At 53.8% G+C, this 114,952-nt stretch carries 105 protein-coding genes, 1 tRNA gene, 1 other RNA gene, 1 pseudogene and 1 other annotated feature (1 of these 109 running past the window's edge); of the genes and pseudogenes, 52 read left to right on the top strand and 56 right to left on the bottom strand.

Features of this window, described 5'->3' with window-relative positions; all coding sequences use genetic code 11:
- The 5 genes from ribD to pgpA all read left to right on the top strand — a co-directional run.
- Positions 1–1,103, top strand: partial view of a bifunctional diaminohydroxyphosphoribosylaminopyrimidine deaminase/5-amino-6-(5-phosphoribosylamino)uracil reductase RibD gene (gene ribD / locus FD744_RS08145; RefSeq protein WP_160867939.1) — the 3' portion only. It extends 1 nt beyond the left edge of the window; only the last 1,103 of its 1,104 coding nucleotides appear in the window; only part of the start codon is in view: it crosses the left edge, with 2 bases visible at positions 1–2; the stop codon is at positions 1,101–1,103.
- Between the two features lie 93 nt (positions 1,104–1,196).
- Positions 1,197–1,667: a 6,7-dimethyl-8-ribityllumazine synthase gene (gene ribE / locus FD744_RS08140; RefSeq protein ID WP_160867938.1), complete on the top strand. Its 471-nt coding sequence runs from the start codon at positions 1,197–1,199 to the stop codon at positions 1,665–1,667.
- A gap of 19 nt (positions 1,668–1,686) precedes the next feature.
- Positions 1,687–2,106 carry a transcription antitermination factor NusB gene (nusB, locus tag FD744_RS08135; protein ID WP_038648596.1) on the top strand — a complete coding sequence of 140 codons (420 nt, stop codon included), beginning with the start codon at positions 1,687–1,689 and terminating at the stop codon, positions 2,104–2,106.
- Between the two features lie 47 nt (positions 2,107–2,153).
- Positions 2,154–3,131: a thiamine-phosphate kinase gene (thiL, locus tag FD744_RS08130; protein ID WP_034831036.1), complete on the top strand. Its 978-nt coding sequence runs from the start codon at positions 2,154–2,156 to the stop codon at positions 3,129–3,131.
- Positions 3,121–3,609 (top strand): phosphatidylglycerophosphatase A, encoded by a 489-nt coding sequence (gene pgpA / locus FD744_RS08125; protein ID WP_034831038.1) that lies wholly within the window; start codon positions 3,121–3,123, stop codon positions 3,607–3,609. The genes thiL and pgpA overlap by 11 nt, the downstream gene beginning before the upstream one ends.
- A gap of 149 nt (positions 3,610–3,758) precedes the next feature.
- Here the strand turns inward: pgpA and FD744_RS08120 are convergent, their stop codons facing one another.
- The 4 genes from FD744_RS08120 to xseB all read right to left on the bottom strand — a co-directional run bounded on the left by FD744_RS08120 (position 3,759) and on the right by xseB (position 7,822).
- Complete coding sequence (locus tag FD744_RS08120) at positions 3,759–4,733, bottom strand: aldo/keto reductase (RefSeq protein ID WP_160867937.1); 975 nt, start codon at positions 4,731–4,733, stop codon at positions 3,759–3,761.
- 62 nt (positions 4,734–4,795) lie between these two features.
- Entirely contained in the window at positions 4,796–6,661 is a 1,866-nt protein-coding gene (gene dxs / locus FD744_RS08115; RefSeq protein ID WP_160867936.1) for a 1-deoxy-D-xylulose-5-phosphate synthase, read from the bottom strand.
- 19 nt (positions 6,662–6,680) lie between these two features.
- The gene (gene ispA, locus FD744_RS08110) at positions 6,681–7,580 is read right to left on the bottom strand and encodes a (2E,6E)-farnesyl diphosphate synthase (protein ID WP_160867935.1); all 900 of its coding nucleotides are present in this window, start codon (positions 7,578–7,580) and stop codon (positions 6,681–6,683) included.
- A complete protein-coding gene (gene xseB, locus FD744_RS08105; RefSeq protein WP_034831045.1) occupies positions 7,580–7,822 on the bottom strand; it encodes an exodeoxyribonuclease VII small subunit in 243 nt (80 codons plus the stop codon). Before xseB ends, ispA begins: the two co-directional genes overlap by 1 nt.
- A gap of 233 nt (positions 7,823–8,055) precedes the next feature.
- On the opposite strand from xseB, the gene thiI reads away from it, so the two are divergent.
- A complete protein-coding gene (thiI, locus tag FD744_RS08100; RefSeq protein ID WP_097117496.1) occupies positions 8,056–9,504 on the top strand; it encodes a tRNA uracil 4-sulfurtransferase ThiI in 1,449 nt (482 codons plus the stop codon).
- Between the two features lie 121 nt (positions 9,505–9,625).
- Here thiI and yajL read toward each other — a convergent pair whose 3' ends face one another.
- Positions 9,626–10,237 carry a protein deglycase YajL gene (yajL, locus tag FD744_RS08095; protein ID WP_097117495.1) on the bottom strand — a complete coding sequence of 204 codons (612 nt, stop codon included), beginning with the start codon at positions 10,235–10,237 and terminating at the stop codon, positions 9,626–9,628.
- The gene (gene panE / locus FD744_RS08090) at positions 10,191–11,111 is read right to left on the bottom strand and encodes a 2-dehydropantoate 2-reductase (RefSeq protein WP_045833921.1); all 921 of its coding nucleotides are present in this window, start codon (positions 11,109–11,111) and stop codon (positions 10,191–10,193) included. The genes yajL and panE overlap by 47 nt, the downstream gene beginning before the upstream one ends.
- Positions 11,112–11,236: 125 nt before the next feature.
- Between panE and FD744_RS08085 the strand changes: the two genes are divergently transcribed.
- A complete protein-coding gene (locus FD744_RS08085; protein WP_034831052.1) occupies positions 11,237–11,728 on the top strand; it encodes a YajQ family cyclic di-GMP-binding protein in 492 nt (163 codons plus the stop codon).
- Here the strand turns inward: FD744_RS08085 and FD744_RS08080 are convergent.
- Complete coding sequence (locus FD744_RS08080; protein WP_160867934.1) at positions 11,725–13,497, bottom strand: sigma-54-dependent Fis family transcriptional regulator; 1,773 nt, start codon at positions 13,495–13,497, stop codon at positions 11,725–11,727. The genes FD744_RS08085 and FD744_RS08080 overlap by 4 nt on opposite strands.
- A gap of 290 nt (positions 13,498–13,787) precedes the next feature.
- On the opposite strand from FD744_RS08080, the gene FD744_RS08075 reads away from it, so the two are divergent.
- Both FD744_RS08075 and adhP read left to right on the top strand, forming a co-directional pair.
- Positions 13,788–15,308 (top strand): aldehyde dehydrogenase family protein, encoded by a 1,521-nt coding sequence (locus tag FD744_RS08075; protein WP_160867933.1) that lies wholly within the window; start codon positions 13,788–13,790, stop codon positions 15,306–15,308.
- A 30-nt stretch (positions 15,309–15,338) separates the two neighbouring features.
- Positions 15,339–16,379 (top strand): alcohol dehydrogenase AdhP, encoded by a 1,041-nt coding sequence (gene adhP / locus FD744_RS08070; RefSeq protein WP_058962230.1) that lies wholly within the window; start codon positions 15,339–15,341, stop codon positions 16,377–16,379.
- Between the two features lie 61 nt (positions 16,380–16,440).
- On the opposite strand, the gene FD744_RS08065 is transcribed toward adhP, so the two are convergent.
- The 8 genes from FD744_RS08065 to FD744_RS08030 form a co-directional block, all read right to left on the bottom strand.
- Complete coding sequence (locus FD744_RS08065) at positions 16,441–17,805, bottom strand: MFS transporter (protein WP_034828088.1); 1,365 nt, start codon at positions 17,803–17,805, stop codon at positions 16,441–16,443.
- Positions 17,806–18,061: 256 nt separating this feature from the next.
- Complete coding sequence (gene cyoE / locus FD744_RS08060; RefSeq protein ID WP_034828090.1) at positions 18,062–18,949, bottom strand: heme o synthase; 888 nt, start codon at positions 18,947–18,949, stop codon at positions 18,062–18,064.
- Between the two features lie 13 nt (positions 18,950–18,962).
- Positions 18,963–19,292 (bottom strand): cytochrome o ubiquinol oxidase subunit IV, encoded by a 330-nt coding sequence (locus FD744_RS08055; protein WP_034828092.1) that lies wholly within the window; start codon positions 19,290–19,292, stop codon positions 18,963–18,965.
- Entirely contained in the window at positions 19,292–19,906 is a 615-nt protein-coding gene (locus FD744_RS08050; protein ID WP_038648564.1) for a cytochrome o ubiquinol oxidase subunit III, read from the bottom strand. The genes FD744_RS08055 and FD744_RS08050 overlap by 1 nt, the downstream gene beginning before the upstream one ends.
- Positions 19,906–21,888: a cytochrome o ubiquinol oxidase subunit I gene (gene cyoB, locus FD744_RS08045; protein ID WP_034828096.1), complete on the bottom strand. Its 1,983-nt coding sequence runs from the start codon at positions 21,886–21,888 to the stop codon at positions 19,906–19,908. The genes FD744_RS08050 and cyoB overlap by 1 nt, the downstream gene beginning before the upstream one ends.
- A 4-nt stretch (positions 21,889–21,892) precedes the next feature.
- Positions 21,893–22,819, bottom strand: a complete 927-nt coding sequence (gene cyoA / locus FD744_RS08040; RefSeq protein WP_034828097.1) for a cytochrome o ubiquinol oxidase subunit II — start codon at positions 22,817–22,819, stop codon at positions 21,893–21,895.
- A 440-nt stretch (positions 22,820–23,259) separates the two neighbouring features.
- Complete coding sequence (ampG, locus tag FD744_RS08035; protein ID WP_160867932.1) at positions 23,260–24,747, bottom strand: muropeptide MFS transporter AmpG; 1,488 nt, start codon at positions 24,745–24,747, stop codon at positions 23,260–23,262.
- Positions 24,748–24,801: 54 nt separating this feature from the next.
- A complete protein-coding gene (locus FD744_RS08030) occupies positions 24,802–25,380 on the bottom strand; it encodes a lipoprotein (RefSeq protein ID WP_034828101.1) in 579 nt (192 codons plus the stop codon).
- Positions 25,381–25,647: 267 nt separating this feature from the next.
- Between FD744_RS08030 and bolA the strand changes: the two genes are divergently transcribed.
- The 9 genes from bolA (at position 25,648) to FD744_RS07985 (ending at position 36,032) form a co-directional block, all read left to right on the top strand.
- Positions 25,648–25,962, top strand: a complete 315-nt coding sequence (bolA, locus tag FD744_RS08025; protein ID WP_034828103.1) for a transcriptional regulator BolA — start codon at positions 25,648–25,650, stop codon at positions 25,960–25,962.
- 301 nt (positions 25,963–26,263) lie between these two features.
- Positions 26,264–27,568 carry a trigger factor gene (gene tig, locus FD744_RS08020; protein ID WP_045833927.1) on the top strand — a complete coding sequence of 435 codons (1,305 nt, stop codon included), beginning with the start codon at positions 26,264–26,266 and terminating at the stop codon, positions 27,566–27,568.
- 336 nt (positions 27,569–27,904) lie between these two features.
- Positions 27,905–28,528 carry an ATP-dependent Clp endopeptidase proteolytic subunit ClpP gene (clpP, locus tag FD744_RS08015; protein ID WP_008103933.1) on the top strand — a complete coding sequence of 208 codons (624 nt, stop codon included), beginning with the start codon at positions 27,905–27,907 and terminating at the stop codon, positions 28,526–28,528.
- 127 nt (positions 28,529–28,655) lie between these two features.
- Entirely contained in the window at positions 28,656–29,927 is a 1,272-nt protein-coding gene (gene clpX, locus FD744_RS08010) for an ATP-dependent protease ATP-binding subunit ClpX (RefSeq protein ID WP_034828109.1), read from the top strand.
- A gap of 186 nt (positions 29,928–30,113) precedes the next feature.
- The gene (gene lon, locus FD744_RS08005; protein WP_034828111.1) at positions 30,114–32,468 is read left to right on the top strand and encodes an endopeptidase La; all 2,355 of its coding nucleotides are present in this window, start codon (positions 30,114–30,116) and stop codon (positions 32,466–32,468) included.
- Between the two features lie 213 nt (positions 32,469–32,681).
- Positions 32,682–32,954: a nucleoid-associated protein HU-beta gene (gene hupB / locus FD744_RS08000; protein WP_034828113.1), complete on the top strand. Its 273-nt coding sequence runs from the start codon at positions 32,682–32,684 to the stop codon at positions 32,952–32,954.
- A gap of 237 nt (positions 32,955–33,191) precedes the next feature.
- Positions 33,192–35,060, top strand: coding sequence for a peptidylprolyl isomerase (ppiD, locus tag FD744_RS07995; protein WP_034828529.1), 1,869 nt, complete (start codon positions 33,192–33,194; stop codon positions 35,058–35,060).
- A gap of 139 nt (positions 35,061–35,199) precedes the next feature.
- A complete protein-coding gene (locus FD744_RS07990) occupies positions 35,200–35,523 on the top strand; it encodes a ComEA family DNA-binding protein (protein WP_034828115.1) in 324 nt (107 codons plus the stop codon).
- Between the two features lie 101 nt (positions 35,524–35,624).
- Positions 35,625–36,032: a thioesterase family protein gene (locus FD744_RS07985; protein ID WP_058962233.1), complete on the top strand. Its 408-nt coding sequence runs from the start codon at positions 35,625–35,627 to the stop codon at positions 36,030–36,032.
- Between the two features lie 200 nt (positions 36,033–36,232).
- Here FD744_RS07985 and queC read toward each other — a convergent pair whose 3' ends face one another.
- Together queC and FD744_RS07975 are read right to left on the bottom strand one after the other, a co-directional pair.
- Entirely contained in the window at positions 36,233–36,928 is a 696-nt protein-coding gene (gene queC / locus FD744_RS07980) for a 7-cyano-7-deazaguanine synthase QueC (protein WP_058962234.1), read from the bottom strand.
- A gap of 26 nt (positions 36,929–36,954) precedes the next feature.
- Entirely contained in the window at positions 36,955–38,670 is a 1,716-nt protein-coding gene (locus tag FD744_RS07975; protein ID WP_160867931.1) for an SgrR family transcriptional regulator, read from the bottom strand.
- A gap of 93 nt (positions 38,671–38,763) precedes the next feature.
- Between FD744_RS07975 and cof the strand changes: the two genes are divergently transcribed.
- Positions 38,764–39,585 carry an HMP-PP phosphatase gene (gene cof, locus FD744_RS07970; protein ID WP_160867930.1) on the top strand — a complete coding sequence of 274 codons (822 nt, stop codon included), beginning with the start codon at positions 38,764–38,766 and terminating at the stop codon, positions 39,583–39,585.
- A gap of 153 nt (positions 39,586–39,738) precedes the next feature.
- Here cof and FD744_RS07965 read toward each other — a convergent pair whose 3' ends face one another.
- Complete coding sequence (locus FD744_RS07965) at positions 39,739–40,779, bottom strand: PLP-dependent cysteine synthase family protein (protein WP_160867929.1); 1,041 nt, start codon at positions 40,777–40,779, stop codon at positions 39,739–39,741.
- Between the two features lie 115 nt (positions 40,780–40,894).
- Here FD744_RS07965 and FD744_RS07960 point away from each other — a divergent pair, with 115 nt between their 5' ends.
- From FD744_RS07960 to amtB, 5 genes are all read left to right on the top strand, one after another.
- Positions 40,895–41,356: an Lrp/AsnC family transcriptional regulator gene (locus FD744_RS07960; RefSeq protein WP_034828126.1), complete on the top strand. Its 462-nt coding sequence runs from the start codon at positions 40,895–40,897 to the stop codon at positions 41,354–41,356.
- A 24-nt stretch (positions 41,357–41,380) separates the two neighbouring features.
- Positions 41,381–43,150, top strand: a complete 1,770-nt coding sequence (locus FD744_RS07955) for a SmdA family multidrug ABC transporter permease/ATP-binding protein (RefSeq protein ID WP_058962379.1) — start codon at positions 41,381–41,383, stop codon at positions 43,148–43,150.
- Entirely contained in the window at positions 43,143–44,918 is a 1,776-nt protein-coding gene (locus FD744_RS07950; RefSeq protein ID WP_160867928.1) for a SmdB family multidrug efflux ABC transporter permease/ATP-binding protein, read from the top strand. Before FD744_RS07955 ends, FD744_RS07950 begins: the two co-directional genes overlap by 8 nt.
- Before the next feature lie 259 nt (positions 44,919–45,177).
- Positions 45,178–45,516 (top strand): P-II family nitrogen regulator, encoded by a 339-nt coding sequence (gene glnK / locus FD744_RS07945; RefSeq protein ID WP_007886947.1) that lies wholly within the window; start codon positions 45,178–45,180, stop codon positions 45,514–45,516.
- A gap of 33 nt (positions 45,517–45,549) precedes the next feature.
- Positions 45,550–46,839, top strand: coding sequence for an ammonium transporter AmtB (amtB, locus tag FD744_RS07940; protein WP_160867927.1), 1,290 nt, complete (start codon positions 45,550–45,552; stop codon positions 46,837–46,839).
- Positions 46,840–46,910: 71 nt separating this feature from the next.
- Here the strand turns inward: amtB and tesB are convergent, their stop codons facing one another.
- The gene (tesB, locus tag FD744_RS07935) at positions 46,911–47,774 is read right to left on the bottom strand and encodes an acyl-CoA thioesterase II (protein WP_160867926.1); all 864 of its coding nucleotides are present in this window, start codon (positions 47,772–47,774) and stop codon (positions 46,911–46,913) included.
- A gap of 204 nt (positions 47,775–47,978) precedes the next feature.
- On the opposite strand from tesB, the gene FD744_RS07930 reads away from it, so the two are divergent.
- Positions 47,979–48,536, top strand: a complete 558-nt coding sequence (locus tag FD744_RS07930; RefSeq protein ID WP_160867925.1) for a YbaY family lipoprotein — start codon at positions 47,979–47,981, stop codon at positions 48,534–48,536.
- 415 nt (positions 48,537–48,951) lie between these two features.
- On the opposite strand, the gene FD744_RS07925 is transcribed toward FD744_RS07930, so the two are convergent.
- Entirely contained in the window at positions 48,952–49,263 is a 312-nt protein-coding gene (locus FD744_RS07925; protein WP_160867924.1) for an MGMT family protein, read from the bottom strand.
- A 176-nt stretch (positions 49,264–49,439) separates the two neighbouring features.
- On the opposite strand from FD744_RS07925, the gene ffs reads away from it, so the two are divergent.
- Positions 49,440–49,536, top strand: an RNA gene (gene ffs / locus FD744_RS07920) — signal recognition particle sRNA small type.
- 128 nt (positions 49,537–49,664) lie between these two features.
- On the opposite strand, the gene FD744_RS07915 is transcribed toward ffs, so the two are convergent.
- From FD744_RS07915 to FD744_RS07905, 3 genes are all read right to left on the bottom strand, one after another.
- Positions 49,665–49,883, bottom strand: coding sequence for an HHA domain-containing protein (locus FD744_RS07915; protein WP_034828137.1), 219 nt, complete (start codon positions 49,881–49,883; stop codon positions 49,665–49,667).
- A gap of 24 nt (positions 49,884–49,907) precedes the next feature.
- The gene (gene tomB / locus FD744_RS07910; RefSeq protein ID WP_160867923.1) at positions 49,908–50,285 is read right to left on the bottom strand and encodes an Hha toxicity modulator TomB; all 378 of its coding nucleotides are present in this window, start codon (positions 50,283–50,285) and stop codon (positions 49,908–49,910) included.
- A 146-nt stretch (positions 50,286–50,431) separates the two neighbouring features.
- Positions 50,432–50,785, bottom strand: a complete 354-nt coding sequence (locus tag FD744_RS07905) for a hypothetical protein (protein ID WP_034828141.1) — start codon at positions 50,783–50,785, stop codon at positions 50,432–50,434.
- Positions 50,786–51,127: 342 nt separating this feature from the next.
- Between FD744_RS07905 and FD744_RS07900 the strand changes: the two genes are divergently transcribed.
- The 3 genes from FD744_RS07900 to FD744_RS07890 are packed head-to-tail and all read left to right on the top strand — an operon-like array spanning position 51,128 to position 53,520.
- A complete protein-coding gene (locus FD744_RS07900) occupies positions 51,128–51,784 on the top strand; it encodes a metal ABC transporter ATP-binding protein (RefSeq protein ID WP_034828143.1) in 657 nt (218 codons plus the stop codon).
- On the top strand, positions 51,781–52,620 hold the full coding sequence (locus tag FD744_RS07895; protein WP_034828145.1) for a metal ABC transporter permease: 840 nt from the start codon (positions 51,781–51,783) through the stop codon (positions 52,618–52,620). Before FD744_RS07900 ends, FD744_RS07895 begins: the two co-directional genes overlap by 4 nt.
- A 21-nt stretch (positions 52,621–52,641) precedes the next feature.
- Positions 52,642–53,520: a metal ABC transporter substrate-binding protein gene (locus tag FD744_RS07890; RefSeq protein ID WP_058962373.1), complete on the top strand. Its 879-nt coding sequence runs from the start codon at positions 52,642–52,644 to the stop codon at positions 53,518–53,520.
- Positions 53,521–53,564: 44 nt separating this feature from the next.
- Here the strand turns inward: FD744_RS07890 and ykgO are convergent, their stop codons facing one another.
- The 4 genes from ykgO to FD744_RS07870 all read right to left on the bottom strand — a co-directional run bounded on the left by ykgO (position 53,565) and on the right by FD744_RS07870 (position 58,494).
- Positions 53,565–53,705 (bottom strand): type B 50S ribosomal protein L36, encoded by a 141-nt coding sequence (gene ykgO / locus FD744_RS07885; protein WP_008103894.1) that lies wholly within the window; start codon positions 53,703–53,705, stop codon positions 53,565–53,567.
- Between the two features lie 14 nt (positions 53,706–53,719).
- On the bottom strand, positions 53,720–53,977 hold the full coding sequence (locus FD744_RS07880) for a type B 50S ribosomal protein L31 (protein ID WP_034828149.1): 258 nt from the start codon (positions 53,975–53,977) through the stop codon (positions 53,720–53,722).
- 159 nt (positions 53,978–54,136) lie between these two features.
- Positions 54,137–57,286, bottom strand: coding sequence for a multidrug efflux RND transporter permease subunit AcrB (locus FD744_RS07875; RefSeq protein WP_034828151.1), 3,150 nt, complete (start codon positions 57,284–57,286; stop codon positions 54,137–54,139).
- Between the two features lie 17 nt (positions 57,287–57,303).
- Positions 57,304–58,494 carry an efflux RND transporter periplasmic adaptor subunit gene (locus FD744_RS07870; RefSeq protein WP_034828153.1) on the bottom strand — a complete coding sequence of 397 codons (1,191 nt, stop codon included), beginning with the start codon at positions 58,492–58,494 and terminating at the stop codon, positions 57,304–57,306.
- A gap of 142 nt (positions 58,495–58,636) precedes the next feature.
- On the opposite strand from FD744_RS07870, the gene acrR reads away from it, so the two are divergent.
- Positions 58,637–59,275, top strand: coding sequence for a multidrug efflux transporter transcriptional repressor AcrR (gene acrR, locus FD744_RS07865; RefSeq protein ID WP_160867922.1), 639 nt, complete (start codon positions 58,637–58,639; stop codon positions 59,273–59,275).
- Here acrR and rsmS read toward each other — a convergent pair.
- From rsmS to priC, 3 genes are all read right to left on the bottom strand, one after another.
- Positions 59,272–59,427 carry a pleiotropic regulatory protein RsmS gene (rsmS, locus tag FD744_RS07860; protein WP_160867921.1) on the bottom strand — a complete coding sequence of 52 codons (156 nt, stop codon included), beginning with the start codon at positions 59,425–59,427 and terminating at the stop codon, positions 59,272–59,274. The genes acrR and rsmS overlap by 4 nt on opposite strands.
- 12 nt (positions 59,428–59,439) lie before the next feature.
- On the bottom strand, positions 59,440–59,685 hold the full coding sequence (locus FD744_RS07855) for a GlsB/YeaQ/YmgE family stress response membrane protein (protein WP_034828157.1): 246 nt from the start codon (positions 59,683–59,685) through the stop codon (positions 59,440–59,442).
- A gap of 173 nt (positions 59,686–59,858) precedes the next feature.
- Entirely contained in the window at positions 59,859–60,371 is a 513-nt protein-coding gene (priC, locus tag FD744_RS07850) for a primosomal replication protein PriC (RefSeq protein ID WP_160867920.1), read from the bottom strand.
- Positions 60,372–60,428: 57 nt separating this feature from the next.
- Between priC and FD744_RS07845 the strand changes: the two genes are divergently transcribed.
- The 6 genes from FD744_RS07845 to htpG all read left to right on the top strand — a co-directional run bounded on the left by FD744_RS07845 (position 60,429) and on the right by htpG (position 66,855).
- Positions 60,429–60,809, top strand: a complete 381-nt coding sequence (locus tag FD744_RS07845) for a DUF454 family protein (protein WP_160867919.1) — start codon at positions 60,429–60,431, stop codon at positions 60,807–60,809.
- Between the two features lie 154 nt (positions 60,810–60,963).
- Positions 60,964–61,515 carry an adenine phosphoribosyltransferase gene (apt, locus tag FD744_RS07840; RefSeq protein ID WP_058962246.1) on the top strand — a complete coding sequence of 184 codons (552 nt, stop codon included), beginning with the start codon at positions 60,964–60,966 and terminating at the stop codon, positions 61,513–61,515.
- A 285-nt stretch (positions 61,516–61,800) separates the two neighbouring features.
- Positions 61,801–63,894: a DNA polymerase III subunit gamma/tau gene (gene dnaX, locus FD744_RS07835; protein WP_160867918.1), complete on the top strand. Its 2,094-nt coding sequence runs from the start codon at positions 61,801–61,803 to the stop codon at positions 63,892–63,894.
- Positions 63,236–63,297, top strand: a sequence feature (DnaX frameshifting element). Its footprint overlaps the gene before it by 62 nt.
- Before the next feature lie 52 nt (positions 63,895–63,946).
- On the top strand, positions 63,947–64,276 hold the full coding sequence (locus FD744_RS07830) for a YbaB/EbfC family nucleoid-associated protein (protein WP_031377860.1): 330 nt from the start codon (positions 63,947–63,949) through the stop codon (positions 64,274–64,276).
- Positions 64,276–64,881, top strand: coding sequence for a recombination mediator RecR (recR, locus tag FD744_RS07825; RefSeq protein ID WP_007886897.1), 606 nt, complete (start codon positions 64,276–64,278; stop codon positions 64,879–64,881). The genes FD744_RS07830 and recR overlap by 1 nt, the downstream gene beginning before the upstream one ends.
- A 99-nt stretch (positions 64,882–64,980) precedes the next feature.
- A complete protein-coding gene (gene htpG / locus FD744_RS07820; RefSeq protein ID WP_160867917.1) occupies positions 64,981–66,855 on the top strand; it encodes a molecular chaperone HtpG in 1,875 nt (624 codons plus the stop codon).
- A gap of 88 nt (positions 66,856–66,943) precedes the next feature.
- On the opposite strand, the gene FD744_RS07815 is transcribed toward htpG, so the two are convergent.
- Positions 66,944–67,813, bottom strand: a complete 870-nt coding sequence (locus tag FD744_RS07815) for a LysR substrate-binding domain-containing protein (RefSeq protein WP_034828181.1) — start codon at positions 67,811–67,813, stop codon at positions 66,944–66,946.
- 192 nt (positions 67,814–68,005) lie between these two features.
- Here FD744_RS07815 and FD744_RS07810 point away from each other — a divergent pair, with 192 nt between their 5' ends.
- The 4 genes from FD744_RS07810 to FD744_RS07795 all read left to right on the top strand — a co-directional run bounded on the left by FD744_RS07810 (position 68,006) and on the right by FD744_RS07795 (position 72,068).
- Positions 68,006–68,836 (top strand): DUF6024 family protein, encoded by an 831-nt coding sequence (locus FD744_RS07810; protein WP_160867916.1) that lies wholly within the window; start codon positions 68,006–68,008, stop codon positions 68,834–68,836.
- A gap of 151 nt (positions 68,837–68,987) precedes the next feature.
- Positions 68,988–69,632, top strand: coding sequence for an adenylate kinase (adk, locus tag FD744_RS07805; RefSeq protein ID WP_034828185.1), 645 nt, complete (start codon positions 68,988–68,990; stop codon positions 69,630–69,632).
- 117 nt (positions 69,633–69,749) lie between these two features.
- On the top strand, positions 69,750–70,709 hold the full coding sequence (gene hemH / locus FD744_RS07800) for a ferrochelatase (RefSeq protein ID WP_160867915.1): 960 nt from the start codon (positions 69,750–69,752) through the stop codon (positions 70,707–70,709).
- Between the two features lie 57 nt (positions 70,710–70,766).
- Complete coding sequence (locus FD744_RS07795; protein WP_160867914.1) at positions 70,767–72,068, top strand: inosine/guanosine kinase; 1,302 nt, start codon at positions 70,767–70,769, stop codon at positions 72,066–72,068.
- Positions 72,069–72,208: 140 nt separating this feature from the next.
- On the opposite strand, the gene ybaL is transcribed toward FD744_RS07795, so the two are convergent.
- Both ybaL and FD744_RS07785 read right to left on the bottom strand, forming a co-directional pair.
- The gene (ybaL, locus tag FD744_RS07790; protein WP_160867913.1) at positions 72,209–73,897 is read right to left on the bottom strand and encodes a YbaL family putative K(+) efflux transporter; all 1,689 of its coding nucleotides are present in this window, start codon (positions 73,895–73,897) and stop codon (positions 72,209–72,211) included.
- A gap of 221 nt (positions 73,898–74,118) precedes the next feature.
- Positions 74,119–75,315 carry an MFS transporter gene (locus FD744_RS07785; RefSeq protein ID WP_160867912.1) on the bottom strand — a complete coding sequence of 399 codons (1,197 nt, stop codon included), beginning with the start codon at positions 75,313–75,315 and terminating at the stop codon, positions 74,119–74,121.
- Positions 75,316–75,477: 162 nt separating this feature from the next.
- Here FD744_RS07785 and ushA point away from each other — a divergent pair, with 162 nt between their 5' ends.
- Positions 75,478–77,229: a bifunctional UDP-sugar hydrolase/5'-nucleotidase UshA gene (gene ushA / locus FD744_RS07780; RefSeq protein ID WP_160867911.1), complete on the top strand. Its 1,752-nt coding sequence runs from the start codon at positions 75,478–75,480 to the stop codon at positions 77,227–77,229.
- A gap of 28 nt (positions 77,230–77,257) precedes the next feature.
- Here the strand turns inward: ushA and FD744_RS07775 are convergent, their stop codons facing one another.
- The gene (locus tag FD744_RS07775) at positions 77,258–77,689 is read right to left on the bottom strand and encodes a multidrug/biocide efflux PACE transporter (protein ID WP_034828198.1); all 432 of its coding nucleotides are present in this window, start codon (positions 77,687–77,689) and stop codon (positions 77,258–77,260) included.
- Positions 77,690–77,779: 90 nt separating this feature from the next.
- Between FD744_RS07775 and FD744_RS07770 the strand changes: the two genes are divergently transcribed.
- The gene (locus FD744_RS07770; protein WP_034828200.1) at positions 77,780–78,649 is read left to right on the top strand and encodes a LysR family transcriptional regulator; all 870 of its coding nucleotides are present in this window, start codon (positions 77,780–77,782) and stop codon (positions 78,647–78,649) included.
- Here FD744_RS07770 and ybaK read toward each other — a convergent pair.
- The 4 genes from ybaK to copA form a co-directional block, all read right to left on the bottom strand.
- Complete coding sequence (gene ybaK / locus FD744_RS07765; protein WP_058962239.1) at positions 78,646–79,125, bottom strand: Cys-tRNA(Pro)/Cys-tRNA(Cys) deacylase YbaK; 480 nt, start codon at positions 79,123–79,125, stop codon at positions 78,646–78,648. The genes FD744_RS07770 and ybaK overlap by 4 nt on opposite strands.
- A gap of 24 nt (positions 79,126–79,149) precedes the next feature.
- The gene (locus tag FD744_RS07760; RefSeq protein ID WP_160867910.1) at positions 79,150–79,326 is read right to left on the bottom strand and encodes a hypothetical protein; all 177 of its coding nucleotides are present in this window, start codon (positions 79,324–79,326) and stop codon (positions 79,150–79,152) included.
- 350 nt (positions 79,327–79,676) lie between these two features.
- Positions 79,677–80,477 (bottom strand): TraB/GumN family protein, encoded by an 801-nt coding sequence (locus tag FD744_RS07755; RefSeq protein WP_160867909.1) that lies wholly within the window; start codon positions 80,475–80,477, stop codon positions 79,677–79,679.
- A gap of 71 nt (positions 80,478–80,548) precedes the next feature.
- Positions 80,549–83,047 carry a copper-exporting P-type ATPase CopA gene (copA, locus tag FD744_RS07750; RefSeq protein ID WP_160867908.1) on the bottom strand — a complete coding sequence of 833 codons (2,499 nt, stop codon included), beginning with the start codon at positions 83,045–83,047 and terminating at the stop codon, positions 80,549–80,551.
- A gap of 97 nt (positions 83,048–83,144) precedes the next feature.
- Between copA and cueR the strand changes: the two genes are divergently transcribed.
- Positions 83,145–83,561: a Cu(I)-responsive transcriptional regulator gene (cueR, locus tag FD744_RS07745; RefSeq protein ID WP_058960852.1), complete on the top strand. Its 417-nt coding sequence runs from the start codon at positions 83,145–83,147 to the stop codon at positions 83,559–83,561.
- On the opposite strand, the gene FD744_RS07740 is transcribed toward cueR, so the two are convergent.
- The 5 genes from FD744_RS07740 to tesA form a co-directional block, all read right to left on the bottom strand.
- Positions 83,537–83,995 (bottom strand): NfeD family protein, encoded by a 459-nt coding sequence (locus tag FD744_RS07740; protein ID WP_160868003.1) that lies wholly within the window; start codon positions 83,993–83,995, stop codon positions 83,537–83,539. The genes cueR and FD744_RS07740 overlap by 25 nt on opposite strands.
- Entirely contained in the window at positions 83,995–84,909 is a 915-nt protein-coding gene (locus FD744_RS07735) for an SPFH domain-containing protein (protein WP_160867907.1), read from the bottom strand. The genes FD744_RS07740 and FD744_RS07735 overlap by 1 nt, the downstream gene beginning before the upstream one ends.
- Before the next feature lie 63 nt (positions 84,910–84,972).
- The gene (locus tag FD744_RS07730) at positions 84,973–85,827 is read right to left on the bottom strand and encodes a co-chaperone YbbN (RefSeq protein WP_160867906.1); all 855 of its coding nucleotides are present in this window, start codon (positions 85,825–85,827) and stop codon (positions 84,973–84,975) included.
- Positions 85,828–85,906: 79 nt separating this feature from the next.
- The gene (locus tag FD744_RS07725; protein WP_160867905.1) at positions 85,907–86,680 is read right to left on the bottom strand and encodes an SDR family oxidoreductase; all 774 of its coding nucleotides are present in this window, start codon (positions 86,678–86,680) and stop codon (positions 85,907–85,909) included.
- A 31-nt stretch (positions 86,681–86,711) separates the two neighbouring features.
- Complete coding sequence (gene tesA, locus FD744_RS07720) at positions 86,712–87,338, bottom strand: multifunctional acyl-CoA thioesterase I/protease I/lysophospholipase L1 (protein WP_224934094.1); 627 nt, start codon at positions 87,336–87,338, stop codon at positions 86,712–86,714.
- Between tesA and ybbA the strand changes: the two genes are divergently transcribed.
- The gene (gene ybbA, locus FD744_RS07715) at positions 87,306–87,992 is read left to right on the top strand and encodes a putative ABC transporter ATP-binding protein YbbA (RefSeq protein ID WP_160867904.1); all 687 of its coding nucleotides are present in this window, start codon (positions 87,306–87,308) and stop codon (positions 87,990–87,992) included. The genes tesA and ybbA overlap by 33 nt on opposite strands.
- Positions 87,989–90,406, top strand: a complete 2,418-nt coding sequence (ybbP, locus tag FD744_RS07710; RefSeq protein ID WP_160867903.1) for a putative ABC transporter permease subunit YbbP — start codon at positions 87,989–87,991, stop codon at positions 90,404–90,406. The genes ybbA and ybbP overlap by 4 nt, the downstream gene beginning before the upstream one ends.
- 44 nt (positions 90,407–90,450) lie before the next feature.
- Here the strand turns inward: ybbP and purK are convergent, their stop codons facing one another.
- The 4 genes from purK to ppiB form a co-directional block, all read right to left on the bottom strand.
- Positions 90,451–91,515: a 5-(carboxyamino)imidazole ribonucleotide synthase gene (purK, locus tag FD744_RS07705; protein WP_160867902.1), complete on the bottom strand. Its 1,065-nt coding sequence runs from the start codon at positions 91,513–91,515 to the stop codon at positions 90,451–90,453.
- Positions 91,512–92,021 (bottom strand): 5-(carboxyamino)imidazole ribonucleotide mutase, encoded by a 510-nt coding sequence (purE, locus tag FD744_RS07700; RefSeq protein ID WP_038648460.1) that lies wholly within the window; start codon positions 92,019–92,021, stop codon positions 91,512–91,514. The genes purK and purE overlap by 4 nt, the downstream gene beginning before the upstream one ends.
- Before the next feature lie 191 nt (positions 92,022–92,212).
- On the bottom strand, positions 92,213–92,929 hold the full coding sequence (gene lpxH / locus FD744_RS07695; RefSeq protein WP_160867901.1) for a UDP-2,3-diacylglucosamine diphosphatase: 717 nt from the start codon (positions 92,927–92,929) through the stop codon (positions 92,213–92,215).
- On the bottom strand, positions 92,929–93,423 hold the full coding sequence (ppiB, locus tag FD744_RS07690) for a peptidylprolyl isomerase B (RefSeq protein WP_034828227.1): 495 nt from the start codon (positions 93,421–93,423) through the stop codon (positions 92,929–92,931). The genes lpxH and ppiB overlap by 1 nt, the downstream gene beginning before the upstream one ends.
- A gap of 218 nt (positions 93,424–93,641) precedes the next feature.
- Here ppiB and cysS point away from each other — a divergent pair, with 218 nt between their 5' ends.
- Positions 93,642–95,027, top strand: coding sequence for a cysteine--tRNA ligase (gene cysS / locus FD744_RS07685; protein ID WP_034828229.1), 1,386 nt, complete (start codon positions 93,642–93,644; stop codon positions 95,025–95,027).
- A gap of 172 nt (positions 95,028–95,199) precedes the next feature.
- Here the strand turns inward: cysS and ybcJ are convergent, their stop codons facing one another.
- Positions 95,200–95,412: a ribosome-associated protein YbcJ gene (ybcJ, locus tag FD744_RS07680; protein WP_034828230.1), complete on the bottom strand. Its 213-nt coding sequence runs from the start codon at positions 95,410–95,412 to the stop codon at positions 95,200–95,202.
- Positions 95,412–96,278, bottom strand: coding sequence for a bifunctional methylenetetrahydrofolate dehydrogenase/methenyltetrahydrofolate cyclohydrolase FolD (gene folD / locus FD744_RS07675; RefSeq protein WP_160867900.1), 867 nt, complete (start codon positions 96,276–96,278; stop codon positions 95,412–95,414). Before folD ends, ybcJ begins: the two co-directional genes overlap by 1 nt.
- 176 nt (positions 96,279–96,454) lie before the next feature.
- Here folD and FD744_RS07670 point away from each other — a divergent pair, with 176 nt between their 5' ends.
- Positions 96,455–96,958 (top strand): DUF1198 family protein, encoded by a 504-nt coding sequence (locus FD744_RS07670; protein WP_160867899.1) that lies wholly within the window; start codon positions 96,455–96,457, stop codon positions 96,956–96,958.
- Between the two features lie 168 nt (positions 96,959–97,126).
- A tRNA-Arg gene (locus FD744_RS07665) sits at positions 97,127–97,203 on the top strand.
- A 282-nt stretch (positions 97,204–97,485) separates the two neighbouring features.
- On the opposite strand, the gene FD744_RS07660 is transcribed toward FD744_RS07665, so the two are convergent.
- The 3 genes from FD744_RS07660 to FD744_RS07650 are packed head-to-tail and all read right to left on the bottom strand — an operon-like array spanning position 97,486 to position 104,551.
- Positions 97,486–100,689: a type I restriction endonuclease subunit R gene (locus tag FD744_RS07660; RefSeq protein WP_160867898.1), complete on the bottom strand. Its 3,204-nt coding sequence runs from the start codon at positions 100,687–100,689 to the stop codon at positions 97,486–97,488.
- A 9-nt stretch (positions 100,690–100,698) separates the two neighbouring features.
- A complete protein-coding gene (locus FD744_RS07655; RefSeq protein ID WP_160867897.1) occupies positions 100,699–101,958 on the bottom strand; it encodes a restriction endonuclease subunit S in 1,260 nt (419 codons plus the stop codon).
- Between the two features lies 1 nt (position 101,959).
- On the bottom strand, positions 101,960–104,551 hold the full coding sequence (locus FD744_RS07650) for a type I restriction-modification system subunit M (RefSeq protein ID WP_160867896.1): 2,592 nt from the start codon (positions 104,549–104,551) through the stop codon (positions 101,960–101,962).
- Positions 104,552–104,943: 392 nt separating this feature from the next.
- Here FD744_RS07650 and FD744_RS07645 point away from each other — a divergent pair.
- Positions 104,944–106,028: pseudogene (locus tag FD744_RS07645) on the top strand (IS3 family transposase).
- A 158-nt stretch (positions 106,029–106,186) separates the two neighbouring features.
- Complete coding sequence (locus tag FD744_RS07640) at positions 106,187–107,047, top strand: hypothetical protein (RefSeq protein ID WP_160867895.1); 861 nt, start codon at positions 106,187–106,189, stop codon at positions 107,045–107,047.
- Between the two features lie 119 nt (positions 107,048–107,166).
- Here FD744_RS07640 and FD744_RS07635 read toward each other — a convergent pair whose 3' ends face one another.
- Positions 107,167–107,577 (bottom strand): hypothetical protein, encoded by a 411-nt coding sequence (locus FD744_RS07635; RefSeq protein ID WP_160867894.1) that lies wholly within the window; start codon positions 107,575–107,577, stop codon positions 107,167–107,169.
- Positions 107,574–108,503: a LysR family transcriptional regulator gene (locus FD744_RS07630; RefSeq protein WP_237449366.1), complete on the bottom strand. Its 930-nt coding sequence runs from the start codon at positions 108,501–108,503 to the stop codon at positions 107,574–107,576. Before FD744_RS07630 ends, FD744_RS07635 begins: the two co-directional genes overlap by 4 nt.
- A gap of 101 nt (positions 108,504–108,604) precedes the next feature.
- Between FD744_RS07630 and FD744_RS07625 the strand changes: the two genes are divergently transcribed.
- Entirely contained in the window at positions 108,605–109,489 is an 885-nt protein-coding gene (locus FD744_RS07625; RefSeq protein WP_160867892.1) for an alpha/beta hydrolase, read from the top strand.
- 263 nt (positions 109,490–109,752) lie between these two features.
- Positions 109,753–110,379 carry a response regulator gene (locus FD744_RS07620; RefSeq protein WP_160867891.1) on the top strand — a complete coding sequence of 209 codons (627 nt, stop codon included), beginning with the start codon at positions 109,753–109,755 and terminating at the stop codon, positions 110,377–110,379.
- 13 nt (positions 110,380–110,392) lie between these two features.
- Here the strand turns inward: FD744_RS07620 and FD744_RS07615 are convergent, their stop codons facing one another.
- Together FD744_RS07615 and FD744_RS07610 are read right to left on the bottom strand one after the other, a co-directional pair.
- Positions 110,393–114,001: an ATP-binding protein gene (locus FD744_RS07615; protein ID WP_160867890.1), complete on the bottom strand. Its 3,609-nt coding sequence runs from the start codon at positions 113,999–114,001 to the stop codon at positions 110,393–110,395.
- Between the two features lie 7 nt (positions 114,002–114,008).
- On the bottom strand, positions 114,009–114,632 hold the full coding sequence (locus tag FD744_RS07610) for a response regulator (protein ID WP_034828290.1): 624 nt from the start codon (positions 114,630–114,632) through the stop codon (positions 114,009–114,011).
- Positions 114,633–114,952: the final 320 nt, after the last annotated feature.

Raw genomic sequence — 114,952 nt, 5'->3', positions numbered from 1 at the left:
TGACTGACGAACGCTACATGGCGCGCGCGCTGGAACTGGCGCGTCGCGGACGTTTTACCACCACACCTAATCCTAATGTTGGCTGCGTGATTGTACGCGACGGCGAGATTGTCGGCGAAGGCTGGCATCACCGTGCGGGCGAGCCGCATGCTGAAGTGCACGCGCTGCGCATGGCGGGTGAAAAAGCTAAAGGTGCGACCGCCTATGTCACGCTGGAGCCCTGCAGCCATCATGGCCGCACGCCGCCGTGTTGCGATGCGTTGATCGCTGCGGGCGTCAGTCGCGTGGTGGCGGCAATGCAGGATCCCAATCCGCAAGTGGCGGGACGCGGCTTGTATCGTTTGCAGCAGGCCGGCATTGAAGTCAGCCACGGCTTAATGATGAGCGAAGCGGAAGCATTGAATCGTGGTTTTCTGAAACGTATGCGCACTGGCTTCCCGTGGATTCAGCTCAAACTCGGCGCATCCCTTGATGGGCGCACCGCGATGGCCAGTGGCGAAAGTCAATGGATCACCTCGGCGGCGGCAAGGCGCGATGTGCAACAATTACGTGCCCAGAGTTCGGCTATTCTTACCTCCAGTGCCACCGTGCTGGCAGACGATCCGTCATTAACCGTGCGCTGGGGCGAACTGAATGAAGATGCACGCCAGCAGCTGGATGAAGCCACGCTGCGTCAACCGGTTCGCGTGGTGATTGATAGCCAACAGCGTGTGACGCCGCAACATCGACTGATGAGTCAGCCGGGCGAAACCTGGCTGATGCGCAGTGAAATCGATCAGCAAACCTGGCCAGACAGCGTCAGCCAGATTGCGGTGCCGCTGCGCGGAGAGCAACTGGATCTGGTGGCGATGATGATGTTACTCGGCCAGCGTCAGATTAACTCGGTGTGGGTTGAGGCAGGTGCCGGTTTAGCCGGTGCGCTGTTGCAGGTTGGACTGGTCGATGAACTGATTGTCTATGTGGCACCAAAGCTGCTGGGCAATGCGGCACGCGGCCTGTGTGAACTGCCTGGGCTGGAACGATTGTCCGATGCGCCAGAGCTGAAGTTTAGTGACGTACGCAAGGTTGGCGCGGACCTGCGACTGACCCTGACGCCCGCTTAAGCACCCACTGAAAAGCCTGAGCGCGTTGTCGAAGAGTATGATAGAATCCGCCCCCTTCTGCGGGGCCATAAATCAAACACCCAAAGGATATGTATGAAAGTTATCGAAGCTCCTGTTGCCGCGCCTGATGCTCACATTGCCATTGTCATTGCGCGTTTTAACAACTTCATTAATGACAGCCTGCTGGATGGCGCGGTCGATGCGCTGAAGCGTATTGGCCAGGTCAAAGCAGAAAACATCACTGTGGTCTGGGTTCCAGGCGCTTACGAACTGCCTCTGGCAGCGCGCGCACTGGCAAAAGCCGGTAAGCACGATGCAATCGTGGCTCTGGGAACCGTGATCCGTGGCGGCACCGCCCACTTCGAATATGTGGCAGGTGAAGCCAGCTCTGGCATTGCCAACGTGGCGATGACCAGCGAAATTCCGGTGACTTTCGGCGTGTTAACCACCGAAAACATCGAGCAGGCGATTGAACGCGCCGGCACCAAAGCAGGTAATAAAGGCGCCGAAGCGGCCCTGACTGCACTCGAAATGATTAACGTATTGAAAGCCATCAAAGCCTGATTTTTGGAAGGGGAATTTTGTGAAACCTGCTGCTCGTCGTCGCGCCCGTGAGTGCGCTGTCCAGGCGCTTTACTCCTGGCAGCTGTCGAACAACGACATTGCCGATGTGGAATACCAGTTTCTGGCGGAACAAGACGTCAAAGACGTCGATATTAGCTATTTCCGCGAATTGCTGGCCGGTGTGGCGACTAACAGCGCGTACCTGGACGGTCTGATGAAGCCTTACCTGTCACGTCAGCTGGAAGAGCTGGGTCAGGTAGAAAAAGCCATTCTGCGTCTTTCGCTGTATGAGTTGAGCAAACGTTCTGATGTGCCTTATAAAGTGGCCATCAACGAAGGCATCGAACTGGCCAAAGTGTTTGGCGCCGAAGACAGCCACAAGTTTGTCAACGGCGTGCTGGATAAAGCAGCCCCACAAATTCGACCCAATAAAAAATAAATGCGAAAGGCCGGTTTACCGGCCTTTTTCTCATTGAGACCTGACTTATGTCCTGTGGTGAATTCGAACTGATCGCACGTTATTTTAACCGCGTTACCAGCTCCCGCCGCGATGTGGAGAAGGGAATTGGTGACGACTGTGCGTTACTGAACGTGCCCGAAAAACAGACGCTGGCCATTAGCACCGATACGTTGGTGGCGGGCGTGCACTTCCTGCGTGATATCCATCCTGCCGATTTGGGTTACAAAGCGCTGGCCGTGAATCTCAGTGATTTGGCGGCAATGGGTGCCGATCCGGCGTGGTTGACGCTGGCGATTACCTTGCCTGAAGTGAATGAAAGCTGGCTGGCCGCATTTAGCGACAGCCTCTTTGAGCTGCTGGATTACTACGATATGCAGCTGATTGGCGGTGATACCACGCGCGGACCGCTGAGCCTGACGTTGGGGATTCACGGTCTGGTGCCGACAGGACGCGCATTAAAGCGTTCGGGTGCCAAACCTGGCGACTGGATCTTTGTCACCGGTACGCTGGGTGACAGCGCGGCTGGCCTGTCGCTGCTACAACATCGTCATCGCCTGAACGATCCGGCTGTCCATGAAGTGTTGATCAAGCGCCATCTGCGCCCGATGCCACGCGTGTTGCAGGGCCAGGCGCTGCGCAATCTGGCGACCTCGGCGATCGATATCTCCGATGGTTTGATTGCCGATCTCGGCCATATTCTCACGGCGAGCCGCGTCGGTGCGCGCCTCAATCTGGAAGCGTTGCCGCTGTCTGCTGCGTTGCGCGATCATTTTGAGCCGGAACAGGTGCTGACCTGGGCGTTAAGTGGCGGCGAAGATTATGAGCTGTGCTTTACCGTGCCGGAAGTCAATCGTGGTGCGCTGGACGTGGCGCTGGGTCATCTTGGTGTGCCTTATACCTGCATCGGGCAGATTGCGCCTGAAGCCGACGGGTTGACTCTGCTGGAGAATGGCAAGCCACGTCGTTTTAATCACAAGGGATTTGATCACTTTAATGCGAAGTAAAGATGTAGCGAAAAGCCGCCTGCGCCTGAGCAATCCCTGGCATCTGTTGGCAACCGGTTTTGGCAGTGGCCTGAGCCCGATCATGCCTGGCACCGCCGGTTCGATTGCCGCGATTCCCTTTTGGTGGTTGATGACCTTTCTGCCGTTGCAGATTTACTCTCTGCTGGTGCTGATTGGCATTAGCGTGGGCGTTTATCTGTGCCATCGCACGGCGAAAGACATGGGTGTGCACGACCACGGCAGCATCGTCTGGGATGAGTTTATCGGCATGTGGATTACGCTGATGGCGATCCCAGCGATGAGCTGGCAGTGGGTGCTGGCCGGGTTTGTCATCTTCCGCATCTTCGATATGTGGAAACCCTGGCCGATTCGCTGGTTCGATCAGAACGTGCATGGCGGCATGGGCATTATGGTCGATGACATTATCGCGGGCGTGATATCAGCGGCAATTTTGTATGGATTGGGGCTGGTGCTTTAATTCGGCAGGTGCGCCTAACTCACGTGCCCTCTGTCACAACGCGTACGAAAGCTTCAGAGCAAGCTGGTGCCGTTCAGGGGCTGGCAATCCGCAGCGCTAAACGGAATGAGTCTGCCAGGATAGCCCGCAGGATGCGGGCTGTTAAATCATTACTCGAATCCTACAACCGGATGCGGTTGATATACCGTCTCCAGCTCGGCGATATCCGTTGAACTCAGCTCCACATCCACTGCTTTAACCAACTCTGCAAACTGCTGCTCGCGCGATGCACCGATAATCGGGGCTGTGACCACCGGTTTATGCAGCAGCCACGCCAGTGCCACCTGTGCACGCGTCACGCCTTTATCGGCGGCAATGGTCGCCAGACGCTCTGCAATCGCCGCATCGTTCTCTTCGGTGCCGGTATAGAGTTTTTCCATCACGTTATCCGATACCGAACGCGCCGTGGTTTCGCCCCATGGACGCGTCAGCTTGCCGCGCGCTAGCGGGCTCCACGGCAGCACCGCAATGCTTTCACGTTCACACAGCGGGTGCATCTCGTTCTCTTCTTCACGCTGAATCAGGTTGTACTGATCCTGCATACTGACAAAACATGCCCAGCCATTCTGCTTTTGCAGATCCAGCGCCTGAGCGAACTGTGCAGCATGCATCGAAGAAGCGCCGATGTAGCGCGCTTTACCCGATTTCACCACCTCATTCAGCGCCTCAAGCGTCTCTTCGATCGGCGTGTCGTAATCCCAGCGGTGAATCTGCAGCAGGTCGACATACTCCATGCCGAGACGCGTCAGGCTATCGTCGATGGATTGCAGAATGTTCTTGCGTGACAGCCCCTGAGAAAGGTTGCTGAGCGGGAAATAGACCTTGGTGGCGACAACAACCTGATCGCGCTGGGCGAAATCTTTCAGCGCACGCCCGACGATCTCTTCACTGCTGCCATCGGAGTAGCTGTTGGCGGTGTCGAAAAAGTTAATGCCCGCGTCCAGCGCCTGCTTGATCAGCGGTCGACTGCTCTCTTCGGGCAGGGTCCATGCGTGATTGCCGCGCATCGGATCGCCGTAAGTCATGCAGCCTAAACAGAGACGCGAAACCTGTAAGTCGGTTTGGCCTAAACGAATGGTTTTCATGGGAGCTCCTGCTCTTATGCGTTAGGAATGCCCTAAGCATAGCAGCAGGAGCGGGGAGGGGATTACTGTGCCAGCCAGTCAGTGATTTGCTGCTGAATACCGGCGGCATCCAGCTGATAATCCTGACGAACTTCTTCCTGCGAGCCCTGCGGAATAAATTCATCTGGCAGGCCGAGGTTCAGCACGTGTACACGCAGACGTTTCGCCATCACGTATTCGTTGACGCCGCTACCGGCTCCGCCTTTGATCGCGCCTTCTTCCAGCGTCACCAGCGAATCATGGCTGGTGGACAGTTCGGCAATCAAGGCTTCATCCAGGGGCTTCACAAAACGCATATCTACCAGCGTGGCGTTCAGCGCTTCAGCGGCAGCCTGTGCTTCAGGCAACAGCGTGCCGAAGTTGAGGATCGCCAGCTTTTCACCACGGCGCTTCACAATGCCTTTGCCCAGCGGCAGGCTGGCCAACGGCTCCAGCGTAGCACCAGTGCCCGTGCCACGCGGATAGCGCACTGCACTTGGCCCCGCCTGATAGTGATAGCCGGTGTAGAGCATCAGGCGGCATTCGTTTTCATCGCTTGGCGTCATGATCACCATTTCGGGCACACAGCGCAGGAAGGCGATATCGAATGCGCCCTGATGCGTTTGGCCATCGGCGCCAACAATGCCGCCGCGATCGATAGCGAACAGCACCGGCAGTTTCTGGATCGCCACATCGTGAATCAGCTGATCGTAAGCGCGCTGCAGGAAGGTGGAATAAATCGCCACCACCGGCTTATAACCGCCAATCGCCATACCTGCAGCAAAGGTCACCGCATGCTGTTCAGCAATCGCCACGTCAAAGTACTGTTGCGGATAGTCACGAGAGTAGCTGACCATGCCAGAACCTTCACGCATCGCCGGCGTCACCGCCATTAAACGCGGATCGTCCGCCGCCATTTCGCTCAGCCAGCTACCGAAAATCTTCGAGTAGCTCGGCAGGCCTGGCGCGCTTTTCGGCAGGGAACCGCTGGCCGGATCGAACTTCGGTACCGCATGCCAGGCGATAGGATCTTGCTCGGCAGGCGCGTAGCCTTTGCCCTTTTTGGTCATGATGTGCAGGAACTGCGGGCCTTTCAGGTCACGCATATTCTTCAGCGTGCTCACCAGCGTCAGCACATCGTGGCCATCAACCGGACCAATGTAATTAAAGCCCAGCTCTTCAAACAGCGTGCCCGGCACCACCATGCCTTTCAGGTGCTCTTCGGTGCGCTTCACCAGCTCTTTGATCGGTGGCAGTCCGCCCAATACACGCTTGCCGCCTTCGCGCAGCCGTGAGTAGGTTTTGCCAGAGAGAATCTGTGCCAGACGATTATTGAGTGCGCCAACGTTTTCCGAGATCGACATCTCGTTGTCGTTAAGGATCACCAGCATGTCAGGTTTGATGTCGCCTGCGTGGTTCATGGCTTCGAACGCCATGCCCGCGGTAATGGCGCCATCACCAATAATACAGGCAGTACGACGTCCTTTGCCTTCGCGCTCAGCGGCAACCGCCATGCCCAATCCGGCGCTGATCGAGGTCGATGAGTGACCGACGCTTAATACGTCGTATTCACTTTCGCCGCGCCACGGGAACGGATGCAGGCCATTTTTCTGGCGGATAGTGCCGATACGATCGCGGCGTCCGGTCAGAATTTTGTGCGGATAGGCCTGATGACCAACGTCCCACACCAGATGGTCAAACGGGGTGTTATAAACATAATGCAGCGCGACTGTTAGTTCGACGACGCCCAGACCCGAAGCAAAGTGGCCGGAAGACCGGCTCACGCTATCCAGTAGATACTGACGCAGCTCGTCACACAGTACCGGAAGTTTTTCTTTCGGTAGTAAACGTAATTCCTGAACCGTGCTCGCTAATGCCAGTGTCGGGTATTTTGCAATATCAAAACTCATCAGAGACTCATTATGAAAGTTATTTATCGCGTTCAATTATGAAGCTTGCCAGTGCTTGTAATGCGGTGGTGTTGTAGGACTGCGCCGCCAGAATCTCTAACGCGCCCAGTGCTTCCTGATAAAGATCCCACGCTTTACTGCGGGCATTATCCAGTCCCATCAGCGCCGGATAAGTGCTCTTACCCAATGCCTGATCCGCGCCCTGAGTTTTGCCCAGCACCGCGGTATCGCCCACCACATCAAGAATGTCATCCTGCACCTGAAACGCCAGTCCGATGGCGTTGGCGTAGGTATCCAGGACCGGAAGTGCCGCACGGCCACGTTCACCCGCCGTCAATGCGCCAAGACGCACTGCAGCGCGAATCAAAGCGCCAGTTTTATGACGATGAATCTGCTCGAGCTGTGCGAGGTCGATTTGCTTGCCTTCTGCGGCGAGATCCAGCGCCTGGCCACCGCACATGCCTGCCACACCGCTGGCCTGAGCCAGTTCGGAGATCATCGCAATGCGTTCTTGCGGGCTGACGCCGGGCATCGGCTCATCGGCCAGAATCGAAAACGCCAGGGTTTGCAACGCATCACCAGCGAGAATTGCTGTGTCTTCACCATATTTTATATGGCAGGTTGGCTGTCCGCGACGTAACGCATCGTCATCCATCGCGGGCAGATCATCATGAATCAGAGAGTAAGCATGAATGCACTCTACGGCAGCGGCCGGGGCATCCAGGCTGGCCGCATCGGCCTTTAACATCTCGCCCGTGGCGTAAACCAAAAATGGACGCAGACGCTTACCGCCTAATAGTGCCCCATATTGCATGGATTGCACCAGAGGAGAACTCTGAAAAGGAAGTGGATCTATTAAGCGTGTCAACGCCAGATTGACGCGTTCGTGATACGCGTTGAGTAATTTGGCGAAGTCCATCAGTCATTTTCCGGCGTGAACGGGGCGAGCGCGGCATCTTTGTCGTCGCTGAGCAGAATCTGCACGCGCTGTTCAGCCTGCTGCAGGGTTTGCTGACCGGTGCGTGCCAGCTGTACGCCGCGTTCAAATTCGTTCAGTGCTTCTTCCAGCGGCAGTTCACCACTTTCCAGACGGCTGACGATTTGTTCCAGCTGCTGTAATGCGCTTTCAAAACTGGCTGGCGCTTCGGCTTTTTTCGGCATAATCAGTGTCGACTCACAGGTTAGGAATCATCTTGCAATCGGTCATGGTAGCCGACGAGGATTAATTAGCAAAATAATGAATGTGATTGCGGTTGCAGAAGCGGTCATCTGACAAAGGTGGTATACTTTTGCGCCTCGGATGCGGGCGCTTCTGCGTTACCCGTAATTATATGATTTTACCAGTTAAGTGCCGATGGTTTTAGCACTTATTTGCCCAATGAAGCTGTGTCGCCATGAAGTTTATCATTAAGCTCTTCCCTGAAATCACCATCAAAAGTCAGTCGGTGCGTTTGCGCTTTATCAAGATCCTGACCGGTAACATCCGCAATACCCTGCGTACTGTCGACGACGAAATCGCCGTGGTGCGCCACTGGGACCATATTGAAGTACGCGCTAAAAAAGAAGCACTGCGTACCGTCGTTATTGATGAACTGACGCGCATCCCCGGTATTCACCATGTACTGGAGGTTGAGGATCAGCCTTACACCGATATGCACGATATCTTCGAGCAGACGTTGGCACTGAATCGCGAACGTCTGGAAGGGAAAAGTTTCTGCGTGCGCGTGAAGCGTCGTGGCAAACACAGCTTCAGCTCGATTGAGGTTGAGCGTTACGTGGGTGGCGGTCTCAATCAGCACATTGAGACTGCACGCGTGCAATTGAAAAATCCTGATGTGACGGTCAACCTTGAGATCGAAGACGATCGTCTGCTGCTGATCACCGGCCGTTATGAAGGGCTGGGTGGTTTCCCCATTGGGACGCAAGAAGATGTGCTGTCGCTGATTTCTGGCGGCTTCGACTCCGGCGTTTCCAGCTATATGCTGATGCGTCGTGGTTGCCGCGTGCACTACTGCTTCTTCAATCTCGGCGGTGCCGCCCATGAAATCGGCGTGCGTCAGGTCGCGCATTATCTGTGGCAGCGTTATGGTCGTTCGCATCGCGTGCGCTTCGTGGCGATCAACTTCGAGCCGGTGGTGGGCGAGATCTTAGAGAAAGTGGACGACGGCCAGATGGGCGTAGTGCTGAAACGCATGATGGTGCGTGCAGCGTCGATGGTCGCTGAGCGCTACGGCGTTCAGGCGCTGGTGACCGGTGAAGCGCTGGGCCAGGTATCGAGCCAGACACTGACCAACCTGCGTCTGATTGATAACGCCTCGGATACCCTGATCCTGCGTCCGCTGATCTCGCATGATAAAGAGCACATCATCGATTTGGCGCGCCATATCGGCACCGAAGATTTCGCCAAAACCATGCCGGAATACTGCGGTGTGATTTCGAAAAGCCCAACGGTGAAAGCGGTGAAGGCGAAGATCGAAGCGGAAGAGCAAAACTTCGATTTCGAGATCCTCAATCGCATGGTGCAGGAAGCCAGCAACGTCGATATCCGCGAGATTGCGGAGAAGGCACAGGAAGAAGTGGTGGAAGTGGAGACGGTGGTCTCGTTCACCGCAGATGATGTGGTGCTGGATATCCGTTCTGTGGATGAGCAAGAGGCCTCACCGCTGGCGCTGGAAGGCGTGGATGTGAAATCTCTGCCGTTCTACAAATTGAGCACGCAGTTTGGCGATCTGGATCAGAACAAAACCTGGCTGCTGTATTGCGATCGCGGCGTGATGAGCCGTTTACAGGCGTTGTATCTGCATGAGCAAGGCTTTAAAAACGTGAAGGTCTATCGTCCGTAACGGTGATAACCTGGTAACGGCGTGATTCATCGCGCGTGTCACACTCGGCACCTTGCCACTGTGACATGCGCAATACATTGCGCCGCTACCGTTAAGTGCTTTTTACTGCATTACAATGCGGTTATTCACGCTCTTCAAATTCCTGATAGTTATAAATCCCCGCCGCTAATACCAACTGTGACGCCACTTCACGCGCTTTCTCTTTATCCACCAGCAGATCAATCAGCTTCAGTGCAAAATCAATCGAAGTGCCTGGACCCTGGCTGGATAGCAGGTTGACGCGCGGATCCCATACCACACGGCGATCCATCCAGTGTTTGTCAGGGATAGTGTCGCGCAAGCCAGGAAAGCCGGTCATATTGCCTACCGGGAACAGATCGTGCGGAATCAGCACCGTGCCAGGTGCGGCACAAATCGCGGCAACGATTTTCCCTGCCAAATGAAACTGGCGTACGGTTTCCACCAGCAGTGGGCTGTCACGGAAGGTCTCTGCGCCCTTGAGGCCGCCGGGCAGCACCACGGCGTCATAATCGTTATCCGCCACCTCAACCAGTGGCGCATCGGCCAGCAGGCGCACGCCGCGTGAGCAGACGATCTCGCGCGTGCCATCGCTTTCGACACTGGCGGTGGTGACGCTTAAGCCGGCGCGGACCAGCAGGTCGATAGTGGTGACAGCTTCAATCTCTTCACTGCCATGTGCCAGGCAAACCAGAACCGATGCGGTCGCGCTCATATTGGGACTCCTTGCGTTTAATCAGATCGTACAAACGGGTGTTCTCCGGCAGCGCAATGCCCTGTGCGCGAGCGCGGCGCAGCAGGTAGCCGGTGATGTAGTCAATTTCTGTCAGGCGCTGGGCGCGCACATCCTGCAACATTGAGGAGGTATTCGCTGCGGTGCTGTCGATGACGTCATAAATGATGTCGCGCAGGTTATCGACCGCAATGTGCTGGCCTTCACGCTCCATCACCCAGGCAATCTCTTCACATAGCGTGGCAATCTGCTGCGGCCAGGCGCGCAGGGCACCGTTCTGGCAATCGTGTTCAACGGTAAGCGGATTAATCACGCAGTTCACCGCCAGTTTGCGCCAGCTGGCAGAAGCAATGTTGTCGTGCCAGGCCACGTCCGGCAGCGCCTGGTGCAGGATATCGGCGATATCGCTCATCGCGGCACTTTCACGCCCGGTGGGACCGATATGTGTGATGCCCTGCGCAACGTGTTTGATCACCGTGCCATCGCGCATCGCCGCGTGGGTGGTAATGCCGCGCAGCAGCGGTTGCTGCAACTCCTTCAGCTCTTCCAGCGTGCCCATGCCATTGTGCAATAACAAAATGGCAGCATGAGCAGGCAGGATGCTTTGCAGGTTTTTGACCGCCGGGGAAACCTGTGGCGCTTTTAGTGTCACCAGCAACAGCTGGCTTTCGGCAAGAAACAGCGGATCGTTGGCGATAAACGTGTGATTGCTGACCTGTCCTTGCGGATCAATCACGTTCACCGAGCAATAGGGCTGCGGCACGCGCAACCAGCCCTGAACCTCATGTCCCTGACGTGCGAGCGCGGCGAGCCAAATTTGACCCAGGGCGCCACAACCCAACACGGTAATTTTCATTTTGCCTCCCGCTGACGGGTTCTCAATTTCACGACATCGTTAAGTATAGCTTTCCGCGTATCGTGTTTAATTAGCGCCATAAGACGCGTATTATGCATGTCACTTTAGTATCAGGAGAAGAAAAGATGCCATCTTTCGATATCGTTTCCGAAGTCGAACTGCCGGAAGTGCGTAATGCGGTGGAGAATGCCAGCCGTGAAATCTCAACCCGTTTCGATTTCCGCAACGTGAGCGCCAGCATTGAGCTTAACGAAAAGAATGAGACCATCAAAATCACCAGCGAATCTGATTTCCAGGTTAAACAGCTGGTGGATATTTTGCGTGAAAAGCTGCTGAAACGCGGCATTGAAGGCGCAGCGATTGAAGTGCCAGAAGAGATCATTCACAGCGGTAAAAGCTGGAGCGTAGAAGCCAAGCTGAAAAAGGGTATCGAAAGCGATATCGCTAAAAAGCTGGTGAAGCTGATTAAAGACAGCAAGCTGAAAGTGCAGACGCAGATTCAGGGTGAAGAGTTGCGCGTGACCGGTAAATCACGCGACGATTTGCAGGGTGCGATGGCGCTGGTGCGCGGTGGCAACCTCGGCCAGCCATTCCAGTTCAAAAACTTCCGCGATTAATCGCGTTTGTCGCGTGCGGCACGACGATAAAGCGTGCTGCGCGCGACACCTAATGCCTCTGCCGTTTTACTGATATTGCCATTAAAGCGTTGCAGCGTTTCGCTAATCAGCCGCTCATCATGGCTCTGCTTATCTTCCGCTGGCACCGCCGCTGCCCGGCGATATTCGGCTGGCAAATGCACATCAGTGACTTCTTCCCCTTCGTCCGCCAACGCCAGCAGCACGCGCAACAGACTGCGTAATTGCCGCACGTTACCCGGCCATGGCAATTGTGCCAGCGATGCCAGCAAGGCGGGAGAAAGCTGGATATCGCGATCTGCGCCGCCCAACTCAATCCATAACCGACCAATAAAGTCTTCGATATCTGGCCAGGCACGCAACGGCGGGATGGTCATGGAAAATTCCTGCAAGCGATAGAGAAGATCCTCGCGGAACTCGCCCTCGGCCACACGCTGCGCCAAATCACGGTGCGTTGCGCAGATCACGGCAAAATTCACCGGCCAGCTGCGACTGGAACCGAGCGGCGCGACCTCTTTTTCTTGCAGCACGCGCAGCAAACGGGTTTGTAGCGCCAGCGGCATATCTCCAATTTCATCAAGAAACAGCACGCCACCATCCGCCTCGCGGATTTTACCGATGTAGCCATTTTTGCTGGCTCCGGTAAAGGCACCAGGCTGATAACCAAATAGCTCGGATTCAATCAACGCTTCCGGAATGGCAGCACAGTTGATGGCGACAAATTTGCCCTCACGCCAGCAACTCTGCTGATGCAGCGCACGGCTGACATACTCTTTACCGCTGCCGGTTTCACCGTGAATGCACAACGACACACCGGCATTCATCAGACGCACCATTTTCTCGCCATCGCGACCCAGTGAGAAGGGAAGATCCACGCTGGGTTCACTTGGCGTAGCAAAGTGGGTGCGGTGCGGAGCGCGCAGGCGGAAGTAGTAGCGCTGTTGTGCAAAATGAATCGGTAAAGGAATGGTGTTGGCCTGCTGTTCGAGCTGATCAAACAGCTGCTGGAATGTCAGGGTGCCCAACTGCCCGGTGGTGAGATTGAGTTCACGCATCGCCAGGCGGTTTGCGGCGGTGAGCACATTATCGGAGAACACCAGCAGCAACTCATCACTGGTATCAATGCCGTGCGGCTCAACGTGCAGGCTCATCAACCATTGTTGGGGATGCAGGCTTTGCTTAACCCACAAATACTCGATCTGTTTAGCGGCGGCTTTGACCCACTGAAACGTTTGCGGATGCGGGAAGTGCGCTGGGCCAGAGATATCCAACACGCCGGCAATCTGACCGTTGGGCATCTGCAACGGCATGGCGGCGCAGTAGAGCCCCTGATTCAAGGTGAGAAAATGTTGCTGGCCTTCAATTTCACAGCCATCGTCAATCGCCAGTGCGGTGCCAATTGCATTGGTGCCGCGCCCGCATTCGCTCCACAAATTGCCGGGGGCGAGTGCAAATCGCTGCGCTTTCTCCATCGACTGCATGTCGCCAAAGGTGTTCAGTACCAGACCGGTGGCATCAGAAAGGATTACCACAGATTGTTTTTCCGCCAGTTTCTGCGCCAGCTGTTTGATCACCGGCTGAGCGAACTGTTGTAGCCCGGCATTACTGGCCAGCACATCAGCCAGTTCGCCCTGACGGACGCGAGGAAAATCATCGGCGGTGCGGTCGAGACCATACAGCTGGCTACGAAACCAGGAGTCGCTCAAAAGCGGGTTGGTATTAACGGCAGACGCGGCTGAATTTCCCTGCATTGGTAACCTCATGCCTAAGCGAAAGTGTTGCAGCATTGTAGCGACTTGGTTTCTGCGGTGTTGCGATACGCAACACAGATGAGGATTTTGGTGGCAGAACCCGCGCGTTTAAAGGGGCTATTGGTTTTATAAATCGATGATAGATAAAACGATTTTTCGAAAATTCGCAAGCTGAAAAAAACTGGCACGCCCGCTGCAATAGCTTATCAGGCAGCGGGCTGTTCAATCTGTTGACCCACAGGTTGCCGCTGCCAGCTAACAATAAACGACCCTACACGAAGGAGTTTGCGATGCGTTATGCACATCCCGGCACGCCCGGCGCTTTGGTCACTTTTAAAGCGACCTACGGCAATTTTATTGCGGGCAAATTCACAGAGCCGCTCAGCGGCCAGTATTTTACGAACACCTCGCCAGTTGATGGCAGCGATATTGCGCAGTTTCCGCGTTCTGACGCGCGGGATATCGATTTAGCACTGGACGCTGCTCATCAGGCCGCTGACGCCTGGGGAAAAACCAGCGTGCAACATCGTGCCAATCTGCTGCTGCAGGTGGCCGACTGCATTGAACAAAATCTCGAAATGTTGTCTGTGGCGGAGAGCTGGGACAACGGCAAACCGATCCGCGAAACCCTCAATGCCGACCTGCCGCTGGCGGTGGATCACTTCCGCTACTTTGCCGGTTGTCTGCGTGCACAGGAAGGCAGCACCGCTGAGATTGATGAAAACACCGTTGCCTATCACTTCCATGAACCGCTGGGCGTGGTCGGGCAGATCATCCCGTGGAACTTCCCGCTGTTAATGGCGGCATGGAAACTGGCTCCGGCGCTGGCGGCGGGTAACTGCGTGGTGCTGAAACCGGCCGAACAAACGCCACTGGCCATCACGCTATTGATGGAATTGATCGGCGATCTGTTCCCGGCGGGCGTGCTCAATGTGGTGCAGGGCTTTGGCCGTGAAGCCGGTGAAGCGTTAGCTACCAGCAAACGTATCGCCAAAATCGCGTTCACCGGCTCAACACCGGTCGGACGTCATATCATGGCGTGCGCGGCTGAAAACATCATTCCTTGTACCGTTGAGCTGGGCGGCAAGTCGCCGAACATCTACTTTGCCGATGTGATGGAGGGTGAATCGGACTTTATCGAAAAAGCGGTGGAAGGGCTGGTGCTCGGTTTCTTCAACCAGGGCGAGGTCTGTACTTGTCCATCACGTGCGTTGATCCATGAATCGATCTATGAGCCGTTTATGGCGCGGGTGATGGAGAAAGTGGCAAACATCCGTCGGGGCGATCCGCTGGATACAGACACCATGATCGGTGCTCAGGCTTCCCGTCAGCAATTCGACAAAATCCTGTCTTACATCAACATCGCGCGCGACGAAGGGGGGCAAATTCTAACCGGAGGCGATCGCGCCAACGTCGCTGCCGAACTGGATAACGGATTCTATATCCAGCCAACCCTGATTAAAGGCACCAACCAGATGCGGTGTTTCCAGGAAGAGATTTTTGGGCCGGTTATCGGCATCACCACCTTTAAAGATGAAGCGGAAGCCTTGTCGATTGCCAACGAAACCCAGTTTGGTCTCGGGGCGGGCGTGTGGACGCGTGATACCAATCTGGCGTATCGCATGGGACGTGGCATCAAAGCCGGTCGTGTCTGGACCAACTGCTATCACATCTATCCCGCACACGCGGCTTTCGGTGGCTACAAGCAATCGGGCGTGGGACGCGAGACGCACAAGATGGCGCTTAGCGCCTACCAACAAACCAAAAATCTGCTGGTCAGCTATGGCACCGCCCCTTTGGGCCTGTTCTGAGTCTGCATCCGATCAAATGGAGAGTGAAAGATGAATATGCAAATCAAAACCACCATGAAAGCCGCCGTTGTTAAAGCCTTTGGTGAACCGTTAGTGATTGAGCAGGTGCCAGTACCGCAAGTGGGACCGGGCCAGATTCTGGTGAAAATCGCCGCGACCGGCGTGTGCCATACCGACTTACATGCCGCCGAAGGCGACTGGCCGATTAAGCCCAATCCCCCGTTTATTCCCGGCCACGAGGGCGTGGGGCAGGTGGTGGCGATCGGTGAAGGTGTGAAGCATTTGAAATTGGGCGATCGTGTGGGCGTGCCGTGGCTCTATTCCGCATGTGGCCACTGCGAGCACTGTCTGGATAGTTGGGAAACCCTGTGCCTGTCACAGCAGAATGCCGGTTATTCGGTGAACGGCAGTTTCGCAGAGTATTGCCTCGCTGATGCGAACTATGTCGGCATCATTCCGGAAAACATCGATTACAACGAAATCGCACCAATTCTGTGTGCCGGCGTGACGGTGTACAAAGGCCTGAAAATGACCGATACCAAGCCAGGCGATTGGGTAGTGGTGTCCGGTATTGGAGGTTTAGGTCATATGGCGGTGCAGTACGCGGTGGCGATGGGACTGAATGTGGCTGCGGTGGATATTGACGATGAGAAACTGGCGTTTGCTAAACGTCTTGGTGCCAGTGTGGTAGCGAATGCGAAGAACGTCGATCCCGCAAAAGTGTTCCAGGAAAGTTTTGGCGGCGCGCATGGTGTGCTGGTTACGGCCGTATCACCTAAAGCGTTTGAGCAGGCGATTGGCACCATGCGCCGTGGCGGCACCATGGTGCTGAACGGTCTGCCACCGGGCAAATTTGATTTGTCGATTTTCGATATGGTGCTGGACGGGATTACGGTGCGCGGTTCAATTGTGGGCACGCGTAAAGATCTCCAGGAAGCGTTGGATTTCGCCGGTCGTCACAAAGTGAAAGCCAACGTGGCGGTTGAACCGTTGACCAACATTAACGACATTTTTGCGCGTATGCATGCGGGAAAAATTGAAGGGCGTATCGTGGTGGATATGTCGCTTTAATTAGCGTGATGGTTTGTGGCGGAGCGGTTAATCGCGCCGCCACAGAGTGTGTGACTACTAACTAACAGCTGGCGAGCAGCGCTTCGATTTCGACGCGGCTCGTCACTTTACTGTCGATCTTGATGTAAGCACTTTTCTCTTCCGGCACGATAAATACTGAAGAGACACCCGGCTGCGCTTTTAAACGCTTCTCAAGGTTAGGCACCGCTAATACGGCATCACTGAGTACCATGCGCAGGCTGCTGACGTAAGGTGGCTCCTGCATCGACATCGCCACAAACAGCCAGGCTGCCGCGACAATCGCACCCACCAGAAACACCGTCTGCGCATCAAAGTGACCGAAGATCCAACCGCCCATGCTGCCGCCAATCGCCACGCCAATGAACTGGCTGGTGGAGTAAATGCCCATCGCTGTACCTTTGTAGCCCGGCGGTGATTCTTTACTGATCAGCGAAGGCAGAATGGCTTCCATCAGGTTGAAGGCGAGGAAGAATAGCTGCACGCCAATCACCAGCGTCCAGAAATGACCAGCCGCACCCCACAGTACGATTTCCGCGATAATGATCAGTGCCACGCAGGTAACAAAAACGCGCTTCATGCGGCGTTTCACTTCGGCATAGATGATGAAAGGCACAACCAGAACGAAAGCGACCAGCATGGTGACCAGATAGACTTTCCAGTGTTCAGATGCCGGGAAGCCCGCTTGTTCAAACTGGCCTGGCAAAGCCACAAAACTCGACATCAGCAGGATATGCAGGCAAAGAATACCGATGTTTAATTTCAGGAGTTTAGGGTTGGCTAACACTTCACGAATGCTGGCTTTTACCATGCCGGACTCACGGTTAAGCACGTGATTCGGTGCGCTCGGCACCACCAATAGCGTGATAACAATGCCCAGCGAGGCCAGAATAGCGATCATCCAGAACAGTGCATGCAAACCCAGAGCATGGGTAACAATTGGGCCTACCACCATCGCAATAGCAAAGGTCACACCGAAACTGATGCCAATAAACGCCATTGCTTTAGTGCGGTTTTGTTCGCGAGTGAGATCTGAGAGTAGCGCCATGACTGCAGCGGCAATTGCGCCTGAGCCTTGCAAAGCACGACCCAGGATCACGCCCCAGATTGAGGTGGTCATCGCCGCGATAATACTGCCCAGCACGAACACTAACAGCCCGCCAACTATGAGCGGTTTGCGACCGACGCGATCGGACAGCAGACCAAACGGAATCTGGAATACGGCTTGCGCCAGACCATAGATGCCAATTGCCAGACCAATTAAGGTTTCACTGGCTCCCTGCAACGCCATACCGTACGTAGTGAGTACCGGCAGGACCATAAACATTCCCAGCATGCGCAGGGAAAAAACTGTGCCTAAACCCCATGTAGCCCGAAGCTCTACTGGCGTCATTTTATTGTCGTTCATTCCAACCTCTGTAAGTTTATGCCCTTTATACTTCAAGCCGCAGATGCGTTGGCTGCGCACGTTCACCCAGGTCACTTACGTTAGTCAGCTCCCAGGGATTCATGCACTTGCCGCCTTCCTGCATCTCGAATTATTTCGGGCATTTAGCTCTCATTTTAGGGAGCAGGGCAGGGCGGGTAAAACAATTGTTGTTAAGCAGTGGTAACAAAAAGAAAGGGCGCGAAATTCGCGCCCTTTCTGGTGTTGCGGAACTGTATTACCAGACGTAAGTCAGCAGGTCTTTAGAGGCCGGCGTCATAAAATCAACCGACATCATCACGCTCAATGCTGTGATAGCGACAATCGAGAACACAAACAGTTTACGCGCCCAAACTTTATCGTTTGAGGTTTTGTAACCTGAAAGCGCCATGCCCAACCACCACACACTCACTGCCGCGGCGACCACCAGATACTTGTAACCCGCGTAACCGCCGAGTGTCAGCATCAGCGTAGCAATCATGAACGCCAGGATGTATAGCGTAATATGATTTTTGGCTACCGAGATACCTTTCACGACAGGCAGAACCGGGATGTTAGCCGCCTGATAATCTTTGAAGCGGAAAATCGCAATCGCGTACGAGTGCGGCATCTGCCACAGGCTAAAGATAGCCAATAAGATCAGGGCGCCAGCATCAAACTGGTTGGTCACTGCGCAGTAGCCAATCACTGGCGGTGCTGCACCAGAGAGGCTACCGATCAGCGTGCCATACACGGAGTTGCGTTTCATATACAGGCTATAAATGCCCACATAGACAACGAAGCCCATCACCGCCAGCCACATGGCCAGCGGGTTAGCGCCGAAATACAGCAACGCAAAGCCAGCAATACCCAATGCGGTTGCATAAACCAGGCTTACTTTCGCCGAGATCAGGCCTTTGACCAGAACACGGTTCCGCGTTCTCTCCATTTTGATATCGATGTCGCGGTCAATCACGTTGTTGAATACACAACCCGATGCGACAACCAGCGAAACGCCCACCAGTGAATAGAGAAACAGGGGGTAATCAATGCTGCCTTTCGAAGCCAGCAAGAATCCACCGATCACAGAAATTAAGTTGCCGAAAATAATTCCTGGTTTTGTTACTTGCAGGTATTGCTTAATCATTACGTGTGACTCTTTAGTCGGCCATCATGTTGTAGTTGAGGTTCCACATGATCCACAGTGAGCCGACAACAACAATCAGAATGATGAGTGCTGAGAAGACTATCGCCACCATGTTCCAGCCACCCTCTGACTTGCTGTCTAAGTGCAGGAAGTAGACCAGGTGCACTAACACCTGAACCACCGCACACACCAGAACCACACCCAGAATCGTGCCGTGTGATGCGCCGCCATCCATTACCATCCAGAACGGAATACCGGTCAGGATGATAGAGAGGATGAAGCCGATCATGTAAGACTTCACGCTACCGTGAGAAGCGCCATGTTCGTTAACTGAATGACTCATTACATGGCTCCCATCAGATAGACAACGGTGAATACGCAGATCCAAACCACATCCAGGAAGTGCCAGAACAAGCTCAGGCACATGATGCGGGTGCGGTTGGTTGCAGTCAGACCACGTTTAGAAATCTGGAACATCATCACTGCCATCCAGATCAGGCCAGAGGTCACGTGCAGACCGTGGGTACCGACCAGCGTAAAGAACGCGGACAGGAAACCACTGCGGTCAGGACCGAAGCCTTCCAGGATCAGGTGATGGAATTCATAGATTTCCATGCCGATGAATCCAGCACCAAACAGGAAGGTCAGAGCCAACCAGCTGATGACTGAACCTTTGTTCTGGTTGTTCATCGCGATCACTGCCATTCCATAAGTAATGGAGCTGAGCAGCAGCAGCGCGGTTTCAACCAGCACAAACGGCAGTTCAAAGATGTCTTTACCTGCCGGACCACCGGCAGTGTTATTGACCATAACTGCATAGGTCGCAAACAGGGTTGCGAAGATAATGCAGTCACTCATCAGGTAGATCCAGAAGCCAAAGACTTTATTGGCTCCTGCATCGTGATGCCCATGCTCCGCATGGGCGTCGTGGTGGTGTTTTGCAGTTTCAGTTGACATTATTTCAGACCTGCTTTGCTGATTTCGTCAAAGTGCTTCTTCTCGATCTGCTCGACTTCAGCAACCGGAACGTAGTAATCCACGTCTTCATCGAAGCTCTTCACAATCCAGGTCACAATTGTGGCCAGGAAGGTAAGGCCAGCCAGCCACCAGATGTGCCAGATCATCGCGAAACCAAACACAGTCATGAAGGCTGCGATAATCAGGGCTGCGCCGCTGTTTTTCGGCATATGAATTTCTTCATATTTTTCTGGTTGCTTATAGGCTTCGCCTTTCTCTTTCATTTCCCAGAACGCATCGCGCTCGTGGATTTCAGGGATAACAGCAAAGTTATAGAACGGAGGCGGTGAAGAGGTTGCCCACTCCAGCGTACGACCACCCCACGGGTCACCGGTCAGATCGCGGTTCTGGTCGCGGTCACGCACAGAAACGTAGAACTGAGTCAGCTGGCACAGGATACCGCATGCAATCAGTGCCGCACCGCCTGCTGCAACAACCAGCAGTGAGTGGAACTGAGGATCGATGTCCTGGCTGATACGACGGGTCATACCCATGAAGCCCAGTGCGTACAGCGGCATAAAGGCAACGAAGAAACCAATGATCCAGAACCAGAATGCACGGATACCCCATTTTTCGTTCAGGGTGAAGCCGAATGCTTTCGGGAACCAGTAGGTCACGCCAGCCATACAACCGAACACCACACCACCGATAATCACGTTATGGAAGTGTGCAATCAGGAACAAGCTGTTGTGCAGAATGAAGTCCGCACCTGGAACGGCCAGCAGAACACCGGTCATACCACCAATAGAGAAGGTGACCAGGAAGCCGATTGTCCACAGCATCGCTGAGTGGAACTCAACGCGACCCTGATACATGGTGAACAGCCAGTTGAAGATTTTCACGCCGGTCGGAATGGCGATGATCATCGTCATAATACCGAAGAAGGCGTTAACGTTGGCGCCGGCACCCATGGTGAAGAAGTGGTGCAGCCAAACGATGAACGACAGAACGGTAATTGCGATGGTCGCCCACACCAGAGAGGTGTAACCGAACAGACGCTTTTTGGAGAAGGTTGCAGTGACTTCCGCGAACACACCGAATACCGGCAGAACGAGGATGTATACTTCCGGGTGACCCCAGACCCAAATCAGGTTGACGTACATCATCATGTTACCGCCCATTTCATTGGTGAAGAAATGGAAGCCGAGGTAACGGTCAAGCGTCAACAGTGCCAGCGTGACGGTCAGAACCGGGAACGCAGCGATGATCAGGACGTTAGTACACAGTGATGCCCAGGTGAATACTGGCATCTTGAACAGGTCCATACCCGGTGCACGCATCTTCAGAATGGTCACGAAGAAGTTGATACCGGTCAGTGTCGTACCGATACCGGATAGCTGGAGACTCCAGATCCAATAATCGACCCCGACGCCAGGACTGTATTCCGCGCCCGAAAGCGGTGGATAAGCCAACCAGCCAGTCTGTGCGAACTCGCCCACACCCAGAGAAATGTTCACCAGGATCACACCGATCGCGGTAAACCAGAAGCTCAGGTTGTTCAGGAACGGGAAGGCAACGTCACGTGCACCGATTTGCAGCGGTACCGCGATGTTCATCAGACCTACCACGAAAGGCATCGCCACGAAGAAAATCATGATCACGCCGTGCGCGGTGAAGATCTGGTCGTAGTGGTGCGGTGGTAATATGCCGGCTTCACCTGCGGAAGCCATCACTTGTTGGGTACGCATCATTACTGCATCGGCAAAGCCGCGCAGCAGCATGACGAAAGCCATGATGATGTACATGATACCCAGTTTTTTGTGGTCAATGGAGGTGAACCATTCTGACCACAGGTATTGCCACTTACCAAAATAAGTAATCGCGGCAACCAGTGCCAGACCACCTAAGATGATTGCGGCTACCGTTACCACGATAATGGGTTCGTGGTATGGCACTGCATCCAGTGTTAATTTTCCGAACATCGTATTATTCCTCGGCTCCCGCAGCAGCGGCGTGATTCATGTCCATGCCTTTGTGCTCTGGCATGTCCATCTTCCCGTGGCTCATCATGAACTTATCAATAACCTGCTTGAACAGTTCTGGATTCGCAGTTGAGAAATATTCCACCGGGTGATTTTCGCTTGGCGCAGCCAGTTTCTCGAAATCATCCATGGTGGTCAGCGCGTTAGGTGCTGCTTTAACTTTAGCCACCCACTGCTGGAATTCCGCATCGTCTTTGGTTGCAATGGCTTTGAACTTCATGCCAGAGAAACCGCGACCACTGAAGTTCGCAGAGATACCGTCGAATGTTCCTGGCTCATTGGCGATCAGGTGCAGTTTAGTCTGCATGCCCGCCATGGCGTAGATCTGGCTACCGAGCGTAGGAATAAAGAAGGAGTTCATTACGGAGTTGGAGGTGATCTTGAAGTTCACCGGAGTATTTGCCGGGAAGGCAATCTGGTTCACGGTTGCAATACCCTGTTCCGGGTAGATAAACAGCCATTTCCAGTCCAGCGCAACCACATCGATCTCAACCGGCTTCACATCAGAGACCAGCGGTTTGCTTGGCTCAAGTGCGTGGGTTGATTTCCAGGTCAGCACGCCGAGGAAGATAATGATCAGGATTGGAATCGTCCAGACCACGGCTTCCACTTTGTTAGAGTGTGACCAGTTAGGGCTATAAGTCGCATTAGTATTGGTTGCCCGATATTTCCAGGCAAAGAATACTGCCATGAAGACTGCCGGGATAACCACGATCATCATCAAGCCAAAAGCTGTCAGAATCAGCGAACGTTGCTCCAGTGCAATCTGTCCTTTGGGATTTAACAACGCACTATCGCAGCCACTGAGTAATACAGCGCCTGCAATTAATGACAAAATCCCCAAACTTTTATTGTATTTCCTGAGTCTCATTTAACGACCTCAATGACAAAGGGCTCTATTGTCGTTTAAGTGTGCGCGCATTTTACGGGAAGGTTTATGCAGTGTAAACCAGCTTAAGGATGTGTCAGAAGGCTGTTGACACCTTTTGCTAAGGGTGTCACAGATGTTGCGCAGGGTGACAAATTATTAATTGCGACAAGCAGTTGGCGTCAATATAACAAAAAACAATGATAGAAACCGCAGAAAAATCAGGGAAAGCATAAACCGTACTATTAATGCCCATTTATTTAACAATTGTGTAGCATTTGGGTGATGAGTTTTCTACAAAGTAATTGCGCACCGGATTTAAATATAATCCAGGGTTGTTAATTTAATGTTTCTTTTTCGCGATGAAAAAAATGCTATTCGTTAAAATGAGTTCGTTGTTATTTTTTTAGCCAAATATTTAGCCGCTGGCAAATTATCATTACTTAACTCAGATTTTTTCCCGGCATTTTTCTTAACGCCAGACAATCCAGAATCACACCTAGCGCCACGGCCACCAGCGCCAGAGCCATGCCCATCTCAAAAAGTGGTGTCAGCAGCGCATTGACATGCCAGATGCCCGCTGCATTCAGGGCTAGCATCACCAACCAGAGTGCCAGCAGGCCACTTCCGAAGCTGAACAGACGCACTGTCCAGCGATAGCCCTGCGACCAGCGGGTTCGTATCATAAACTCCCCGCTCTGCTGAATGGCTTGCAGGGTGCTGCGGCTAATCCACAGCAGCAATAAACCGGGCACGCCTGCAAATACGGTGAAAGCATAGAAGGTCGGCCAGCCCCACAGCTCGACCAGCCATCCCGCTGCGGGTCCAACGTAAACACGCCCGACGGCGGAAAGGGCAGAGAGCAGCGCGAACTGCGTTGCGGAAAACGACTTATTGCACAATGTCATCAGCAGCGCCACAAACGCGGCGGTGCCCATCCCGCCGCAAAGATTTTCTATGAACACTGCGCTCGCCATGCTCCATAAATGAGGCGGCGTCACGGCCAATAGCCAGTAAGCGAAGTTGGAAACGGCCTGAAGAATGCCGAAAATCATCAGGGCACGGAACAGGCTCAGGCGTTGCATCAGCACACCGCCGTACAGCGCACCAATAATGGTTGCCAGCAATCCCAGCGTTTTATTCACCAGTCCGACATCGCCGGCGCTGAAACCTACACCGCGAATCAGGAAGGTGGTGGTGAGCGACGCAGCAAAAGCATCACCCAGCTTATAAAGGATGATTAAGGTGATCAGCAGCCAGGCATTGTTACGCAGGAAGAAGTCTTTGAGCGGGAACGAAACGGCCTGACGCAGGGTGTGCGGCTCGCGCGCAGGTGCTGCGGGCTCTTTGGCCAGCAATGTCGCAATCAAACCTGGCAACATCAACAGTGCCATTAACCAGTAAGTCGCCTGCCATCCCAGATAGCGATCGGCCAGCCACAGCGCCAGTCCGCCTGAAATCAGCATCGCCAGGCGATAACCCAACACAGTAATCGCGGCTCCGCTGCCCCGTTCTTCTGGCGGTAGCACATCGGTTTTCCAGGCATCAAACACGATATCCTGCGATGCAGAACAGAAGGCAACCAGCACGGCCAGGGCAGCCAGCAGCGTCAGATCGCGCGAAGGCTGCATAAAGCCCATGGCGATAATACCGGCGATCAGTGCGAGTTGAGTGACCAGTAGCCAGCCACGGCGACGGCCAAGAAACGGCGGGGTATAGCGATCCATCATCGGCGACCACAGGAACTTAAATACATAAGCCTGGCCGACAAGGGAGAAGAAACCGATGGTTTTCAGATCAACATTCTCTACGGTCATCCACGCCTGCAAGGTCCCGGCTGTGAGTGCTAAAGGCAGTCCGGAAGCAAAACCGAGCAGCAGTAATACGGCTGCATTACGTTGGGTGAAAATGCGCAGATAGTGAGAAGTCATAACCAACCTGAAATGATGCCCGGCCAAAGATGACCGGGCAGAATAGCTGAGGAATTAGCGGGCGTTCTGTTTAATAAATTCGTGAACGCTGGTGTCCTGCGCCATATCAGCAATCACGTCGCTCAAGGTAGAGTTGACCGCGTTGGTGATCTTCGCGTTAGTGGCGGTGAATGCGCCTTCTACGCTGTAAGTCTGACGATAGTTTTTAACCTGCTTGTTGCCGTTTTTCGCGGTTGCAATGATGGAAATGTCAGCTTTGGTGGTAATGCTGTAACGCACGTTACCTTGTGTCACATCAGCGTAAAGACCATTGACGACAATCTGCAGGTCAACCGCACCGTTTGGTCCGATCATATAACCGCGTGCTGTCATCTGCTTCTCCAGCACTTCCTGTAACAGGAAACGCAGATCGCGCGATGGTGTTAAGGTGACTAACTGACCGTCACGATTCACTTTTGCCAGTGCCTGATCGGAACGCTGATCGGCACCGTTAACGCTGATGGTGGCACCCATCAGACCGGGATCTTGCTGTGGCAGCTGGATCTTAGGCTGAATGTTCAGGGTGGTGTTATTGCTGGCACAGCCGGCCAAAATAAACGCAGCCAGCAGAGGGAATAACAGTTTTTTCAACATACTCATTCTCGTTAGCATATGGGTTGGTTTGCAAAACTGCGGCCATCATAGCATTGCGCGACGGCGAAAAAAGCCCCGTGCCAGTGGAAATTGATTGTAAAGGCTTTTTTCGGACAGGTGGTCATGCAACAGCATTGACCTGACGCATGAGCCCGTTAAGATGCGCAGCAGATCAGGAATTATTTCCGGCGCGCCTGCGGGTTGGGCAAAAAACCTACTAATATTTAAACAGATGGGCACAGCGCTCGCCGTTGAGGAGTGTTAACAATGATTCGCGAACAAATAGAAGAAAAGCTGCGTAAGGCGTTCGAACCTGCACATCTCGAAGTGCATGATGAAAGCTATCGTCATAACGTGCCCGCTGGTTCTGAAAGTCACTTTAAAGTGGTGATTGTCAGCGATGTGTTTACCGGCCAGCGATTCCTGCAGCGTCATCGCGCCATTTATGGCGAATTGACCGAAGAGTTAGCAGGGAGCGTGCACGCACTGGCACTTCACACTTACACGCAAAAAGAGTGGGATGGCTTGCAAGATACCGTGCTGGCGTCACCGAACTGTCGTGGAGCGGGTACCCTCGCCTGAGTTCACACTTCATCCTCTCTCAAAACGGCCTGCGGGCCGTTTTCTTTTCATCTATTACCCTCAAACGCGATCCATGGCGCAAAAAAGCAGCAAAACCGCTAAAAAGTGGTGAGTTTGCAGCCTCGACTCATTCCAGCGATGCCGCTATAATGCGGCGTCTATTTTTCCGGAATGTCTTCGGGACGCTTCTGGTGACAGGGATTAGGTTCTGCCTGCAGAGGCCGTCCCGATTGTTGGATACGGCGCATTTAATGTGTGGTGTCTGAAGTTGACCGAGCACGTGATTTTTTGAGGTAACAAGATGACAGTTTCAGTAGAAACCACTCAGGGTCTGGGCCGTCGCATTTCGATTACTGTTGCAGCTGACAGCATCGAAAGCGCAGTGAAGAAAGAACTGGTGGAAGTGGCTAAGAAAGTCCGTATCGACGGTTTCCGTAAAGGCAAAGTGCCGGCAAACATCATTTCTCAGCGCTACGGTGCTTCTGTTCGCCAGGACGTGCTGGGCGAGCTGATGACGCGCAACTTCGTTGACGCCATCATCAAAGAGAAAATCAACCCAGCTGGCGCACCAAACTACGTGCCAGGTGAGTACAAAGAAGGTGAAGATTTCACCTACGCGGTTGAGTTCGAAGTGTATCCTGAAGTTGAGCTGAAAGGCCTGGATGCTATCGAAGTCGAGAAGCCAGTGGTTGAAGTCACCGATGCTGACGTTGATACCATGCTGGAAACCCTGCAGAAGCAGCAGGCGACCTGGAAAGAGAGCGATGCAGCAGCGACTGCTGAAGATCGCGCAACCATCGACTTCTCCGGTTCAGTAGACGGCGAAGAGTTTGAAGGCGGCAAAGCGTCTGACTTCGTACTGGCGATGGGCCAGGGTCGTATGATCCCAGGCTTCGAAGAAGGTGTTGTTGGCCACAAAGCGGGCGAAACCTTCACTATCGACGTGAAATTCCCAGACGATTACCACGCTGAAACCCTGAAAGGGAAAGACGCGAAGTTCGAAATCGTGCTGAAGAAAGTCGAAACTCGCGAGCTGCCAGAACTGACTGAAGAGTTCATCAAGCGCTTTGGCGTTGAAGATGGTTCCGTTGCCGGTCTGCGTGCAGAAGTGCGTAAGAACATGGATCGTGAGCTGAAAGGCGCTATCCGTAACCGCGTGAAATCTCAGGCGATTGATGGTCTGGTTGAAGCCAACGACATCGACGTGCCAGTGGCGTTGATCGATAGCGAAATCGACGTGCTGCGCCGTCAGGCTGCTCAGCGTTTTGGTGGCAACGAGAAGCAAGCTTTCGAGCTGCCACGTGAGCTGTTCGAAGAGCAGGCTAAACGTCGCGTTGTTGTTGGTCTGCTGCTGGGCGAAGTGATTCGCATCAACGAGCTGAAAGCTGACGAAGACCGCGTTAAAGCGCTGATCGAAGAGATGGCTTCTGCGTACGAAGATCCGCAGGAAGTGATCGAGTTCTACAGCAAGAACAACGAGCTGATGAACAACATGCGCAACGTTGCACTGGAAGAGCAGGCTGTTGAAGCGGTTCTGGCGAAAGCCAAAGTGACCGATAAAGCAACCAACTTCCAGGAACTGATGAACCAGACCTCAGCGGCCTGATTCGTTAGTTAACCGAAAGTGCGAAGCCCGCGACTGAAAAGTCGCGGGCTTTTTCGTTTTAAGGCGCTAACCGCACAGATTTGTCCTCTATTTGCCTAATTAATCGGCAAATTGTTCGCTAAGCTCTTTTTCCGTGTTAGCGAATGGGCAAAAGGTTGTTATGCTTGAAACAACTGGGCAGCATCCCCAGATACAGGGAGAATGCATGAAAACAGTGAGACTGGCTGATTAACCGTCCTGTTATGTCGGAGTGAGAAGGCAGCGCATAGTTTTCCCGACGCGCCTCACGTAATATCGGTACAGAATGTTGCCAATGAAATTTATCAGGAGACGGTAATGTCATACAGTGGCGATCGTGAATTTACTGCACCGCACATGGCGCTGGTGCCAATGGTGGTCGAACAAACCTCGCGCGGCGAGCGTTCATACGACATTTACTCCCGCCTGCTCAAAGAGCGTGTGATCTTCCTGACCGGCCAGGTTGAAGATCATATGGCCAACCTGATCGTGGCGCAGATGCTGTTTCTGGAAGCTGAGAATCCTGAAAAAGACATTTATCTCTACATTAACTCGCCAGGCGGCGTGATTACTGCCGGGATGTCGATTTATGACACCATGAAATTTATCAAGCCGGACGTCAGCACCATTTGTATGGGTCAGGCTTGTTCGATGGGTGCGTTCCTGCTGACTGCAGGTACCAAAGGTAAGCGCTTCTGCCTGCCGAATTCCCGCGTCATGATTCACCAGCCGCTGGGCGGTTATCAGGGCCAGGCGACGGATATCGAAATCCATGCGCGTGAAATTCTGAAAGTGAAGCAGCGTATGAATGAGTTGATGGCTGAACATACCGGCAAATCACTGGAAGAGATCGAACGCGACACTGAGCGCGATCGTTTCCTCTCTGCCAGCGAAGCGGTAGAGTATGGCTTGGTCGATTCCATCCTGACGCATCGCCAATAAGACACATCTGGCTGCCCCTTACGCTATAGTTAACGGGGCAGCACGATGAGTTGCATGAATATCGGCCGTTGATGTGCGGCCAGTGCCGTACACCAAATTGGGTCTGAGAACGAAAAGAGGTTAGCTGATGACAGATAAGCGCAAAGACGGTTCAGGTAAGTTGCTGTACTGCTCTTTCTGCGGCAAAAGCCAGCATGAAGTCCGTAAGCTGATTGCCGGGCCGTCAGTGTATATTTGCGACGAATGTGTTGATTTATGCAACGACATCATTCGCGAAGAGATTAAAGAAGTGGCTCCGCACCGTGAGCGCAGTGCACTGCCGACACCGCATGAAATCCGTCATCATTTAGATGATTACGTCATCGGTCAGGAAAGGGCGAAAAAAGTGCTGGCGGTAGCGGTCTATAACCACTACAAACGTCTGCGCAACGGCGATACCAGTAATGGAATCGAACTGGGCAAAAGTAACATTCTGCTGATCGGTCCAACCGGTAGCGGTAAAACCTTGCTGGCTGAAACCCTGGCGCGTTTGCTGGATGTTCCGTTCACCATGGCGGATGCCACCACCCTGACCGAAGCCGGTTATGTGGGTGAGGATGTGGAAAACATCATCCAGAAATTGCTGCAGAAGTGTGATTACGATGTGCAGAAAGCACAGCGCGGTATCGTTTATATCGATGAAATCGATAAGATTTCTCGTAAGTCAGATAACCCGTCAATCACGCGTGACGTTTCCGGTGAAGGCGTACAGCAGGCGTTGCTGAAGCTTATCGAAGGTACCGTTGCCGCCGTTCCGCCGCAGGGTGGACGTAAGCATCCACAGCAGGAGTTCCTGCAGGTTGATACGTCTAAGATCCTGTTCATTTGTGGTGGTGCTTTTGCTGGCCTTGACAAAGTGATTTCCCAGCGCGTGGAAACCGGATCCGGTATCGGCTTCGGCGCTACGGTGAAAGGTAAATCGCAAAAAGCCAGCGAAGGCGAGTTGCTGTCGCAGGTTGAGCCAGAAGATCTGATCAAATTTGGTCTGATTCCAGAATTCATTGGTCGTCTGCCGGTGGTGGCGACGCTGAGTGAATTGAGTGAAGAAGCCCTGATTCAGATTCTGCGCGAACCGAAGAATGCGTTGACCAAACAGTACCAGGCTCTGTTTAACCTTGAAGGTGTGGAGCTGGAGTTCCGTGATGAAGCGCTGACGGCGATCGCTAAGAAAGCGATGTCACGCAAAACCGGCGCGCGTGGTCTGCGTTCTATCGTAGAAGGTGCGCTGCTGGAAACCATGTACGATCTGCCATCGATGGATGACGTGGAAAAAGTGGTGATTGATGAGTCAGTAATTGACGGTCAATCCGAGCCGATGTTGATTTATGGTAAGCACGAAGCTCAGGCTTCTGGCGAATAAATAAACAATCTAACCATGTTGTTATCTTAAAAAAGGGGAAAATGTTTCCCCTTTTGTTTTTCTCTCTCCCCTGACATTGAATGTCGACCAAGCATCCCCATATACTCAATATCCTGTGGGTTGAACTGCAAACTTCTTTTACGCGGTACCCATCACCTGGCGGACATTAAACTAAGAGAGAGCTCTATGAATCCTGAGCGTTCTGAACGCATTGAAATCCCCGTGTTGCCTTTGCGCGACGTGGTGGTTTATCCGCACATGGTAATTCCGTTGTTTGTTGGTCGGGAAAAATCGATTCGTTGCCTCGAAGCCGCAATGGATCATGACAAGAAGATCATGCTGGTTGCCCAGAAAGAGGCTTCAACGGATGAACCTGGTATTAACGATCTCTTCTCTGTAGGGACCGTCGCTTCCGTATTGCAGATGCTCAAGCTGCCCGATGGCACGGTGAAAGTGCTGGTTGAAGGCTTGCAGCGTGCGCACATCACCACACTAGCTGATAATGGCGACCATTTTGTTGCCCAGGCCGAATACCTGATCTCGCCGGAAATTGAAGAGCGTGAGCAGGAAGTGCTGGTGCGTACGGCGATTAATCAGTTTGAAGGCTACATCAAACTGAATAAAAAAATTCCTCCTGAGGTTTTGACCTCACTGAACAGCATCGACGATGCGGCGCGTCTCGCCGACACCGTGGCAGCGCATATGCCGCTGAAGCTGGCTGATAAGCAGTCAGTGCTGGAAATGTCCGACATCAACGAACGTCTTGAATATCTGATGGCGATGATGGAATCCGAAATCGATCTGCTGCAGGTTGAGAAGCGCATTCGCAATCGCGTGAAAAAGCAGATGGAGAAAAGCCAGCGTGAGTACTATCTGAATGAGCAAATGAAAGCCATTCAGAAAGAGCTGGGCGAGATGGATGATGCGCCGGACGAATACGAAGCGCTGAAACGTAAAATTGAAGCGGCAAAAATGCCGACTGAAGCGCGCGAAAAAGCCGAAGCAGAACTGCAGAAGCTGAAAATGATGTCGCCGATGTCTGCAGAAGCCACCGTGGTACGCGGTTATATCGACTGGATGGTTCAGGTTCCGTGGGTCGCGCGCAGCAAAGTGAAAAAAGACCTGCTGAAGGCGCAGGAAACGCTGGATACCGATCATTACGGTCTGGAACGCGTGAAAGACCGCATTCTTGAGTATCTTGCGGTGCAGAGTCGCGTTAGCAAAATTAAGGGCCCAATTCTGTGCCTCGTCGGACCGCCAGGCGTGGGTAAAACCTCGCTGGGTCAGTCGATCGCGAAAGCCACCGGCCGTAAATATGTGCGTATGGCGTTGGGCGGTGTACGTGATGAAGCGGAAATCCGTGGACATCGCCGTACTTACATCGGTTCTATGCCGGGCAAACTGATCCAGAAAATGGCGAAAGTTGGCGTGAAGAACCCGCTGTTCCTGCTGGATGAGATCGATAAGATGTCGTCCGATATGCGTGGCGATCCGGCTTCGGCACTGCTGGAAGTGCTGGATCCAGAGCAGAACATTGCGTTCAACGATCACTATCTGGAAGTGGATTACGATCTCTCCGATGTGATGTTTGTGGCGACCTCTAACTCCATGAACATCCCGGCACCGCTGCTGGATCGTATGGAAGTGATTCGTCTCTCGGGTTATACCGAAGATGAAAAACTGAATATCGCCAAACAGCACTTACTGCCGAAACAGATTGAGCGTAATGCACTGAAAGAAAAAGAGATCAGTGTTGACGATAGCGCCATCATCGGCATTATTCGCTACTACACCCGTGAAGCGGGCGTGCGTAGTCTGGAACGTGAACTCTCCAAGCTGTGCCGTAAAGCAGTGAAAACGCTGTTGATGGACAAAAGTAAGAAGAGTATCAAGATTAATGGTGAAAACCTTCACGACTTCCTGGGCGTGCAGCGCTTTGATTATGGTCGAGCGGACACTGAAAACCGCGTAGGTCAGGTCACCGGTCTGGCATGGACGGAAGTGGGGGGCGATTTGCTGACCATTGAAACCGCCTGCGTACCGGGTAAAGGCAAACTGACTTACACCGGCTCACTGGGTGAAGTGATGCAGGAGTCTATCCAGGCGGCGTTGACAGTGGTTCGCGCACGTGCGGAGAAACTCGGCATCAACGGGGATTTCCACGAGAAACGTGACATCCACGTGCACGTGCCGGAAGGGGCAACGCCGAAAGATGGTCCAAGTGCCGGTATAGCCATGTGTACGGCACTGGTTTCTTGTCTGACCGGTAACCCGGTGCGCTCTGATGTGGCGATGACAGGTGAGATCACTCTGCGCGGTCAGGTGCTGCCAATTGGTGGTCTGAAAGAGAAGCTGCTGGCCGCGCATCGCGGTGGCATCAAAACCGTGTTAATCCCGGATGAAAATAAGCGCGATCTGGAAGAGATTCCACAGAACGTGATTGCCGATCTGACCATCCATCCTGTGAAGCGTATTGAAGAAGTGCTGAACCTGGCACTGGAAAATGCGCCTTACGGCATGCAGGTTGCGACGGCAAAATAGTGATTAACGGCAAAAACCGTTAAAAAGCGAAGCTGGCAGGCCAAATGGTGCTTGCCAGCTTTTTTTTGTGCCGCTAATTTAGGGGGCTGTTGAATCAACGATTAAGATGAATACCGTTGTTTCAGCTCCACAGGCTTGATATAACTGGCTGCGCGTTCGCACCGGGCGGGAAGCGCGGGTGCGATGTGAATAATAAAAGAGGGGATGAATAGAGTGAATAAGTCACAGTTGATCGACAAAATTGCTGCAGACGCTGACATTTCTAAAGCAGCAGCGGGACGTGTGTTAGATGCATTCATGGGCTCCGTTTCTGACGCGCTGAAAGGTGGTGATGAAGTGGCACTGGTTGGTTTCGGTACTTTCTCTGTACGTGAGCGTGCTGCTCGTACAGGCCGTAACCCGCAAACCGGTAAAGAGATCACCATCCCGGCTGGTAAAGTTCCGGGCTTCCGTGCAGGTAAAGCACTGAAAGACTCAGTCAATTAATGACCGCTGACACATCCATTGAAGCATTTTCTTCTATGGATTGAGGACGAAAAAGCCGTTCTCATGTAACATACGGGCACATCATTTTTGATGTGCCTTTTTTATTCTTGATGCGCGGCGATGGCCACAGGCTATTGTCTCCGCATGGTTGCCAACTGCCAGCCTGAACAGCAGTTGCACGATGATGACATCGTGTCAGAGCTTTACATTCACACTACAGCGGAGTGTTGTCATACCATGATGGACAATTTACGCGCGGCGTCGAATCATGTCGTGCTCAAGATCATTCTGGGATTGATCATCCTGTCTTTCGTACTGACCGGGGTGGGCAACTACCTGATCGGCGGTGGCAGCGATTATGCCGCCAAAGTTAATGGCCATGAAATTAGTCGTGCAGAGCTTGAGCAGGGCTTTAATAACGAGCGTAATCGTCAGCAGCAGATGCTGGGCGATCAATTCTCGCAGCTGGCCAGCAACGAAGGTTACATGCAGCAGATGCGTCAGCAGGCGCTGTCTCAGCTGATTGATCAGGCGTTGCTTGATCAATACATCAAAGATCTGAAGATTGGCATTAGCGATGATCAGATCAAGCAGGCGATCTTCAATCAAAAAGCTTTCCAGACTAACGGCAAGTTTGATAACGCGAAGTACAACGGCTTAATCAATCAGATGGGCTTTACGCCGGATCAGTACGCGGCGGCGCTGCGTAAGCAGTTGGCCACTCAGCAGTTGATCAATGCCATCGCTAATACCGATTTCATGCTGAAAGGTGAAACCAGCAAGCTGGTAGACCTGGTCTCGCAGCAGCGTGAAATTCGTCAGGCGGTGATTGATGTTAACGCGCTGGCAGCGAAACAAACGGCCAGTGATGATGAGATCAATCAGTATTACCAGCAGCATCAGAACAGCTTCATGGCACCTGAGCAGTTCCGCGTCAGCTACATCAAAATGGATGCAGCCAGCATGCAGGAAACCGTAAGCGAAGCGGACATTCAGAGTTGGTTCGATCAACACAAAGCTGACTACTCACAGCCGCAGCGCAATCGCTACAGCGTGATTCAGACCAAAACTGAAGCGGATGCCAATGCCGTTCTGGAAGCGCTGAAGAAGGGTGAAGACTTCGCCACGCTGGCAAAAAGCAAATCCATTGACCCAATTTCGGCACGCAAAGGCGGCGATATGGGTTGGCTGGAGCCGGGCACCACGCCGGATGAGCTGAAAAATGCCAACCTGACGCAGAAAGGCCAACTGTCTGGCGTGATCAAATCTTCAGTCGGTTTCCTGGTGGTACGTCTGGATGATATCCAGGCCGAGCAGATTAAGCCGCTGGCTGAGATCCATGACGCCGTTGCTGACAAGGTGAAGCAGGAAAAAGCAGTCGACGCCTTTTACAAGCTGCAGCAGAAAGTCAGTGAAGCGGCCAGCAATGACAACGAGTCGTTGGCGGGTGCTGCACAGGCTTCCGGTCTGAAAGTCACGGAAACCGGCTGGATCACGCGTGATAATGTTCCGGCTGAACTCGATTTCGATCAGGTCAAGCAGGCGATCTTCAACGGTGGACTGGTGGGCCAAAACGGTGCGCCGGGTAATAACTCTGACATCATCAGCGTCGATGGCGATCGTGCATTCGTGCTGCGCATCAGTGAGCACAAGCCTGAAGCCGTGAAACCGCTGGACCAGGTGAAAGCGCAGATTGCCGACACGCTGAAGCATGACAAAGCCACACAGCAGGCTAAAGCGCAGGCCGATAAGCTGCTGGTTGATCTGAAAGCCGGTAAAGAAGATGCGCTGAAAGCGGCAGGCTTGACCCTGAGCGCCAGCAAATCCTTTGATCGTAATGCACAGGATCCGGTTGCGCAGTCTGCCTTTAACTTGCCACAACCCGCGGACAACAAACCGTCCTGGGGCGTGAGCGAAGATATGCAGGGCAACGTGGTGCTGGTCGCACTGGATAAAGTCAGCCCGGGTAATATGCCGCAGGCGCAGATTGATGAGATGGTGAAAGGCGTGACGCAGAATAACGCACAGATTGCGTTTGAAGCGCTGCTGGAAAACCTGCGCAAAGACGCGAAAATCAAATACGGCGCGGCTGCACAAAACCAGTAAGCCTCACAAAAAATGTGAATCCGCTGCAACACTCAAAGGCCGCTTCTGCGGCCTTTTCCATTTCTGGAATTGCCCTTTTGAGCCTGAAAACACGCTGTGACACTCTGCTGTGGCTGTCAAACACAAGGAGAAACACAGCATGGTGAAATCAACTTTTCGCGCTCTATGTATCACGCTGGCGCTGGGTGGCGCACTCTATACCACCGGACTGTCCGCGGCCGAAAGCCCCAGCGAAACGCAGGCGACGCAAGTATCCTCGCCGCAAGAGGGACAGGTCAGCATCAATCAAGCCAGCGCTGAACAGCTCGCAGCCGCAATGAACGGCATCGGCCTGAAGAAAGCTCAGGCGATTGTCAGTTACCGCGAGCAATATGGTCCGTTTACCGCCATCGATCAGCTTAAGGAAATACCGGGCATCGGCAATGCGCTGGTCGAACGTAACAGCGATCGCCTGAAACTGTGAGGCGGGTCGCGACTTTGAAGGATTGATAAAGCACCCAATCAGGCTGTGCTATGCTCAACAGGTCATACCAGTTGGTATTCACAGTCTGAACAGGAGCAACAATGCAAACCACAATCAAAGTACGCGGCTATCATCTGGACGTTTATCAGCATGTGAACAACGCACGTTATCTAGAATTTCTGGAAGAGGCGCGCTGGCAATGGCTGGAGGATGTCGATGCTTTTCACTGGCTGATGGATCAGAAGCTGGCGTTTGTGGTGGTCAATATCAATATTAACTATCGTCGTCCGGCGGTGCTGGGCGACGTATTACATATTGAGAGCGAAGTGTCACAGTTGAATGGCAAAAGTGGCATTATTTCACAGCGCGTGCTGCTGGCGGGTGATAACACCGTGGTGGCAGACGCCGCGTTAACTTTTGTCTGCATCGATTTGCGTACGCAAAAAGCGGTACCGATGGAAGGGGAGTTGCGCGACCGTTTGTCGGCATTGATGGTAGAAAGCCATTAATAGCAGAGCGAGCTGGCGTCAGAAACGCCAGCCAGCGAAGCCGCTTAATAAGTTCCAGCTAGTTAAGTAGCCCAATGAGTTGCAGCGAACGAAGACGCTCAATCAGTTCCTGCTAGCGAAGCAGCTCAATTATTTCCTGCAGCTAAACCCTCCCAACCAGCCAGGCCGCGCAATCACTGCGAGCCACCGATTTAGCGCAATCAGTTAAGGCCGCTTTTTTGTTTCATCGCTGCCATAACGGCTGAAGCATTAGCCTGATAATCCGCCAACCCGCGCGCGCGCAGATGGCAAGCCGCGCATTCACCACAGCCATCGCCTTTCACGCCGTTATAACATGTCAGGGTTTCCGCCCGCACCAGCGGCAACTGCTGCCAGTAATCGGCCAGCGCCCAGGTTTCCGCTTTATTCAGCCACATCAGTGGCGTTTCGAAGCGAACGTTGCGCGCCATACCGAGACTCACGGCATTGTTGAGCGCTTTAACGAACTCATCACGGCAATCAGGGTAGCCGGAGAAATCTGTTTCGCAGACACCGGTAATCACCGCCTCGGCTTCCACCTGATAGGCGTAGATAGAGGCTAAGGTCAGGAACAGAATATTGCGGCCCGGCACAAAAGTGCTTGGCAACCCGCTGGCGTCAGGATCGTAAGTGGGTACTGGAATGTTATCGCGCGTCAGGCTGCTGACTGCCAGCTCATTGAGCAGCGTCACATCCAGTACTTTGTGTGCACGCGCCCCCAGTTTGTGCGCCAGTTCTGCCGCGACTTCAATCTCTTCGCGATGGCGCTGACCATAATCGAAGGTGACACAGTGCACTTCATCATACTGCTGCAGTGCCTGAATCAAGCAGGTGGTGGAGTCTTGTCCGCCACTGAATACGACAACGGCTCGTTTCATCTCAATTTCCCCAAAAATCAGTGCGTCTATGGTACTGGCTCGGGCGCGGGCTGAACAGTCCCTGCGGTTGCGGGCGGTGGGATCCAGGCGCGGGTGAAATCAAACCAGCCCAATGTATTGAGCTGGATGCCTTCAACGCCGGGCGGGGCAAACACCTGATAGCGATAGTTAAACAGCGGCAACAGATGTCCGTCACCCATCAGCTGCTGGAACAATTGCTGTGTTAATGCCGCGCGTTGCTCTGGGTCGGGCTGATGGGCGATAGCGATGAGTGGCGCTTGGAGTACCGGGGCACGTAAGGGAGTCCATACGGGATCGTTCTCCAGCCAGTTCACCAGGGTAAACAGCGGCGCATCGCCAATTAAACGGTCACCCATCACCACATCGGCATCGCTCAGGTCGATATCGTCACGCCAGTTTTTCACATCATGAAAAACGCAGGTTAATTCGCAGCCCTGTTGGGCCAACAAAGGCACCAGCGCCCGCGCCATCACATGCAGTTCGATAGGGAGATGGTAGTGCAGTGTCAGTCTCTCAGGTAGTTTGACGGTCGTCATCCCGGCAGAGGGAACGGGCCAACCGGGCAGCAACTCCTTGCTCGCGGTAATTAAGCCTTCATCCAACGGTAACTGCTGAATCACGCCACTATGTTGTATTAATGCAATCAGTGTTGTTGCCTGAGCAGCGGTGAAACTGGCGGAAATGCGCGGTGCCAGATAACAGAAGCCGAGGCTGATGCTGTGATCGACCGGGCGCAATGCGTCCAGCTCGTCAGGATCACCAATGGCGATTTGCACCGGGTGGCGACAGCTGGTGCCGAGACCATGGGCAAACAGCTGTGGAGTAATCCAGTATTCCACCAGCTGAATCAGCGGTCGTTGCAGATGCCAGCGGGCATGACTTTCCAGGCGAACCAGCTCATCGGTGAAATGGGTCAGCTTCCAGGGGCCACTACCTATATCCACTGCATCAGGATGTGGCAGCAGGCAGTATTGATGTGCCAGACGCTGCGGCAGCCAGTAGTCGCTCTGACGCAATTGAATACGCAGAGCCAGCGGATGTGGCGCCTCAATGCGTTCGATAGAGGCCAGCAGGCGGCTGCCGCGCACGGTTTGCATAATCTGCTGTAACTGAGCAACCAGCTGCGCAGCTTGAATTGGCTCATCGTTGTGCCAGCTGAGCTGAGGTCGTAACCAGAAATACCAGTCACAGCCGCTGCCATCATGTTGCCAGTGATGCGCAAGATCACCTTCTACATCGTCGCCATTAAAGCGCGTCAGGCCAGAGAAAATCTGCCGCACCAGGTGCTGCTCAGCCCTTCCGGTCAGACGCAGCGGCCGCAGCGGCTCCATCGCGCGATAATAGGGAATACGCAGTACCGGTGCCTGGTTCTGCCATTGGCCGCCCATCAGCGGTCGCAGCATTTTCACCAGCCGCTCAGGATGAAGATCCAATACCTGCAACGCTTGTATCGCTTCGCCTGCTTCCAGTTGCTGGGTTAGCAGCTGTTGGCGAAGTTGTTCAGGTGAGATCAGAAATGTCAGTTCGCCTTGTTTTCCCCGGCCGGACTCGCCGCGCCAGTGCAGCCAGCCTGCATCCTGCCACTGGCGTAATAAGGTACGTACATGGCGCTCACTGCAAAAACAGTGTTGTGCCATGGAGGCTACGCTCAAACGCAGAGGCTCGCCCTGGCTGAGTTGCCACAGGCGCTGAAATTGATTAACCCGATGAAGTTGGCGCATGGCTAAACCCGGAACAGTTTCCTGAAAGTATTCACTATTAGTTCCGTAATTACCAGGCGATAGTAGATTCCTCACTCAGACAGGAGACATTGCATGGCTCGCCTCGCGGCATTTGATATGGATGGCACGTTGTTACTGCCGACGCACCGGTTAGGGAATGAAACCATCGACACCCTGCATGCCTTGCATCAGCGCGATATCACCATTGCCTTTGCCACGGGACGCCATCTGATGGATGTGCAGGTGGTACGTGAACAGCTCACCCTGCCGGCCTGGTTGATCACCGGCAATGGCACACGCATTCACGATCTGGAAGGGCAGCAGCTGTTTGGTTGTGATTTGTCCCCATCCGTCGCCGAAGAGGTGATTCACACGCATTGGCAAACGCCTGCATCAATTCATATTTTCAACGATGAGGGCTGGTTCACCGATAAACCGTTGCTGGGAGCATTGGAAGCACACGTAATGAGCGGCTTCCATTATCAGCTGCGCGATTTGCGTCAGATGTCGGCGCATGAGGTGACCAAAATTTGCTTTATTGCGCCGCATGAGATGCTGCAGGCGTTAAAAGTAGAGTTGCAGCAAGCCCTGGGTGAGCGCGCCAATATCTGTTTTTCCGCATGGGATTGTCTGGAAGTTCTGCCGCTGGACTGCCACAAAGGCGCGGCGCTGGCGCATCTGTGCCAGCATCTGTCGCTATCAATGGCGGATTGTATGGCGTTTGGTGATGCGATGAATGATCGCGAAATGCTGGAGCGCGTTGGCAGCGGGTTCATCATGGGCAACGCCATGCATCAATTGAAATCGTCGCTGCCGCATTTACCGATTATTGGACATTGCGAGACACAGGCGGTGTCTCATTACTTAAATCACTGGATGACCACACCACACCTCGATTATTCCCCCGAATGCTGAGGCTTACAGTGAACCGGACAGGATGTCCGGTTTTTTATTGCATACCCGTCATACTTCGAATTGCAGGTGCGTTGGCTGCACTCGTTTACCCGAATCACTTACTCCAGTAAGCTCATCGGGATGCTCTCGTTTGCCGCCTTCCTGCAATTCGAATTATTTAGGGTAAAGCTCACGCAGCCACGGCTGAATATCCCCGATATGCTGCGCGACCCACTCTGGGTTGTAATAGGTGTCCGGATAACGCTCACCACTGTCGCACAGTAGTGTCACCAGCGAACCTTGCTCGCCATTTTCCCGCATGCGTTTCGCCACCTGCAGCATGCCCCAGAAGTTGGTGCCGGTTGAAGCGCCAGGGCGACGACCCAGAATTTTCTCCAGATGAAGCATCGCAGCCACTGTCGCGCCATCGGGTACTTTGATCATTTCGTCGATCACATCCGGTAAAAACGACGGCTCCACACGCGGACGTCCGATGCCTTCAATCATGCTGCCGCGATCGCTGCGCAGCGCGCTGTCACGACTATGCCAGAAATCAAAGAACACGGAGTGCTGCGGATCCACCACCAGCAGACGCGTATCGTGCCCCTGATAACGGATATAGCGGCCCAGTGTGGCCGAAGTCCCGCCGGTTCCCGCGCTCATCACCACGGTATGCGGCACCGGGAAAGGCTCATGCGCCATCTGACGGAAAATACTTTCTGCGATGTTGTTGTTGCCGCGCCAGTCGGTGGCGCGCTCGGCATAGGTGAACTGATCCATAAAATGACCGTTGAGTTCACGCGCCAGGCGTTCCGATTCGCTATATAGCTGACAAGGATCGGCAACGAAATGGCACTCGCCGCCGTAAAAACGGATCATTTCGATTTTGCGTTTCGCCGTGCTGGCGGGCATCACGGCAATAAATGGCAGACCCAACAAACGCGCAAAATAGGCTTCTGACACCGCCGTGCTACCGGATGACGCCTCAATGATGGGCGTATTTTCGCGGATCCAGCCATTGGCCAACCCATACAGGAACAGCGACCGCGCCAGGCGATGCTTCAGGCTGCCACTCGGATGGGTGCTTTCATCTTTGAGGTAAAAGCGGATGCCCGGAAAATCCTCCAGCGCAAAGCGAATAAGATGCGTATCCGCAGAGCGTTGAAAATCGGCGTTAATTTCATTGATGGCGTGGCGAACCCAGGGCGTTTGCATGTGACGAATCCGTAATCATTATTGTGCACAGTGTAAGGCACTGGCAGGAAAATAAGGTTGCTTTAATCCGGGTATAATGCCCGAATAAGAGAAAATTTTTCTCCCGGAGCGCCGAATGCTAGATAAAACTGACCGCACTTTGCTGGCGATACTGCAACAGGATTGCACGTTATCACTGCAGGCCTTGGCGGATGCGGTGAATCTCACTACCACGCCGTGCTGGAAACGCCTGAAAAAGCTGGAAGATGATGGCATTATTCGTGCGCGCGTGGCTTTGCTGGATGGGGAGAAGATGGGCCTTTCTCTCACCGCTTTCATGTTTGTCAAAACACAACAGCACAGCAGCGACTGGTTTCAGCAATTTGTTGCCGTGGTGCAGCAGATGCCTGAAGTGATGGCATTCTATCGCATGGCCGGAGAGTACGATTATCTGTTGCGCATCCAGGTGGCCGATATGAAAAGTTACGATGCATTTTATAAACGTCTGGTGAATGGCGTGCCAGGCCTGATTGATGTGACCTCCAGTTTCGCCATGGAAGAGATTAAATACACCACCGCGTTGCCGGTAGCGCCCTGAACGGGCACAGAAAGAGAGCGTCTTGTGCGATTATTCAGCCAATTAAGTTGGTATTTCCTGCGCGAGTGGCGGCGATATCTGGGTGCCGTCAGCTTGCTGATTGTGATTGCGTTATTGCAACTGCTGCCGCCGCATGTGGTCGGCGTGATTGTTGATGGCGTGACGCAACACACTTTAAGCAGCGGCAAAATTTTCATGTGGATCGGCGTGATGCTGGTGACGGCAGTCATCGTCTATCTGCTGCGCTATGTCTGGCGCGTGCTGCTGTTCGGTGCGTCCTACCAGCTCGCGGTTGAACTACGCGAAGATTTCTATCGCCAGCTGAGTCGCCAGCATCCGGCGTTCTACTTGCGCCATCGCACTGGTGATTTGATTGCACGCGCCACCAATGATGTCGATCGCGTGGTGTTTGCCGCCGGTGAAGGCGTCCTGACGCTGGTGGATTCGCTGGTGATGGGCTTAGTGGTGCTGGTGGTGATGAGCGTGCAAATCAGCTGGGAGCTGACGCTGCTGGCGCTGATCCCGATGCCGCTGATGGCGATTGCCATTCAGAAAGATGGTTCTCGTCTGCACCAGCGCTTCAAAGTGGCCCAGGCCGCGTTCTCCAGCCTGAACGACCAAACACAGGAGAGCCTCACCAGCATTCGGATGATCAAAGCCTTTGGCCTGGAGGATCATCAATCGCAACAGTTTGCTGACATTGCGCGCGACACCGGCAAGAAAAACCTGCATGTGGCGCGAGTTGATGCACGTTTCGATCCCATCATTTATATCGCCGTGGGTTTCTCTAACCTGCTGGCGATTGCGGGTGGTGGCTGGATGGTGTGGCACGGTAGTTTGACGCTGGGTCAGCTCACCAGCTTCGTGATGTATCTGGGACTGATGATTTGGCCGATGCTGGCGCTGGCGTGGATGATCAACATCGTTGAACGTGGGAGCGCGGCATGGAGCCGCATTCGCGCGCTGTTGGCGGAAGCGCCGGCGGTGGAGGATGGGCAGAAAGTCCTGCCCGCCGACGCTGGTGATTTACAGGTCGCCATTCGTGAATTCCATTATCCCGCCAACGCAGGCGCGGCGCTGAGCCATGTTAATTTTCAACTGAAACCGGGGCAAATGTTGGGGCTGTGCGGTCCAACCGGCTGTGGTAAAAGCACGCTGTTAAGTCTGATTCAACGTCATTTCGACATCGACCAGGGTGACATTCGCTACCATAACCTGCCGCTCACGCAGCTGCGACTTGATAGCTGGCGCAGTCGGCTGGCGGTGGTGAGCCAGACGCCATTTTTGTTCTCCGATACCGTGGCCAATAACCTGGCACTGGGGCGTCCGAATGCGTCTCAGGAAGAAATTGAGCGTGTGGCGCGCATGGCCTGTGTACACGATGACATTCTGCGTCTGCCGCAGGGCTATGACACCGAAGTGGGTGAGCGCGGTGTGATGCTTTCCGGCGGTCAAAAACAGCGTATAGCCATTGCCCGCGCGCTGTTGCTGAATGCGGAAATCCTGATCCTCGACGATGCACTATCCGCGGTGGACGGTCGCACAGAGCATGAAATCCTGCACAACCTGCGGCAGTGGGGCAAAGGCCGCACATTGATCATCAGTGCGCATCGTTTATCGGCGTTGACCGAGGCCAGTGAAATTCTGGTGCTGCAACAAGGTGCGGTGACTCAGCGCGGCGATCATGACAGCCTGCTAGCGAAAGAGGGATGGTATCGCGATATGTACCGCTATCAGCAACTCGAAGCGGCGCTGGATGAAGATGAAATCGCAGAGGAGGCGAATCATGGCTAAATCGCAACGTTTGTGGCCAACCCTGAAACGCCTGCTGTCATACGGTAAACCCTGGCGAAAATCGTTGTGGCTGGCGGTTGGCATGCTGTGGATCGCGGCGGCGGCGGAAGTGACCGGACCGGTGCTGGTGAGCTACTTCATTGATAATTTGGTGGCGAAACACCAAATGCCTTGGGCCATCGCCATCGGGCTGCTGGTGTGCTTTATTTTGCTGCAACTGCTGGCTGCGGGTTTGCACTATTTCCAGGCGCTGCTGTTTAATCGCGCGGCGATTGGTGTGGTGCAGCAGTTACGCGTGGATGTGATGAACGCGGCACTGCGGCAGCCGCTTAGCGCCTTCGATACCCAGCCGGTGGGGCAGATTATTTCGCGCGTCACCAATGATACTGAAGTGATTAAAGATCTCTACGTCACGGTGGTAGCCACCGTGCTGCGCAGTGCGGCACTGATTGGCGCAATGCTGGTGGCGATGTTCTCGCTCGACTGGCGCATGGCGCTGGTGGCGATTGTCATCTTCCCGCTGGTACTCACGGTGATGCTGATTTATCAGCGTTACAGCACGCCGATTGCACGTCGTGTGCGTAGCTATCTGGCGGATATCAATAATGGTTTCAATGAAGTGATCAACGGCATGAGCGTGATCCAGCAGTTTCGCCAGCAGGCGCGCTTTGGTGAACGCATGGGCGAGGCCAGCCGCTCACACTATCTGGCGCGCATGGAAACTCTGCGACTGGACGGTTTCTTGTTGCGTCCGCTGTTGAGTCTGTTTTCGGCGATGATCCTCTGTGGGCTGCTGATGCTGTTCAGCTTTGCCACGCCCGGGGTGTTTGAGGTCGGCGTGCTTTACGCCTTTATTACCTACCTGGGACGACTGAACGAACCCTTGATTGAGCTCACCACGCAACAATCGATGCTGCAACAGGCGGTGGTTTCCGGCGAGCGTATTTTTGAACTGATGGATGCCACACAGCAGGGCTACGGTGGCGATAACCAGCCGTTGGCTTCTGGGCGCATTGCCTTGCACGATGTCAGTTTTGCCTACCGCGATGATCGGGATGTGCTGAGCCACATTAGTCTGGAGGTTCCGGCGCGTGGGTTTGTGGCGCTGGTGGGGCATACAGGCAGTGGCAAAAGTACGCTGGCGAATTTACTGATGGGATATTACCCGGTGACACGCGGTAGCATTGAGCTGGATGGTCGCCCCTTACCGCAGCTGACGCATGAAGCGTTGCGGCAAAGCGTCGCGATGGTGCAGCAGGATCCGGTGGTGCTGGCTGATACCTTGTTAGCCAACGTGCGGCTCGGGCGTGACATTCCGGAAGAGCAGGTGTGGCAGGCACTGGAAAAGGTGCAGCTCGCTCCGCTGGCTCGCTCAATGTCGGAGGGCATCCACACGCGATTGGGTGAGCAGGGCAACAATTTGTCGGTCGGGCAAAAACAGTTGCTGGCGCTGGCGCGAGTGCTGGTTTCGCTGCCACAGATTTTGATTCTTGACGAAGCGACCGCCAATATCGATTCCGGCACCGAGCAGGCGATTCAGCATGCGCTGCGTGCACTACGCCAGCACAGCACGCTGGTGGTGATTGCACACCGTCTTTCTACCATCACCGAAGCGGATCAGATTCTGGTGTTGCACCGTGGTCAGGTTGCCGAGCGGGGCACGCATGCACAGTTGCTGGCTCAACAGGGGCGTTACTGGCAGATGTATCAGCTACAGCAGGCGGGTGATGAACTCGCGGCGAGCATACCCGCGCAAGCAGAAGGGTGAATTGCACCTTTTTTGCGCAGATTTATCGGATTGTTCTGTATTGATGCACTCCTTTGAGGCTTAAAGCACCAAAGGGGTGCAATATTGCAACACCTTTCTTTTGTCCTGTTTCCAAACTGAGCCACCCATCACATAACGAAGCGCGATATAGCGCGTCCAGACCACTGACTGCTCACCTTTTTTCATTTATGGCACAGCGTTTGCTTATATCTCCTCGTGTCCGCGAGACTCACTCAATTTATTATCTGGAGGGGAACGTATGAAGCTGGTTACCGTGGTAATCAAACCATTTAAGCTGGAGGACGTGCGTGAAGCTTTATCCTCCATTGGCATTCAGGGACTGACTGTTACCGAAGTGAAGGGGTTTGGTCGCCAGAAAGGTCACGCAGAGCTTTACCGCGGTGCCGAGTACAGCGTCAACTTCCTGCCAAAAGTTAAAATTGATATCGCGATTGCGGACGATCAACTCGATGAAGTGGTGGATGTCATCAGCAAAGCCGCTTACACCGGCAAAATTGGCGACGGCAAAATCTTCGTCGCAGAACTGCAGCGCGTTATTCGTATTCGTACCGGCGAGACCGACGAAGCAGCACTGTAACTGGGGCTCTGAATTGTGATGGGATGGAAAGAAATGAATAAAATGATGACTAAGTTGGGCCTCACCAGCCTGGCACTGTTACCGTCTCTGGCCATGGCGGCAGCACCTGCCGTTGCGGACAAAGCGGATAACGCCTTTATGATGATCTGTACCGCTCTGGTACTGTTTATGACGATTCCGGGCATCGCCCTGTTTTACGGCGGTTTGATTCGCGGTAAAAACGTCCTGTCGATGCTGACCCAGGTTGCCGTGACCTTCGCATTAGTCTGCGTGCTGTGGGTGATTTACGGTTATTCACTGGCCTTCAGCGAGGGCAACGCCTTCTTCGGTAACTTCCAGTGGGCGATGCTGAAAAATATCGAGCTGAAAGCAGTGATGGGCAGCTTCTATCAGTATATTCACGTCGCGTTCCAGGCTTCCTTCGCCTGTATCACCGTGGGCCTGATTGTGGGCGCGATTGCTGAACGTATTCGCTTCTCAGCAGTACTGATTTTTGTGGTGGTCTGGTTGACGCTCTCTTATCTGCCAATCGCACACATGGTGTGGGCTGGCGGTCTGCTGGCGCAAGACGGCGCGCTGGACTTCGCTGGCGGTACCGTTGTTCATATCAACGCAGCCGTTGCGGGTCTGGTGGGTGCTTATCTGGTGGGCAAACGTGCTGGCTTCGGTAAAGAAGCGTTCAAGCCGCACAACCTGCCAATGGTATTCACCGGTACTGCGATTCTGTATGTGGGCTGGTTCGGTTTCAACGCCGGTTCTGCTTCTTCAGCTAACGAAATCGCAGCATTGGCTTTCCTGAATACTGTTGTGGCGACTGCAGGTGCGGTGCTGTCATGGGTGTTCGGTGAGTGGGCAATGCGTGGCAAACCTTCTCTGCTGGGTGCGTGTTCTGGCTTTATCGCCGGTCTGGTTGCTATCACCCCGGCTTGTGGTTATGTCGGTGTCGGCGGCGCGCTGATTATCGGTCTGGCCGGTGGCCTGGCAGGTATCTGGGGTGTGACCACCCTGAAGAAATGGCTGCGTGTGGATGACCCGTGTGATGTGTTCGGTGTGCACGGCGTGTGCGGTATCCTGGGTTGTATTCTGACCGGTGTGTTCGCCTCCTCTTCACTGGGCGGCGTGGGCTACGCAGAAGGCGTGACCATGGGCCATCAGGCTTGGGTTCAGCTGTTCAGCTGCGGCGTGACCATTGTCTGGTCAGGTGTTGTCGCCTTCATCGGCTTCAAACTGGCGGATATGATCGTTGGCCTGCGTGTTCCAGAAGATCAGGAACGTGAAGGTCTGGATGTGAACAGCCACGGCGAGAACGCTTACAACCAGTAAGAAATGAGCGGTAGAAGAGCAGTGCGCTAAAATTATAAAAAGACGAGGGGGCGATAATATCGCCCCTTTTTTTATGCGTCGCGTTGGCGCATGACGCCTTCCTGAACGGTGGTTGCGACCAGTGTCCCATCCTGCGTGTAGAACTCCCCACGTACAAACCCACGTGCACCTGAAGCTGAGGTGCTCACCACGCTGTATAGCAACCACTCTGAGAGGTCGAACGGGCGGTGGAACCACATGGAGTGGTCAATCGTCGCCACCTGCATGTCAGGCTCTAAAAATCCTTTACCGTGCGGCTGTAGTGCCACAGGCAGGAAGTTGAGATCCGAGGCGTAACCCAGCAGGTATTGATGAATGCGGCGATCGTCCGGCAGCTTGCCGTTGGCACGAATCCACACCTGGCGCATCGGCTCATCGACACGGCCTTTGAGTGGGTTGTGGATTTGCACCGGGCGGATATCCAGCGGGCGTTCGGCGAGAAACTTTTCTTTGAGTTTGAGCGGTAAATGGGCCGCCAGTTTTTGCGCCAGATCCTGCTCCGAGGGGAGATTATCCGGCCCCGGTACTTGAGGCATGGTGTTTTGGTGCTCAAATCCGCTCTCAGGTGCCTGGAATGAGGCGGTCATATAGAAGATCGGCTGTCCGTTTTGCACCGCGCTGACGCGACGCGCGCTAAAACTTTTGCCGTCGCGCAGAGTTTCGACATCGTAAATGATGGCTTTTTCGCTATCACCAGGACGCAGGAAGTAGCTGTGGAACGAGTGGATGATGCGCTCTTCCGGCACGGTTTGTTTTGCTGCGTATAACGCCTGACCGACGACCTGGCCGCCAAACACCTGGCGCAGGCCGAGATCTTCACTTTGGCCGCGAAATAGGCCTTCTTCGAGTTTTTCGAGATCGAGTAAATTAAGCAGGTTTTGCAGTGCCTGGCTCATAGCAGATTCCTCTGGGGGGCAATCGCGTCAGTGTGAAAGATCCGACCAGTTTCCGTCAATGATTTTGCCGTGATTTCAGCGAGCTGGCAGCGCTTTTGGGCGCAATCCGGTTTTTTGTGCCAGAATTAAGGGCATTCGGCGGTTGAAAAGCTACCCAACAATTTGTCCGCCGACAATCATAGTGTTCATAAGGAGACGACATCGATGAAACTCTGGCATGTTATTAGCGGTGTGACGCTGGCGGCAGCGCTGGCAGGTTGTGCCGATCACAGTAAGCCGGTGGCCACCCCAACGTTAGGTTCCGCGGTTGCAGGACAGCAGGCCGCGATTACGCAGCCAAATGTTAGTGGTTCGGTGTATATTCGCCAGCGCATTGCGTTGCCGCCGGATGCGGTGCTGACCGTTACGCTGTCTGACGCTTCACTGGCCGATGCACCATCTAAAGTGCTGGCGCAGCATGTGGTGCGCACCGAAGGGAAACAGGCGCCATTCCAGTTTGTGCTGCCGTTTAACCCGGCCGATATTCAGCCGAATGCGCGGATTCTGTTGAGTGCGGCTATCGCTATTGATGGCAAACTGGCGTTCATTACCGATACGGTGAAGCCGGTTATTAATCAGGGCGGTACTAAAGCGGAACTGCTGTTGGTGCCAGTGACCAATATGGCGATGCAGACCTCGCCAGGCGCGGCGACGACGGTGCCGTCAACGTCGCCAACGCAGGTGGTGCCTTCTGCTTCGGTGCCTGCGCCAACGAGTATGTGAAAATCACTCGGTGCTAGTCTGGGCGCACTGCCTGGGAAGCATGTAAAAAACTGGGACGGGGGAGTGTGCGGGTAGGCAACACTGTTGCGTAAAGTCTCTGTCTCGTCCCTGATCGCTCGGCACACGCCATCCCTGGCGTGTGACGCTTTACTCCATAGTGTTGCCTACCCGCACCTCAGCATGGGTGTGTTGGGGCGAGTTATTCCATGGAATTAGCGGACTGCCTCTGATTGCTCGTCACTTTCATCTTTGGCGGGGATGTTTTACTTCACAGTGTTGACTGCCCGTACCTCAGCATGGGCGCGAATTTGTGGAGTGGCATCGGCGGATTGTCCCAGATTGCTCGTTACTTTCATCTTTGGCGGGGAAGCTTTGCTGCACAGTGTTGCCCGCCCGTATTTCAGTATGGCTGCGCTTAGTACTCCCAGCGATATTTCTCTAATTCAATCTCACCGGCATCACTGACTTCGATGCCTTCGGCTTCCAGCGCATCGCGCTGGCGGAAGAGATCATCGCCCTGCAGAGAAATGCGGCCATGGCGATTGATGACGCGGAACCACGGTAATTTGCTGCCCTCGGGTAAGCGACGTAATACGCCGCCGACTTGTCGGGCTGCGCGCGGTGAACCGGCAAGCAGGGCGATGTCGCCGTAGGTGGTGACTTTGCCTTTAGGGATCGCGGCAATAATTTGCCAGACGCGCTCGGAGAAATTGCTTGTGTCATTCATACACGCACCTGATTCAGCGAATAAATGGCGACTTTAACATGCCGGGAGGGCGAGAATCAGGGTTTTACTGGCAAGCTGTTCAAGAAAACAACGGTCACCCGGCCTGCGCTTGCAATTGCCAGGGGGTTACTTGATAATGCCTGCGCTTTCGAAAGAGAGCTCGTCAATGGGGGCCCTGTTGGTTCTCCCGCAACGCTAACTTGTGAACTCGGTCAGGTCCGGAAGGAAGCAGCCGCAGCAGGCGACGCGTGTGCCGGGATGTAGCTGGCAGGGCCTCCACCATTTCTACTCCCCGAAAAAATCCTCAAGAAATCAGTACACAGCGAAACGCTGGCACTCCTTTGCCTGTGAATCATTCCCTGAAGGGAAAAGATGGCGTAACGAACAGCGGGTAAAAATAGTTAGCGGACGAACTTCCAGACAGAAACCGGTACTTTGTCGTAAAGCTTATTCATCGTCAGTTCAGCGAGACGATGATCGGCCGCAGAATAAAATACCGCGAGTTCGTTGTCAGATAATTCGTACTTGTTTTTTTCAATCACCCGTTCAAGGGTGTCAATTGAGCGACAACGACGCAGTCGCATCAAATAGTCTGTTTTGGTTAAGGCTTGGTTGCTCATAAATAAACCGGTCTCACTCTGATGCTAAAAGGAATGGCTGGGTTGTTGGAGAAAAGCGCACTCTTCGGCAAACAGATTAAATAAGAGTCTTGCTGAACGTTGCCACCGTTGAAGATCCTGAGTATTGATTCCATAACTGCTAAACAGCATAAAGGTATCGTCAAGATATTCATCGATTTGCGTAATCAGCGCTTCATCTTCAACGTGCTTAATTTTGTAATTCATCGTGAAAGACGCGATATGCTCAATCAAATCGTTGAGCTGTAAATTGCTTTCCGCAGTAGGGTCATTCACCCAGCCGTGATGGCTGTCAGTCAGTGTCGCCATACTTTCGTCAAACAGGTTCTCACACAGGAATTTAAGCTGGGCAATATCATGCCGTTTTGGTGAGTATTCGTCCATCTTTTTCCCCTCCAGAGCTTGCACAGTGACCGCAGCGCGGCGAGATTTGGAAAAGCTATCAGGAAGCGATCACGAATATTAAGAATTCAGCGACTCTTTAAATATAATCCACATTCATTAGCTTTGCTCACCTCGATTACCAAATATTACAATTCGTCGGCTGGCGAGGGGCGGGTATTGTCTATCACTGAAAACACCAGTGCGCCCGGTACTATCTGGAACAAAACCTCTTCATGCTGGGTAGATGTTTCATTTAAATCCAGGCAAGGATTAAATAAATCCCACTTAAAATCGTAAAGCATTTTAAATCGATTGTTATCGTGCGGTTGAATGGAAATAATCTTAAAACTGTCGGGAACTAATTGCGCGTTTTGAGAATACCACTGTAAATCACCTGCCAGGGCTTCGGCTATTTTGAGAATATTCCCCTGGATAATAGCCTGCAACTTCTCGCAATCGTCCTCATCCACAGCAATATCACAATGAATAATAGACTGCATTTCGCTTCCGGTAAAAAAGTAGGATGAATCTATCATTGGGGTTCCGGCCAAATATTGCAAGTTAACTCTGTGCAGAATACGTAATCGTTGCGATGGGATTTATCGCTCAATCGATTCAGATCCAGTGATAGCCACAGAGTAAGCGCCAAATGGTTAACTTTTGAAACACTTTCTCTCGGGTATCGCGCGGGGAAAATCAGGTAGTATAATTGTTATGTTATAACGTTTTTGGTCTCCCTCCATGAATCACAGTGGTTTACTCCTCTCACTTAGCGGCCGCCTACTGGTCGCGCTGCTGCTTATCGCGTTCCTAGCACTGGCTATCTATTGGGGAATGCAGAAATGATGCATTTCAACCGCTTGCAGGGCGGCTATCAGGGACAAGCGGTGACGCCGATAGTTACCGGAGAACTGGCGGCAGGCAGCATGACGGCATTAATCGGCGCGAACGGCACCGGAAAATCCACGCTACTGAAAACCATCGCCGGTCTGTTGCCGCCGATTGCAGGGACTTGCGAATTAAAGATTTCGCCTAAGGCGCTTGGCTGGTTACCGCAGCGTAGTGAGTTAGAAACCCGTTTCCCGCTTACCGTTTATGAGCTGGTTGCGATGGGATGCTGGCCGCGCTGCGGCTGGTTTGGTGGCATCAATCGTGCGATGCGACAGGAGATCGATGCCGCACTGGATGCCGTGCAGATGCGTGATTTCGCCGATGCGCAGCCTTCAATGCTTTCCGGCGGTCAGTTGCAACGGGTGCTGTTTGCGCGCCTGATGCTGCAGCAAAGTAAAGTCTGGCTGCTGGATGAACCCTTTAATGGCATCGATACGCAAACCGTCACGCTGTTGATGTCAATCCTCGAGCAGCAGCAGCAGGCGGGCACCACCTTATTAGTAGTGTTGCACGATCGACCACTGGTCGCGCGTTACTTCAAAGATGTGTTGTCACTTGATGATGCTGACTCCGCTCAAACTCCACTGCTGCGCAGGGTGGCTTCGTGACATTGATTCAACCGTTTATCGAATTTGGTTTTATGCGCCGTGCATTAGTGGCTTGTGTGGCATTAGCGCTGAGCGCCACGCCGCTGGGTGTATTCCTTTCACTGCGTCGTATGAGTCTGGTGGGCGATGCGCTCTCCCACGCGGTGCTGCCTGGCGCGGCGATTGGCTATCTGGTTTCCGGCTTATCGCTGGTGGCGATGGGCATCGGCGGGCTGATTGCAGGTTTAGCCGTTGCGCTGCTTTCTGGTGCCGTCAGTCGATACACCCCCTTAAAAGAGGACGCCAGTTTCTCTGGCTTTTATCTCGGCTCGCTGGCGCTGGGCGTGACGCTGGTGTCATTGCGCGGATCGAGCGTCGATCTGCTGCACGTGCTGTTCGGTTCACTGCTGGCCGTCGATAACGCGGCCATCCTGCTGGTGGGCGGCATCGCGGCTTTCACTTTGCTGATGCTGGCAGTGATTTTCCGTCCGCTGGTGATCGATGCGTTCGACCCGGATTTCCTGCGTGCGCAAGGCAAGTGGAGCGCGCCGATCGTCCACGGCATCTTCCTGATGTTGGTCGTGCTGAATCTGGTTGCTGGTTTTCAAGTGCTCGGCACGTTGATGTCGGTGGGATTGATGATGTTACCGGCGACCAGCGCGCGTTTCTGGAGCCGCCATCTGGCCTGCATGCTCGGTATCGCCATGGTGCTGGCAATGATTGCGGCGGTGGTGGGCTTGATCCTTTCCTGGCACTTCTCACTGCCCGCCGGACCGGCGGTGGTGCTGAGTGCGGCCGTACTGTTTTTACTTTCTGTTTTGACAGGACCATGTGGCGGCCTGCTGCGCCGTCGATAACTATACAATTAGGGGATACGAATGAAAAAGTTACCGTTGAGTCTGGCGATTGGCGCCATGTTGATTAGCCCACTGACCATGGCGAAAACCGTGGATGTGGTAGCGAGTTTCACCGTGCTGGCGGATATCGTTAAGCAGGTGGGCGGCGATCACGTTAACGTGAAGTCGCTGGTGCAGCCTAACGGCGATCCTCATACCTTCGAACCGACGCCACAGGATAGCCAGGCATTGGCTAAAGCCAATGTGGTATTTGTGAGTGGTTTGGGGATGGAAGGGTGGATGGATCGCCTGATCAGCGCCTCCGGGTATAAAGGCACGATTGTGGTCGCCTCCAACGGCGTCAACACGCGCAAAATGGAAGAAGACGGCAAAACCGTGACTGACCCACACGCGTGGAATAGCATGCACAATGGCGTGATTTATGCCACCAACGTGATGAATGCGCTGATTAAAGCCGACCCGGAAGATGCGGCGGATATCCGCAAGAGCGGTGAAAGCTACATTCAGCAGTTGGAAAAACTGGATAGCTGGGCAAAAACGGAGTTTGCTGCAGTACCGAAGAGCAAGCGTAAAGTGCTGACCAGCCATGATGCCTTTGGTTACTTTGGCCAGCGTTACGGTGTGAGTTTCCTTGCGCCAGTCGGTTTCTCCACGGAAGCCGAAGCCAGTGCCAGCGATGTGGCATCGATTATCAAGCAGCTGAAGGCTGAGCACATCAAGACTTACTTCATGGAGAATCAGACCGATCCGCGTTTGGTGAAACAGATTGCCAGCGAAACTGGCGCACAGCCAGGTGGTGAACTCTATCCTGAAGCGTTGTCCGAGGCGAACGGTCCTGCTGCGACCTATGTTGCTGCCTTCAAGCACAACGTCGATATCATGTTGCAGAGCATGAAGTAAAAAAAAGGCCGGGGAGCATCCCGGCCAATTATCACGACACTTTCCTACCTTTTCTTTTTTCTTCCCTGAACCGCCTTAAAGCGCGGATTTGTTTTGCAGATCACGTAAATGCGACCTTTACGACGCACGACTTTGCAATCCTTGTGACGGGTCTTGGCAGACCGTAATGAACTTAAAACCTGCATGCGTTAACTCCTGATTAATTGCCGCGCGTCAGGAAGCTGCCGAAACGCTTGTTGAAGCGTGCGGCGCTGCCTTCTTTGGTGAGATCTTTTTGCTTGCCGGTGTAGTGGACGTGGGATTTAGACGAGACATCCAGCGTCACGTACGGCAGCACTTCGCCTTCGAACTCAATGGTGCGTTCGGTTTTAATGGTGGAACCGATTTTGAAATACTCATCGACAGAGGTGTCGTGGAACACCACGGGACGGTAATGAGGATGGATATTGGCTTTCATAACTGCGCTCTCATGTAATGTTATAATATAACAATAGTATGAACCTGCAGAGAATTGATTGCAACCGCGATCGCAGTAAGGGTATTGAACGGTCGGGTGAAGGGCGGTGTTCAGGCAATAAAAAAGGCCGCTTGCGCGGCCTTTTCAACAGGTGACAACTTAGTGTTTGTGCTCGACCGGATGGCCTTGCTCAATCTCCGCTTTGTTCTTACCAAAGCGGCGACGTACCACCACAAAGAACACGGGCACGAAGAAGATCGCCAACGCAGTTGCGGTTACCATGCCGCCCATTACGCCAGTACCTACGGCGTTCTGTGCGCCGGAACCAGCACCGGTACTGATGGCCAGCGGCAGAACACCGAGGATAAAGGCCAGTGAGGTCATCAGAATTGGACGCAGACGCATACGTGCTGCTTCCAGTGTTGATTCCACCAAACCTTTCCCTTCCTTCTCCATCAAATCCTTGGCGAATTCAACGATCAGGATGGCGTTCTTCGCCGACAAGCCAATGGTTGTCAGCAGTCCCACCACGAAGTAGACGTCGTTACTGAGTCCGCGCAGGGTGGTGAAGATCAATGCACCGACCACACCCAGCGGCACCACCAGCATAACGGAGAACGGAATCGACCAGCTCTCATACAATGCCGCCAGACACAGGAACACCACAATCAGCGAGATGGCGTACAGGGCAGGGGCCTGGTTACCGGACAGACGTTCCTGGTAAGACATACCGGTCCAGTCATAGCCGATACCCGCAGGCAGTTTGCCCGCCAGCTCTTCCATCAGGTTCATAGCATCGCCGGAGCTCTTGCCTGGTGCAGCCTGACCCAGAATCTCCATCGATGGTAAGCCGTTGTAACGTTCCAGACGTGGTGAACCGTACTGCCACTTCGCCGAAGAGAAGGCTGAGAACGGAACCATAGTGCCGGAGCTGTTACGCACGAACCATTTGCTGATGTCATCTGGCAACATACGCGAGTCAGCCTGGCCCATAACGTACACTTTCTTCACACGACCACGGTCGATGAAGTCATTGACGTACGAACCACCCCAGCCCGCGCCCAGCGTGGTGTTGATGTCAGACAGCGACACACCCAACGCCTGCGCTTTTTCCTGATCGATGATCAGTTTGTACTGTGGCGTATCTTCCATACCGTTTGGACGCACGCCCACCAGCGTATCCGGATGCTGGGCAATCATGCCAAACAGCTGGTTACGCGCGGCGGTTAACTTCTCGTGACCCAGGTTACCCTGGTCCGTCAGCATGAAGTCGAAGCCGGTGGCGTTACCCAGTTCGATAATTGCTGGCAGGTTGAACGGGAAGACCATCGCATCTTTGATCTGACCCAACGCCTGCATGGCGCGTCCGGCAATCGCTGGCACTTTCAGGCTGGCATCGCCACGTTCATCCCACGGTTTCAGGCTGACGAAGGCAATACCGGTGTTCTGACCACGACCCGCAAAGCCAAAGCCGTTAACGGTAAATACCGAGTTAACGCTGTCTTTCTCTTTGTTCAGGAAGTAATCGGTCACCTGATCCAGCACTTTCTGCGTACGTTCCTGGGTTGCACCGGCTGGCAACTGCGCCTGCGCCAGTAACAGACCCTGATCCTCTTCCGGCAGGAAGGAGGTAGGCAGTTTCAGGAACAGATACGCCATGCCGACCACGATCACCAGGTAGATCACCAGATAACGACCGGTGCTACGTACGATGTGACCCACGCTATCCACGTAGTGGTTGGTGCTCTTATCGAACAAGCGGTTGAACCAGCCGAAGAAGCCAGTGGTTTTACCGTGATCGCCTTTCTTGATCGGTTTCAGCATGGTGGCACAGAGTGCCGGCGTCAGAATCAACGCCACCAGTACTGACAGTGCCATCGCGGAAACGATGGTGATCGAGAACTGACGATAAATAACCCCGGTCGAGCCGCCGAAGAAGGCCATCGGGATGAATACTGCGGACAGCACCAGGGCAATACCCACCAGCGCACCCTGAATCTGCTCCATCGAACGTTTCGTCGCTTCTTTCGGCGGTAAACCTTCTTCCGCCATCACACGCTCAACGTTCTCTACCACCACGATGGCGTCATCCACCAACAGGCCGATGGCGAGCACCATCCCGAACATCGTCAGGGTGTTTATCGAGTAACCAAAGGCACTGATAATCGCAAACGTACCCAACAGCACCACCGGCACCGCAATGGTCGGAATCAGCGTGGCGCGGAAGTTCTGCAGGAACAGATACATCACCAGGAACACCAGCACGATCGCTTCAAACAGCGTTTTCACCACTTCGAAGATCGAGATCTTCACGAACGGCGTGGTGTCGTACGGATAAACGGTTTTCATGCCAGCCGGGAAGAACGGCTGCAGTTTGGCCAGCTCATCTTTCACCGCTTTGGCGGTATCCAATGCATTCGCACCGGTTGCCAGTTTCACACCGATACCCGAAGCCGGTTTGCCGTTGTAGCGGGCGATGATCTCGTAGTTTTCACCACCGAGTTCAATCTTTGCCACGTCACGCAAGCGCACCTGTGAGCCATCCTGGTTCACTTTCAGCATGATGTTGCCGAACTCTTCGGTATTGGTCAGACGAGTCTGCGCAATGATCGAGGCGTTCAACTGCTGGCCAGGTACGGGCGGTGTACCCCCTAACTGACCGGCGGCGACCTGGGTGTTCTGGGTGCCCAACGCACTGATGACATCGACCGGCGTCAGCTGGTAGTTGTTCAGTTTGTGCGGGTCGAGCCAGATGCGCATCGCGTACTGCGCACCAAACACCTGCGTATCACCGACGCCAGGCGTACGGCTGATCGGGTCTTTGATGTTTGAAGCAACATAGTCAGAGATATCATTCTGCGTCATGCTGCCGTCATCACTGACAAAGCCGGCTACCATCAGGAAGCTGCTGGAGGATTTTTTAACCTGAATACCTTGCTGCTGTACTTCCTGCGGCAGCAGTGGCATCGCCAGCTGCAGCTTGTTCTGTACCTGTACCTGCGCGATATCGGCGTTGGTACCGGACTGGAAGGTCAGCGTCAGGGTTAAAGTACCGGACGAGTCACTGCTCGAGGCCATATACATCAGGCCATCGATGCCGTTCATGTTTTGTTCGATAACCTGGGTTACCGAATCCTGCAGCGTTTTCGCATCAGCACCCGGGTAGGTTGCCTGGATTTCAACGGCCGGCGGCGCAACATTGGGATATTGCTCAATCGGCAAGCTGATAATCGCAAGAGTACCTGCCAGCATAATGATGATGGCAAGCACCCAGGCAAAAATGGGGCGATCGATAAAGAACTTAGCCATGTATCAGTGGCTCCTGTTTAGGACGATGATTTAGCAGACTGTGATTCCGGTGCTGCTTTGGCATCATCTTTGACTTCTTGTGGTGTCACCTGCGCACCTGGCTTGGCACGCTGAAGACCGACGGTGATCACGCGATCGCCTTCTTTAAGGCCATCCGTTACCAGCCATTTGTCGCCAAATGCCTGATTAGCGGTGATATTACGGACTTCCACTTTATTATCTGCGCCCACCACCATCGCGGTTGCCTGACCGGTTGGGGTACGGGTTACGCCCTGTTGCGGTACCAGCAGTGCGGTTGGGTTGGTGCCTTCATCCAGACGCGCACGCACAAACATCCCTGGCAGCAGGCGGTGGTCCGGGTTCGGGAAGATGGCGCGCAGCGTGATGGAGCCGGTAGTTTCATCCACGGTCACATCAGAGAATTCCAATGTGCCTGTCTGCGTGTATGCGTTACCGTTTTGCATCAAGAGCGTGACGTTGGCTTTGCCGTCATTCTGTTTCAGCTGACCGGATTCCAGTTCTGCGCGCAAACGCAGGAAATCATCACTGGATTGGGTCACATCGACATACATAGGATCGAGCTGCTGCACGGTTGCCAGCGCAGTGGTTTGACCGCTGGAGACCAGAGCGCCCTCAGTGACTGACGATTTACCAATGCGACCGCTGATCGGCGACGTCACTTTGGTGTAAGCCAGATTGATGCGTGCGGTTTCCACGTTAGCCTGGGCTGCCTGAACGGCTGCAGCCGTCTGTGCAGCGGTGGCCGCAGCGGTGTCATAGTCCTGCTGACTGATGTACTTAGTACCCAGCAGCGGCTTATAACGTTTGATGGTTAACTGCGCGACGTGTGCATTGGCTTGCGCCTGTGCTAAATCGCCTTTGGCGCTGTCATAAGCCGCCTGGTAAGTTGCCGGATCGATCTGATACAGGGACACGCCTGCTTTGATATCCGTTCCTTCCTCAAAATTACGCTTCAGAATAATGCCTGACACCTGAGGGCGCACTTCTGCCACGCGGAATGCCGAAGTACGTCCTGGCAGTTCGGTGGTAATTTTCAAAGGCTCGTTTTTTAACGTCACAACACCCACTTCTGGGGGCTGCTGCTGGGCGGCTTGCTGGGATTTATTATCATCACATCCTGTTAACACAAAGCTGCCTGAAAGCATCAGGACGGCCGCCAGAGGCGCTAATCCTCTGTTTTTATTCATAAATAAACCTCTAGTGTCCGATATCAAATGATCAATGGATCACAAACCGATAAACCCATTGCTGCGTTAAAACACGGGTCGTGCTATGGTACATACATTCACAAATGTATGTAAACTTGCCAGTTTGTAAAAAAAGTCCTCTATGGCACGAAAAACCAAAGCGCAAGCACTTGAAACGCGGAACCAAATTCTGGATGCCGCTTTAGCACACTTCTCTGAACACGGTGTGGCTGCCACATCCCTGGCAGATATCGCAACAGCGGCCGGCGTCACGCGCGGTGCTATCTACTGGCATTTCAAAAATAAAGCCGATGTTCTGCATGAAATCTGGCTTCGGTGTGACGCTGGGCTTGACGATGTGGAACTTGAGTATCAGACAAAATACCCGGGCGATCCACTTTCTGTTATCCGTTCGATGTTGATCTATATCCTTGACGCCACAGCAAAGGATCCACAAAGACGCGCATTAATGGAGATTATCTTCCATAAATGTGAATTCGTTGGCGAAATGACGACATTACAGGATATGCGTCAAAGTTTACTGCTTGAGTGTTACGACCGAATTGAATTGGTGCTACGTGAGTGTATCGAAGTGGGCCAGTTGCCTGCGGGATTGAACACGTTGCAATCGGCGCGTCTGATGTGCGGCTATATCAACGGTATGATGGAAAACTGGCTGTTTAACCCGCAGGCGTTTGATCTGGCGACAGATGCGCCGCAGTTGGTGGATGCCTTTATTGATATGCTGCGGCTCAGTCCCACCCTCTCCTCGGCGCGTTAATTAACGCCCTCTGCCGCCTGTTTCTGCTGATAATCGCGTTGGACAATCGCCAGCGCGGCTAACACGGTTGCGGTCGGCACCTTGTTCTCTTCCAGCAGTTGAATCAAATCCACTGCCAGTTTGATCTCATCGGATGCAGTTTCCAGTGACATGCTCTCTCCTTGTTAAATACGTAATTTTGCCGCCACCAGCAGCATCAAAATGGAACCCAGCAGTGCCACCCCAAAGCCAGCGGGATGCAACGTCGCTAAATCACCCGTTGTAAAATAAGTCGCGATGTAACCCCCAATCAACGCACCAATCACGGCCAGCACCAGCGTTGGAACAAACCCACCCGGCCGACCGGGAAAAACCATGCGCTTGATGCAGCCAGCCACCACGCCAATCGCTATCCACATAATTAGGGTCATGATTTTCCTCCTTCATTCATAGGGGGAGTATATATCCTAAATAATTTCAGGTGCAGGCAAGTGGCAAATGAATGAACCCGCAGGGGCTTACTCATGCAGACACGGGGGGAATGAGCGTAGCCAACGCACCTGCCCTGTGAAGTATGACGGTTATAAAGGAAAGTGGGCGGTGATTACCGTGCCGGGCCTGACATTTCCAGTTTGTGCATCGCATGGCGACAGCGTGCCAGCCGCTCGTGCAGCACTTCGATATCGCGGATCAACTGCTGCTGCACGCTGAGGGTTTCGGCGCGCGCCAGATGTTGCTCACGTTGTTCGATCATCGCCAGCAAGCGCGTTTCATAGCCCTGATACTCTTCGCGCTTCGACTGGCGCGGATCAACGCGAGGACGCTCACGCGGGGTGCGCAGTTGCTGGCTCTGGCATTCGCGTTGCAGGGCGGCAATCTGGTCCAGCACTTTCTCCGCCAGCCACTGACGGCGTATGACGTCGGTATCAGCAGCGGTGAGCTGGGTTAAATTCTGTTCCAGCTCAGCAAGATAATCAGCGAGCCGCGTGCCTTTGCAATGGAACAGTTGGGCGTCAAAACGGGGCTGTCGGCAGGCACCATCGCGTTGCTGCGCGATTTGCTGTCGTAGCTGATCGACAATGGCGAGCAGACGTTGATGTGCGGGCGGTTGGGGCATCACTCTGATTCCGACTGTGTTAACGTAGCGCAGTTCCGATTTTATCAGGCATCAGGCATGCAACGAATTTTTCTTCTGTGTCTTGGCTGGCTGGCGATTGTGCTGGGCACGCTGGGCATTGTATTACCTTTGTTACCGACCACGCCATTTGTGTTGCTGGCCGCCTGGTGCTTTGCCCGTTCGTCACCGCGTTTTCACCACTGGCTGCTGTGGCGCTCGCCGTTTGGTCGCTACATCCGCCACTGGCAACAGCATCGCGCCATGCCGCCCGGCGCCAAAGGCCGCGCCATGTTGCTGATTGTCATCACCTTTGCCGTCTCTATTTATGTGGTTAACATGCTGTGGGTGCGGATTATGCTGGGCATCATGTTGTGCGCGCTGCTTTTGTTTATGTGGCGTATCCCGGTAGTGGCAGAAAATGCTGACAGCGGCGATTAAGTGCGGCAGGGTTGCATTTAGACAGGTATTTGCATAGATTTGGGCATCTTCGTGCGTGGCTTCCCTTTTTTAAACGTCTTCGCTTAACCCGGTTTCCGGGTATTGGCGCTGTCGGATGCTGCGCGTATTAGATATTTTTCCAGGCGTAACACTTATGACCGCAACTGCTCAGCAGCTTGAACTCATCAAAAACAGCATCAAAAGCATCCCTGACTACCCTAAGCCGGGCATCCTGTTCCGTGACGTCACCAGTTTGATGGAAGATCCGCAGGCCTATGCCGCGTCGATTGCCATTCTGGTTGAGCGCTATCGTGACAAAGGCATCACCAAAGTGGTGGGTACCGAAGCACGTGGCTTCCTGTTTGGTGCACCGGTGGCACTGGGTCTGGGTGTCGGTTTTGTGCCGGTGCGTAAGCCGGGCAAGCTGCCGCGTGAAACCTACAGCGAGAGCTATGAGCTGGAGTACGGTTCTGATGCGCTGGAGCTGCACAAAGATGCCATTAAGCCAGGTGATGTGGTGCTGGTGGTTGACGATCTGCTGGCCACCGGCGGTACGCTGGAAGCCACAGTGAAACTGATCCGCCGTGCCGGTGGTGAAGTGAAAGATGCTGCGTTCGTGATCAACCTGTTTGATCTGAGCGGTGAAGCGCGCCTTAACGCGATCGGCATTGATTGCTACAGCCTCGTGAATTTCCCCGGCCACTAAGGCCCTGTGCGCCGCTGGCCTTGGCCATCGCGGCGCATTTCATTGCGCGTTCCTGCCGTCGTACCTTTGTATCAATATCTGATAAATCGTACCGCTCAAGCGGATGCGCGATGAAATTCAGCGCCTGCAGCGCGGGTATAGGCATATCCTGTTGTGGCTGTTAGACTACTGCCCATATAAACAGGGGTTGCGAAGCTGCATTTTTCCTCTTTGTCTTGTGGCGGAACCCGGTTCACTTAGCCGCACCGCTGTGCCAACTCAATAAATTCCAGTGATTGAATCCACATGAGCTATCAGGTACTTGCGCGAAAATGGCGTCCCCAGGCTTTCGCTGACGTAGTCGGTCAGGAACATGTGCTGACTGCGCTGGCCAATGGATTGTCACTGGGACGAATCCATCATGCTTATCTCTTCTCCGGTACACGCGGGGTGGGGAAAACCTCGATCGCCCGTTTGCTGGCGAAAGGTCTTAACTGCGAAACCGGTATCACCTCCACGCCATGTGGTCAGTGTGATAACTGCCGTGAAATCGAGCAGGGGCGCTTTGTCGATCTTATTGAGATCGATGCCGCGTCACGCACCAAAGTCGAAGACACGCGCGATTTGCTGGATAACGTGCAATACGCCCCGGCGCGCGGTCGCTTCAAGGTTTATCTGATCGATGAAGTGCACATGCTCTCGCGTCACAGCTTTAATGCGCTGTTGAAAACGCTGGAGGAGCCGCCGTCGCACGTCAAATTCCTGCTGGCGACCACCGATCCGCAAAAACTGCCGGTGACCATTCTGTCGCGTTGCCTGCAGTTCCATCTTAAAGCGCTCGACGTCGAGCAAATTCAGCAGCAATTAGTGCATATATTGCAGCAGGAGCAGATTGCCGCCGAGCCGCGTGCACTGCATCTGCTGGCGCGTGCCGCTGATGGCAGTATGCGTGATGCCCTGAGTCTCACCGATCAGGCGATTGCCATGGGGCAGGGCAGCGTCACGCGTGAAACCGTGGCGCAAATGCTGGGCACGCTGGATGACGAACAGCCGCTGGCGCTGATTGAAGCGCTGGTGGAGGGCCAGGGTGAACAGGTGATGGCACTGCTGAATCAGGCGGCATCGCGTGGTGTCGAGTGGGAAGCGCTGCTGGTCGAGATGCTGCGATTGCTGCATCGTGTGGCGATGGTGCAGCTGCTGCCAGCTTCACTGGGCGAAGATGATGTGAATCAGGCGCAGCGTTTACGCGATTTAGCGCGCGTCTTACCGCCCGCCGATGTGCAGCTCTACTACCAAACTTTGTTGATGGGACGTAAAGATCTGCCGCTGGCACCGGATCGTCGCCTCGGCGTTGAGATGACGCTGCTGCGCGCGCTGGCGTTTCATCCGCAGGCGACCATTGCCGAGCCGGTTGCGCGACCCAGTCTGATCCCGCAGGCGGCACCGCAAGCGTCTGCTGCATCCGCAGGCGTTGCTACGCCGGCCTCTTCCGCTCAGGTTAATGCTCCAGCTTCGTCAGCCAACACTGCCGTGTCAGCAACGCCAGCGGCTTCAGCTCACACCGCCGGACCTGCTGCCACTTCTTCGGCACCTCGCACCGCCTCTGCCGCGCAGCCGCAGATGGCGCCGCCAATGCAGGACGCACCGCCGATGGCTGATGATTACGCCGATATGCAACCGGCGCCAGAACATATGTCCGACTCCACCAGCCAGCTGTTACAGGCGCGAACGCAGTTGCTGCGTCAGGGAGCCGGCAAAGCAAAAAAGAGTGAGCCGGCAGCGCGTCCCGCGCGGCCGGCGAACCCGGCGCTGGAACGTCTTGCCAGTGTCACCGAACGCGTGCAGCAGCGTGCGTCTGAACCCGCGGTAAAAACGCCCGCGAAGCCAGAAGCCTATCGCTGGAAAGCCCAGCAAACGGTCGAGCTAAAAGCGGAGCCCATCGCAACGCCAAAAGCCTTGCGTTCCGCTCTGGAGCATGAGAAAACGCCTGAGCTGGCGCTTCGTCTGGCCGAAGAAGCCCAGCAGCGCGATGCGTGGGCCGCCGAAATAGCCGCACTGACGTTGCCAAAACTGGTGCAGCAGGTGGCGTTAAACGCGTGGAAAGAGGTGGGCGAGAACGCCGTCACGCTGCATTTGCGCAGCAGTCAGCGTCACCTGAATTCAGCGTCGGCAAAACAGGCGTTGACGGAAGCGCTCAGTCAGGCAGCCGGACAAACGGTTGAACTGACCATCGTTGAAGACGATAATCCTGCGGTGTTGACGCCACTGGAATGGCGTCAGGCCATTTATGAAGAGAAACTGGTGCAGGCGCGCCAGTCGATTGAAAGCGATACTCACATTCAGACATTGCGTCGATTCTTCGATGCCGATCTGGATGAAGAGAGTATTCGACCCGTTTGAACACCCGCTGTCGCGCGTGAGTGGCGCGCAGCCCCAGCAGAGAGAGAAGACTATGTTTGGTAAAGGCGGATTGGGCAACCTGATGAAACAGGCCCAGCAGATGCAAGACAAAATGGCCAAAGTTCAGGAAGAGATTGCCGCGCTGGAAGTGACCGGTGAATCAGGCGCTGGCCTGGTCAAAGTCACCATCAATGGTGCACATAACTGCCGCCGTGTTGAAGTCGATCCAAGCTTGCTGGAAGACGACAAAGACATGCTGGAAGATCTGATTGCGGCAGCCTTCAACGATGCAGCACGTCGTATCGATGAAACGCAGAAAGAGAAAATGGCTTCAGTGTCTTCTGGTATGCAGTTGCCACCTGGCTTCAAGATGCCGTTCTGATGCAAACCAGTCCACTGCTTGAATCTTTGATGGAGTCGCTGCGTTGCCTGCCGGGCGTGGGCCCGAAATCGGCGCAGCGCATGGCTTTTCAGCTGTTACAGCGCGATCGTAGCGGTGGCATGCGTCTGGCGCAGGCATTGACCCGCGCGATGTCGGAAATCGGCCACTGTGCCGATTGCCGCACTTTCACCGAGCAGGAAATTTGCACCATCTGCGCCAATCCGCGTCGTCAACAAAACGGCCAGATTTGTGTGGTGGAGAGTCCTGCCGATATCCACGCCATTGAGCAAACCGGCCAGTTTGGCGGCCGTTACTTTGTGCTGATGGGCCACTTGTCACCGCTGGATGGCATCGGTCCGCAAGATATCGGTCTGGATCGGTTAGAGCAGCGGCTGGAGCGTGAAACGCTGACCGAAGTGATCCTCGCCACCAACCCAACGGTGGAAGGTGAAGCCACGGCTAACTACATCGCTGAACTGTGCGGGCAATATGGCGTTGATGCCAGCCGCATTGCACACGGTGTGCCGGTCGGCGGTGAGCTGGAAATGGTCGATGGCACCACGCTGTCGCACTCGCTCGCTGGACGCCACAAGATTAAATTCTAATCACTTGCCGATGTCTTCACCGACATCGGCTTGAAATTCCCATCATCATCCCCATTTCTCTCTCAACATATGATCAACCCCGATTTAGTTGAGGTAGCAATGACCATGAAAGGACAAGAGACGCGTGGCTTCCAGTCAGAGGTAAAACAACTTCTGCACCTGATGATTCACTCCCTCTATTCAAACAAAGAGATTTTCCTGCGTGAACTGATCTCCAACGCCTCTGATGCCGCCGACAAACTGCGCTTTCGCGCCCTGTCCACGCCGGATCTGTATGAAGGCGATGGCGACCTGCGCGTGCGTATCTCGGTCGATAAGGATAATCGTACGCTGACCTTAAGCGATAACGGTATCGGTATGCGCCGTGATGAGGTGATTGAGAACCTCGGCACCATCGCGAAGTCCGGCACCAAATCCTTCCTTGAATCCATGGGCTCAGACCAGGCGAAAGACAGTCAGCTGATCGGTCAGTTCGGCGTGGGCTTCTACTCGGCGTTTATCGTTGCGGATAAAGTCACCGTGCGTACTCGTGCTGCGGGCGCGAAAGCCGATGAAGCCGTGTTCTGGGAATCGGCGGGCGAGGGTGAATACACTCTGGCAGAAATCGAGAAAGCCGATCGCGGTACCGAAATCACGCTGCACTTCCGCGAAGGCGAGGATGATTTCCTCGATGCGTGGCGCGTACGCAACGTGATCAGCAAATACTCCGATCACATTGCGCTGCCGGTTGAGATTGAGACCAAAGACGAAGAGAACGACACCACTACCTGGGAGAAGATCAACAAAGCTCAGGCGCTGTGGACGCGCAACAAGTCTGAAATCAGCGACGAAGAGTACAACGAGTTCTATAAACACATCGCCCATGATTACAGCGATCCGGCGATCTGGAGCCACAACCGTGTTGAAGGCAAGCAGGAGTACACCAGCCTGCTGTACATCCCGCAGCGTGCGCCATTCGACATGTTCAACCGCGACAGCAAACACGGCCTGAAGCTGTATGTGCAGCGCGTGTTCATCATGGACGATGCCGAGCAGTTCATGCCGAACTACCTGCGCTTTGTGCGTGGCCTGATCGATTCCAACGATCTGCCGCTGAACGTCTCGCGTGAAATCCTGCAGGACAGCCGTGTCACCCAGAGCCTGCGCGCCGCGCTGACCAAGCGTAGCCTGCAGATGCTGGAAAAACTGGCTAAAGACGACGCCGAAAAATATCAGCAGTTCTGGAAAGAGTTTGGTCTGGTCCTGAAAGAAGGCCCGGCGGAAGACAACGCCAATCAGCAGGCGATTGCTAAACTGCTGCGCTTTGCCACCACGCAGAGTGAAGGCGCTGAGCAGAGCATTTCGCTGGACGATTACCTGAGCCGCATGGTGGAAGGGCAGGATAAGATTTACTACATCACTGCTGACAGCTATGCCGCCGCGAAGAGCAGCCCGCATCTGGAACTGTTCCGCAAAAAAGGTATCGAGGTGCTGCTGCTGTCCGATCGTATCGACGAGTGGATGATGAGCTACCTGACCGAGTTCGACGGTAAAACCTTCCAGTCAGTGAGCAAAGCGGATGAGTCGCTGAGCAAACTGGCCGATGAAGAGACCGAAGAGCAGAAGGAAGCGGAAAAAGCGCTGGAGCCGTTTGTTGAGCGCGTGAAAACGCTGCTGGGCGAGCGTGTGAAAGAGGTGCGTCTGACTCATCGTCTGACCGACACCCCGGCGATTGTCACCACCGACGCCAACGAAATGACCACCCAGATGGCGAAGCTGTTTGCTGCTGCGGGCCAGGAAGTGCCGGATGTGAAGTACATCTTCGAAATCAACCCGGAGCATACGCTGGTGAAACGCGTGGCGGATACCCATGACGAAGCGCATTTTGCTGAATGGGTTGAGCTGCTGCTGGATCAGGCGCTGCTGGCTGAGCGCGGCACGCTGGACGATCCTAACCAGTTTATCCGTCGTATGAACCAACTGCTGACGGCATAAGCCATTCAGCGCCCGCGCCGGTTGGCATCAATACCGGCGGCAGGGTTGGCAAGAGACAAAAAGGTCGGCATTGAATGCCGACCTTTTTTTAATGCAGCGCCTGATCGCGCAGCCAATCCCGGAACAACGTTATCTCCGCATCATGCTGACGTGACATTTTCGTCATCATCCAGGTGGCGCGGTCCACACGCACAAATCCCAATGGGGCGATAAGCGTACCGTCGCTCAACTCCTGCCTGACCAGTAAGCGCGGGGCCATGATCACCCCTAAGCCATTTCTCGCCGCCTGAATGCCCAGAGTGAGATTATCGAAATGCTTACCGACCCAATAATTGCCACGCGCACCGCTGGTTTTCGCCCACTCGGCCCAGGCGTGCAGTCGTGTATCGGCATGCAGCAGCGGCAGGGTGGCTAAATCCTGCTCATTGTGAAAACGTGCCGCGTATTGAGGCGCGCACAGCGGACCAATGTAGTCATCGCTGATCAGCGTGGCATCAATATCCTCATCCGGTGACTGTTCGTAGCTGAGGATTAGCACATCGGTGTGTTCACTGCGCAACTGGTCGATCTCCACCAGCGGCTGAAACTGCACTTCAATATCGGGATAGCGTTGATAAAAACTGCTAATACGTGGAATCAGCCATTGCGAGAGAAAACTGGGCGCGCAAGAGACGCTGAGGTGATGACGCATGCCGGTGCGAATACTTTCGCAGGTAGTGGAGAGTTCGCTAAACGCCTTCTGACAACTCACCAGCAAGCGCTCGCCGTGTGAGGTTAATTTGACGCGCCCATTGGTACGGACGAATAAGGGCTTTCCCATCCAGCTTTCCAGCTGTCGAATCTGATGGCTAATGGCGCTGTGTGTCACATGAAGACGCTCGGCCGCCACGCTAAAACTGCTGTGCAGTGCTGCCTGATGAAAATAGTGCAGTGCACGTAACGACGGAAGCGCGGTCATACTCATCCCCTGTGTAAAAACCTAACAGGGATTGTCAGTTTATATCATTTTAATGTCCAGCCGCATTGGCCTAACCTTTCCCCCAGATTATGGCGGGTTGACGGATGGCGTTGTCTGTGTTTAACGCGGCTAATGTTCCCTCCTCAATCTGCGACACACACAGCATCCTTATAATTAGAGAAACCTCACGCGATGGATCACCAACATGCTACTGCCAGGGCGGCGGCAGCGCGCGATCGACTTCGCGGCTTGCTATCCCGTCACTATCGGCTGGAAAATTACGACCTTTTCTTTGCACCCTCTTTGCATATTGCGCGGGTGCTGCTCTCACAACTGTTTTTGCGCCAGGAGCAGGCGCGCAACCAAACCCGTTATGCCTCGCAATATCCGGTCAGTGAACTGAGTGTATTACCTGCAGTGCCGATGATGGCTGGTAACATTGCGCTGGTGGAGCATGTCGACATGCAGCAGGGGCGGGTACGTTCGCTGGCGGAGTGTCAAAGTCAGGGCGTGACCGATGCCTCAGAATCCTTTGCTACCTTGTTGCATAAACGATTAATTAGCGATGCACGTTTGTTTGTGGCGCGGCTCGATCGCCATGCGGCGTTAAGCAGTGACCTGGTGTTGATTGCGTTGAAAACCTGCGATTTCAGCACGCTGGTGCGCAGCGAATTGCGATTATTTGAGCAGGGACTGGCCTTTGGCTCGTCACTGGATCAAACCCTTGAAATGATGGAAAACAGCGACTGGCGGCCGTTTAATATCGCTAGCGTGGATAATATTACGCTTGAGGCCCCGGTTCAGCTGCAATCGATTCAGCAGCACGGCTTACCGTTTGCCCTGTTCCCCATGCCGGTCAGTCTTACCTTGCCTGACTTACCGCAGGATATGCATCTGCTTCCCGCTCATCACCGATTGCGCCTGCATGCCAACGTGCGCGGCGGTGTGAACAAAAATCAAAACGTCACGCCGATCCTGAAGAGACGTCTGAAAGAAGTGTTAAGCGTTAGCCTTGATTCTTAAAAACGGGCACTCTGCTGGTGTTTTGCGCTAAAGCAAGTCAAAGTAAAGCTTTCACCGGAAGCGCGCCCGTTTCCTTGTGGTGCGCGGGTCATAATGGTATGTTCTTGGCCTTCTCAGATTGATCAATGCGATTCGCAAGGGGAATTACGCAATGCGTATTATTCTGCTCGGGGCACCGGGCGCAGGTAAAGGCACTCAGGCTCAATTCATCATGGAGAAATACGGTATTCCGCAAATCTCCACCGGTGACATGTTGCGTGCGGCAGTTAAAGCAGGCACCGAACTGGGCCAACAGGCGAAAGCCATCATGGATGCCGGTAAACTGGTGACAGACGAGCTGGTGATTGCGCTGGTTAAAGAGCGTATCGCGCAGGAAGACTGCAAAAACGGTTTCCTGCTCGATGGCTTCCCACGCACCATCCCACAAGCTGATGCCATGAAAGACGCGGGCATCAATGTGGACTTCGTGCTGGAGTTTGCCGTACCGGACGAACTGATTGTGGATCGTATTGTTGGTCGTCGCGTGCATGCACCGTCTGGCCGCGTGTATCACGTCACCTACAATCCACCAAAAGTGGAAGGCAAAGATGACGTGACCGGCGAAGAGCTGACCACACGTAAAGACGACCAGGAAGAAACCGTGCGTAAGCGTCTGGTGGAATACCATCAGCTAACTGCACCGCTGATTGCTTACTACAGCAAAGAAGCGGAAGCCGGTAACACCCAGTATCACAAGATCGACGGCACCCGTAAGGTGGCTGAAGTGAGCACGCAGCTGGCCGGTATTCTCGGTTAATGCGGATCAGGGGCCGGTTGTCCGGCCCTTTTGCAGCAATTGCTTTCCCCTCCCACAATTTCCGCTACAATTTCCCCCTGATTTTGATCCATTCGTTTTGACATCAAGGAAATACCAATGAGGCAAGAAAAGCCTGGGGTTTTGCTGGTCAATTTAGGCACACCTGATGCGCCTACAACACCTGCCGTTAAGCGCTATCTGAAACAGTTCCTTGGCGATCCGCGCGTGGTGGATACACCGCGTTGGCTGTGGTGGCCAATTCTTAATTTTGCCATTTTGCCGTTCCGTTCGCCGCGCGTGTCAAAGCTGTACGCCTCGGTGTGGATGAAAGAAGGCTCACCGCTGATGGTGTTTAGCAAGCAGCAGCGCGATGCGCTGGCGCAGCGCGTGGATATGCCGGTTGAGCTGGGCATGAGCTACGGCCAACCGAGTCTCGATGGTGCGGTTCAGCGTTTGCTGGCTCAGGGCGTCACCAAACTGATTGTGTTGCCGCTCTATCCGCAGTTTTCGTGCTCGACGGTGGCTGCCGTTTGGGATGGCCTATCCGCCAGCTTTAAACCACTGCGCTCCCTGCCCGAAGTGGCTTTCATTCGCGATTATGCCGAGCATCCTGCCTATATCGCAGCACTGAAGGCTTCGGTTGAGCGTTCGTTTGCGCAGCATGGCGAACCGGACCTGCTGGTGCTGTCGTATCACGGCATCCCGCAGCGCTTTGCCGACGAAGGTGATGATTACCCGCAGCGTTGCAAAGACACCACCGAAGCGCTGGCCGCCGCGTTGGGCATCGCACCGCACAAAATCATGATGACCTTCCAGTCACGCTTTGGTCGCGAGCCATGGTTGACACCGTACACCGACGAAACCATGCAAGGTTTACCGGCCAAAGGCATCAAACATGTGCAGGTGATGAGCCCCGGCTTCTCCGCAGATTGTCTGGAAACCCTGGAAGAGATCAGCGAGCAGAACTGTGAGTTCTTCCTGCACGCCGGTGGCGAGAAGTTCGAATACATTCCCGCGCTTAACGCCGATGACGAGCACATCGAGATGATGGTTCAGCTGGTCAACGCACGCCGATAAAGTGCTGGCAGAGAGTGTGATATCATTCTCTGCCAGATTTCCCTTACGGCAGCCACGATGAAATTTCCCGGCAAACGCAAATCCAAACACTATTTCCCCGTTAACGCGCGCGATCCGCTGCTGCAAGCCACACCTCAAGAGCAGGAAGAGGGCAGTTGGGTGGTGGGTATCGACCAGACGCTGGTGGATATTGAAGCCAAAGTTGATGATGACTTTCTGCAACGCTACGGGCTGAGCGCCGGCCACTCGCTGGTGATCGACGATGCTACCGCAGAAGCTTTGTATGACGAGCTGATGCGCGATGCGCTGATCAGCCATCAATTTGCCGGCGGCACCATCGGTAATACGCTGCACAACTATTCCGTGCTGGCCGATGACCGTTCCGTATTGCTCGGCGTGATGTGCAACAACATCCAGATTGGCAGCTACGCTTATCGCTATCTGTGCAACACCTCCAGCCGTATGGATCTCAACTTCCTGCAGGGCGTGGATGGCGCGATTGGCCGCTGCTTCACTCTGATTGGTGAGCAGGGCGAACGCACCTTTGCCATCAGCCCGGGTTTAATGAACCAACTGCAGGCGGACAGCATTCCGGAAGAGGTGATTGCCGGGGCGTCGGCGCTGGTGCTGACTTCCTATCTGGTGCGCTTCCAGCCGGGTGAACCAATGCCAGCGGCCACGCTGCGTGCCATCGACTACGCGAAAAAACATAACGTGCCGGTGGTGCTGACGCTGGGAACCAAATACGTGATTCAGGACGATCCGCAGTTCTGGCGTGATTTCCTGCGCGATCATGTGTCGATCGTGGCGATGAACGAAGAGGAGGCGCTGGCGCTGACGGGGGAGCAGGATCCGCTGCTGGCGTCGAATATTGCGCTGGACTGGGTGGATCTGGTGCTGTGCACTGCTGGACCTACCGGTTTGTATATGGCTGGCTTCACCGAAGATGAATTCAAGCGCAAAACCAATCATCCGCTGCTGCCGGGCGCAATTGCCGAGTTCAACCAATATGAGTTCAGCCGCGCTATGCGTCATCAGGATTGCCAGCAGCCGCTGCGCATCTTCTCGCACATCGCGCCTTATATGGGCGGCCCTGAGAAGATCATGAACACCAACGGCGCGGGCGATGGTGCTCTGGCCGCGCTGCTGCACGACATCACCGCCAATAATTTCCACCGCCAGAAAGTGCCGAACTCCAGCAAACACGCACGCGGTTATCTCACCTATTCGTCGCTGGCGCAGGTGTGTAAGTATGCCAACCGGGTGAGTTATCAGGTGCTGAATCAGCATTCACCGCGTCTGATGCGCGGGCTGCCTGAGCGGGAAGACAGTTTAGAAGAGTCGTACTGGGACAGGTAACAGTGAACCCGTAACGGCGCGATTTATCGCGCGTTTGTTGGCAGCGGTGCTGCTTGAATTGCGCGATTAATCCCGCCGCTACGGTGTCTGTTGAATAGCGGCGCTACGGTATCAGTTGAATTATGGCGCTACGGTGTCTGTTATATCGGGCACTCCCGCACAATCGGGTTCTGCGCGATCTCTTCCTGGAGCACGTTCAGCATGCTGTGGGCGATCTCACGCTCGCCCATCACCACGCGATTGGCACCGCGCTCCATGATGTAATTCACTTCATCGTCGTAATGCGCGCGGGCAATAATTTCGATATCCGGACGCTTCTCACGCGCGGCAGTAACAATTTCTCCGGCCTCATAACCGTTTGGAATGGTCAGCAGCAGCCAGCGTGCGCAGTCAAGACGGGCTAATTCCATGGTATCGACGCGAGCCGCATTGCCCAGCACCGCCTTGATCCCTTGCTCACGCAGCGCTTCAACGCGCGGACGGGAATTTTCCACCACCACCAGCGGCACATCGGCTTCCATCAGCTGCTGGCCCAGCAAGCTGCCAACGCGGCCATAACCTACAATGACCGCATGATTACAGATATCCAGCGGAATCTGCTTCTCTTCTTCAATCGCCTCTTCCAGCGTCTGTTCTTCGATGGTTTCAGTCTTATCGAGGTAGCGCTCCAGAAGGGTAAACAGAATCGGGTTGAGCATAATCGAGAGGATCGCAGCCGCCAGCACCAGATTGCGTCCTTCATCACTCAACATGCCGAGTGAAATACCTAATCCGGCAAGGATAAAAGCGAATTCCCCAATTTGCGCCAGACTCACTGAAATGGTCATGGCGGTACGGCGCGAGTGGCCGAGCAGCGTCACCAGCAGCCAGGCCGCGATGGATTTCCCGAGCACGATGATCGCCAGCGCGCCCAGCACCGCCAGCGGCTGCTCGATCAAAATCATCGGGTCAAACAACATACCGACCGAGACAAAGAACAGCACCGCAAAAGCATCGCGTAGTGGGAGAGTATCGTGCGCGGCACGGTGGCTGAGTTCGGATTCGTTAAGCACCATACCGGCAAAGAAGGCACCGAGGGCGAAGGAGACATCGAAGAATTCAACCGCACCGAAAGCGATACCCAGCGCCAGGGCCAGTACGGATAAGGTGAACAGTTCACGCGATCCGGTGGCGGCACTTTTTGCCAGAATCCACGGCACCACGCGACGGCCGACCACCATCATCAGCACCATAAAAGCGATGACTTTGCCGATGGTCAGCATCAGGTCCCAGAACAGCAGAGAGGGGCTGGCGTTGCCTTCTTCCAGCATTCCGGCAATGGCGGGCAGCAGCACCAGCGTCAGGACCATCACCAAATCTTCAACAATCAGCCAGCCAATGGCGATCTGCCCCCGCTGGCTATCAATCAGTTGACGCTCTTCCAGCGCACGCAGCAACACCACGGTACTGGCGGTGGAGAGGCAGAGACCAAACACCAGACCGGTCATCCACGACCAGCCCATCGCCCACGACAGCCCCATTCCCAGCAGCGTGGCCACCGCGATTTGCGCGATGGCGCCGGGAATGGCGATCGACTTTACCGACATCAAATCCTTCAGCGAGAAGTGCAAACCCACGCCAAACATCAGCAGGATAACGCCGAGTTCGGCGAGCTCAGGCGCGAGGTTAGTATCGGCGACGAAGCCCGGGGTAAAGGGACCGGCGAGCACCCCAGCCAGCAGATAACCGACCAGCGGGGAGATTCGCAGACGGTTGGCAATCATTCCAAGGATAAAGGCGAGGACCAGGCCCCCGACAATGGTGGTGATCAACGGTGTGGTGTGATGCATGCCTGTCTCCTTGTGTGCAAATGTATCCGCTTGTAACAACCTAGTGTAATGCACAATCGCTAACCACGTTTAAACATTTGAGCGGTGAAAAGCGATTAAATTGAAAAATTATGAAGAAAACGCCGCTTAAGCAGCATTTTCCTCAGTTATCTCATACTATCGGCAGGTTTTACGCAGAATGGAGGGGGGGCGAGGAAAAAGCGTTGCCCCCCAAAAGTGGCTTACGCGTGGCGGTTATCAGGTAAGAAAGCGGTTAAAAGGCCGATTAAAGGCAGCCAGGCACAGATTTGATATACCCATTCGATGCTGGTGTGGTCTGCCACTACGCCCAACACGGCGGCACCGAGCCCACCCATACCAAAGGCAAAACCGAAAAACAGCCCGGAAACCATACCAATACGCCCTGGCATCAGCTCCTGCGCATATACCAAAATGGCAGAAAACGCCGAGGCGAGAATCAACCCGATGATCACGCTCAACACGCTGGTCCACATTAAGTTGGCGTGGGGCAACAACAAAGTGAAGGGCGCAACGCCAAGAATCGATACCCAAATCACGTATTTACGGCCGATTTTATCGCCAATCGGCCCGCCAATAATGGTGCCCGCAGCCACCGCGCCGAGGAAGGCAAACAGATGGAATTGCGAGGCCTGAACAGAAAGTCCGAACTTCTGGATTAAATAGAAGGTGTAGTAACTACTCAGGCTGGTGAGATAGAAGTATTTAGAGAAGATCAGCAGCAGCAAAATACCGATCGCCAACGCCACTTTCTTACGCGGCAGCGGGTTAACCGGCGCAACCGTTGCCTTTGCCTTACTGGCGCGCTGCTGGTGGCTATACCAGCGGCTGACCTGCAGCAGCACGATAATGCCGAGCAGCGCGGCCAGCACGAACCATCCAAGATGGCCTTTGCCGTAAGGGGCAACAATCATTGCCGCCAGCAGTGGGCCTAACGCACTGCCAAAGTTGCCGCCGACCTGGAACAGCGACTGAGCTAAACCGTGACGCCCGCCGGACGCCATACGCGCCACGCGCGAAGATTCCGGATGAAACACCGAGGAACCACTGCCCACCAGCGCGGCAGCGAGCAGCACCTGCGGATAGGTGCTGGAGAACGTCAGCAGCACCAGACCACACAGCGTAAAGCCCATCCCCACCGGCAAAGACCAGGGTTTTGGGTATTTGTCGGTGTAATGACCGATGATCGGCTGTAGCAGCGAAGCGGTGACCTGAAAGGTTAGCGTTATCAGACCTATCTGGACGAAGTTAAGGCTAAAATCTTTTTGCAGCATCGGGTAGATCGCCAGCAGCAGCGATTGCAGCATATCGTTGAGCAGATGCGCGAGGCTGATGGCACCTAAAATGCCAAAAGCGGTCCGTCCCGGTGCGCGTGCCGGGGTTGCGATGTCACTTGCCATAAAAATCCTGAAGAGTGCGGTTATCGTTATCAGTTTGTTACTACCGCATGACTCTATAAGCCTTTAGTCTTGAGTTAAAGTGCCATCTGTGCGACACAGAAGGGTGATAAAGCACATTAAGTCCACGGCAAAGTGGAAAGACGCAGAATAAGGAGATCGGCTTTGTTGTTATTCCCGCGGAGAGGGCGCTGGCTGGCGCTGATCATGCTGTTGCTGCCGATGCTGGCGCAGGCATGGCAGACGGATCGCAGTTATCGATTCAGTATTCTGCACACCAACGATCATCACGGTCGCTACTGGACCAATGCGCAGGGCGAGTACGGTCTAGCGGCGCAAAAAACGCTGATGGATAAACAGCGTTATGATGTGCAGGCCAAAGGCGGCGGTGCCTTGATCCTTTCCGCCGGGGACGTGAATACTGGCGTGCCGGAATCGGATCTGCTCAATGCCGAGCCCGATATTCGCGGCATGAATCTAATTGGTTACGATGCCATGGCGCTCGGCAATCACGAGTTCGACAAGCCGCTCAGCGTGCTGCAACAGCAGCAGAAGTGGGCCAAATTTCCCTTCCTCTCTGCCAATATCTATCAAAAGGGCACCGACCAGCGTCTGTTCAAGCCGTGGGCGATCTTTAATCGCATGGGGCTGAAGATCGCGGTGATTGGCCTGACCACCACCGATACGCTAAAAATTTCCAATCCGGAAAATATTGCCAATATCGACATCCGCGATCCGGTGAAAGAGACGGAAAAAGCGGTGGCGGAACTGCGTGCCAGTGAAAAACCCGATGTGATTGTAGCGCTGACGCACATGGGCCATTACGACGATGGGCAGCACGGCAGCAACGCACCGGGTGATGTGGAACTGGCGCGCAGCCTGCCGCCGGGCACCATCAATGTGATTATTGGTGGCCACTCGCAGGACGCGGTGTGCATGGAGAAAGATAACGTCAGCGTGAAAGATTATCAGCCCGGCCAGCCTTGTCAGCCCGATCGCCAAAATGGCGTGTGGATCATGCAGGCAAAAGAGTGGGGCAAATACGTCGGGCGCGGCGATTTCACCTTCCGCAACGGCGAATTGACGCTGGACAGCTATCAGCTGATCCCGGTGAATCTCAAGCACGAGGTGAAGAATCTGGATGGTAGCGTTTCCTGGCTTACCTGGCAGGAAGAGATCCCACCCAACAGCGCAATGATGAAATTGTTGACGCCGTATCAACTGCGCGCGGCAAAGAAACTCGACGTCACGGTTGGCAGCAGTGATGGCGTGTTCGTGGGCGAACGCGACAAAGTGCGCTTTGAACAAACCAACCTAGGGCAGCTGATTCTGCGCGCGCAGATGGCAGCGACCCAAGCGGATTTCGCGGTGATCAGTGGCGGTGGCATTCGCACTTCACTGGCCGCGGGCAAGCTGAGCTGGCGCGATCTGTTGCAGGTGCAGCCGTTTGGTAATCAGGTGGTGTCAGTCACGCTGACCGGAGACGAATTACTGAAGTATCTTGCCACGGTTGCCAATATCAAGACCAACGCCGGTGGTTACGCGCAATTCAGCAATATCAGTCTGGTGGCGGATGGCAAAGCGGTGAGTGAGGTGAAGATCAATGGCGAGCCGCTGCAAAAAGACAAAACCTATCGCATGGCCACCAACAGCTTTAATGCCAGCGGCGGTGATGGTTATCCCAACATCGAGGCGCATGCGGGCTTCAGCAATACCGGACTGCGCGATGCAGATGTGCTGCGCGATTTTGTCACGGCGCACTCACCGCTGAAAATCGCCGACTATGCGCCAACCGGCATCGTGCATTTGACGGAGCAGCAGGTACAGGAGCGCGACAAAGCGCAGGAAAAACCCAGGAAGCGCAGCTACCCGCAAGCCATTTTGGCGTGGATCTGGCCGCGTGCGCTGCACAATTAAAAACGGCGCCCGATTGGGCGCCGTTGTTTTATGCCTGACAGGATTTCTGCGTCAGCCAGCGCTGGCGCAATTTATCCCACATCCAGTTATAAGCCATGGTATAGGGCAGGAAGAACAGGAAGAACGCCACTTCCAGCATGAAGGCTTCCAGCAGCGTGATCTTCAGCATCCAGGCGGCAATCGGCAAACCGATAACGATAAAGCCCCCTTCAAAGCCCAGCGCGTGGATGGCGCGCAGGCCGAGGCCGCGTTTTCTCTGCGGCGGCCAGATGCGATCAAAACCGGTGTTATAGATCATGTTCCACAGCATGGCGACCGTTGACAACATAATCGCCAGCGCGCCCATCTGAAACAGCGGCTTTTCCATAATCCAGGCGGCCAGCGGAGCCACAGTGAGAATCGCCAGCACTTCAAATCCTGCAGCATGATAAAAACGTTCTTTCAGCGAACGGGTACGCATATAAACCTCCTTTTGGGTAACGCGACACATTTTCTCACCGCAAAATGCTAAGATAAAATGATTACCTATCGATAAAAGCGATGGTTCACCATGAAATACTCCCCGGAATCCCTTGAGGCCTTTGTCCAGACCGTCGCCAGCGGCTCGTTTTCTGCGGCGGCGCGTGCGCTGGCCAAAAGCCAGTCCACCATCAGCAGCGCCGTGGCGAATCTGGAAGACGATCTCGGTTTCACTCTGTTCGATCGCAGCGGTCGCCAGCCGGTACTAACCGAGCAAGGACAGCGCGCACTGGCGCAGGTACAGCAGATTCTGGCGGCCAGCCAGCGGCTGGATGAGCTGGCGGTGCGGCTGTCACAGGGCGTGGAACCGCGACTCAGTCTGGCGATTTCTGATTTCTGGCAGGCCGATCATCATGAAAATCTGCTCAACCGCTTTGAAGCGCGTTATCCGGATATTGAATTTGAATGCATGATTGCTGAGGACGCGGACGCGCTGGACCTGCTGCAGGCCGGTCGCGTGCATCTCGGCGTGGTGCGTGCGCAGCCGCAGCTGCCGCCTGATTTAGCGGTGGCACGTTTACAGGTGGGGGCGGAAATGGCGATCTATCTGCATCAGGAGCATGTGCTGGCGCAGTCAAAACAGGTGAGTGAAGCACAACTCGGTGAATTGCGTCATTTACGGCTTAATACCTGGGTGCAAAACCGTGAACCCTTGCCTGCTGGCCGAGTGTGGTCGGCGCCTTCTTATTTATTGCTGCTGGAAATGGCGGAGCAGGGCTTTGGCTGGAGCGTATTACCGCGCTGGCTGGTGGAGCAGTTTGGTCATCAGGTGTTGAAAGAGTTGCCGGTGCCAGGCTGGCCACAGCGCATCGCGGTGGATGTAATCTGGTCGCGACGCAATCCGCCAGGTCCTGCCGGGCGCTGGATGATTGATCAACTCTGCGCCCAGCAACCGGATTAATCGCGGCGCGCCACGTCGGCCAGTGTGGCATCCAGCAGTCGTGCCAGGTCATGCGCCGCCAGTTCTATATCCAGCCCGCGCTTACCGCCGGAGACAAAGATGGTGGCAAATTCTGCGGCCTGCTGATCGATCACCGTTGGCAGACGTTTTTTCTGCCCCAGCGGGCTGATGCCACCCACCAGATAGCCGGTGACGCGCTGTGCCAGTTGCGGGTCGGCCATATCCGCTTTTTTAGCGCCCAGCGCCTTTGCCACTTTTTTCAAATCGAGCTGCGAGGAAACTGGCGTAACGGCTACCGCCAGCGCTTTGGCATCGCCGTTGAGCGCCACGAGCAGGGTTTTGAACACCTGGCGTGCATCGAGATTGAGCTTACGCACCGCCTCATCACCAAAATTTGTTTCGTGGCTGTCATGCTCATAAGGATGAAGGGTAAAGGCGACCTTTTGTTTTTCCAGCAGTTTTACGGCGGGTGTCATGTTCTGTCCTTGCTACGAAAATTCTTATTTCAGTTTTGGTGAATAATACTGGCGAAATTCTGAACTTTGCGCGAAAATTGGCCCGCGCCAGCAATGCTGGTGATAACCAAAATCATAAACAAATTCCTCTTTGACGGGCCGATAGCGATATTGGCCTTCTTTTTTGCCTGCAATTCGCCACGCATCCGCTTTGTTTGCCATCTGCCATCTGCCACTTAACTACTCAGTGCTCAACTTCTCAGTGCTCAACTACTCAGTGCTCAACTACTCAGTGCTCAACTACTCAGTGCTCAACTACTCAGTGCTCAACTACTCAGTGCTCAACTACTCAGTGCTCAACTGCTCAACTGCTCAACTGCTCAACTGCTCAACTGCTCAACTGCTCAACTGCTCAACTGCTCAACTGCTCAACTGCTCAACTGCGCAACTGCGCAACTGCTTAACCACACAGCCGCCAAACCCTTTTTCGCGCGATCATACATACGCACTTCATCGTACTAACGGCTTTCAGTACTTGCGGGGGGCATAGGGCCCTGCGGTTACAGCGCTGATTACGACTTTAGCAATCCCGGCAAATTATCCTCGCCATACAGATGCAGCGCACCCACGGCCACCACATAGCGGCCTTTCGGCAGCGCCTGCAATAACTCGCGCCAGTGCTGATTACGATTGCGCATCAGCGTGTCATTGAGATCGCTGCTAAAGGTGGTCGGCAGGGCCACCGGTTGCTGCGTGGGCGGTGCATCCAGCCACCAGCTGATCATGGTTTGCAGCAGGCGGGCGTTGGTGTGCCAATGCTCCAGCGTGTCCAGTAACAGCGATAAACCCTGCTGCGGTAGCGACTTCAGCAGTGCGATCTGGGTTTCCGGGCCTTCCAGTTCAATAATGCGCTTGTTAGCCGATTTCGCCGCCATCAGCAGTTGGTAATCAATGCCATATTGCGGCCGTAACCCCAGACGCTGCGCCTGTTGTGCCTGCAGCATCAAGGCGATTTGCCAGAACGGCAGCGTGTCGAACACTGCCATGGAAAGCGAAAGCTCATCGCACAGCACATCCAGTCGCTGCAGCACCTCGGCATCCAGACGCATTGCCAGCGGTGCACAGGCATCATCATTGCTGAAGGGCGATGCACCCTGGGTAATATCCGCTTCGACAATCAGTGCGTCGGCCTTGCTCAGCTGACGCAACAGACCGGCGGGCAAAGGCTGCATATCGCGCGTGCCCATATGAATGCTGCCCGCCAGATGCAGGCGTCGATCGCCCAATTTGATATCCATTGCCGGCCAGGTATAGCGTGCCGGGAAGAGGCTGGCGGCCATCTGCTGGAAGCTGTGCCACAGACTGCGTCTCATGCCCTGTCCTTTTGAAGTCAAAAATCCATGCTAGCGATTTCAGTCACTGAAAAACAGGGCAGAGAGGGCGATTAGTGTTTTGCTGGCTTAAAGCGCAACAAACGATTCGCGTTACTCACCACGGTAATCGAAGACAGCGCCATCGCCGCGCCCGCCACGATTGGGCTAAGCAGCAAACCCGTGAACGGGTAGATCACGCCCGCCGCAATTGGAATCCCCAGGCTGTTATAGACAAAAGCCCCGAGCAAGTTCTGGCGCATATTACGCAGTGTCGCGCCTGCCATCGCCAGCGCATCGGTAACACAGTGCAAATCGTTGCGCATCAACGTCATGGCAGCGGTTTCGACGGCCACATCGCTGCCGCCACCCATGGCAATCCCCACATCGGCCTGCGCCAGCGCGGGTGCATCGTTGATGCCATCGCCGACCATCACCACTTTGCGCCCCTGCTGCTGCAACTGCGCAATCGCCTGCGCTTTGCCTTCGGGCAGCACGCCCGCGATCACTTCATCAATACCGGCTTCGGCAGCAATCACCTGCGCGGTTTTTTGGTGATCGCCGGTCAGCATGATTAACCGATAGCCCAACTGGTGCAGGCGCTGTAACGCCTCCGCACTTTCCGGGCGCAGGCTGTCACGCAGGGCGATCAGGCCGAGCAACTGACGATGATCGGCCAGCAGCACTGGCGTAGTGCCTTGCGCGGCGAAACGGTCGATATCTTGTTGTGCGGCGCGGTAATCAATCTGTTGTTCATCCAGCAGTGCCTGATTGCCGAGCAGCAGCGTTCTGCCCGCCACTTTAGCGCTGACGCCTTTGCCGCGTATTGTACGAAATTGCTTAGTCGGCTCATCGCTGAGATCGGGTGCTGCCGCCAGAATCGCTTTCGCCAGCGGATGGTTCGAACTTTGTTCCAGATGCGCCGCAGCGCTCAGCACCTGCTGACGATTCCAGTCGCCATAGACCAGCACATCGCTCACCTGCGGGGTGCCGCGCGTCAGCGTGCCGGTTTTATCAAACACGATGGTATCGACTTCGCTGGCACGCTGTAGCGCATCAGCATCGCGCACCAGCACGCCCAATTCTGCCGCGCGACCGACGCCGGCAATCACCGACATTGGCGTCGCCAGCCCCAGCGCGCAAGGGCAGGCGATAATCAGCACCGTGGTGACAATAACCAGCGTGTAGGCCAACTGCGGCTGCGGGCCGACCAGATACCACACCAGACCCGCCAGCAGGGCAATTGCCACCACCACCGGCACAAACACCGCTGAGATGCGATCGGCCAGGCGGCCAATGTCCGGTTTGCTGCTTTGTGCCTGGCGTACCAAATTGATGATCCGCGCCAGCGTGGTGTGGCTGCCGGTGGCGCGTGCCACGAAGCGCAGCGTGCCATCCTGCACCAGTGTCCCGGCATAGACTTTATCGCCGGGCTGTTTCGCCTGTGGCACCGCTTCACCGGTCAACATTGCTTCATCAAACCAGGCTTCGCCGCTGTCGACTTCGCCATCCACCGGCACGCGATCGCCGGTGACCAGCTTCAGCAGCATGCCGGGCTGGACCTCGCTCAACGGCATCAGCGTTTCGCCCTGTTCACCGATCACACGCGCCTGCGCAGGGGTGAGATCCAACAGGCGTTCGAGGGCTTTGGATGCCCGCTGGCGTGCTCGCTGTTCCAGCGCATGGCCGAGGTTTATCAAACCGACGATCATCACGCTGGCTTCGAAATAGAGATGCCGTGCCTGCATCGGGAAAAATTCTGGCCACAGCGCCACGCTCATCGAATAGAGCCAGGCGGCGCCAGTGCCTAAGGCCACCAGCGTATCCATGGTGGCGATGCCGTGCTGTAGGCTGCGCCACGCACTGCGATAGAAATGGCCGCCGGCGATCACCATTACCAGCAAAGTGATCACGCCGAGCGAGCGCCATAACGTTTGGTTGGCATCGCTGAGCATCATATTGTCGCCGAGCATGCCCCAGATCATCATCGGCACGCCGAGCAGCAGCGCCAATGCCGCCTGCCAGCTAAAGCGGCGCATTGCCTGCTGTGCGCTGACCTGCTGGCGTTCACGCCGCGTCTGTTCATCGTCGATCACTTCTGCGGAATAGCCCGCATGATCCACTGCGCTAATCAGCGCCTCGGCTTGCGCATCGCCTAACACCAGCGCACTGCGCTCTCCGAGGTTGACGCGGGCCTGACTGACGCCAGGCACTTTCTGCAACGCCTGTTCCACCCGGCTCACACAGCTGGCGCAGCTCATGCCGCCGATCAGCAAATGGTGCACCGGAAGGTTTTCTTCTGCCGGTTGCGACTCCGTTGTCAGCGCCTCCGGCGGCGGCTCTGTTGCTGTCAACGGCTCAGGCTTTGGGCTGTCTTTCACCGCCGCGTGATAACCGGCCTGTTCCACGGTCGCAATCAGATCGCTGACGCTGGCCGCACCGGTAACGCGCGCTTCCTGCTGGGTAACTTCCGCTTGTTCTACATCGTCGCGCTGCTCCAGCGCTTCTTTGACCCGTTTGACGCAGTGGCCACAGGACAAACCGTCCAGCGCCAGTAATTGTGTGTGTGACATCTTAAACTCCTTAAACGAGAGGTTTGACTGTCTGCAAACTTTGCATTAGTTATAGAGCCTAAACCTTCCATTCAGGGGAAGGTCAAGAGGCAGAGACATGAACATTAGCGATGTGGCAAAAAAGACCGGACTGACCAGCAAGGCGATCCGCTTTTATGAAGAGAAGGGCGTGGTGACGCCGCCGTTACGCAGTGACAATGGCTATCGCAGTTATGCCGCGCACCATATCGATGAGCTGAATCTGCTGCGTCAGGCGCGTCAGGTCGGCTTTACGCTGGACGAGTGCCGCGAGCTGGTGACCCTGTTCAACGATCCCGCTCGCCACAGCGCGGATGTCAAAGCGCGCACCTTGCAGAAGGCGGATGAAATCGCTGCGCACATCGAAGAATTACATGCGATGCGCGCGCGACTGCTGGAACTTGCTGAAGCCTGCCCTGGCGATGACAGTGCTGAGTGCCCGATTATCAATCATCTGGCGGGCTGCTGCCATCAGGGCGAAGGGAAGCGCGGCTGAATCAGCAGCGTGATACCGACCACACCGGTGACGATCACTGGCGTACCGGCGGGCAAATCTTCTGTCGCCTGCACTCGCCAACTGCTGTCGCCAATACGTACATGACCAAAACCATCTTTGAGCGTGGCATCCAGAGTCAGGTGCATACCGATCATCTGCGATCCGCGTTGATTCAGGGTGTTGGGCTGCTGAGCAACCTCACGATAGCGCATCCAGCGATACCAGAAGTAGACGCACAGCAGCGTTAGCACGGCGAACAGCATGCCCTGATGCGTCCACGAGAACGGGAAGCACCACTCAATCAGGCCAACCAGCACCGCCGCTAAACCACTCCACAGCAGATAACCGCTGGTGCCAAGCATTTCAGCGGCCAGCAGCAGGCCGCCCAGCGTCAGCCAGAACCAGTGCGGATGGGCAATCAGTTCCATCAGGATCACGGTTTACGCTCCTGACGGCTCTCCTTTAGCAATTCACCGATACCGGCAATGGAACCCAGCAAACTGCTGGCATCCAGCGGCATCATCACCACTTTGCTGTTATGAGATTCACCGATCTTTTGCAGCGCATCGGTATATTTCTGTGCCACGAAGTAGTTCACTGCCTGAATGTCGCCTGCGGCAATCGCTTCCGATACGGCACGCGTGGCGTTGGCTTCGGCCTGCGCCTGACGTTCACGCGCTTCAGCCTGCAGGAAGGCGGAGGTACGTTCACCTTCGGCTTTCAGAATCTGCGACTGCTTGTCACCTTCAGCACGCAGTATCGCCGCCTGGCGCACGCCTTCTGCGGTAAGGATGTCAGCACGCTTGGTACGTTCGGCTTTCATCTGCGCATTCATTGCCGCGATTAATTCCTGCGGTGGACGCACGTCACGAATTTCGATACGGGTGATCTTCACGCCCCAGGGATTGGTGGCTTCATCGACGATATGCAGTAAGCGGGTATTGATGTTATCGCGCTGCGACAGCATCTCATCCAATTCCATGCTACCCAGTACCGTACGGATGTTGGTCATGGTCAGATTGAGGATCGACAGCTCAAGATTGCTGACTTCATAGGCCGCGCGCGCAGGATCAACCACCTGAATAAAACACACAGCATCAATGGTGACGTTGGCGTTATCTTTGGAGATGATTTCTTGCGAGGGGATATCAAGGACTTGTTCCATCATATTGATCTTGCGACCAATACGATCCATGCACGGCACGATCAAACTCAGGCCGGGGGGCAGGGTTTTGGTGTAACGACCAAAACGTTCCACCGTCCACTGATAGCCTTGTGGCACAATTTTTACACCGGCCCACACCGTAACGAGTGCGAGCACGATAATGACGGGAATCACAGTCAACATATAACCTCCTGGTTGTCAGATTGTCGGGCCGAGTCGTTCGGCCCGTTGCACGCGCGGTACCGATCAGTACAGCAGCGAGTACAGCTGGCGGCGATAGCGCGTGGCGAGTGCATCGCCCGTACCGAGCGCGGCCAAAATCTCCTGGAACATCTTGCGTACCTGGCCTTCTCCAGCACTGAGATCGCTCTTCAGGAAGCTGAACAGTAGATCCAGTGCTTCTTCGTTACGGCCCACCTGGTGTAGCTGTAATGCAAGTTTAGCAGCCAGTTCCGCATTCGCGGGCTCGGCTGCCAGCTGTTCCTGCAGTTGTTGAATTTCAGGGGTATCCGCAGCTTGTTTCAGCAGATCGATTTGCGATACCAAGCTTTGATAACGGGTGTCCTGATCCTGCAATGGCACCACCGCCAGCACCGCTTCTGCTTCTTCGCTGCGGCTCAAGGTGATCAGCACCTCTGCCAACAGGAAACCAATTTCACTGTTCTGGTTGCTCAGCGCCCAGGCGTCTTTCAGCAACGGCAGCGCATCCAGCGGTTTGCCTTCTTCCATCAGCTGCATCGCCTGATGGGTTTTGATCTCTTCTTCACGCGGCAGCACTTTTTGCAGCAGGGCGCGAATCGCTTCTTCCGGCTGCGGGCCCTGGAAGCCATCTACCGGCTGCCCGTTCTGGAACAGGTACACGGTTGGAATCGAGCGCAGACCAAACTGCGATGCCACCATCTGCTCTTTATCACAATCCAGTTTGGCCAAAATGAACTGACCCGCATACTCCTGTGCCAGACGCTCCAGCACCGGCGTCAGCTCCTGACAGTGTTGGCTGCGATCGGACCAGAAATAGAACAGCACCGGCAACTGCGTGGATTGTTCCAGCGTCTGGTGCAGGTTGGATTCGTTGATGTCGATAATCAAAGCGTGTGACATGAATACGTCTCTTTGCAGAAAGTGTGTTGAGAATATGGGGGCAAGCTGCCCCGCTTCAAGTTCAAATCTAGCTTGTCGATCAGTTGCTGCGCAAGATGCGATCCAGCATCCAGCCCGGTAACAGGCGTTTCAGCAGGCTCATCACCCATGCGACCAGCGTCACCGGATAGCGCAGGCGCGGATGTTTGCTTTCCAGCGCGTGGCGCAGCTTGGGCAAAATGGCTTCCGGCGGCAGGGTGAAGCGTGCGGCAATGCCGGGATTACGCACCGGTTTGTCCTGCTCGCCCTGATGCACATTATCGGTGAAGCGCGTGGCAATCGGGCCGGGCTCGATCAAACTCACACGCACGCCGGAAGCGCGGACTTCCATACGCAGCGCATCGCTCCAGGCTTCCAGCGCCCATTTGCTGGCGGCATAGGCACCGCGTCCGGGTGTGGAGATCAACCCCAGCACCGAGCTGGTATTGATAATACGGCCATTGCCGCTGGCTTGCAGGGCAGGCAGCAGGCGCATCGTCAGTTGATGCGTGCCAAACAGGTTGGTGGAGAACTGTTTTTCCAGCTGCGCGCGTGAGACGCTGCTCAACGGGCCATATTGACCAAAGCCACCGTTGTTGAACAGGCCATGCAAGCGATGCTCGCACAATTCCAGAATGCGGTCGGCGGCGGCATCCACGCTTTCCGCATCATCAAGATCGAGCTGGACGCCAGTAAAGCCCAGCGCCTCCATGCGCGCCACATCATCCGCGCGACGGCAGGCGGCAATCACGCGATAACCGCGAGACTGCAGATCGTTGGCGGCCACTAAGCCGATGCCGCTGGAGCAGCCAGTGATTACAATTGTTTTTTGCATTTCTTTACCTGTTAAAAATCACACGCCTGCTTTAATTCTGCTTTACTAGCGGAGCCAGTTCGTTAGCCATCAGGTTGGCAATAAACGGCTGCGCATCCGGATTGGGGTGAATACCGTCCTGCTGCATCCATTCCGGCTTCAGATAGACCTGCTCCATAAAGAAGGGCACCAGAGGAATGTTGTACTGCTGTGCCAGCTGCGGATAGATCGCGCTAAACGCTTCGGTATAACGACGTCCATAATTAGCGGGTAAACGAATTTGCATCAGCAGCGGCTGCGCTTTAGCCGCTTTGACTTCGTCGATCACTTTACTCAGATCCTGCGCGATATTGGCAGGCGGGAAGCCGCGTAAGCCATCGTTACCGCCCAATTCGATTAACACCCAACGGGGTTGATGCTGTTTTAATAGGCCAGGCAAACGCGCCAGCCCTTGTCCGGCGGTATCTCCGCTGATGCTGGCGTTAATAATCTGGGGCTGCTGTTGCCAGGTTTTATTGAGCAGGCTGGGCCATGCCGCAGTGGCGGACATGCGATACCCGGCGCTCAGGCTGTCGCCCAGTACCAGCAATGTATCGGCGGCGGCGATGCGGGACACCAGCAGAAGCAATAACAACAGGAAGGGATAATGCCAGCGGAAAACATTGTTGCAGTTCATCATCTTACTAAGTCCGTCGGTCAGGGAGAGCATCAGCTGACCATCCTTACCGGAGTTGAGCTGGTTGTCAAACCAGCTGAGACCATTGCGCTGATTGGCGAATCGGGTTCCGGCAAATCCACATTACTGGGCATTCTGGCCGGGCTGGACGATGGCAGCAGCGGCGAGGTCAATCTGCTCGGCCAGCCGCTGCATCATATGAACGAAGAGCAACGTGCCGCGTTGCGCGCGCGGGAAGTCGGCTTTGTGTTCCAGTCCTTTATGCTGGTGCCAACGCTCAATGCGCTGGAGAACGTGCAGCTGCCTGCCTTGCTGCGCGGTGACAGCGATCGCGATAGCCGCGCCCAGGCGGTGGATCTCTTAACGCAACTTGGCCTGAAAGATCGTCTGCATCATCTGCCCGCGCAGCTTTCGGGCGGGGAACAACAGCGTGTGGCGCTGGCACGCGCGTTTAGCGGCCGTCCCGGTTTGCTGTTCGCCGATGAACCGACCGGCAACCTGGACCGCAAAACCGGCGATCGCATCGCCGACTTACTTTTCTCCCTTAACCGCGATTTCGCCACCACGCTGATTCTGGTGACGCACGATGAGCAACTGGCGGCGCGCTGCGATCGCCGGCTGCGCCTGCGCGACGGCAAGCTGTGGGAGGAGACATGATTTGGCGCTGGTTCTGGCGTGAATGGCGCTCGCCGTCGCTGCTGATTGTCTGGCTGGCACTGACGCTGGCGGTGGCCTGCGTGCTGGCGCTGGGCTCGATCAGCGATCGCATGGAGAAAGGGCTGAGCCAGCAGAGCCGTGATTTTATGGCGGGCGATCGTACCCTGCGCAGCAGCGCGCCCGCGCCGGAAGCCTGGCTGAAAAAAGCGCGCGATGAAGGGCTCTCCGTCAGTCGTCAGCTCAGTTTTATGACCATGACCTTCGCCGATCAGACGCCGCAGCTGGCGGACGTGAAAGCGGTGGATGATGCCTATCCGATGTTCGGCACCTTGCAGACCGATCCGCCGGGATTAAAACCGCAGGCGGGCACGGTGCTGGCCGCGCCACGCTTGCTGGCGCTGCTCAATCTGAAAGTTGGCGACAATGTTGATGTCGGTGACACCACGCTGCGTATTGCCGGTGAAGTAATTCAGGAGCCGGATGGCGGCTTTAATCCGTTCCAGACGGCGCCGCGCCTGCTGATGAACCTCGCGGATGTCGATAAAACCGGTGCGATTCAGCCCGGCAGCCGACTCAGCTGGCGCTACAAGTTCTCCGGCGATCCGGCTCCGCTGGCGCGTTATGACAGCTGGATCCAGCCGCAGTTAAAAGCCGGTGAGCGCTGGATCAGCGTCGAGAACTCCGAAGATGCGCTGGGTCGCTCGATGCAGCGTGCGCAGCAATTCCTGCTGCTCTCTGCCTTGCTGACGCTGATGCTGGCGATTGCTGCCGTGGCGGTAGCGATGAGCCATTACTGCCGCAGTCGCTACGATTTGGTGGCAGTGCTGAAAACGCTGGGCGCCACGCGTAGAGCCTTACAACGGCTGATCATCGGCCAGTGGCTGGCGGTGTTGCTGCTGGCGGCCATCGCAGGCAGCGTGCTGGGGCAGGGGATTGAGGTCATCCTGCTGGCGATGCTCAAACCAGTGCTGCCCGCCGCCTTGCCTGCCGCCAGCTTCTGGCCGTGGCTGTGGGCGATTGGCGCGATGTTTGTGATTTCGCTGCTGGTGGGATTGCGCCCCTATCGCCTGCTGATGGCAACTCAGCCGCTGCGTGTGCTCCGGCGCGATGCGGTGGCGAATGTCTGGCCGCTGCGGTTTTATCTTCCCGCGATGGCGCTGGTGGTGGTCGGCCTGCTGGCGTTATTGATGGGCGGCAGCAAAATGCTGTGGGCGCTGCTGGCGGGCGTGGTGATGCTGGCGCTGCTGCTGTCACTGCTCGGCTGGGGCACGCTGTTGCTGCTGCGTAAGCTGGTGGTGCGCGATCTGGCGATGCGTCTGGCAATCAATCGTCTGCTACGACAGCCGGTGATGACGCTGAGCCAGCTGGCGGCATTTTCGCTCTCCTTTATGCTGCTGGCGTTACTGTTGGTGATGCGCGGCGATCTGCTGGATCGCTGGCAGCAGCAGTTACCGCCGGATGCACCGAACTATTTCCTGCTTAACATGACGCAGGAACAGGTGCCGCAGGTGCGCGACTTCCTCAATCAGCATCATATTAAACCGGAATCCTATTACCCGATTGTACGTGCGCGTCTGACGGAGCTGAACGGCAAAGAAGCCGATCCGAAGATGGATAACGCGCTGAACCGCGAGCTGAATCTGACGTGGCAAGCAGAGCGTCCGGATCACAATCCGCTGTTGGCCGGAAGCTGGCCACCGAAAGCGGGTGAAGTGTCGATGGAAGTGGAGCTGGCGGATCGCCTTGGGCTGAAGCTTGGCGATACGCTGACCTTCAGCGGTGATACCCAACAGTTCAGCGCCAAAGTCACCAGCCTGCGCAAAGTGGATTGGGAAAGCCTGCGGCCGAACTTCTTCTTTATCTTCCCGCCGGGCGCGCTGGACCAACAGCCGCAAACCTGGCTCACCAGCTTCCGCATGGACAGCAATCCGGCGCTGCTGGCGCAGCTCAATCGCGCCTTCCCGACGCTGAGCTTGCTGGATGTCGGCAGCATGCTGAAGCAGATCGGTCTGGTGCTGGCGCAGGTGAGTCAGGCGCTGGAGATCATGGTGGTGCTGGTGACGGTGTGCGGCGTGCTGCTGCTGCTGGCGCAGATTCAGGTCGGTATGCGTCAACGCAGACAAGAGCTGGTGGTGTATCGCACGCTGGGCGCGAGTAAACGCCTGCTGCGCGGCACGCTGTGGTGCGAGTTTGCCTTGCTTGGTGTGGTGTCGGGGATCGCGGCGGCACTGGGCGCAGAAGCGGCGCTGTGGGGATTACAGCGTAAAATCTTCGATTTCCCCTGGGAGCCGGACTGGACGCTGTGGATGGCATTACCGATTTGCGGCGCGCTGTTGTTGTCGCTGTGCGGTGGTTGGTTGGGCGTGCGACTGCTGAAAGGGAAGGCGCTGTTCAGGCGATTCGAAGCGGCTTAATCTAGTGCACAAAAATCAAAGGCCGCTTGCGCGGCCTTTTTCATTTACAGCTTCTCAACCGCCCAGGCAATTCCGCTGGCGTACTCTTCCGGTAGCAGCGGCACCAGCGCGTTCAGCGCCGCCGCAAGGCGTGCCTGATCGCTATCGGTGAGATTTAAGTGCCCAACCTTACGGCCCGGACGCACTTCTTTGTCATACCAGTGCAGATGCACCAGCGGCTGTTGCAGCCAGTCGACATTCACGTCGGTGCCAATCAGATTCACCATCACCGACGGCGCGAACACCACCGGCTTAGGCAGAGCCAAACCCAGCACCGCACGCAGATGCAGCTCAAACTGGCTGATCGACGCGCCGTTCTGCGTCCAGTGACCGCTGTTGTGCACGCGCGGCGCCAGTTCGTTGATCAGCAGGCCTTCTGGCGTGATGAAACACTCCATCGCCATCACACCAACGTACTTCAGCTCATGCATGATCGCGCTAAGCATCGCTTCCGCCTGCTGCTGTTGCGCAGCATCGGCCTGCGGGAATGCCACGCTGGTGCGCAGAATGCCGTCCTGATGCAGGTTATGCGTCAGCGGATAGAACACCGTGGTGCCATCCTGACCGCGCGCACCAACCAGCGACACTTCACCGCTGAAGTTAATGCCCTGCTCAACGATGCACTCGCCGTAGCACTCATCCGGCAGCGAATCGGTTTCGTTAGCGCGTAAACGCCACTGACCGCGACCGTCATAACCGCCGGTGCGACGTTTCACAATCGCCAGTTCGCCCAGCGAGCTGAATACCTGCGGCCACTCGCTTTTATCCGCCAGCAACTGCCAGGGCGCCGTCGCCAGGTTCAGCTGATCGAGCAGCTGTTTCTGCGTAAGGCGATCGGCCAGACGCGGGAAGATATCGCGGTTCACAAACGCCGGATGCAACGCCAGCTCACGCGTTAACGCGGTTTCCGGCCAGCGCTCGATCTCTGCGGTGATCACGCTTTCGGCGATCGGCAGGGCAGAAGGTTCAGCATCCAGACCTACCGGATACACCGCGATGCCCAGCGGTTCGCCCGCCTGGCGCAGCATACGGCCTAACTGACCGTTGCCAAGTACGCAAACCGGTTTCATGCATCCACCCGCGGATCTGGGTTGTTCAGCACTTCATCAGTCTGGGTTTGACGCCAGGTGGCGAGACGCGCCGCCAGCTCTTTGTCATGCACCGCCAGAATCTGTGCCGCCAGCAGCGCAGCGTTAGCCGCACCGGCTTTACCGATCGCCAATGTGCCGACAGGAATGCCGCGCGGCATCTGCACGATGGAGTAAAGGCTATCCACACCGCTCAGCGCGGCGCTTTGTACCGGCACGCCCAGCACTGGCACCAGGGTTTTGGCAGCAATCATGCCCGGCAGATGCGCAGCACCGCCCGCTCCGGCAATGATCACATGGAAACCGTTATCTGCGGCGGTTTCGGCAAAGCTGAACAGTTTGTCTGGCGTACGGTGAGCAGAGACCACTTCAACGTGGAACGGAACATCCAGGCTGTTAAGAATTTCCTCGGCGAACTGCATGGTAGCCCAGTCACTTTTAGAACCCATGACGATGGCGATACGAGCCGGGGTGGCGTTGGATGACATGCGGTCAACTCCTGTGAATAGTCAAACGAACCTGGCCGGGCGGGCAGGTAAAGAAGGGCACAGAGAATAGCATGAGAAGAGAGCAAGGAAAACGGTTGCGTGGCCGGAAAACGGGCAATGGTGCGATAAGAGGAATCTTCATCCCGCTGAGTGTCGAGCACGAATGCGCCCGACTATTTCAGGATTCGATTTTAAAACGGGAATTCGATCAGCTGCACGCCATCGGCATCGACCTGAATCATTGAGCCATTTTCGTGCCAGGCACCGAGCACCACGCGCTGGGCGCTTTCACCTTGCACCAACAGCTCATGCACCGCCGGACGGTGAGTATGCCCGTGAATCAGAATCCGCACCTGCTGGCGCGTCATCGTATCGATCACAGCTTGCTGATTAACATCCATGATGCTTATCGACTTGTGCTGATTGGCTTGCTTGCTGTCGGCGCGCATACGTGCGGCAATGCGCATACGAATCCGCAACGGCAAGGCGAGGAACAAGCGTTGCAGCCAGCGCTGATGTACTTTGGCGCGGAAGCGTTGATAGCCTTCGTCGTCAGTGCACAAGGTATCGCCGTGCATAATCAGCACGCGATGGTCGTACAGGCTGAGCACTTGTTCTTCCGGCAGCAACGTCATCCCGCTGGCACGCGCAAAACGTTTACCGAGCAGGAAGTCTCGATTGCCATGGATAAAGAATTTGGGGATCGGCAGGGCTTTTAGTGCAGCAGCGATTTCACGATGTAGCGGATTAGGATCATCATCGCCAATCCAGGCTTCAAACAGATCGCCGAGGATGTAAAGCGCATCGCAATCGCGCGCTTCACCCTGCAAAAAATGCAGAAAACCGGCAGTAATTGCCGGTTCTTCTGTGCACAGATGCAAATCTGCGATAAACAGCGTGCGCGACATTACTCGCTAACAGTCACTTTCTGGATGACAACGTCGTCAACCGGAACGTCCTGGTGCATGCCGCTGCGGCCCGTTTTCACCGCTTTGATTTTCTCAACCACGTCCATGCCTTCAACCACTTCAGCGAACACGCAGTAACCCCAGCCCTGCAGGCTTTCGTCACGGAAGTTCAGGAAGTCGTTGTCTGCTACGTTGATGAAGAACTGTGCAGTCGCTGAGTGTGGCGCCTGAGTACGGGCCATCGCCAGCGTACCTTTGGTGTTCTTCAGACCGTTGTTGGCTTCGTTACGAATGTCTTCTTTGGTGTCTTTCTGCTTCATGCCAGGCTCGAAACCGCCGCCCTGAATCATGAAACCGTTGATAACACGGTGGAAGATGGTGTTGTCGTAGAAACCTTCACGGCAGTAGTCCAGGAAGTTTTTCACGGTAGCCGGCGCTTTGTCATCGAAGGTTTTGATTACGATGTCGCCATGGTTCGTCTGGAAAGTGACCATTATATTCGTCCTGTTACGGGTGTCGTCAGTATCAACTGCCGCGCCTGCTAAGCGGCGGGGCATTTTTGTAGACGCCTCTTATATCACAAATTCCGATGGCTCGTCAGTAAGGCAGCCACAGAAGGTAAGCGAGCGATGCACAACTGAGAAAAATACGGCACAATACCCAGCTACGCTGGAAAGGCGTATCCCGCAAACGTTAATAACGGAATCGTTCAATGCTGAAGATCTATAACACCCTGAGCCGTCAGAAAGAGGAATTCAAACCGATCCACGCTGGTCAGATCGGCATGTACGTCTGTGGAATTACGGTTTATGACCTTTGTCATATCGGCCATGGGCGTACCTTCGTTGCATTTGATGTGGTGTCACGTTATCTGCGCTATGTGGGCTATCAGCTCAAATATGTGCGTAACATTACCGATATTGAAGACAAGATCATTAAACGTGCCAACGAGAACGGTGAGAGCATCGAAACGCTGACCAACCGTATGATCGCTGAAATGCACAAAGATTTTGACGCACTGGGCATCCTGCCGCCGGATCTGGAACCGCGTGCCACGCGCCATATCCCTGAAATCATCGAACTGGTTGAGCGTTTAATCGAACGCAAACACGCTTATGTGGCCGATAACGGCGACGTGATGTTCGATGTGCTGAGCGACAAAGGTTACGGCGTGCTGTCGCGTCAGGATCTGACTCAGCTGCAGGCGGGCGCGCGCGTTGAAATCACCGAGATCAAACGCAACCCGATGGACTTCGTGTTGTGGAAAATGTCCAAACCTAACGAGCCCGCGTGGAATTCGCCGTGGGGCAACGGTCGTCCGGGCTGGCACATTGAGTGTTCCGCGATGAACTGCAAACAGCTCGGCACCCACTTCGATATCCATGGCGGTGGATCGGATCTGATGTTCCCGCACCATGAAAACGAAGTGGCGCAGTCAACCTGTGCGCACGACGGCGATTACGTCAACTACTGGATGCACTCCGGCATGGTGATGGTCGACCGCGAGAAGATGTCGAAATCACTGGGCAACTTCTTCACCGTGCGCGATGTACTGGCGCATTACGATGCGGAAACCGTGCGTTACTTCCTGATGTCGGGCCACTATCGCAGCCAGCTCAACTACGGCGAAGATAACCTCAATCAGGCTCGTGCGGCGCTGGAGCGTCTCTACACCGCGCTGCGTCACACCGATGCCAGCGCCACACCAGCAGGCGGCGAAGAGTTCGAAGCGCGCTTCCGCACTGCGATGGATGACGACTTCAATACGCCGGAAGCCTACTCGGTGTTCTTCGATATGGCGCGTGAAGTCAATCGTCTGAAAACCGAAGACAAAGCCGCCTCTGATGCCCTGGCCGCGAAACTGCGTCAGCTGGCGAACGTGCTCGGCATCCTGCAACAGGATCCAGAGCAGTTCCTGCAGAGCAGTGCGCAGGTGAATGATGACGAAGTGGCGGAAATCGAGCATTGGGTCAAAGCGCGTTCTGATGCGCGTGCCGCAAAAGATTGGGCACAGGCGGATGTGGCGCGTGACAAGCTGAATGAGCTGGGCGTGATTGTCGAAGATGGTCCGCAGGGTTCGAGCTGGCGTCGTAAGTAATAGTGTCGGGTGCGCGTTTATCGGCACTCGAATTTGAAGATTGAAGGGTGCGCTGTCATCAGCACCCAAATTTTCAGGTTGCAGGGTTCGCCTTAATACGTACCTGAATTTACCAGCCGCAGAATAGCAAAAGGGGCGAACCACGGTTCGCCCCTTTTCATTGCCTGAACGCTTAAGCTACAACGGTAATTTTATAACCCGCGAACTCAACTTTCTGGCCAGCCACAATCTTGCAGCGCTTACGCGTTTCAATTGCGCCATCAACACGGACTTCGCCATCCGCGATAGCCACTTTTGCCTGCGCACCGCTCTGTACCCAACCTTCAAGTTTCAGCAGGTCACACAAATCAACGTGAGCATGTTCGCCCAAAGAAAAACTGGCCATTATGCCTCCTCCACGTCGTGATACTCTTCGCACGCGACTAATGTATTTTGAATCAGGGTCGCGACGGTCATGGGACCGACGCCACCGGGAACCGGGGTGATGTAAGACGCACGCTCAGACGCGCTCGCAAAATCCACATCGCCCACCACTTTACCGCTCTCCAGACGATTGATGCCAACATCAATCACCACCGCGCCTGGCTGGATCCAGTCACCCGGAATAAAGCCCGGTTTACCGACCGCCACCACCAGCAGATCGGCATGCTCAACGTGATGACGCAGATCTTTGGTGAAACGGTGAGTGACGGTGGTAGTGCAGCCCGCCAGCAGCAGCTCCATGCTCATCGGACGACCGACGATATTGGATGCGCCAACCACCACGGCGTTCAGGCCGTAGGTATCGATATTGTAGCGCTCCAGCAGCGTGACGATGCCGCGTGGGGTACAAGGACGCAGCTTCGGCGCACGCTGGCACAGACGACCGATGTTGTACGGATGGAAGCCATCGACATCTTTGTCCGGCACGATACGTTCCAGCACTTTGACATTATCGATGCCGGCTGGCAGCGGCAGCTGAACCAGAATACCGTCGATTTCGCTGTCATTGTTCAGCGTATCGATCAGTTCCAGCAGTTCGGCTTCGCTGGTGGTCGCAGGCAGATCGTAAGAGCGGGAGATAAAGCCCACTTCATCACAGGCGCGACGTTTGCTGGCGACATAGATTTGCGAAGCGGGGTTCTCACCCACCAGCACTACTGCCAAACCTGGTGCACGTTTACCGGCTGCCAGTCGCTGCTGTACTTTTTCGGCAACCTCAAGGCGCACCTGCTGCGCAATCGTTTTACCGTCAATAATTTTTGCTGCCATCAGAGAGGAAATCCATCTGTAGAGAGTTAAATCGGGGATTGGCGCCTATTCTGTCAGAAGCGCGTCCGGCTGTCAGGTAGAGATTCATTTCACCCGTGCGTTTCACGACTTTCCGCAGTGACGTGAGACCGCCTTAGCGCGTATTATGTCCCTCAGGAAATTATGTGGATGCCGTGATGATTTGGTTAATACTCGCCACGCTGGCGGTGGTGTTTGTTGTAGGGTTTCAACTACTGACGGCCGGTTCGCGCCATGCTGCGCAGGCGCTGAGTAAAAGGCTGCAACTGCCGCCTGTGCACATCGAATCGATGCTGTCGCTGATCGGTAAGGATGCGGCAAAAGAGTTCACCGATTACATCGCGGGCGATAATGAATCCCATCTGGCTAACGGCGCAGCGGTGATGCTGATCTGGCAGGTGTTGATTGTCGATGGTAGCGACGAGAACGCGGTGCGCTGGCACGGGATTCTGACTAAAGCTGGATTTTCGGGACTGATATCGCGGCAGCAGCTGTTGCTGGCGCTGGGATTTCTGCGTCAGCTGGAGCCGGAGAGTGCGGAACTGCATGCATTGCGGGAGCAGTATAATGCGCGGTTTACGCAGCAGGGGATCGAGCTGGAAGGTGAGGCGGGTGAGGTGAGTAATTTGGTGTCGATGAGCGAGTGGCGTAAGCGGCATTGAGAGGCGGGGAGTGTTGGGCATGGGTATTGAGGACGGATGGCGCGCGGCGTGGGGCGTATTGCTCGGTCTTCAGGACGAATTGTTCAATGATTCAACACTCTGGAGCCGCAGGGCGGCAAAAACGTTGACGCGAGAGCGTGCAAACGTATAATCCGACGCAACCACTATGCGCCCTTAGCTCAGCTGGATAGAGCACCGGCCTTCTAAGCCGTAGGTCACAGGTTCGAATCCTGTAGGGCGTGCCATTTCAAGTCAATACTCCTCTGCTGAAATTTCTTTCTTTGATTTATTTCCCCATGTGGCTGAATAATTCTTTCGCGAATCCTACCAATGTAAATTTAGAAGGAAATCATCATAGAAAATAATATTTGTTGTCTGCGAAGGACATCTGGGCTGAAAAGTTTTAGCAAAATGTAATCTGACAAATACCTGTATAGCTAACTGGTGGCTGTCAGGTCTGGTATGAGTTAATACAAATTAAGAAAACTCAGCATAAGTGTGCCAGAACTTACGCTGAGAGACGTCCATCACATCACTACACCAACTACATCTTTGTCACTTGAGAAGTCATCCGTTTGTGTAAAAATAAACTGCTTTAAAAACTGATCAATACGAATATTCAGCTTAAAAAGAGGTAACGTTACACCATCCTGTTTTTCAAAATAGCTCCTAGCTTTCGCTTTATCTACAGTGTCTTTTAAGGCGTCGAAGCGACCAAAATCGTTGAGATTTTTATCATTAATACTATCAGCCATTAATGCAACGAGTAGTCCTTTATCTAAACCAAGAGCATGAACAACTGCGTTTAATTGCACATTTTCGGCGTTATCTTTGTAGGTGTTGATGTAATCTCTAAAAGTGTGGCCTTCAATTAACTGTGCATCACCGCGTTGCAAGTCGTGCAAGAAGAGCTTGGCGTACTTTTGCTCGCTTTGGGTGAGCGATGCAAACGACTTGTGCAGCTCATTTAATGTGATTTCGATGCTCGTCGGGTCTTGATGCTGGTTCAGCTCCTTTAAATATTTATCAAAGCGGCTGTTCATGTAGTCAGCATCGATTTTTCCGGTATCTATTTCAGTTAAATAACCACTGATGTCATAAGGCACATCACCACCACCGCCACCGCCATCTTTGCTTACCAACTCTTTATAGCGCAGTACCAAGCTTAGGTAAGTTTGTTCGCCTATCGCCAGTGTTACCTCATGTTCTATATCATCTTCAGTAAATGAATAGACCGACTGTTCCCAATGCAAGCCTTGAACCTTAGCTGCTTCTAGGTGCTGGCTAAAGGTGTTAAAAAATTTGGCGAATTGGGCACAGGTTTCCATATCGTCTGGCAGTTTTTCATAGTTCTCAATCCCTGCACTGACGAAAAGCTCAGTAATGTCCGCCACTAATTCATTCATGGCTTTAAGATTACTTTCTAACCTATCAACAAATAAGCCGATTTTTCTGTCGCCGGAGTAGAGTTTTACTGCATCGTTAATGTGCTGCTCCATAGTGTGTGGATAGCGATAATAACGTATGATGCCGTGGGGTTTGTCGGGGCCAAACAAGCGGTTGGTGCGCGAGAAAGCTTGAATAATATTTTGATATTTAATCACCTTGTCTAAATACAAGGTGTTAAGCCATTTGGAGTCAAAGCCAGTGAGCATTTGGTCCACCACAATCAGCAAATCCAATTGCTTCGATGGCTCGTTTTGAATGCGCTCGTAAGGTTTTTTATGGGCAAGGCGTGCCGCTAAATCTTTCTTAAAAGCCGCATGGCGAGAAAAATCGAAATCATGGCCATAACGCGCGTTATAGTCGGCCATGATTTCGTCCAGTCCATCGCCTTTAAAGGTGGAACCACGATCGCCACTGCCGTCGTTATCAATATTTGGGTCAAACAAAGCCGATACTTTAAGTTCAGGTTTTGCGGTCTTTAAGCGGCGGTAATAGTCGATGGCTTCGGCAATACTGTTAGTCGCCAAAATAGCGTGAAATTTATAGTTTTGGCTGAGCACATCCCATTTATCCAAAATGTCACTCACGACTTTTTCTTGGTGTGTATCAGTTAAATATTGGCTTTTAGGCACATAATCTTCGATCCCTTTATGATATTTATCGGTGATGTCTTTATGGCCAGCCATAGGCACATTATTCATAAAGTGATTAAATTTATTCTTTTTGGCTGGGCTATCCATGGCCTCTTTAACTGAGTTGGCTTTGGCTTGCTCTAACGCGACCGCTTGTCTTAGATCACTGTCTCGGAATGTAGGCACTTTGTAAGGGTCAAAACCTAATACGTTGCCATCGCGTATGCCATCGGCAATGCTATAGCGATGTAGCTCGTTACCAAATACGGTGCTGGTGGTATTGCCGTTTTTTTCGTTATCTTCTTGAATCGGTGTGCCGGTAAACCCGAAAAACAGGGCGCGCGGAAAGGTATGTTTAATGATGCTCAACATTTCACCAAAGGTAGAGCGATGCGCCTCATCGACTATAAACACTAAACGTTTAGCGCGAATTTTTTCAATATCCACAGAGTTTGTGGCCGTGCCTTCGTCATCTATTGTTTCAAAAATATTACTCATTTTTTGAATGGAACTAACAATTAACGTATCGGCGGGAGCGGTACTTTTTAATTTGGTAATGAGTACGTGAGTATTTTCGGTGGCTTGAACGTCTTCGCCATCGCCGGCAAAATTGCGATATTCCGTGAGCGACTGGGTGCCCAACTCAATCCTGTCCATTAAAAAAATGACTTTATCGGCATCTTTGGATTGTGCGATCAACTGTGCGGATTTAAAGCTGGTCATGGTTTTACCCGAACCCGTGGTATGCCACACGTAACCCCCGAGGCGATCGGGATTATTGGCCGCGCTACCCAGTTGCTGCCAGTTGGTTTTGGCTACTTTGTCCGATATGGCATTGGCGGCGTAATATTGATAACTGCGCATGACCTTAAGCACGCCGTCGGTATCGTCGGCAACGGTATAAAAGCCAATCAACTGGTGCGCCATAGGGATTGAAAGCAGTGTGGAGGCAATGTCTTTCCAGTGGTTCATGGGCTCGTTGTTAAAATCGGCCCAGTTAAATTGATAATCTGGGTTAAACTTGGCGTCTAGCCCAGGATTAGCAAAGTATTTGGCCTCGTTAGGCTCCATGGACACAAACACTTGGATGAGCGAAAAAAGGCCGCTAAATACGCCTTCCTTGCTATACTTCTCAATTTGGTTTACGGCTTGGCTAACCGGTATTCCGCTGCGCTTTAGCTCTACATGAATTACCGGCATACCGTTGATCAGAAGCAGCACATCGCCACGGCGATCATTACGCAAAGGGCTGCCGCGTTCAAATTTCGGTTGTTGCGCAATTTGGTAACGGCTTTGGCCTGCGGCAATTTCTTGGCGATCGTAAATTTTTAAGCTGATTTCTTTACCTAGATGTATGTTATCGGCAGGGTTATCCCGCTTAATGGCTACGGTTTTACCGTTAATTAAACCGTTTAGTTTTAGCGGGGTTTTAAGTTCGTTGATTTGCTCTATAATCTGCTGCATTTCACTGTTGGTGAGCGGTACATCGTTTAACCGGTCACATTGGCGATTATTTTCGAACAAAATATTTGCCCAGTTTTGCAACAAATCGGCCTCGGTTTTGTTTTTGAGTATTTCCGACTCCCAACCTTTGTGGGTGAGTACTTCAATAAAGGCCTGCTCAAATTGCGCTTCGTTTTTGAAGGTGATCATGTGCACTCCTTATACAAACATTTTTCTCAAGCAAGCCTGCTTGATGTTATTGAGCTTGGTAATTTGTTGTTGGTGTTGGCTAATCAGTATGTCGAGATTTTGGAAATATTTTCCGATGACAACTTGTTCGTTGAGCGTAGGTAGTAGTAATGGTAATTCGAAAAACACTGAGTCCTTAATCGAAAATCTATCGGCCCTAGCCCCAGTATCACCATTAAGAAACATGAAAGTGTGCCAGAGCTTAGTCTGGAAAAAATACTCAATGAAAATGGTATTAACGTCTTTTGTTCTAAAGACAGTATAAAGTGGAGACATTACGCCAACTCTACCCAGTGTATTTCTCTTGATAGGGCCGCAAGGGGCGAGCGTTGAGATTCTGGGATTGTAGACAAAGTCCTCAGGCTGAACTACAAAGTATCCATTTATGTTATTGAAGTTTGAGATGTCTTTATCAAAATAGTCGCGCTGACTGATTATTCCAAACTCGGCTGAGTTAGTAAAAGTTTCTGAAAAAAATACTGAAGTGTTTTTTTCAGTGATCTTGTCAGCTATCATACTTAGCTTCACCTCAGTCCACCCTCTACTATATTCGCTAAAGCGAATTTCTGGGATGGTTTTACCCTGTTTCGGAAACATTTTTTCCAGCATGGCTTTTTTTATGTTGCTGAGCTTGTCATGCTTTTGGTGGTGTTGATTTATTAGCGCGTCTAGCTTTTGGAAATAGTTGCCTATTTGCGTCTGTTCTTTTTCTTCCGGAGAATGCAACTCTAATCGAAGGACTGCTGGCTTTGAGATATTCTTCATTGAGCCAGAGGTTCCTGTCGCCAAATCCGATAGAGCTAGCCGTCCTTTATCTGAGCCCAACATGTAGGCGATGAACTTCAAATCACCTTTAGACGTTGGTTTTGCAGCCCAAAGTCTGTCAGGCAAGAAATAGTTAGCGTAGCCACTGCTGACATAAGCATTGGCTCCCACTAGCGCAGGAGTATTCATTCTGCTAATGATGATTGTATTTTTTAATACTGGTTCTTTTAAACGTTTTATTTCTTCTGTTTTGAATACGACCTTATTTTCGTTCGGTTCAAAATGTCCGTTGGTTACACAACTTGTTTTGAGAATTCCAAATTCTTTTTCGTTAGCAGGTCTATCACCAGAATTTACGCTTACACCTGCATCCAATGAACTTATAAATGTGCCCAGCGGATATTTCTCCCACTCCCCACTAAACTCTTTAAAACGAATCTCTGGTACTTTGTAATCCACACTCATCTTATTCGCCCTTCAGTAAGCCGGTGAGTTCTGCCAGTCCCTGCATATCAAACTCATTACCTTTAAGTTCGCCCATCATCACTGCCAGATGTTGCTCGGTCATTTTTATCTCATGGGCCACCTGCGAATAGGTCGTGGCGTATTTATCAGCCAAGGATTGCACCTGGCGGGTGAGCTGGCTAATCACGGCGTTTGGCATTGCGGTGAGTTCGTTAATTAATGGCGCGATCCATTTAAGGTGCAACAGGTTGTTCACTTGTTCATCGGTTAACTCTTCGATGGTTTTTTTTGTTTTTGAGTGCAGGGCAGCGGCGGCATCTTTGGCCGCTTTCTTCATAATTTTTTCTTCATCAATTAAATCGTTTGCACGAATAATTTTGGCTTCAAAGCTTTCTTCTGAAAATTTAACTTTACTGTCTTTTTGTTCTTTCAGGAAGGCTTTGGCGGCTTTGCCTACTTCGGCATTGGCAAAGCCATCTTTGCTATCTTTGACTGTTCTTTGTTCTTTTTCTTCTTCGGTCAGGGATTCTAGAATTTCTTCAAGCGCACTGGCGATTTCTGACAGGCGGGTTTCTTGAGTTGCCAGGGCTTGTAAATCATCATTTAAGTAAATTAGTTGCACTAAATTAAAGGGCAATATATGGCCTTTCCACCCGTCCTGTACTTCGATGTCTTTGCCGTCTTTCTTTTTGATGACTATATTAGGATCAACCTGTCTAGTGGCGGCATAGCCTTCGGTTTGCATCATTTCTAAATCGGCGCTGATGATTTGCCACTGGTTGTTCAGAAACTGGTAAGCCTGGTATTTGTCGATTAGGGCAATCTGGGCCAGGCGAGTAAATAGATGAGCGCTTAACACCGTCTCTTGTTGATTACGCTTTACGCTTTCCCAGTTTTTTATTAGCCAGGTGTTTAGCTGGTCATCAAATCCACAGAAAGCCTGGTTATAGGCGCTGATAAATGCTGACACTTGCGGATGCCCGCTAATCTTGGTGTTGACGTTTTGCCTTGCAATAGCCAGCTCACTGTAGGCGGCGGATGTTGGCTTAAATAGGATATCGTGTAAATGCGGGAAAGCCTGCCAATAGCTGTGTAACTCGGCGATTTCGCTGTTGGGGATGCCACCGAGCAGTGTGGCGTGCAAATCCCAGCATTGTGCCATCGCCGATGAATCCACATAGCGAGGTATACTAAGGACGTAACCGTTGTCGACTAAGGTTTGTTTACACACCAATTGCGAGAATTTGTCGATACTTTCTCGGTTAATCACTGCATCAGTAATACGTTTGATGTCACTGGCTTGAAGTTTGTTGTTTTTGCCTTCTTTCATAAAGTGCTTGGAGGCATCGACCACTAACACATCGGTGTTTTGGCGTTTTTGCTTGAGTATTAAAATTACCGTGGGAATGTCAGTACCAAAAAAGATGTTTTCAGGTATTCCGATAACCGTATCGATATGGTTCTGTTCAATAAGTTGCTTGCGAATTTGACCTTCTTCACCGCCACGGAACAAGACGCCATGAGGCAGTACGATAGCCATAATGCCATCAGGTTTTAGGTGGTAAAGATCGTGCAGTAAAAAAGCAAAATCGGCTTTGGCTTTGGGTGCCAGTCCAAATCGTGAATAGCGGGGATCGCTGCCTTTAGAGCTTGGGTCCCAGTTTTGTGAGTAAGGTGGGTTGGACACCACTGCATCGACATGTAAGGCGTAGTATGAGCCTTTAGGATCGCTGTCATCAAAGTATGGCCAATCGTCTTCCAGAGTGTCACCATTACGGGTTTTAATGTTGCTGGCTTTAATACCGCGCATGATGAGGTTCATGCGGGTTAGATTGTAGGTGTTGGCCTTTAACTCTTGAGCAAAATAGGTGATGCTGTCTTTATTTTTAGCATATTTCTCTACCGCCTCACCGATATTAATCAGCAACGAACCAGAGCCGGAAGTAGGGTCGTAAATTTTGATGGTATCTTTGTGTTTTAACTCATGAGCGATGATATTTGACATGAGTACCGAAACTTCATGAGGCGTGTAAAACTCACCTGCTTTTTTTCCAGCATTGGCGGCAAATTTTTCAATCAGATATTCGTAAATGTAGCCCAGTACGTCATACCCTTGATTACTATTCATCGGGATGCTTTTGATCAAGTGCAGTAAGTCGCTGATAGCTTTGGTGCGTTTACCAGCGCTTTCACCCAGTTTGCTTAAACCTGTTTCTAAGGTGGTAAAAATGCCTTCAAACAGTTTTTTGTAAGTTGGCGAAATCAAACGGCTAAAAGCCGAGAGCGCATCTCGAACGTTAGACTCACCAAATTCGGATTTCGGATCAACCCATGTAGAAAACAGATTATCGTAGGCAATAAAGTAGCCTAGGTTGCTTTGCACGTATTTAACTGTGTCGGCGTCTCCTTCATTGAGTCCTTTGATGTCTTCAGGAGTCATACCCTGTCTGGTGACAAACTGCACCAACTGGTCGCTTAGGTACTTGTAAAAGATAAAGCCGAGTATGTAATCTTTGTATTCGTTGGCTTCAATTTTAGAACGCATCTGGTTAGCTGATTCCCAGATTTTTGCCGCAAGTTGCTGTTTATTCACTATAAGTCCTGTTAAAAGCAAATCTTTTTGAAAAAGGCTATTTTAGGGGGTTTGATTGTACGTTTGATAAGAGCTCCTTGCTAGCGGCAAGGCTCTACCAGTATGTGCCAGTGACTAGTTTTCCTGCAAAGGCGGCCATCTTCATCTGCACCAGCTTCGATGTTTTGGACTGATTACTTGAAATGACTTAGTTATTATGTAATTAACACATCACTCATCCACATCATCCGTTCCCCGCGCTTCGCCGTTAACTGGTATGCAACAACCCATAATTTTAAGGTCTCTGAAAGAGCAAAGTGCTTCTGTATCGGGTGACCCTGACCCGAAATCCTGCGCCATTCAGAAACAGAATTTAGGTATGATAATGATTCCCCTGAGCTGAAGTTGTGCCGATGAATAAGTCACGATTCACCGAAGAGAAGATTGTCTTTACCCTGAAGCAGGCTGAGCTGGGTACGTCCGCGCCCGAAGTCTGTCGAAAACTTGACATCTCCCAACGCCTCATTTTGCACCGAGCGAAAAAAGTACGGCGGAATTTCTCCTCCAGAACTCAGGCACATGCGGCAACTCGAGGAAGAAAATCTTAGCCTAAATAGCTGGTTGCCGACCTGAGCCTCGACAAGGCCATGCTCCAGGACGTGCTGGCAAAAAAAGCTCACGCTGGCACGTCTGCGAGAGTGAGCCATGGACTTTCAGACCCGCTTCGGTGCCAGTGAAAGACAGGTCTGTTTTGCGCAGCAGATCAGCCGAAGTACGTACCGCTACCGCTCCGTTGCGGCAAACGACAGTGCGCTGCACCTGCGCATGAAGGAAATCACCGAAACCCGTGTTCACTATGGTTACCGCAGGGTGCATGTCCTCTTGAAACGGGAGGGTTGGCGCGATAATCATCAGCGCATTTACCGGCTCTACCGTGAGCAGGGACTGTCGCACCGGCTTAAACGCCCGCGCGGTAATAAGTCCGCACTGAAACGCCAGCTACAGCCTCAGGGTCTCTGGCCAAACCACGTCTGGGGCATGGATTTTATCTCTGACGCGCTGTTTGACGGCCGCCGGCTCTGTCTACTGACGGTCAATGACCTTTACACGCGTGAGTGTCTGGGGAGCTGTGTGGGTCAGAACTTTCGATTTGCGGATGTGGCCGAGATGCTGGACAGCATAGCGCTGAGTCGACCACTACCTAAGCTTCTGAAAACTGATAATTGTTCTGAGTTTGCCGAAAATATGCTAGATAAATGGTTGTACGAACGTCATATCCGGATTGACTTCTCCCGGCCAGGGACGCCTACGGATAATGCCACAGTAGAGTCGTTCAGCGGCAGGAATGTCTTAACGAAAACTGTTTTATGTCGCTGAAGGATGGCCGGTGCAAAATCGAGGACTGGCGCGTACACTATAACCAGAGTCGCCCTATTCTGCGCTGGACTGGGTGAACCCATCAGAATCTGCCGGTTGCAAGAATATACACCTAGCATGAAGTCGGTTTTTTCTGATTATGGCTAGAGGACTATATTCGTGGCCTGGATGCATCATGCAGTACCTTTTCCCAATAGCTTGAACGAAATCGTACCTTTTTACTAATTGTTCTAAACAAGTAATGTTAGGATTGATATTTAGCATACGCGAGGGAGTATAGTGGATAAAGCTTTCTGTACTATTGATGAAAAAGAATGGATTGCAAATGCATTTTACGCATTGCCTATTGCTGAGATCCAATTCAAGAGACGGAGTTTGCTTTGCACTGAATGTAAGGGGGATGCATGGTTCAGACGATCAAGTTACGGAAATGACTCACCGCATTTTTGTGCCCATCATCAAGAAAACTGCTCACTGGGGACATCCTACGAAACTGTAGGAGAGGGGAATGAAAATAGAGGATTACCTGCATCAGATGCCGATAACGGCATAGTACTGGATTTAGGATTAACGCAAAGCTATGACATTAATGTCAAAACAGAAGCATATAACATTGAGCCTACACCTCAGGGGCAAAAGTACACGGGTGAAAAAACTGCTGATGGTGGGAGTTTAAAATATCCAGCGCATTTTACTTTAAAAAACCTACTTTATAAGTTAGTGCAGTCAAAAGGGTTATGCTATGCCGATAAAAAGGTGGGGTTTAAAGATCAATATTTTAACGATTTGCCGGACAGTGGGGGAGAGCTGTTTGTCGAATTCATTAATGTTGCACCATGGATGGACGGCGCTCGTAGAATATTCTGGGGGTTTATTAGTGATGTTGGACAAACAAGAGATGGTAAAATTTGGTTAAATGCAGGTAATATCAAATCTGGGTTAAGTGTTTGCATTAATGGTGAAATATCAAATGAGTTTAAAGAGCAATTTAAGGTTAAAAGTAACCTTGATGAATTAGATGGATGTCATGCACTAATTATTGGTACTTGTACATATGCTACAACAGGCAAACCAATACTGTGGTGTGGTGATCTTAGTTATATAGTATTGAGGAGGTATAAGTTAGATAATGGTTTCTGATATTACTACTGTGTAGTAAATGCCAATTTATAGACAAGTCTTAATAATATTAATGAAAAGTACGATAATTTAAGGAGGTAGAAGATTCTTACCGGCAAATTACTTGCCGTTTCGTAGGTTCAATACACTATGAAGTAATACAATTTAGTATACAACTGAGCATACATTATCAATGTATTGATTTTTTTTAAAATTAGATGACTAATTTGTAAGGCGAATCTGGCCTTCTCGGAGTGTCGCCATCCCGAAAATTCGCCACAACTCGCCAATCTCCCAATCCCCAACAAATCCAGCCCCTCCGAATTAAACAGATACTCATTATCCCCAAGCCCAAAAGTCTCCTGGAAAGATCTCTCCTCGGTCACAAACGAAACCCCAAACTTCTTCTCCGCGTCCTCCAGCAGCTCAACTCCATCATCTCCGGTAATACCCAGATCAGCATCCTGCCGGGTATGCTCAGTGATCACAGACTTGTGATCCCCCGAAAACTCACGCACAAACTCAATCACCTCTTCCAGAGTAGGCTTCACACTAACCTCCCAGATTCATCCCTAGCCACCAACGGCAAATCCTCATCCAACGTCCCCAGCAAATACTCCACAAAAACCCTTACCTTACTGTTCGCCGTCTGTTTCGTTGCGAACACCGCACTCACCGGCATCGATCCCACCGCAAACGCCCTCAACACTGGCACCAGCGCCCCGGAAGCCAAATCCGGTCCCGCCAGCCAGGCCGGAAACTGCGTAATCCCCAATCCCGCCAGCGCCGCGGCACGCTGTTGCTCACCATCATTGCTCTGAAACCGCCCTTGAGGCATCAGCGTTATCGCCTTACCGTGCTCATCCTCAAACCGCCACGGATGCATGCCGCGTCCGGCATTGAACGAGATGCACTGATGCTCACTCAGTTCAGCAGGTGAGGCGGGCACGCCATACTTCGCCAGATAATCCGGGCTCGCCACCGTAATCAGCGGGCTGTCGGCCAGCTTGCGTTGTGTCAGCGCCGAATCCTGCAGTTCGCCGTGGCGGATGGCGACATCGATATTCTCTTCAATCAAATCCACATGTCGCTCGGAGATGCGCAGCTCTACATTCAGCGCCGGATAGCGCGCCAGCAGCGCGGGCAGGCGCGGCACGATATAGAAGCGGCCAAACACGGGTGCCACTGAGATACGCAGCGTGCCTGCCGGTTCATCTGCGCCATATTTGACGTTTAATTCAAGCTGGTCGAATTCATCGCGCAGGCGCTGTGCACCGTCATAAAAGGTTCGGCCCGCGTCGGTCAGGGCGATGCCGCGTGAGGAGCGTTTCAGTAGCGGGTGATTAAACTGCTTCTCCAGCGCGGCGATCTGTTTGCTGACCGCAGATTGTCCGACACCGGCTTCTTTGGCAGCGGCGGAGAAACTGCCGCATTCGACCACGCGCATAAACAGCCGGATAGCATCAAGTCGATCCATCATGTAGTCCTGGAGGGAATAAATTGTATTCCATTAAGCCAGCTAGTTGCGAAAATTGGAATGGCATAAGGTTGCTTCTCACCCTTTTACCGGAGCAACTTATGAACAAGACACAGCATTCCTTAACCGATCACGACCGTTTGCAGGTGCAGCAATCACTGGCCGAGCAGCAAGCGCATCGCGAGCACTTTAGCGGCACAATGCGCGAGTATTATGACGAGATGACCGCGGAAACACCGCTGGCAGCAGTCGTGCACTGTGAGCACGTCGCGGATTCGGGTTGGTGGCTGCATCCGCAGGAGATGCGCACCGAGCAGGTTATCGTGTTCATCCATGGCGGTGTGTATATGCTCGGTAGCGCTCAGGCCTATCGCGGATTCGCCAGCCAGCTGGCGGTGCGCACCGGCTATTCAACCTTTGTGCTGGACTATCCGCTGGCACCGGAACATCCATTCCCGGCCGCGCCGGACAGGGTGATTGAGATATTAATCGGGCTGGTCGACAGCGGCATTGAACACATCTCGCTGGTGGGGGATTCAGCGGGTGCTGCGCTGTCACTGGTGGCGCTGCAACATCCGCAGTTGGTGCAGAAAATCAGTGCTGCGGTGCTGTTTTCGCCCTGGACCGATCTGACCTTCAGCGGCGATTCGTTTAATGATCCCAGCACACGCGATCCGATTTTCCAGCCATCGATCCTGCGCGATGCCGCTGCGGCTTATTTGCAGGGCGCATCGGCGGAGGATCAACGCGCCTCGCCACTGTTCGCGCAGTACCGTCAGTTACCACCGCTGATGATTCAGGTTGGCACCGAAGAACTGTTGCTGGATGACGCCACGCGCTTAGCGGCTCAATTAGCTGAGCAGGGCGGTGAAGTGCAGTTGGATATTTATCAAGGCATGCACCATGTGTTTCAACGGGATATCCGCCTGGATGCCACGCGTCACGCACTGGATTCCGCTGCCTGTTTTATTCGCCAGCATCAGTAACATTCGCATGCCCGGCTAGTGATTCCCGTAACGCAGGCCGGGCACAAATCCCTCCTCACATTCCCGTCCCATCACACCCCACACGCATTTATTTTAGCGATTCCCACATCCACCGATATAACCGTTAAGGGATCGTTTTCGGAGAGTGGTGGCTGGCGAGACAAGGAAGAGTCAATTTGAAGCTGATGCCTAACGGTTAATGACGCACGTCAATTCACCCAGCCGCTCTACTTTATCGGTCAATGCGCGGGACGGGGTGAAAAATGGAAAAGGTACTGATTGTTGACGATCATCCAATCACGCGATTAGCGCTCAAGATACTGATTGAAGAAGATAATCGGGTAGTCGTAGGAGAAGTGGGCGATGGCATTCAGGCTATAAAGTTTGTGAAAAAACTGCAGCCGGATTTAGTGATTATTGATATCGATATCCCGGTGCTCAACGGTATCGATGTCATCAAGCGCTTGCGCCAGAGTGGGCACGAGATGGGCATTCTGGTGCTCTCCGGCAAAGACAGCGAGCACTACATTCGCCGCTGCGCCACGGCGGGTGCCAACGGATTTATGAGTAAGTGCAAAGATTTAACCGAGCTGAGAGATGCGATTCGCGCCATCAGCAAGGGGTACGGTTTTTTCCCGATGAATCGTGCGCGTCAGGGCTCGCATCTCGATGATGAAAACAGCGACCAGCGCAAAATTGATGAGCTGTCGCCGAAAGAGCTGGATGTTTTACGGCAGCTGGCGCGCGGCGAGAAAGTGGTGGATATCGCGCGAGGTATGAACATCAGCGATAAGACTGTCAGCACCTATAAAAGCCGGCTGATGATGAAGCTGGAGTTAAAGAATCTGGTGGATGTGCTCGATTTTGCCCAGCGGCACAATCTGGATTGAGGCGCTCGGCACTTCATGCGCTGAACTCGTCTTTGAGAAAGGTTTCGATTGCCTGATTTAACACTTGCACGCAGCCCAGCGTTTCATCGAGCATCTGGCCGAGATGGCGTTCATCGGCTGGGGCGCCACAGGCTTGCTCTAATTCGCGGCACTGATCGGCAATCGATATGGCACCGATGATCTGCACTGAACCTGCCAGACGGTGCAGGCTGCGCTCCAGCGCGGGCCAGTCGCGATTGTCGTAACAGGCGCAGGCAACCTGCATATCATGCAAATTTTCATCGCGGGTGGCGCTGAGCAGGCGCTGCAGCATCTCGTTATCCTGATGAGCCAGTTCGCGCAGGGCGTTAAGATCGAGCAGATGATTCAGCGCGACATGGCCGGGATAGAGCACAGCAGCAGGGCGCGGCACCTTTTGCAGCAGTGCTTCCAGCTGCGGCAGACGCAACGGTTTGAACAGGCAGTCATCCATGCCCGCTTCGAGGCAGCGGGAACGCTCTTCCGGCTGTGCGTTGGCGGTCAGTCCCATAATGGTGAGCGGCTCGCGCTGTTTTTTACGCAGTTCGCGCGTTAGGGTGAAGCCATCCATCACCGGCATGCTGCAATCGGTGATCACCAAATCAATCTGGTTTTCCTGCCACAGCCACAGCGCCTGTTCGCCATCCTCGGCTTCGATCACTTTGTGCCCCAGTCGGGTGAGCTGGCGTTTCAGCAGCAGGCGATTGGCGGGATGATCATCCACCGTCAGGATGGTTAACGGCAGGCCGCAGGCATCTTGCTGGCGTATCGGTTCCACCGGCGCGCTCACCGCTTCACGGCAATCCACCGGGATGCGCACGCAGATGCGGGTGCCGCGCCCCGGCTGGCTGTGCAGCGTCAGGCTGCCCGCCATCATCGCCACCATTTGCTCGCAAATCGCTAATCCGAGTCCGGTGCCGCTCTGTTTTTTGCCCGATGCGGATTGCTCGTAAGGATTGAATATCAGCTGCTGATCCTCTTCGCTGATGCCGATGCCGGTATCCTGCACCGTGAGTTCCAGCGTGGCGCGATCGCCTTCGCCGGGTTTGCTACGCACCTGTACTTCCACCGTGCCGCGCTCGGTGAATTTGATGGCGTTGCTGATCAGGTTGGAAAGGATTTGCCGCAGACGCATTGGATCCAGCAGCAGTTCGTCCGGATGCAGCACATCAATCTGATAGTGCAGCAGCAATCCTTTCTGGCGCGCCAGTCCTTCGAACACGCGCACCACCGGTTCGGCCAGGGTATCGAAGCGCACCCATTCCGGCGACAGTTCCAGCTTGCCCGATTCGATTTTCGCCATGTCGAGGATATCGCCAATCAGCCCCATCAGCGATTGCGCGGATTCATAGGCGACGCGCACTGATTCTTTATCGCACGGCTGTTGCAGACGATTGGCGACCGCCAGCTCCAGTAAGCCAATAATCGCGCTGATCGGCGTGCGGATTTCGTGGCTCATGGTGGCAAGGAAGGTGCTTTTGGTGCGGTTAGCCTGTTCGGCGCGCTCGCTGGCCTGCAGCAAATCGCGGGTCAGCTGTTCATGTTCCGTTACGTCCTGCCAGCTGCAAATCATACCGGCGATGTTGCCGTGATTATCGCGAAACGCCACCGCGCGGTGGATCACATCACGCAGTTCGTGGCCGTTATCGATCTGGCCGCGCTGCGGTGCCATCTCCAGTGAGGTTTGCTCTGCCAGCAGGGCCATTTGCGCCTGGCAGATGGCGTGCAACGGGTGCGCGCTGTCGCTGAGTGGCAGCTGGCTGACATTGGAGTGTGGATCGTTGAAGAACTGACTCCAGGCCGGATTTTTGTTGGTCATTTCCCCTTTGTGGTCGATGACGTAGATCGGCACCGGCGTGCCGTTGAACAGGGTTTTCTGGAAGGTGGCTTGTTCCTGCAGTCGCGCCTGAGCCTCTTTGCGCTGACGCACCGCGCGATGCAAATGGTAGTTCCAGAACAGCGAGGTGATCACCAGCACCGCGAAGATCCCCGCCAGCCAGTAAAACTCGTGACGATACGCCATCCAGGTGTCGAGTTTGACATCGGGCGTGCCCTGCCATTTCATCGCCAGCAGCGAGATATCGCGCGGCGGGATGGTTGCCAGCACCTTGTTCAGAATGCTCAGCAGTTCCGGGTTATCACGCCCCACGGCAAAGGCAATTCGCGCCGGATTTTCCCCGAGGCGTGAGACAATCTGCAGCCGATTGCTGAAGTAGCGATCGATCATGTATCGCGCGGCAATCAGGTTATTCACCGCGCTATCCACCCGACCCTCATTCACCATCTGTAGTGCAATACTGGCGTTCTCAACGGTGACCAACTTGATGTGGGGGAAATTTTCCGTTAGCCAGCTGGTGAGTTCGTGCTGGGGTGTGATCGCCAGCGTATCGGTGTCATTGAGTGATTTGGGCGCGCCCAGCGTATTTTTACTCACCAGCACATACGGCGGCAGCACGTAAGGGCGGGAGAAGAGGGCGCGCGCTTCACGCTGCGGGCTGTGGGCCAGCGAGCCAACCAGCTCAACTTCATGGCGGCTGAGCCGGTCGAACATTGCGTTGACGGAAGAGGCTTCGATCATGGTGAAGTCGATACCGGTGCGCAGATGAATCAAACGCAGTAAGTCTGCAGTCATACCGTTAAATTTGTTGTGCCGATCTTTTAGCGTGAAAGGCGCATCGAGCGGGTTCATCACCACGCGCAGTGTCTGATGCTGAGCCAGCCAGCGCCGCTCACGATCGGTGAGTTGCAGAGAGGGGGCCGCCATCATCGGCGGCATGCTTTGCACCCATTGATGGAAGATGGCTTTATGCTGCTGCAAGGGAATGGCGTTCAGTACCGCATTGACGCCCCGATACAGTGGCGCATTGCGGATGGGAAAGACAAAGCGCGGTCCGGCATCGGTGGGCTCAAAAATGCGTATCACGGAGAGCGTCGAGGCGTAGTTGCGTTCAATCAGGTAGTTGGCGGTGTTGAGATTGCCAATAAAGTAGTCGTTTTCGCCAAAGGCTAATGACGCCAACGCACTGAGGGCAGAAGGATAGCGGGTGATTTTCGCTTCTGGATAGCGCGCCTCGATCCAGGCATCGCTCAGGTAGCCTCGCGGCATGGCGATCTGCATCGGCGAATTATCATCACTCATTTCAGACATGATGTTATCGCGCGACACCATCGCAGGGTAATCAGAGGCAAACGGGGTACTTAATAATAGCTCTGCGCCAGTGGGTTCCGGGCTGCCCGCGCTGTCTACCAGTATATCCACCTTGCCTTGCTGCAAGGCATCAAGCGCCGCACTGCGGCTGCTGTAATAATGCGTGTTGATGTGTAAACCGAGGTAATGCAGAACTAAAGCGGTGTAGTCGGCGGAGATCCCTTCCAGCGTGTTGGCATCGATGACCATATCGAACGGCGGATTTTCAGGCGCGTAAATCGCAACGCTGACTTCGCGCTTTTCGCCCAGCCAGCGCCAGTCGTTGTCGGGGAGATCAAAGGTCAGCAGGACATTTTGTTCACGGCTGACCAACTGCATGATGCGGGGATCTTCAGCCCTGACTGGCTGGCTCATCAGGCAGAGCATCAGGCCAATCAGGAGGAGTAATTTAACCATCACTCTGTCAGGCGATATTATTGCGTTTGGCAAACTCGTAAAGGCCGACCATATTTTGAATGTCGAGCTTTTCCATTAATCGGCGTTTGTAAGTGCTTACCGTTTTATCACTGATTTTCATCCGCTGTGCCATTTCCACCACTTTCATTCCTTTGGATAAATACACCAGCACCTGCAATTCTTTACTGGAGAGGCCGGCAATTTTATTTTTGTCTTCCTGAATATCATCCGGTAAACCCTGACGTCGGCGATTTAAAGGAAAGAAGCCATATCCGGCATTAATCGCGCGAATGGCATCGTGTAATTCGGTCATGTTATTGCGCTTGCTAATAAAACCATCGGCACCGGCAGTGGCGCTGCGCTTGATGTAATGATCAACATCCTTGCCGGTCAGCACCAGAATGCCGCCGTTAAAGCCGTTGTGGCGCAGCCTCTGTACCAGATCGATGCCGTTGTAAGAGGGCATATCGATATCCACGATGATCAAATCCGGCGACAGTTTTTTGGTTAGCGCTAATGCTTCAAATCCGTCATCCGTTTCGCCCACCACATTCATGTTGTCCGTTTCAAGCAGCAGTCTTAACGCCATCCGAACCACCGGATGGTCATCAACGATTAGAACTTCCTTCATATGGCTGTCCTGTTTATTGCGGTGAATGAAATATTAATAAGAATTGATTTTATTGGTTGACGGATTTTAAGAGTAAAGTTTAAATGGCGCAATTAATTATTTTGTAGGGGTTTCCTGATAAAATAAATATCATGCCCTGACGGATTATTTATATATTTACGATGGTTTTTGTGCGGTTTTTAATTATGCGGTGATTCATTTTAATAAGGTGCGTTAACTGAACATAAAATTGAATGCGCTGTTGCACGATCAGAACACCCGTTATCGTTGTTGATTGATATCTGATTGCTCAGAACCGTGGTTTTCCGCAGGGAAGATGA

Source organism: Pantoea sp. Taur (genome assembly GCF_009830025.1).
GTDB lineage: Bacteria > Pseudomonadota > Gammaproteobacteria > Enterobacterales > Enterobacteriaceae > Pantoea > Pantoea communis.
Note: the sequence above shows the minus strand (reverse complement) of the source record. Positions and strands in the feature narration are given on the sequence as shown.

What these genes read in the sequence shown, in the direction of transcription:
- apt (WP_058962246.1), top strand. Translation starts at nt 60,964, where the DNA reads ATGACCGCAACTGCTCAGCAGCTTGAACTCATCAAAAACAGCATCAAA.
- FD744_RS07975 (WP_160867931.1), bottom strand. Translation starts at nt 38,670, where the DNA reads ATGCGCCAACTTCATCGGGTTAATCAATTTCAGCGCCTGTGGCAACTC.
- FD744_RS07730 (WP_160867906.1), bottom strand. Translation starts at nt 85,827, where the DNA reads ATGTCACACGCTTTGATTATCGACATCAACGAATCCAACCTGCACCAG.
- ykgO (WP_008103894.1), bottom strand. Translation starts at nt 53,705, where the DNA reads ATGCAGGTTTTAAGTTCATTACGGTCTGCCAAGACCCGTCACAAGGAT.
- cyoE (WP_034828090.1), bottom strand. Translation starts at nt 18,949, where the DNA reads ATGATTAAGCAATACCTGCAAGTAACAAAACCAGGAATTATTTTCGGC.
- FD744_RS07950 (WP_160867928.1), top strand. Translation starts at nt 43,143, where the DNA reads ATGGCTAAATCGCAACGTTTGTGGCCAACCCTGAAACGCCTGCTGTCA.
- hemH (WP_160867915.1), top strand. Translation starts at nt 69,750, where the DNA reads ATGAGGCAAGAAAAGCCTGGGGTTTTGCTGGTCAATTTAGGCACACCT.
- thiI (WP_097117496.1), top strand. Translation starts at nt 8,056, where the DNA reads ATGAAGTTTATCATTAAGCTCTTCCCTGAAATCACCATCAAAAGTCAG.
- FD744_RS07810 (WP_160867916.1), top strand. Translation starts at nt 68,006, where the DNA reads ATGGATCACCAACATGCTACTGCCAGGGCGGCGGCAGCGCGCGATCGA.
- ybbP (WP_160867903.1), top strand. Translation starts at nt 87,989, where the DNA reads ATGATTTGGCGCTGGTTCTGGCGTGAATGGCGCTCGCCGTCGCTGCTG.
- FD744_RS08065 (WP_034828088.1), bottom strand. Translation starts at nt 17,805, where the DNA reads ATGAACGACAATAAAATGACGCCAGTAGAGCTTCGGGCTACATGGGGT.
- FD744_RS07890 (WP_058962373.1), top strand. Translation starts at nt 52,642, where the DNA reads ATGAAAAAGTTACCGTTGAGTCTGGCGATTGGCGCCATGTTGATTAGC.
- FD744_RS07915 (WP_034828137.1), bottom strand. Translation starts at nt 49,883, where the DNA reads ATGAGCAACCAAGCCTTAACCAAAACAGACTATTTGATGCGACTGCGT.
- cyoA (WP_034828097.1), bottom strand. Translation starts at nt 22,819, where the DNA reads ATGAGACTCAGGAAATACAATAAAAGTTTGGGGATTTTGTCATTAATT.
- FD744_RS07880 (WP_034828149.1), bottom strand. Translation starts at nt 53,977, where the DNA reads ATGAAAGCCAATATCCATCCTCATTACCGTCCCGTGGTGTTCCACGAC.
- purE (WP_038648460.1), bottom strand. Translation starts at nt 92,021, where the DNA reads ATGTCATCCAACGCCACCCCGGCTCGTATCGCCATCGTCATGGGTTCT.
- htpG (WP_160867917.1), top strand. Translation starts at nt 64,981, where the DNA reads ATGACCATGAAAGGACAAGAGACGCGTGGCTTCCAGTCAGAGGTAAAA.
- FD744_RS07985 (WP_058962233.1), top strand. Translation starts at nt 35,625, where the DNA reads ATGCAAACCACAATCAAAGTACGCGGCTATCATCTGGACGTTTATCAG.
- FD744_RS07625 (WP_160867892.1), top strand. Translation starts at nt 108,605, where the DNA reads ATGAACAAGACACAGCATTCCTTAACCGATCACGACCGTTTGCAGGTG.
- FD744_RS07610 (WP_034828290.1), bottom strand. Translation starts at nt 114,632, where the DNA reads ATGAAGGAAGTTCTAATCGTTGATGACCATCCGGTGGTTCGGATGGCG.
- ybbA (WP_160867904.1), top strand. Translation starts at nt 87,306, where the DNA reads ATGCCAGCGGAAAACATTGTTGCAGTTCATCATCTTACTAAGTCCGTC.
- lpxH (WP_160867901.1), bottom strand. Translation starts at nt 92,929, where the DNA reads ATGTCGCGCACGCTGTTTATCGCAGATTTGCATCTGTGCACAGAAGAA.
- purK (WP_160867902.1), bottom strand. Translation starts at nt 91,515, where the DNA reads ATGAAACCGGTTTGCGTACTTGGCAACGGTCAGTTAGGCCGTATGCTG.
- FD744_RS07660 (WP_160867898.1), bottom strand. Translation starts at nt 100,689, where the DNA reads ATGATCACCTTCAAAAACGAAGCGCAATTTGAGCAGGCCTTTATTGAA.
- recR (WP_007886897.1), top strand. Translation starts at nt 64,276, where the DNA reads ATGCAAACCAGTCCACTGCTTGAATCTTTGATGGAGTCGCTGCGTTGC.
- cof (WP_160867930.1), top strand. Translation starts at nt 38,764, where the DNA reads ATGGCTCGCCTCGCGGCATTTGATATGGATGGCACGTTGTTACTGCCG.
- FD744_RS08075 (WP_160867933.1), top strand. Translation starts at nt 13,788, where the DNA reads ATGCGTTATGCACATCCCGGCACGCCCGGCGCTTTGGTCACTTTTAAA.
- FD744_RS07965 (WP_160867929.1), bottom strand. Translation starts at nt 40,779, where the DNA reads ATGCAAACGCCCTGGGTTCGCCACGCCATCAATGAAATTAACGCCGAT.
- FD744_RS07630 (WP_237449366.1), bottom strand. Translation starts at nt 108,503, where the DNA reads ATGGATCGACTTGATGCTATCCGGCTGTTTATGCGCGTGGTCGAATGC.
- cysS (WP_034828229.1), top strand. Translation starts at nt 93,642, where the DNA reads ATGCTGAAGATCTATAACACCCTGAGCCGTCAGAAAGAGGAATTCAAA.
- FD744_RS07760 (WP_160867910.1), bottom strand. Translation starts at nt 79,326, where the DNA reads ATGGCAAACAAAGCGGATGCGTGGCGAATTGCAGGCAAAAAAGAAGGC.
- FD744_RS07870 (WP_034828153.1), bottom strand. Translation starts at nt 58,494, where the DNA reads ATGAATAAAAACAGAGGATTAGCGCCTCTGGCGGCCGTCCTGATGCTT.
- FD744_RS08055 (WP_034828092.1), bottom strand. Translation starts at nt 19,292, where the DNA reads ATGAGTCATTCAGTTAACGAACATGGCGCTTCTCACGGTAGCGTGAAG.
- ispA (WP_160867935.1), bottom strand. Translation starts at nt 7,580, where the DNA reads ATGGACTTCGCCAAATTACTCAACGCGTATCACGAACGCGTCAATCTG.
- ppiB (WP_034828227.1), bottom strand. Translation starts at nt 93,423, where the DNA reads ATGGTCACTTTCCAGACGAACCATGGCGACATCGTAATCAAAACCTTC.
- cyoB (WP_034828096.1), bottom strand. Translation starts at nt 21,888, where the DNA reads ATGTTCGGAAAATTAACACTGGATGCAGTGCCATACCACGAACCCATT.
- FD744_RS07775 (WP_034828198.1), bottom strand. Translation starts at nt 77,689, where the DNA reads ATGCGTACCCGTTCGCTGAAAGAACGTTTTTATCATGCTGCAGGATTT.
- FD744_RS07875 (WP_034828151.1), bottom strand. Translation starts at nt 57,286, where the DNA reads ATGGCTAAGTTCTTTATCGATCGCCCCATTTTTGCCTGGGTGCTTGCC.
- FD744_RS07905 (WP_034828141.1), bottom strand. Translation starts at nt 50,785, where the DNA reads ATGCAGTCTATTATTCATTGTGATATTGCTGTGGATGAGGACGATTGC.
- ribE (WP_160867938.1), top strand. Translation starts at nt 1,197, where the DNA reads ATGAAAGTTATCGAAGCTCCTGTTGCCGCGCCTGATGCTCACATTGCC.
- FD744_RS07615 (WP_160867890.1), bottom strand. Translation starts at nt 114,001, where the DNA reads ATGGTTAAATTACTCCTCCTGATTGGCCTGATGCTCTGCCTGATGAGC.
- FD744_RS07815 (WP_034828181.1), bottom strand. Translation starts at nt 67,813, where the DNA reads ATGACCGCGCTTCCGTCGTTACGTGCACTGCACTATTTTCATCAGGCA.
- pgpA (WP_034831038.1), top strand. Translation starts at nt 3,121, where the DNA reads ATGCGAAGTAAAGATGTAGCGAAAAGCCGCCTGCGCCTGAGCAATCCC.
- adk (WP_034828185.1), top strand. Translation starts at nt 68,988, where the DNA reads ATGCGTATTATTCTGCTCGGGGCACCGGGCGCAGGTAAAGGCACTCAG.
- FD744_RS08085 (WP_034831052.1), top strand. Translation starts at nt 11,237, where the DNA reads ATGCCATCTTTCGATATCGTTTCCGAAGTCGAACTGCCGGAAGTGCGT.
- FD744_RS07900 (WP_034828143.1), top strand. Translation starts at nt 51,128, where the DNA reads ATGATGCATTTCAACCGCTTGCAGGGCGGCTATCAGGGACAAGCGGTG.
- FD744_RS07785 (WP_160867912.1), bottom strand. Translation starts at nt 75,315, where the DNA reads ATGGCAAGTGACATCGCAACCCCGGCACGCGCACCGGGACGGACCGCT.
- ybaL (WP_160867913.1), bottom strand. Translation starts at nt 73,897, where the DNA reads ATGCATCACACCACACCGTTGATCACCACCATTGTCGGGGGCCTGGTC.
- rsmS (WP_160867921.1), bottom strand. Translation starts at nt 59,427, where the DNA reads ATGTCACTGGAAACTGCATCCGATGAGATCAAACTGGCAGTGGATTTG.
- priC (WP_160867920.1), bottom strand. Translation starts at nt 60,371, where the DNA reads ATGCCCCAACCGCCCGCACATCAACGTCTGCTCGCCATTGTCGATCAG.
- adhP (WP_058962230.1), top strand. Translation starts at nt 15,339, where the DNA reads ATGAATATGCAAATCAAAACCACCATGAAAGCCGCCGTTGTTAAAGCC.
- ppiD (WP_034828529.1), top strand. Translation starts at nt 33,192, where the DNA reads ATGATGGACAATTTACGCGCGGCGTCGAATCATGTCGTGCTCAAGATC.
- FD744_RS08050 (WP_038648564.1), bottom strand. Translation starts at nt 19,906, where the DNA reads ATGTCAACTGAAACTGCAAAACACCACCACGACGCCCATGCGGAGCAT.
- FD744_RS07960 (WP_034828126.1), top strand. Translation starts at nt 40,895, where the DNA reads ATGCTAGATAAAACTGACCGCACTTTGCTGGCGATACTGCAACAGGAT.
- thiL (WP_034831036.1), top strand. Translation starts at nt 2,154, where the DNA reads ATGTCCTGTGGTGAATTCGAACTGATCGCACGTTATTTTAACCGCGTT.
- FD744_RS08120 (WP_160867937.1), bottom strand. Translation starts at nt 4,733, where the DNA reads ATGAAAACCATTCGTTTAGGCCAAACCGACTTACAGGTTTCGCGTCTC.
- FD744_RS07655 (WP_160867897.1), bottom strand. Translation starts at nt 101,958, where the DNA reads ATGAGTGTGGATTACAAAGTACCAGAGATTCGTTTTAAAGAGTTTAGT.
- lon (WP_034828111.1), top strand. Translation starts at nt 30,114, where the DNA reads ATGAATCCTGAGCGTTCTGAACGCATTGAAATCCCCGTGTTGCCTTTG.
- glnK (WP_007886947.1), top strand. Translation starts at nt 45,178, where the DNA reads ATGAAGCTGGTTACCGTGGTAATCAAACCATTTAAGCTGGAGGACGTG.
- tesB (WP_160867926.1), bottom strand. Translation starts at nt 47,774, where the DNA reads ATGAGCCAGGCACTGCAAAACCTGCTTAATTTACTCGATCTCGAAAAA.
- amtB (WP_160867927.1), top strand. Translation starts at nt 45,550, where the DNA reads ATGAATAAAATGATGACTAAGTTGGGCCTCACCAGCCTGGCACTGTTA.
- bolA (WP_034828103.1), top strand. Translation starts at nt 25,648, where the DNA reads ATGATTCGCGAACAAATAGAAGAAAAGCTGCGTAAGGCGTTCGAACCT.
- tesA (WP_224934094.1), bottom strand. Translation starts at nt 87,338, where the DNA reads ATGATGAACTGCAACAATGTTTTCCGCTGGCATTATCCCTTCCTGTTG.
- xseB (WP_034831045.1), bottom strand. Translation starts at nt 7,822, where the DNA reads ATGCCGAAAAAAGCCGAAGCGCCAGCCAGTTTTGAAAGCGCATTACAG.
- tomB (WP_160867923.1), bottom strand. Translation starts at nt 50,285, where the DNA reads ATGGACGAATACTCACCAAAACGGCATGATATTGCCCAGCTTAAATTC.
- cueR (WP_058960852.1), top strand. Translation starts at nt 83,145, where the DNA reads ATGAACATTAGCGATGTGGCAAAAAAGACCGGACTGACCAGCAAGGCG.
- tig (WP_045833927.1), top strand. Translation starts at nt 26,264, where the DNA reads ATGACAGTTTCAGTAGAAACCACTCAGGGTCTGGGCCGTCGCATTTCG.
- FD744_RS07770 (WP_034828200.1), top strand. Translation starts at nt 77,780, where the DNA reads ATGAAATACTCCCCGGAATCCCTTGAGGCCTTTGTCCAGACCGTCGCC.
- FD744_RS07990 (WP_034828115.1), top strand. Translation starts at nt 35,200, where the DNA reads ATGGTGAAATCAACTTTTCGCGCTCTATGTATCACGCTGGCGCTGGGT.
- acrR (WP_160867922.1), top strand. Translation starts at nt 58,637, where the DNA reads ATGGCACGAAAAACCAAAGCGCAAGCACTTGAAACGCGGAACCAAATT.
- queC (WP_058962234.1), bottom strand. Translation starts at nt 36,928, where the DNA reads ATGAAACGAGCCGTTGTCGTATTCAGTGGCGGACAAGACTCCACCACC.
- FD744_RS07735 (WP_160867907.1), bottom strand. Translation starts at nt 84,909, where the DNA reads ATGTTGACTGTGATTCCCGTCATTATCGTGCTCGCACTCGTTACGGTG.
- FD744_RS08080 (WP_160867934.1), bottom strand. Translation starts at nt 13,497, where the DNA reads ATGCAGGGAAATTCAGCCGCGTCTGCCGTTAATACCAACCCGCTTTTG.
- ybaK (WP_058962239.1), bottom strand. Translation starts at nt 79,125, where the DNA reads ATGACACCCGCCGTAAAACTGCTGGAAAAACAAAAGGTCGCCTTTACC.
- FD744_RS08030 (WP_034828101.1), bottom strand. Translation starts at nt 25,380, where the DNA reads ATGTTGAAAAAACTGTTATTCCCTCTGCTGGCTGCGTTTATTTTGGCC.
- dxs (WP_160867936.1), bottom strand. Translation starts at nt 6,661, where the DNA reads ATGAGTTTTGATATTGCAAAATACCCGACACTGGCATTAGCGAGCACG.
- FD744_RS07670 (WP_160867899.1), top strand. Translation starts at nt 96,455, where the DNA reads ATGATTTGGTTAATACTCGCCACGCTGGCGGTGGTGTTTGTTGTAGGG.
- FD744_RS07795 (WP_160867914.1), top strand. Translation starts at nt 70,767, where the DNA reads ATGAAATTTCCCGGCAAACGCAAATCCAAACACTATTTCCCCGTTAAC.
- FD744_RS07855 (WP_034828157.1), bottom strand. Translation starts at nt 59,685, where the DNA reads ATGACCCTAATTATGTGGATAGCGATTGGCGTGGTGGCTGGCTGCATC.
- ybcJ (WP_034828230.1), bottom strand. Translation starts at nt 95,412, where the DNA reads ATGGCCAGTTTTTCTTTGGGCGAACATGCTCACGTTGATTTGTGTGAC.
- FD744_RS07845 (WP_160867919.1), top strand. Translation starts at nt 60,429, where the DNA reads ATGCAACGAATTTTTCTTCTGTGTCTTGGCTGGCTGGCGATTGTGCTG.
- copA (WP_160867908.1), bottom strand. Translation starts at nt 83,047, where the DNA reads ATGTCACACACACAATTACTGGCGCTGGACGGTTTGTCCTGTGGCCAC.
- FD744_RS07620 (WP_160867891.1), top strand. Translation starts at nt 109,753, where the DNA reads ATGGAAAAGGTACTGATTGTTGACGATCATCCAATCACGCGATTAGCG.
- clpP (WP_008103933.1), top strand. Translation starts at nt 27,905, where the DNA reads ATGTCATACAGTGGCGATCGTGAATTTACTGCACCGCACATGGCGCTG.
- FD744_RS07725 (WP_160867905.1), bottom strand. Translation starts at nt 86,680, where the DNA reads ATGCAAAAAACAATTGTAATCACTGGCTGCTCCAGCGGCATCGGCTTA.
- FD744_RS07830 (WP_031377860.1), top strand. Translation starts at nt 63,947, where the DNA reads ATGTTTGGTAAAGGCGGATTGGGCAACCTGATGAAACAGGCCCAGCAG.
- clpX (WP_034828109.1), top strand. Translation starts at nt 28,656, where the DNA reads ATGACAGATAAGCGCAAAGACGGTTCAGGTAAGTTGCTGTACTGCTCT.
- yajL (WP_097117495.1), bottom strand. Translation starts at nt 10,237, where the DNA reads ATGAGCGCGACCGCATCGGTTCTGGTTTGCCTGGCACATGGCAGTGAA.
- dnaX (WP_160867918.1), top strand. Translation starts at nt 61,801, where the DNA reads ATGAGCTATCAGGTACTTGCGCGAAAATGGCGTCCCCAGGCTTTCGCT.
- folD (WP_160867900.1), bottom strand. Translation starts at nt 96,278, where the DNA reads ATGGCAGCAAAAATTATTGACGGTAAAACGATTGCGCAGCAGGTGCGC.
- ampG (WP_160867932.1), bottom strand. Translation starts at nt 24,747, where the DNA reads ATGACTTCTCACTATCTGCGCATTTTCACCCAACGTAATGCAGCCGTA.
- FD744_RS07925 (WP_160867924.1), bottom strand. Translation starts at nt 49,263, where the DNA reads ATGAATGACACAAGCAATTTCTCCGAGCGCGTCTGGCAAATTATTGCC.
- FD744_RS07930 (WP_160867925.1), top strand. Translation starts at nt 47,979, where the DNA reads ATGAAACTCTGGCATGTTATTAGCGGTGTGACGCTGGCGGCAGCGCTG.
- panE (WP_045833921.1), bottom strand. Translation starts at nt 11,111, where the DNA reads ATGAAAATTACCGTGTTGGGTTGTGGCGCCCTGGGTCAAATTTGGCTC.
- FD744_RS07755 (WP_160867909.1), bottom strand. Translation starts at nt 80,477, where the DNA reads ATGAGACGCAGTCTGTGGCACAGCTTCCAGCAGATGGCCGCCAGCCTC.